Origin of the sequence: Escherichia sp. E2586, from assembly GCF_005781105.1 — a bacterium.
GTDB lineage: Bacteria > Pseudomonadota > Gammaproteobacteria > Enterobacterales > Enterobacteriaceae > Escherichia.
In genome coordinates this window covers 1-115,343 of sequence record NZ_VATN01000006.1, presented here as the reverse complement: position 1 = coordinate 115,343, position 115,343 = coordinate 1, and the positions used below count along the sequence as shown (strand labels likewise).

The following is a 115,343-nucleotide window of genomic DNA, read 5'->3' as shown; positions in this document are numbered from 1 at the left end:
CCGTTATCTGAAAGAGGGCGGCACCTTCAAACTGGCAGCCTCGGCAGAGTTTATCGAACGCGCCGATGCGTTACCCGCTTTTGAAAAAGCCTATGGCTTTAAACTCGATCAGGATCAGTTGCTGTCACTGGCCGGTGGCGACACGGCGGTGACGATCAAAGCCGCTGCCCAGCAAACCTCTGGCGTTAATGCGGCGATGGCTTACGGCACTGACGGCCCGGTCGCGGCGCTGGGGCTGCAAACCTTAAGCGATCCGCAGGGTGTTCAACCGATCTACGCGCCTGCACCAGTGGTGCGTGAGTCGGTGTTGAAAGAGTATCCGCAAATGGCACAGTGGCTACAGCCAGTCTTCGCCAGCCTCGATGAAAAAACGTTACAAAAACTGAATGCCAGCATTGCCGTTGAAGGACTGGATGCCAAAAAAGTGGCTGCCGACTATCTGAAACAAAAAGGGTGGACGAAGTAATTTCCCGTGTCTTATCTACGTATTAATCCTGTTCTGGCGCTGCTGCTGTTGCTGACGGCAATCGCAGCGGCGCTGCCGTTTATCAGCTATGCACCTAACAGGTTAGTCTCTGGTGAGGGACGTTATCTCTGGCAACTGTGGCCACAAACGATCTGGATGCTGGTGGGCGTTGGTTGCGCCTGGCTGACTGCCTGTTTTATTCCCGGTAGAAAAGGCAGCATTTTTGCACTCATTCTGGCGCAATTCGTCTTCGTATTGCTGGTGTGGGGAGCTGGAAAGGCGGCGACACAACTGGCGCAAAATGGCAGTGCGCTGGCGCGTACCAGCCTCGGCAGTGGTTTCTGGCTGGCTGCGGCGCTGGCATTGCTGGCCTGTAGCGATGCCATCCGCCGAATCTCCACGCATCCGCTGTGGCGCTGGTTGTTGCATATGCAGATTGCCATCATTCCGCTGTGGTTGCTGTACTCCGGCGCGCTTAACGATCTCTCGCTAATGAAAGAATACGCCAACCGTCAGGATGTGTTTGACGACGCGCTGACACAACATCTGATGTTGCTGTTTGGTGCGGTGCTGCCTGCGTTAGTGATTGGCGTGCCGCTGGGCGTCTGGTGCTACTTTTCCACTGCGCGGCAGGGAGCGATTTTTTCTCTGCTCAATGTCATTCAGACCGTGCCTTCGGTGGCGCTTTTTGGCCTGTTGATTGCGCCGCTTGCCGCGCTGGTTACTGCCTTTCCGTTGCTGGGTACGCTTGGTGTGGCAGGAACAGGCATGACGCCAGCACTGATAGCGCTGGTGCTCTATGCTTTGCTGCCTCTGGTGCGCGGCGTGGTAGTCGGCTTGAACCAGATCCCGCGTGATGTGCTGGAGAGCGCCACAGCGATGGGTATGAGCGGGGCGCAGCGTTTCCTGCATGTCCAGTTACCGCTGGCGCTGCCAGTATTTCTGCGCAGCCTGCGGGTGGTGATGGTGCAGACCGTCGGTATGGCGGTGATTGCGGCGTTAATTGGTGCGGGTGGCTTTGGGGCGTTGGTTTTCCAGGGGCTGCTAAGCAGTGCCATTGATTTAGTGTTGCTGGGGGTGATCCCGGTAATTGTTCTGGCGGTGCTGATCGACGCGCTGTTCGATTTGCTTATCGCACTGCTGAAGGTGAAACGTAATGATTGAATTTAGCCATGTCAGCAAACTGTTCGGCGCACAAAAAGCCGTTAACGATCTCAATCTCAATTTTCAGGAAGGGAGTTTTTCGGTGCTGATCGGTACATCTGGCTCCGGTAAATCCACCACCCTGAAAATGATTAACCGCCTGGTGGAGCATGACAGCGGAGTGATCCGCTTTGCCGGAGAAGAAATTCGCTCGCTGCCAGTGATGGAGCTGCGCCGCCGGATGGGCTATGCCATTCAATCTATTGGCCTGTTTCCCCACTGGAGCGTGGAGCAAAACATCGCCACCGTGCCGCAATTACAAAAATGGTCGCGGGCGCGGATTGACGATCGTATCGACGAACTAATGGCGTTACTGGGGCTGGAACCGAATTTGCGTGAGCGTTATCCGCACCAGCTTTCCGGCGGTCAACAGCAACGTGTGGGGGTGGCGCGCGCGTTGGCTGCCGATCCGCAAGTCTTACTGATGGATGAACCCTTTGGCGCGCTGGACCCGGTAACGCGCGGCGCGTTGCAACAAGAGATGACGCGCATTCACCGTTTGCTGGGGCGCACCATTGTGCTGGTCACTCATGATATTGATGAAGCACTACGGCTGGCAGAACATCTGGTGTTAATGGATCACGGTGAAGTGGTACAGCAGGGCAATCCGCTGGCGATGCTGACTCGTCCGGCAAACGATTTTGTCCGCCAGTTTTTTGGGCGCAGCGAACTGGGTGTGCGTCTGTTGTCATTGCGTAGCGTAGCGGATTACGTGCGCCGCGAAGAACGGGCTGAAGGTGAGGCGCTGGCAGAAGAGATGACGCTACGCGATGCGCTCTCCCTGTTTGTTGCGCGGGGATGCGAAGTGCTGCCGGTGGTCAACACGCAGGGCCAGCCTTGCGGCACGCTGCATTTTCAGGATCTGCTGGTGGAGGCGTAAGCGTATGAAGATGTTGCGCGATCCGCTGTTCTGGCTCATTGCTCTGTTTGTGGCGCTGATCTTCTGGCTGCCTTACAGCCAGCCGCTGTTTGCTGCCTTGTTCCCACAACTGCCACGACCCGTTTATCAACAAGAAAGTTTTGCAGCTCTGGCACTGGCTCATTTCTGGTTGGTGGGAATTTCGAGTTTATTTGCGGTGATCATTGGCACTGGTGCCGGAATTGCTGTCACTCGCCCGTGGGGCGCGGAATTTCGCCCGATGGTGGAAACTATTGCCGCCGTTGGGCAGACTTTTCCGCCCGTCGCGATGCTGGCGATTGCCGTTCCGGTGATTGGGTTTGGCCAGCAACCGGCGATTATCGCGCTGATCCTTTACGGCGTGCTCCCCATCTTGCAGGCGACACTTGCCGGGCTGGGAGCGATTGATGCCAGCGTGACCGAAGTTGCCAAAGGCATGGGAATGAGCCGTAGTCAGCGACTGCGCAAAGTCGAGTTACCGCTGGCAGCGCCGGTGATTCTGGCAGGCGTGCGGACTTCAGTAATTATCAACATTGGCACGGCGACCATTGCCTCAACGGTTGGGGCCAGTACGCTGGGTACGCCCATCATCATCGGGCTTAGCGGATTTAATACCGCGTATGTGATCCAAGGGGCGTTACTGGTGGCACTGGCGGCGATCATCGTAGACCGCCTGTTTGAACGGCTGGTGCAGGCGCTTAGCCAGCACGCAAAATAAAGGTATAACCTGCGAGCATTACGCCACCGATACCGCCTAACGCCATAAACAGGAACAGGGCGATAACCCCAATTTTAGCTATGCGCATAATGCACTCCTTATGTTAACGAAAGGATTGTACAGTAAAGCGCATTTGTTAACGAATCATTAAATGCCGAGTGAGAAAATATCATGCCCTTGTTCCTGCCAACTGGTGAGTTGCTGCTGTTGGGCGGAGGTTCGATTTTCGCCGCACCACACCAGCAATGTACGGCCTTCGAACAGTTCAGGGCGTAGTTGATTGAGCGAGTGGGCGAGGACATCAATGCGCCATCCTTGTTGACTGGCAATCCAGCCCTCCAGCCACAGACGAGTGGTATCCTGAATATTCCAGCCAACCACCAGCGCATCTTTGCCCTGTTTTTTACGTGCCGAAGCCAGGCAAATGGCGATGTAGTTGATCAGTACGCCGTCCAGAATCGCCAGCAGTGCCTGGAGAGTCGGTTGTTGGCACTGAAGCCGTCGGCGCAGAGGAATGAACAGATGTGTGGTGAGCGTCTGGGCGGGATAATCCTGACCACGCTCTTTGATCCACATTCGCAGACTTTGCAGGTTGCCACTTTGCAGGTAACTAAGCAGAGTTTCTTGCTGATCGCGCCAGCCGTTCTGCACATCAACATTCTCATTACTGAGTAGCATTTTAACTTTGCTGACCTGCACACCGTTGTCGATCCAGCGTTTGATCTCCCGGATCCGGTCGATATCGGCATCGTTGAACAGGCGATGACCGCCGTCTGTGCGCTGCGGTTTTAACAGCCCATAACGCCTCTGCCACGCGCGTAACGTGACAGGGTTGATATCACAAAGCAACGCCACTTCACCAATCGTGTAAAGCGCCATCGTCCCACCCTTGCTTGCGAGGTCCCAGCATAACTGTAGACGTTCTTTTATGAACCAGGTAGTTTTGGCCGTTTTTTGATCTCGATTAGGATGATTTTGTTTTTGCCAGGTTGTTTTGAGTGATCGTACTCACGATTTTTCATTTTTCTGCAACAGTTCAAAGAAAGTTGAACGCGAGCAATGTATGTTACGCGTTTTAAAGGGACGTGTGGTTTGCGGGTATGTACGATTTTAATCTGGTGTTGCTGCTGCTTCAGCAGATGTGCGTTTTTCTGGTTATTGCGTGGTTGATGAGTAAAACGCCATTATTCATACCGTTAATGCAGGTCACAGTTCGTCTGCCGCACAAATTTCTCTGCTATATCGTCTTTTCCATCTTCTGCATCATGGGCACCTGGTTCGGGTTACACATCGACGACTCGATTGCTAATACGCGAGCGATTGGCGCGGTGATGGGCGGCTTACTCGGTGGTCCGGTAGTGGGCGGACTGGTTGGTCTGACCGGCGGTCTACATCGATATTCGATGGGGGGCATGACCGCGCTGAGTTGCATGATCTCGACGATCGTCGAAGGATTGCTCGGCGGGCTGGTACATAGCATCCTGATCCGCCGCGGGCGTACCGATAAAGTCTTTAACCCCATTACCGCTGGTGCCGTCACGTTCGTCGCGGAAATGGTGCAAATGCTGATCATCCTGGCGATTGCCCGGCCTTATGAAGATGCGGTGCGTCTGGTGAGTAATATCGCTGCGCCGATGATGGTAACCAACACCGTGGGCGCGGCGCTGTTTATGCGCATTTTGCTCGATAAGCGCGCGATGTTTGAAAAATACACCTCGGCTTTTTCCGCTACCGCGCTGAAAGTTGCGGCCTCGACGGAAGGCATTTTGCGCCAGGGCTTTAACGAAGTGAACAGCATGAAGGTGGCCCAGGTGCTGTATCAGGAGCTGGATATTGGCGCGGTAGCGATTACCGATCGCGAGAAACTGTTGGCTTTTACTGGTATTGGTGACGACCATCATTTACCCGGCAAACCGATTTCTTCGGCTTATACCTTAAAAGCCATTGAAACCGGAGAAGTGGTTTACGCCGATGGCAACGAAGTGCCCTATCGTTGCTCTTTGCATCCGCAGTGCAAGTTAGGCTCAACGCTGGTGATCCCTCTGCGTGGTGAAAATCAGCGGGTGATGGGTACCATCAAATTGTATGAAGCTAAAAATCGGCTGTTCAGCTCGATCAACCGCACGCTGGGGGAGGGGATTGCACAACTGCTTTCGGCGCAGATCCTCGCCGGGCAGTATGAGCGGCAAAAAGCGATGCTCACCCAGTCAGAGATCAAACTGCTTCACGCCCAGGTCAATCCCCATTTTTTGTTTAATGCGCTTAACACCATCAAAGCCGTGATCCGCCGTGACAGCGAACAGGCCAGTCAGCTGGTGCAGTATCTTTCCACTTTTTTCCGCAAAAACTTAAAGCGGCCTTCGGAGTTTGTTACTCTCGCCGACGAAATTGAACATGTGAATGCTTATCTGCAAATTGAAAAGGCGCGTTTCCAGTCGCGGTTGCAGGTCAATATTTCTATTCCGGAGGCGTTATCTCAGCAGCAATTGCCCGCGTTTACCCTACAACCGATAGTGGAAAACGCCATCAAACATGGGACATCACAACTCCTGGATACGGGGAGAGTGGCAATTAGCGCCCGACGTGATGGGCAACATTTAATGCTGGAGATCGAAGACAATGCCGGTTTGTATCAACCGGCAACCAATGCCAGCGGGCTGGGGATGAATCTGGTGGATAAGCGTTTACGTGAACGGTTTGGCGATGACTATGGGATAAGCGTCGCCTGTGAGCCTGATAGTTACACCCGAATAACGTTACGACTGCCATGGAGGGATGAGGCATGATTAAAGTCTTAATTGTCGATGATGAACCGTTAGCACGGGAAAACCTGCGTGTGTTTCTGCAGGAGCAGAGTGATATTGAAATTGTCGGCGAATGTTCAAACGCCGTAGAAGGGATCGGCGCGGTGCATAAACTGCGCCCGGATGTGCTGTTTCTCGATATCCAGATGCCGCGTATCAGCGGTCTGGAAATGGTGGGCATGCTTGACCCAGAACATCGCCCGTATATTGTTTTTCTCACCGCGTTTGACGAATACGCTATAAAAGCCTTTGAAGAACATGCCTTTGATTATCTATTGAAGCCGATTGATGAAGCGCGGCTGGAGAAAACACTGGTGCGTTTGCGACAGGAGCGCAGCAAGCAGGATGTTTCACTGTTACCGGAAAATCAGCAGGCGCTGAAATTTATCCCTTGTACCGGTCATAGTCGTATTTATTTGCTGCAAATGAAAGACGTGGCGTTTGTTAGTAGTCGAATGAGCGGTGTTTACGTTATCAGCCAGGAAGGGAAAGAGGGCTTCACAGAATTAACTTTGCGCACGCTGGAGAGCCGCACACCGCTACTGCGCTGCCATCGACAGTATCTGGTTAACCTCGCGCATTTACAGGAGATTCGCCTGGAAGATAACGGTCAGGCTGAGTTGATTTTGCGTAATGGATTAACCGTCCCTGTCAGCCGCCGTTATCTGAAAAGTTTAAAAGAGGCGATTGGCCTGTAAAAGACTGCTAAAATGGCTTTTTGCCTCATTAACACCCGAAGGCCTCATGCTAAGTAACGATATTCTGCGCAGCGTGCGCTACATTTTGAAAGCCAACAATAATGATCTGGTGCGTATCCTGGCGCTGGCTAATGTTGAAGCCACCGCGGAACAGATCGCCGTCTGGCTACGTAAAGAAGACGAAGAGGGTTTTCAGCGTTGTCCGGACATTGTTTTGTCTTCATTCCTGAATGGTTTGATTTACGAAAAACGCGGCAAGGATGAGTCTGCTCCGGCACTGGAGCCGGAACGTCGCATTAATAACAACATCGTGCTGAAAAAATTACGCATCGCGTTTTCGCTTAAAACCGATGACATTCTGGCGATCCTGACCGAACAGCAGTTCCGCGTTTCCATGCCGGAAATTACTGCAATGATGCGTGCACCGGATCATAAAAACTTCCGCGAATGCGGCGATCAATTCTTACGTTATTTTCTGCGTGGGCTGGCAGCGCGCCAGCATGTGAAGAAAAGCTAAGACGGGCATGGCGGCCATGTGAAGAACATGGCCGCCGACAGATTATTTCACTTCTTTAAAACCAGCAGCAGCCATGACCAGTTCAATCTGCTTCATGCTGACACCTTTGCTGGTATCTTCATCACCCATCTTGATACCGGAAATGCCCTGCAGGGCTTTCAGATCAACTTTTTCCATATCGATATTTACATTTTCCTGCGCGTAAGTATCGGTATAGGTTAATTTTTCTTCAACGCCCGGAATGTTTTTGTATTTGGCGCTTAATGGCTCAAGTTTCTTAGCTGCATCTTCTTTGGTGGTTGCACCAATGGTTGCAAACTGAATTTTGGTTTCTGAAGATTGCTTAATCACTTTGTCGCCTTTGTAGACATAAGTAATGGCAATTTCAGTACCGTTCAGGTTAGCGCTAAATTTCTTAGATTCTTCTTTGTCACCGCAGCCTGCGAGAGAGAAAACCAGAACAGATGCAACAACGAGGGAAAACAGCTTGTTGAAAGCCTTCATGTAAAACTCCATTTTATCAAAATCAGGAAACTGGTGACTCTCACCAGGGCGCTATAGAATATGCTTTATACCTTGTTTTGAGCAGTCCGGAAATGGAGTAGAACTCTTAATAAAAAGCATCTTTCCCTCCTTGTTACTCAAGCATCAGTAATAACTGCTCGCAAAGTAAAACACAGTTATTCAATGCTTCTACCCTTGAATCGCATTCCGGGTTACGCAATTGTGCCAACACATGCGCCAGCCGATAAAAACCCACTGCGGTAAGTTCATTCGCCAGCAATTCGGCCTGACCAATAGCGCTTTGTTCCTGATAGTGCCAACCGTTATGTAGCAGTTGAATGAGCAATGTCTGGCAGCGCATCAGCAACTGATGCGCGGTGGATGGCGCAGGAAGAATGTTGGCAGAAGGTAGTGCTGCAACAGGCGCAGTTTCAGCGTCCAGCGCCCAGGCGCGGGTTAGCGTCATCATTACCCGCGGCTCCAGCGTTAACTGCCCGTCGACAAAACGGACAAACCCAGAAACCAGATTCACGGGATCATCCGTCTGCTGCAAAAGCGCCGCCATGCGTTCAACCGCAAAGGGGGCGCAGGCAGAGGCTGGCAGCGATAACGTCAGCACATTATTTTCACCTTCGCCGCTAATCACCTGCGCATCCAGCGTCTGGCGGCTGCTGTCCCACCCCAGCGAAATACACTCCACCACCGGCAGAATAAATAAATTATCCACCTGATTAAGCGGCCGGACGCAGACTGGCTGGCGCAAGTGTAAGTATTCCCGCAAAGCTTCAATGCCGGGCTGGCGCAACGGCGCCCCCAGCATTTGCCAGGCATCAGGCGACAGTGGGACAACACTGCTTAAGCGGTTGCGAGTAGCTAACAGCAGCTCGCCTTCGGCACTGCGACGCGCGGCTTGTGAAACAATTTGCCCACCTGCCAGTGCGCCAGCCTGAAAACTAAACAGCCGACGTGTGGCAGCCGGTGAGTTTTCCTGTTCGCTTCTCGGCCAACTGCGCGAAAGGTGCAAAATACTGCCGGTGTCGGGATCGGTGAACCAGATGCGTAAACCATACTGCTCAATATCCTGCCAGCAACGCATACCTAGCGACACCAGCCGCAGATGATCAAGCTTTGCTTCTCCGGCAATGCCTGCGCCAACCACCGTGCGCCACGGCATGGGAGGAATTTCACCAATACTGTCGCGGCGCGCCATTTCTTGTGCACTGTTCAAGCGACTGGTTAACGCCGCCAGCTGACGCAGGCATTCTCCGGCGTGGTAGTGGCTGGCGCGGGCGTGGAAGGCATCAACGCTTGCCCGTAGCTGTCGTATTGATTCACTCACCCAGCGCCAGTTGCAGGTCTCTGCCGCCTGCAATGCGCGGTTGAATGCTGCCTCGTAATGGATGAGCGGCTGGCTGATGCCGCCAAGCCATAATGCCTGGCTTAATTGCTGAACATATTGACGACACGCGTTGCCCTCGTTGCTGGCAAATGGGTCATCATTCGCGGCAACTTGCTCGCTGCGCATCTGCCAGATCAAATGGGTAAATTCTGTTTGCTGCGCTTTGGCCTGGACAAAGGCCTGTACCGCCAGCACGACATGTTCGCAAAGTGTTCCTTCAATGCAATCACAGCGCGCGAAGCGAATACTGCTGCGGGAATAAAAACGGACGTCACTCATTGGTAAGCGAGCAGAGGGAATCTCTCCTGGCGAACAGAACAACTCAATGGTGATGCCTTTAGCGACCAGCGCCTGTGCGCGTTTACGGGTGGCATCGGGTAGGGTTGCCAGCTCTCCCAGCCAGATTGCTGGATCCCACTCTTCTTCTTTTTCCGTGGGCTGGGCGGTAGCGCAAAGTCGTTGATAACTTAACACCAGCATCACGCGATGGCGGCACATGCCGCTGGCCCCGCAGCTGCACTGAGCCTCTTTCAGTGCCTGACCGTTCGTCAGCTGGGTACGGACACCGTCACTGAAGGTGGCGATTAAAGCGCCGTTCTCATGACTGATTTCTGGAACATTGCCATTTTCCAGTTCCTTAAGGCTGCGCTTAACAAAACCGGCATTGCTTAACGCCGTCAGTGCCTGTGGTGTCAGTTCTAATAATTCCGGGCGTAGTGAATTCATGATTGAAGATTCTCCGCCAGCCAGGTAGCCAGCTCGCCCGGCGTCATCGCGGCTATTTGTGCGCCGACATTAACCAGCGCCTGGGCCATATCGCGGTCATAGCAAGGTGTTGCGGTGCTATCGAGCGCTGCCAGTCCCAGCACTTTGATGCCGCTCTGGACACACTTTTTCACCTGATGCGTCAGCAATGATGATGAACCCCCTTCATAAAAATCGCTCACGAGGATAATGATGCTTTTTGCTGGTTGTTCAATAAGTTGCCGACCATACTCCACGGCACTGGCGATATTGGTCCCACCGCCTAATTGTACTTTCATTAATAACTCTACCGGATCGGCAACGTCTGCCGTGAGATCAACCACGCTGGTGTCAAAAGCGACCAGATGGGTACGAATGCCGGGTAACTGCCATAAACAGGCCGCCATCACCGCAGAGTGGATCACCGAATCGACCATCGATCCGCTTTGATCAACCAGTAAGACCAATTGCAATTGTTCACTGTGGCGCTTAATACGGCTGTTAAAGCGGGGGGATTCGATATACAACTTGCCATGTTGCGGGTGCCAGTGTTGCAGGTTGGCGCGCAGAGTACTTTTGAAATTGAAATTACGCGCCAGTGGAATAAATGAGCGACGGCGGCGATCGCGGACACCAGAAAAAGCCTGGCGAACTTCCTTTGCCAGTCGCGCCATAATTTCTTCCACTACCTGGCGCACTATCCGGCGGGCGGCAACCAGCACTTCAGGATTCATCAGATGTTTGGTGTGCAAAACGGCGCGTAGCAGGCTTTCAGAAGGCTGCATACGTTCCAGCACGTCGAGATTCGTCACCACATCTTCAATGCCGTAGCGCAGCACGGCATCGCTTTCCAGCCGCTCAATTACCTGTTGCGGAAACAGCGTGTGAATACTGTTGATCCACTCAGGCGTGGTGAGATTTGAGCCACCTAATCCGCCGGAACGTTCACCACGCTGGATCCGTTCAGGATCGCGCCCGTACAGCCACTCCAGCGCGTGGTCTATTTGTCGGGCGTTGTCATCCAGTCCACAAAGCGTCGTTTCTGCCGCTTCGCCAAGAATCAATCGCCAGCGTTGTAGCTCACGGGTGGTCAGAAGATCGTTCAGTTCAGACATGGAAAACTCCCCAGTGTTGCAGCGATGCCAGTGCCTGCTGTTCGAGTTGTTGATGATGTGCAATGGCTTGCGGTGGGCAATGCAACGGCATTTGCAGCGCCGAAACGGGAAGTTGCGTCAGTTGATAATGCTCAAGCACCTGATGCGCCAGCGTCCCGCGTTCTCGTGGCGGCAGCCAGGCCATCGCCGCGCGTAAATCGGGCAGGGCGTTGATAAAATCGGCGTCACTTAGTTGATTTAAATGACTGCTGAACCCGGCGATAAATGCAGGCTGACAGGCCAGTTGATGGCGGGCCAGCGCCAGCAAACCGTGCAGCGCCTCGCCGGATTGTGCCGGGGATAACTGCGTCAGCATCGTCAGCGCCGCTTCGGCACTGGTGTTGGGATGTTCCAGACGCATCAGTGCGCCAAGAGCCGCGCCGCGATCCAGCGCCGGGGCATGAACCGCCTGACTGCGGCGCTCCAGTAAGGTCACCGCCGCAGAAAGAGAAACGCCGGGGAGTTGCACACCGCTATGTAGATCGCGCAGGATATGACACAACGCTTGCCAGCTATGCAGGTGAGCGTGAAACTCCTTTTCATCCGGTCTTCCGTTAGATTCACACAGCCACAGCGTGCGATCGATAGCCGCGCATAACGTCGTTTGTAATATCTGCGCGCCTTGCATACCGCTAATTTCATCCAGCCGCCATAAGGCATATAGCACTTCCAGCGCCTGGCCCATTTCGGCAAATTGATTTTCCTGGGCGATTAATAATGTGAGTTGCTCCAGTAATTGTTGACTGAAGGACGCCAGACCCGCTAACGCCGCCTGGCTAAGACATGTGGTGATACTGCCGATTCCACCCGCGTCCAGCATATCGGCTTCTAATTTATTGCGTGCGGCTTCCTGGAGTGTGGCACCAAAACAGGCGGCCTCAATCAATGCCGCATGTTGGCTAAGCGGGCGGGTTAATTTCCAGTGTTCTTCACCGTTGCCTGCGAGCGTCAGCGTACTTCCGTGCTGGCGCACAATGCCGGGAATCTCGAGTATTGCCAGCCGATGTAACACCTGACTTTGTGCCAGCCCATCGGAGGTAAAGCGATTTAAGGTAAGCTCAGTCGGAAGAGTGATTCCGGTACGTTCCAGTTCGCAGGTGACATCTTTTGGCAGAGGCGGTTGTGGCGTGGAGGGGGCAAGTTTACCGAATCCGTCACCCGCTAATATGTCTATCAACGTAACCAGAATCGGATCGGTATCGGGATGAATAACTCCGCGATAGCTCCACGGCAACGGCGCGTTCAAGGCTTCTTTAATCAGCGATCCTGCTATAGCATCCAGCCAGTCAGTGCGTAACGGTAGTGTATGACCACGCAACTGTGCCAGAGCCATCGCATGCAGATGAGCGGCAGCCATATCAGCGGTTGAAGCAGGCAAGTGGTGCTGGCGCAAACGGGTAAGAACCGTTTTTAGCAGTTGTTCTCCCGCCTGCCGCAAGCCCCACTGCCAGCACCAGTTTTGCCAGACCGGAGCAGGCAAACCGGAAAGGTATCCAGCCAGCACATCAAGGCGCTTTTCACTGTATGGCGTGAGATAGCAACCTGTAACGGCATCTGCCAGCGAGGGCAATTCTGGCTTGTTAATTTCCTGCGGACATTCTCGCCACATTTTTGCCAGTGCAGGAGCGTGCCAGCCGCCGCAGACGACTAACACGTCGCCATTGTTTTGCTGCATCGCCCATCCAATCCAGCGGGCCATAAAGGCTTCGCGCTGACGATTGAGTGCATCGCCGGGGAAGTCGCCCCGCAGTTGGGCAAAATAGCGCGCCAGTGCAGAGGGTAATGCAGTTTGCTGGCTTTCATCTTCGAACAAGTGATCCCACAGGGTGTCGCTGTTATCCATGCGGGTGGCACGCAGCAGCAAGGTCTGGCTTTCCTCTTGCGTATCAGGCGAATCGTCCTCTTCTTCACCTTGCGCCCAGCAAGGCAAATCAATGAAGTAAGTTTGTGCCTGAATACGACGTGCGGCTTGTAGCGCCTGCCACTCCGGCGAAAATTCAGCAAATGGCGTCCAGGCACCACGCCCGGGGGCCGCACCGTCCTGATACTGGCAATAACTGTAAATAGCTACCGGAAGCTGGTGGGCTAAAAACAGTTCGTCTACCCGGTCATTAAAATCAGCCGGGCCTTCAATCAACACGTATCTCGGGCGCTGGCTTTCGATTAACGATTTCACCAGCCGGGCGCAGGCCGGACTATGATGCCGGATGCCGACAATTAACGGCTCGCTCATGCATCTTTCCTCACGGCAGGCGGTGGCGAGCTTGATAATAAGCCTGCCAGTGAGCTTCTTTATGTGTGGCGACACGCTGTTCGAAGTAACGGCGCAGACGAGCGCGATCTTCTTCGTTATCTTTGACTATGGTTCCGGCAATACAGTCCACCAGGTCGGCTGGCTCCCCCGCGCGATTCGCTAAAAACCAGGCGCGGACGCCCACAGCGTGGGCCACGTTCACGGCTTCAGCGGTGGACATAATCGCTGTTAGTGTATCCATTGACGTTTTCTTTTCGCCGTTGGCACGCAAGTCGCGGAAAGTGCGTACCAGTAACTCCAGTACCGCGTCAGGCACTTTATGCGGAATACCGCTATGGGCCAGCAAACGCGCCGAAGCACTGGCGACCAGCTCCAGCTCCTGGGCGAAATCCATAATCGGAAAAACCGTTTCAAAATCGAAGCGACGCTTTAGCGCGGCACTCATTTCATTGACGCCGCGATCGCGGGTATTGGCAGTGGCAATAATATTAAAGCCTTCTCGCGCATAGAGCTGACTGGCTTCACCAGTGAGTTCCGGCACCGTCATTACCCTGTCAGAAAGCATACCTAACAGACAGTCTTGTACTTCCAGCGGTGTACGCGTTATCTCTTCAAAACGGACAATTTTGCCGTCGCGCATTCCCTGGTAAAGCGGGGCAGGGACCAGCGCTTCCGTTGACGGACCATGGTTGATAAGCAGGGCGTAGTTCCAGCCGTACTTGATTTGATCTTCGGTGGTAGATGCGCCGCCCTGGATGGTTAACCCGGCATCGCCGCTAATAGCGGTTGCCAGTAATTCAGACAGGAGAGATTTTGCGGTACCCGGTTCCCCCACCAACATCAAACCGCGTCCGGTGGCAAGAGTGACTAACATACGTTCGACAGCGGAGGGACTAATCACGACTTTACGGCTAATATTTTGCGCTTCGTCGCCAAGGATAAAAGCACGGGCTGCAGGCAAACTTAACTGCCAACCGGGCGGGCAAGGTGCGTTATCATTTTGCTTTAATTTTGCCAGTTCAACGGCGTATAACACAGCAGCAGGCGGACGCTGCAGATGATTATTCTGCGGTGACATATATTCATCCCTGAAATGTATTAATAAAATAAACGATATTTTACGCGCAATAAATGTTTGGCGCATTAGTTGTTTGAGCGGAAAATATCTGGAAAGCAGATCACAGTAAATAAAAAAAACCTGCTGGTGAGGCAGGTTCTTTTATTTACTACTTTGATGTTAAGTTACTGATAGTGCAACATGGCATCTCAACGAACGAATTATAACCACCTCTGGACCGTGTTGCAATTAAGATAATGAGATTTATAATCCTGACTGTTGGGAAGTTGCGCCGGATCGAACCAATTTCAAGTCCTGGCTACCGGACGGGTGGTGCCGCAGGTGGTGCCCTGATCCGGAGTGCAACATGGCGACTCAACATACGTAAACCAGTATCGACAGGCAGTGTAAGGGTAAGGTACTGGTGTTGCGCTCCTTAATAAGGAGAGCGGATGGACACGCTGACACAAAAGTTAACCGTGCTCATTGCCGTACTGGAGTTATTAGTGGCTCTGTTACGGTTGATTGATTTGTTGAAGTAACGGGCAAATTGAAACGCATTTAAGGGGGAATACCGTTTCCCCCTTTAATAAAGCTATACTCGTCATACTTCAAGTTGCATGTGCTGCGACTGCGGGTTATTCGGCCCATCCATGGACCTCACCCCTTACGGGGCCGCTACAAGTAGCGTTCAAATCCACTCCATGCGGATTTGTCGTTCACCCCAGTCACTTACTTTAGTAAGCTCCTGGGGATTCACTCGCTTATCGCCTTCCTGCAACTCGAATTATTTAGAGTATATTATTCTATTTCTTGTTTGAATATATTCTGTAGTTCACGATTAAAAATTGCTATTACAGTTTCAGGTGATTCACCTCGTAATTTCCGCTCATCAATACACTCATCTCTTATATAAATCAACGCATCATTTATTAGCGGGTCAGCATCTTCTCGATCACGTTGATGAAATGTTGGATGTAGCCGGAATCGCTCCAGTCGATAGACGGAACCTGTAAATAATTCAGAGCATTTATGGATCTCAAGTCTGAAGGAAAACGGATCTTCAGGTACAGGGACCTCATAATCGTAAATAGCAACCAGCTCTTTTTGCACGATCATCGCTTTCCCCGCTGGTAAGTCGTGTAGATAACGGGCAGTTGCATCACTGCCCGCTGTGTTTTAATGGAAAATGACGTCAGGTGCGCTTAACGCCTCACTTAAATCAAACGTATCGAGTTCGGCAAAAGTGACGGATTTATTGTCACGGTACACCCGAAGAGAATGGAAGCTCATCAGCGCTTTGCTATCAGCACTGTAGTGGTTAAAACCGGGTGAAAACTTAAGGACCAGCCGGTACGCGCCCAGGTCATAGACAAATGCGTCCTCATAGCCTGACTCCCAGCCTTTGTATCGCATTCCCATAAGTTGCCCAACGGTAGCGGATTTACCTTCCCAGCGAGTCAGGCTGTTACTGGTTGACTCGTCAGGTGTGAGCAGTACCGTGCGCCGCGCCAACTGGCGAAAAGGCGGCATAATTTCGTAATCGGCAAAAAGCTGTGCAAATTCACTGCGCATTTCTGCTGTCATTTCTAACGGGTGGGCAATGCCAATCAGAGCATCGGCAGGCAGGTCAATTGGCTCATCTTGTGCATTGCAGAATTCCCCCTCTGCGGCCACACGAAAGGCGTTGAGTAAACGACGCGGTTCATTTGCCAGATAAACGCCCCATATCAGTCGCTGGGTAACCAGGCGAGTAAATGGATGATTAACAAAGAGAGAATGAAAATCTGTCAGCGACCAGCGTCGGGTAGTACGTAGTGCCGTTTCAAGACGTGGGAGCAGGTTTTTGCTCACCTGAGTGGCATCTTTTTTTAGTCCTTTTAGTCGGGCCAGTGCATCGGATGCTTTTAGTTGGTCGTCATCGGCGCGCAACCGGGGAACACTTTTCTGGCGAACGTTTTGTTGATCGTAGATAACTGGGTTGAGGTTTTCATCGAAGCGAACGGTAAACTGCCGTGGACCAAAATCAAAAATCAACGCCTGCGGATCATCGAGGCCCAGTGTTGGGACTAATCTGTCCGCTAACTCTTCCTGGCTTAACCCGCGATTTTCTGCGACCACCTGAAGTAACTCCGCCGCGTTATCACGTAAGGGGCGGGATTTCGCCCGTTGCGATATATGATGCAGCTGTATCAGCGCCATATCATTATTCATCAGGGTAAGTATATTCAGACCACTGACAGCACGGGCAGATTTGCCTTCTTGTGGCCAGGCGAGGAGCTGTGTCGTCAGATCACGTGCCGTGCTTTCGTCGCCAAAGAGACTTAACGCCAGAAATGCCCAGTTGTCTTTTGCGGGGGCGCCAGCTTGTTGCCACGCGGTAAAGAGATCCCAGGCAAAAGTGGCCAGCGTTTGCGGTTGGCAGAACGTTTTCAGTTGTTCCAGCCCGCTATAAAAACGTCCACCCTGGGTAAAGCGCAGCATTTCGCCGATAATTTCCAGAACGTCATCGGTAACAGGCTGATTATTCGTGATAAGTCGCGGCCTGGACCACATTGCCGGATGCCAGAAATCAGGAGCTTTTGGAATGCGTGCCGGGTAAATCTCTATTGGACTCTGTCTAAGTAATTGCTCCAGGGCAGGCCATACATCTGTACGCTGCCAGCGGTTTGCCACGGTTTGCAGCAATTCGCCATATCCTTGTTCGTAAAGTAAACGCAGGGCAAGTAATGCGGCTTCACTGTTGTCGCTGGATTTGGTGAAGACAAGAGGGATAAGTGCAGTAGCCGTATGTTCCGGCCATTGTAAAATCCACTGGCGAGCCAGATCACGCTGCGCCGCGAAACGGTGCCAGACGCGGGCAATGGGCAGGGCCAGTTCTGTTGCGCCGAAATGAATCAGCAGCGGAAATATCTCTTTTGGATGTCGGGCAAAGGCGGTGTTTAATCCAGGCAAAGCATCGGTACCCAGCACACTTAACAGATATTCCCCCCCGGTGTAATGAAAATCAGCCTCGACAATTTGTTGCCAGCACGATACCGCCATTTCGCGCGGCATCTGCGCGATAAGGTACAGATTCCAAATCCCCCAACGGTGTTCATTACCATAGTAAAATCCGCGCTGAAAAGTTCGCCACCCTCCCATCAACGCAATGCTATCTTGTGCCAGTAATGCATTGGTGGCTTCTTCCCGGTACTGTTTAGATTTGGCCTGATGCGCGTGATAAGTACGCAATAGTCCTATTGATGTGTATTCTTGCAGTTGCTGAGCATCAAAGGCATCCAACTGTCCATTAAGAAGACGCTTATTAAATTCCAGGCTATGAACGTCAAAACCTAATTCCCGCAAGAAGATATCCGCTCCTCTCTTAGCAAGATGTTCGTCAAAAGACATGGCGCTAAAATGGTCAATTGCAGCTTGCTGTTCCGGCGTCCAGTGTTTATTTAGCGACCTGTACGTTTGCGGTGCAAGCGTAAGATCAGGCAGCGAAAAGTGAGGTATGGAAGTCTTTTTCTTCCGCCCACGCCATGGTGGTGAAACGAGGATTTCAGGCATTTGGCTGTTAGGGGTGCCATCAATAACCAGTTTGGGCGGTGCCGATAAATAACTCTTCAGCTCTGCCCTGGCTTGAGTACTTAACCACGGCATCACCCTTTCTGCTAGTTGTGGCTGCGATGCCATCAGCGTTTGTAACAGCGTACGCCAGTATTCATCGCGTGCTTTTTGCTGTGCAGGCAGCTTTTTGTCTTCGATGATTGGATAACCTGGGCGGGCTGGTGGTTCTTTTAACGCCAGCAGTTCTGTCAGTGCAGCGAGTGTCGCATGGGGGAAGTTTTTACTGTATTTAGCCACACGTTGCAGGCTGGGTTTGTTTTTATCAGCAACTAACAGCAAGGTGCGGATGACTTGCGGATGGTTAATTTGTACCAGCAGACTGCCGCAATCTTCTTTATGGGCATATATCGCGAGGCGCGGAACGGCTGCCAGTCCTTGTTCGCGCAAAAGGGCAGCGCAGGCCGCGTAGCCGAAGTGGTTTTCATGCGACATGTAGCTGGCTTCGCGATCGCTAAATATATCCTGGCTCCAGTAGCGTTCGAGTTTTCTCACCGCTGTGGGGTCATTAGCAACAACTTTTAACCACTCCTTAGAATGATAATGAGTCCGCGGGCATTCAAGGTCTACCAACTCATTGGCGATTTCTGGTTTTTCCGGGAGGATCAGCGCAATAAAAGGGCGGCGAACTTTGGTTATTCCTGGCAGTGCGGCAATGAGTTTGTCGGCGCATCGCTGCCAGCAGCTTTCCTCTGCCAGAGAGAGGTGTTTACGCAGTCGGAGATCGAATTCGTTATAGGTTTCTGAGCGATAACCATAGCCATAGTCCTCGTTCTGATACTGCAATGTGACAACCAGAGGATCACTCTCATAACATCGTGCAATAAACTGGCGTGCAATCACCACCTCAGTCGCATATTCCAGCCCCTCTTGTTGGACGATTTCGTCGAGCAACTGTTGGCTGTCCTTTTGCGCGATACAGGCTAGCGCCGCCATTGTGCGGGCCGGGATCGTGGGTTTGTGTTCGCCGATCAAGTTGATGGCCTGCGTAATGGCGGACTGCCACTCCAGTGAAAAATTTTCATAACGCCAGATAATGTTTTTTTTCTTCTCAGCTTTTTGTAGCAATTCATCACCCAGTGTCTGGATGAGGCTTTCAGTGATAACAGGCACCGGTTCGCCCGGCCAATTGCGATGGCTGAGTGGTGTTTTGCCTTTTTTATATTTCAGTTCCACTTGGGCGTTATCCGCCAGCCACGGTAATTCCTTGTCCATGCTCTTTCCTTATTCAAACAGAGCTTCAATATCGTTAATCAACTCGCTGGCGGTGATGGCATCGAGTACGGAGAACTGCGCTTCCTGAGTTGAATGACTCCCCCAGCCATAGCTTTCTGCTTTGCCTTCCCATAGCCACAGCTTGCTTAAGAGTTGCTCGGCGCTAAGTTCGGCTGGCGACATACCAACTGCAAAGCCTTCATCGATTTCCATGATTAACGACCAGCGGCCCAGAGGTTTGATCATCCAGCCGATCCAGCCACCATCCTGTGGTTCACCACGCACCCAACCTTTATTCGCCAGCCCCATGACCCGACCACTCGGGCATTTTCTGCCTGCCCAGCGGGTCAGTTCGCTGGCATCGCGCTCGGCTTCTGTCAGCGCGTAACTGTTACGGTCAAGCTGGCGGAACGGCGGTAACAGTTCATAGTCGGCAAAAAGCTGCCCAAAGGCGGCGGCATCCGTCGGTGATATCTCCAGAATGTGAGGAATACCAATAGAGATATCGCCTTCCGGCAAAGTGAAAAGGTCATCGTCAGCGGTGCTGTAGCTGTTATCTTCAGCCACGCGAAAGCAAGCCAGTAGCTGGTTGTCGGCGCTATAAACGCCCCAAATCAGACGGCGGGTTAAGTGGCGTACCAGCGGATGCTCAACCAGAAAGAGCTGGAAGTTTTCCGGCGACCAGCGGCGGCGCAGGCACATGGCGGATTCCAGCCTTGCCACCTGCTGGGCAGCAACGGTACGCGCGTCTTTTTTCAGCAGTTTGTAGCGGTTAACAGCGTCGTCTGCCAGTGTTTCATCATCGCTTTTATTGGGTTTAGGTAAGTCTTTCAGGCGGCTGCCGGAAACATCACGCACAAAAGGTTTTAAGGTTTCATCAAAGCTGACGGTGAACTGGCGTGGGCCAAAATCCAGCAGTAGCGAACCGTTATCATCCAGACCGAGATCGGGCGCTAAGCGATCTTCAAGCTCCGCGACCGTGAGCTCGCGGCTCTCGGCAATATCGGCAATTTTCTCTTTTGCCCGCTCCTGTAATGCTTTGAATTTCAGTTTCTGGGCGATGCCGTTAAGCTGCATCAGGGCGATATCGCTGCCGATAGCTGCGAGAATATCCAACCCAACGGTGGCGCGTTTATGCTGGGATTCGCCAGGCCAGGCGCGGATTAATGGCGTCAGTTTGCGGGCGGTGTCATCGTTGCCGAGAACACCTAACGCACTGAACGCCCAGCTCTCTTTCGACGGAGCTCCCGCAGTCAGCCAGGCGGTAAACAGATCCCAGACAAATCCAGCCAGTGAGTCGGCGGTACAGGCGTCTTTCACCTGCAATAATCCCGGATACAGCACCTCTTCCTGAGGGAAGCGGAGCATTTCACCGAGGTGGAGGAGGGCGCTATCTGGCAGTGATTGGGCATTTGCTATTAATACCGGGCGGTTCCAGAGCGATGGCTGATAAAAGGCCGGAAGAGTGGGGATTTTTGTCGGGTGATTATCTAAGGCATCGAGCGCAAGCAGAGCGTTCACCGCGTCTGTTACTTCCGGCTGATTATAACGCCGAGCGATTTCTTGCAGTAATGGCTGATGACCGTTTTCGATAAGCATTCGCAAGGCAGCGCGGGCGTTATCCTGGGCTTCACCGGCTTTGCCGAGCGCCGCAGGCAGTAGGCCGGTAATGGCATGTTCCGGGTATTTCAGCAGCCAGCTACGGGCGTCTTGTCGTAGGGTTTTGAGTTTGTTGAAGGCACGGGCGACGGCAGGAGCCAGCTCACTCGCTGCGAAGTAATTCGTGATGGGCAAGGCTTCCTGCGGATAGCGTGTAATTGAGTTTACTAAACCAGGTAAACCTTTGAGTCCAAAATGTAACATGGCGTATTCGGTATCGGTATGTGGAGATAGAGTAAGGGCATTCCATGCTTTTACTGCTTTCTCCAGCGGCAATGTTGTCAAAATCCCCAAATGCCAATAATGCCCGGTAGGTGAATGAAACACCTTAAATTCACTTATTAAGGTTGAATAATCTTCATTTAGCCATGCCTCAACTACCGCTTCGGGAGCTTTAATATATGTACCAGCGATCCGTCGTTGAAAACCCATCCTTGCCAACAGGTTGGTAGTACTTTCTTCATGGCTAACCGTGATATGTTTTGAATACCAGATATATTTCGCCAAAAATTTATTACTGATTTCTTCTGTCAGATAACAGATTGGCTCAATGCCTAATGGCGCTAAATCCAGCACTGGAATCGGCGTTTTTTTCTTTTTCGAAAGCCAGGGCGGTGAGACTAATACGGCAGGCAGTAGATCGGCGCAGGCATGATTTGAGGGCTGTGTCAGTTGTTGCAGGCATGATTTCAGCACTGCAACTGCGGGTGTCGAAAGCCAGGGAATGACCTGTTCTGCTAGTGTCGGTTGCGAGATAAGCATCGTCATTAGCATAATGCGCCAACTATTCTCTTCTTTTTGCACTAGAAGTTCCGCCAATGCTGCCAGTGCTGCGTGTGGGAACGTAGTGCAAGCTTTCGTCATCCGATCGTGACAGCGTTTAGTTTGCCCGGCTACACGTATAAGCAGTGTTAATGCGAACGGATGATTGATATGACGCAACACATCGGCGCAGTAGTCACTTGCGGCATAGGGAGCAAATCGGGGCAGAGCTACAACGCCTTGCTCCTGTAATACGGTGGCAGAGCATATCGCACCACGATGGTAATCATCAAAAATGGCATATGGCTCGTGATATTTTTCTAATAAGGCAAGAATGTGCTCATCAGTCGCCACTATTTTTAGCCATTCAAGCGAGGGTATTTTTTTTTGCACCAGTAGACGCTGGGCAATTTCATGTGCAATTTCTGGTTTTTCGGGTAATAGCAAAGCAATTAATGGTTGCCGCCATTCTGGAATATGTGGAATTGCGGAAATAAGTTTTTGTGCACATTTTTGCCAGAGAGACTCTTCCGCCAGCGATAAATGTTTACGTAGGCGTAATTCAAAACTGGAATATTGCTGCAAGTTATCAGGTGCAATGCCAGACGTCAGAATAATAATGATATTATTCGCATAATCCCATTCAATATCAATCTGTTGAAGGTGTATTACTACATCAGTAGCATATTCCAGACCGCCTTCCTGAACGATCTGATCCATAACATCCTCACGCTCTTTATATCTTGTACATTTCATTTCAAGTGCCGTGAGTACAGCCATTACTGGTGGTGGTAACTGTGTTGTTTTCAGGCCGTCGATCTGACTGATCGCCTGGGCGACGGTGTTTTGCCATTCTAAAGAACAGGCGCTGAAGTCAAATGTGGCTGTTTTATTATCCCGTTGCGACACACTACAGGCTAAGCGACGTAATTGGGTCAATTTGTCTGCTTGCTGAACAGGAACTCCGGGAAAGCGACGATGGCTTAACGTGGTGTGTACAACTTCGGGTGGAAAAACGACAGCAATATCTTTCGCCAGCCACGGTAAAACAGCATCTGTATTTTTGTCAGCCGCACGGGTTTCTGCTACGAAAGAGGGTTGTTCCTGAATAATGGTGGATGAGTCCGCTACCTTGAGAGAGTCCGTTACCGTTTGGGAAGGTTGCAAAGAATTATCCTTCGCTTGCTCCACATACCCCTTCTTCACCTTCTCCGCAACCAGCTTCAGTTCCGCTTTTTCCGCCGCCGCAGTATCTGCAAAGCTTTTTACCTGACTTTGCCCGTTGGTGCCGACTTTGCCCCAACTGATATGCAGCTCGTTTCCCTGCTGCTCCACCGCCCAGAATTTATGTGATTTTTCGTCCTGATAAATATAGGTTTTCATTGCTAAATCCTTTTAATCAAACAGTGATTCGATGTCGTTAATCAGCTCGCTGGCGGTGATGTCGTCGAGCATGGAGAAAGTGAGTGAGGATTGTTTACCGTAGCGATCATCTGGCGAGGTGATTTTTACGCTTTCAACCGGTAGCTGGTCGCCATACCCCGTTTCACCATAAATTAATGAAAAAGGTTCCGTTTCAAGTTCGAGATCGCCATGAGGGGTTGTTTTGCGCATCGCATAAACGCTGCCGCTTTCTTCCAGACGTTGCCAGCCTCGGCGTTCCAGCCCGACAATGCGTCCGGCCTGGCAAAGCCGTCCTTGCCAGCGTGTCAGTTCGTGAGTATTACGTTCATTGTCAGCAAGGTGATAGCTACCTCGCTCGAGCTGTTGGAAAGGGGGAAGCAGTTCGTAATCAGCATAAATTTGCCTGAATGCAGCGGCGGATTCAGGGGGGATTTCCAGCACATGCGGAATACCGATGTTTCCTGCTGGCAGCGTGAATAGCTCATCCTGCGCATCGCTGTAAGTGCTGTCTTCTGCGACCCGGAAGCAGGCAATCAGCGTGTTTTCCTCAGTATATACCCCCCATAACAGCCGTCGGGTTAAGTGACGTACCAGCGGATGCTCCACCAGAAACAGGCGGAACTGCTCTGCCGTCCAGCGTCTGCGCTGGCACATAGCCTGTTCCAGACGGGTAATTTGCTGGCTGGCGATAGCACGAACATCTTTTTTCAACTGTTTGAAGAGATTAACTGCGTCAGTTGCCAGTGTTTTATCATCGCTCTGGTTTGGCTTAGGTAAATCTTTCAGGACGTTGCCGTTTGCATCGCACACTACAGGTTTTAAGGTTTCGTCAAAACCAACGGTGAATTTGCGGGGGCCGAAATCAAGTATCAGCGAGCCGTTGATATCAAGCCCTAAATCCGGTGCCAGGCGGTCTTCCAGTTCGGCCATTGTCAGTCCGCGATTTTCGGCGACCATATTGATTCTGTCGCTGGCATGTTCCTGTAATGCAAAGAATTTAATCTTTTGCGCAATGCCATTAAGCAACATTAGCGCAATGTCGCTACCGATACTGGCTAACACATCCAGCCCGTAAACCGCGCGTTTATGCTGGGATTCACCAGGCCAGGCGCGGATGAGCGGGGTTAGTTTACGCGCGGTGTCGTCATTGCCTAGAATCCCCAGCGAGGTAAATGCCCAGTTTTCTTTTGCGGGTGCGCCAGCTTCTGTCCATGCCATGTAGAGATCCCAGCCAAAGTCAGCCAGTGATTCGCGGGTGAAGGTTTCTTTGATGATCGCCAGCCCAGCGTAGGAGGTAATGTCGCGTGGAAAGCTCAACATTGTGCCGAGGTGGCGCATAGCGTCATCTGGCAGAGGCAGGTTGTTACTTTTAAGCCGAGGTCTGTGCCATAAGGTGAACTGATAAAAGCCGGGCAGTGGGGCGATTTTTGCAGGATATTCTTCCAGTGGGTCGCTATCAAATAATGTTGCCAGCGCAGCTAAAACATCAGGTTGATTATATCCTTGGGCGATTTCCTCAATCGTTTCTCGCTGGTTTAATTTCACTAGCAGGAGGAGTGCCTGGCGGGCATATTCCCGATTTTGGCACGGTTTGCCCAGCGCCAAAGGTAGTAGCCCGGCGGTGGCATGGCGCGGGTTATTTGCCAGCCAATTAACGGCATCCTTGTAAGCCATTTTTTTCTGTAACCGCTGCGCCATTGGTAAGGCTAGTTCACTGGCCCCAATAAAGAGGGTGAATATCCACAGTCGTTGATGATCTCGTTGCAAGCAGGTCATAAACGCAGGAATGGCCGTACTGCCAAAAATCCCCAGAATCTCTTTCTCACCTGAATATCGCTCCTCAATGATTATTTGGTTGAGAAATGAAATCGCCTGTTGTCCCGGTAAGTAACAAAGCGCAGATAGATTCCAGCTTTTGTTGGCATTGTTGTGATATTTCGCAAACTCAGCTTTTAGTGCTGGAAAATCAAAGCGCAACAAGGCATCAACAGCGCTTTGCGGTATATATTTTTTTTCATGTAAGTCATCTTCGCAATGCAGCCATTCATTAAAACCTAATTGCCAAAGGATTTGTTGTTCTGGAGTAAAAGGAATGAAAGATGTCTCCCAGCTTTCTTTTTCAATTAGTGGCAGGTCGGTAAATAAGGTTTGCTGTGATGCCTGATATTGCGCGATTTCATAGAATCTGGATATGTCAGTATGACTGATTAACTCTGTAATTCCTGGTGTGATATCCGTGACGGCAGGAATGGGAAGTACCGGTAAATTAAATACGGGTATGACATTTTTTTTCTTATTTATTACCCACGGTGGAGCGACAAGCAGCTCCGGCAACATATCCACAGTGGCGTATTCACATTTTTCAGCGACTGGCTGCGGACGACATTCAGATAAGATGCCTGCCGCTTTAGCATTAACCCTGGGAATGACGTCACATACCAACTCTGGCGTGGCGGTAATCAGTTTGACAAGTGCGTTGCGCCACTGTGCATCTTCATGTATAGCCAGCAAAGTTGCATAAGCGGCAATAGCCGCAGCGGGATGCTTTTGACAGGCTTTGCTTAGGTATTCCAGGTGCTTTTTCTTGCCAACTACACCGAGGATCAGAATTTGAATCGCATCCGGGTGATTCGTTTTCCATAACCATTTGACAAGATCTTCAGTCTCGCTGATGCGCTCGAAGAGATAAGTGGGATTGTCAGAATGGTCTTCTGTTAACTCAAGAAGTATCCGACTTACACCGCGCACCCCATTATTTGCCAGCAACATTGCCAGATAAGCGCGAAAATCACGATATAACGGTGGGAAATCGTATTTTTCTGCTGTAGTCAGAGCGGCGTCATCGGTTACCACCAGTCTTAACCAGGTCATCGCCGGAACGTTTTGGTCTGCATAGCGTAGAGCCATAGCATTGGCGATATCCGGGCGTTCAGGGAGCAGTAACGCCGCAAAAGGTTGCCGTGCGGGGGAGAGCGAGGGAATAGCCGCAAGTACTTTATCTACACAGCGTTGCCACTCATCTTCTGAAGCGAGTGAAAGATGATGACATAGACGTTGATGCCAGTTCGGTAGCGATTCTGCTTCGTGATCTGGAGGAATAATGGTCGTGACGACGCTTTTTACTGATTTATATTTTAGTTGAAGAGCGAGAAGGGCGATTTCAACGGCACTTTCCAGACCACAGCGAACGACTAAGTCATCGACCAGTTCATCTGCAGAGTAAGAGTTCCTGAAGTGCCAGAGTAATGCTGCGTCAGACTGCGCACTCCCTGTCTGTAGATTATCCCGGATTCGCAACTGTAATTCGGCAAACGCCTGCTTCCAGTTTTCCGGATAAGAACTGTAGTATTGTTTTAAATCATATGCATTGGTGTTATCTGCAATACGCTTCCATATCTCTCCTTTATTGCGCGGATAATTAATTTCTCTTGGCCTGCGGCGATGAGGAAAAGCAAATCGATTAATATCGTCAGTTACCGGAATGACTGCATTATCAGCCACCCATGGGCGTTTATTTTGACTCACAGGGGGAGTTTTAACTTCAGGAGTGGCTTTGGTGACTGGAGGGATATATACGTTTGCCGAATCGCCTTCCACATAGCTTTTTTTCGTTTTCTCTGCGATCAGCTTCTGTTCCGCTTTTGCCGCCGCAGCAGCATCAGCAAAACTTTTTACCTGGCTTTGCCCGTTGGTGCCGACTTTGCCCCAACTGATATGCAACTCGTTGCCTTGCTGCTCCACCGCCCAAAATTTATGTGATTTTTCGTCCTGATAGATAAAGTGTCTCATTCTGCATCCCTGTAATTTTATCCAGTTGAATGCAGATGCTACCAGTATTTATGCGGGTTAGAGAGAGACAAAATCGCAAGAAAACAACTTTAGGAATTTATAAAGAAAAGGCGCTGTCGATGCAGCGCCTTGAAGGGGGATTATTTCACCTGATGGCCTGGTTTAGCACCAGCATCCGGGCTTAACAGGAAGATATCTTTCCCGCCAGGACCAGCAGCCATTACCATGCCTTCGGAGATACCAAAGCGCATTTTACGTGGTGCCAGGTTGGCCACCATAATGGTGTGACGCCCGATCAGTGCCTGCGGATCCGGGTAAGCAGAACGAATGCCGGAGAAGACATTACGTTTTTCGCCGCCGAGATCCAGCGTCAGGCGCAGCAGTTTGTCAGAACCTTCAACAAACTCTGCGTTTTCAATCAGCGCCACGCGCAGGTCAACTTTGGCGAAGTCGTCAAAGGTGATGGTTTCCTGAATCGGATCGTCTGCCAGCGGGCCAGTAACTGGTGCAGCAGTGGCTTTTACTTCCTCTTTGGATGCTTCCACCAGTGCTTCAACCTGTTTCATGTCGATGCGGTTATACAGCGCCTTGAACGGATTCACTTTATGGCCCAGCAGCGGTTGCTGGATACCATCCCAGGTCAGTTCCGTATTCAGGAATGCTTCTGCACGCTCGGTCAGTTTCGGCAGTACCGGCTTCAGGTAAGTCATCAGCACGCGGAACAAGTTGATGCCCATTGAGCAAATCGCCTGCAGGTCAGCATCGCGACCTTCCTGTTTTGCGACTACCCACGGAGCCTGTTCATCGACATAGCGGTTAGCCAGGTCAGCCAGCGCCATGATTTCGCGCACTGCTTTACCAAATTCGCGGCTTTCCCACGCTTCGCCAATCACTTCAGCGGCATCGGTAAAGGTTTTGTACAGCTCAGGGTCAGCCAGCTCGCTTGCCAGCACACCGTCAAAACGCTTGTTGATAAAGCCCGCATTACGGGAGGCCAGGTTAACCACTTTGTTCACGATATCGGCATTCACACGCTGAACGAAATCTTCCAGGTTGAGATCGATATCATCAATGCGCGAAGAGAGTTTTGCCGTGTAGTAGTAACGCAGGCTGTCGGCGTCAAAATGATTCAGCCAGGTGCTGGCTTTAATAAAGGTGCCGCGAGACTTGGACATTTTCGCGCCGTTCACTGTCACATAGCCGTGAACAAACAGGTTGGTCGGCTTGCGGAAGTTGCTACCTTCCAGCATGGCAGGCCAGAACAGGCTGTGGAAGTAAACAATATCTTTACCGATGAAGTGGTACAGCTCGGCGGTGGAATCTTTCTTCCAGTATTCATCGAAGCTTACGCTGTCGCCGCGCTTGTCGCACAGATTCTTGAAGGAACCCATGTAGCCAATCGGCGCGTCCAGCCAGACGTAGAAGTATTTGCCCGGTGCGTTCGGAATTTCAAAACCGAAGTAAGGCGCATCGCGAGAGATATCCCATTGTTGCAGGCCGGATTCAAACCATTCCTGCATTTTGTTTGCCACCTGCTCCTGCAACGCGCCGCTGCGAGTCCACGCCTGCAACATTTCGCTGAAAGAGGGCAGATCAAAGAAGAAGTGTTCAGAATCACGCATTACCGGCGTAGCGCCAGAAACCACCGATTTCGGTTCGATCAATTCAGTCGGGCTATATGTTGCGCCGCAGACTTCGCAGTTATCGCCGTATTGATCCGGTGATTTACATTTCGGGCAGGTGCCTTTTACAAAACGGTCCGGCAGGAACATGCCTTTTTCCGGATCGTACAGTTGAGAGATGGTGCGGTTTTTAATAAAACCGTTCTCTTTCAGGCGGCTGTATATAAGCTCCGACAGCTGACGGTTCTCTTCGCTGTGCGTAGAGTGGTAATTGTCGTAGCTGATGTTAAAGCCTGCGAAATCAGTCTGATGCTCCTGACTCATTTCGCCAATCATCTGCTCCGGTGTGATACCAAGTTGCTGGGCTTTCAGCATGATTGGCGTACCGTGGGCATCGTCGGCACAGATGAAGTTGACCTCGTGGCCGCGCATTCGCTGGTAACGGACCCAGACATCAGCCTGGATGTGCTCCAGCATATGGCCGAGGTGGATTGAGCCGTTGGCGTACGGCAGTGCGCACGTTACCAGAATTTTCTTCGCGACTTGAGTCATAGTAGGCATTACTTCTTTGTAGTGAAAAGGGCTTAGATAGTACCAAATGGGGCATGGTTACGTAAGTCCTGTGCAAGCATCTTATGATGCATTATTAGGTAAGTACTTAGCTGTTAACTTCAGGTAAACTAATAGCGATAAGTTATCTTTATAAATAAGGAGTCGGGATGAACGAACAATCCCAGGCCAAATCACCAGAAGCCCTGCGCGCAATGGTCGCCGGGACACTGGCCAATTTTCAGCACCCAACCCTCAAGCATAACCTCACTACGCTAAAAGCGTTGCACCATGTTGCCTGGATGGACGACACGTTGCATGTGGAACTGGTTATGCCGTTTGTCTGGCATAGTGCGTTTGAAGAGTTAAAAGAGCAATGTAGCGCCGAATTGCTGCGTATCACTGGGGCGAAAGCTATCGACTGGAAATTGTCGCATAACATCGCCACTCTGAAACGCGTGAAGAATCAGCCGGGTATTAATGGCGTGAAGAACATTATTGCAGTCAGTTCCGGTAAGGGCGGCGTGGGTAAATCCTCCACGGCGGTAAACCTGGCGCTGGCACTGGCGGCAGAAGGGGCGAAAGTGGGTATTCTGGATGCCGATATCTACGGCCCATCAATCCCAACCATGCTGGGGGCGGAAAATCAGCGTCCAACCTCGCCGGATGGTACTCACATGGCACCGATTATGTCTCATGGCCTGGCAACCAATTCAATTGGTTATCTGGTCACTGACGATAACGCGATGGTGTGGCGCGGCCCAATGGCGAGCAAGGCGTTAATGCAAATGTTGCAGGAAACCTTGTGGCCAGACCTCGACTATCTGGTGCTCGACATGCCGCCAGGAACTGGTGACATTCAGCTGACGCTGGCGCAGAACATTCCGGTGACGGGTGCAGTAGTGGTAACAACGCCGCAGGATATCGCGTTGATTGATGCCAAAAAAGGCATCGTGATGTTTGAAAAGGTCGAAGTTCCGGTGCTCGGTATTGTCGAGAACATGAGTGTGCATATTTGCAGTAACTGTGGTCACCACGAGCCGATTTTCGGCACTGGCGGCGCAGAGAAACTGGCAGAGAAATACCACACGCAACTGCTGGGGCAGATGCCTTTACACATCTCCCTGCGTGAAGATCTCGATAAAGGCACGCCAACGGTTATCAGCCGTCCGGAGAGCGAATTTACCGCTATCTACCGCCAGCTGGCAGACCGTGTTGCAGCCCAGCTCTACTGGCAGGGCGAAGTCATCCCTGGCGAGATTGCCTTTCGCGCCGTATAACGCGTATTAACCTTTCTGGTTATTCTTCATTCACTGCATCAATGTTAAATTGATGCGGTGAATTTTTTTGCAGCCTTAATAACCCCTTTTTTAATGCTGCGAATATTCAGTGGATCTTAGTCCGAAACTGTACAAAGGCGATTGATTGTGCAAACACTGTCTCTTTATCATCCCTCGTGGCTGTGTAGCGGATGTACAGCTATAGTTTGTTATGCACTCAATCTACCCGGCATAACCTTTACTACAGGGATAACGTTCAATGAATAAGTATTGGTTGTCAGGAGTTTTTTTTCTTGCTTATGGACTAGCATCACCCGCGTTCTCTTCTGATACTGCAACATTAACCATCAATGGCAGGATTAGTTCCCCTACATGCAGTATGGATGTTGTTAATAATCATCTTCAGCAACGTTGTGGGCGGTTGGTACAACGAGTTGAAGCCAACTATCGTGCATCTTCTACTGCAAAAGGCGTTACGACAGAAGTGGTTGCTGTGGGTAATAATGACAAACGCAAAATCGTGTTAAATCGTTACGATTAATTTGGCAACACCGTTTTAAGCATATTTAGAAAGCCAAAATCATTCTCGTGAATGATTTTGGCTTTTTTATTTATTTAATAAATGTTATTTACGGTAATTTGCGGTAATTAATCAGTTTCAAAAATGTTTGTTATAGCGAATTATTTGTTGTAATTATATTGCATTAGTTAATTTGTTTTAAATCAACAAAACAATATGTTTACATTGCGGCAACCTTTTGGGTGTGAGAAATTTGTTTCCAAGAGATACAGACTCTTAACAAAACAAAATAAACCTATTAAGGAATGCATCATGAAAAATTCAATTATTGCTGCCGCTGTCTTATCTTCTGTATTTATGAGTGCTGGTATTTTCGCTGCTGAAGTAGATACCGGAACTTTAACCATTAAAGGTAATATTGCTGAATCTCCATGTACATTTGTCGCTGGTGGTGATTCAGTCAGTATTAATATGCCGACTGTACCAACCACTGTATTTGATGGTAAAGCGAAATATTCAACTTATGATAACGCGGTTGGTGTAACCAGCAGTATGCTGAAAATTTCTTGTCCGAAGACTATTGATGGCGTAAAACTTTCATTGATCACCAACGAGAAAATTCTTGGTAATGATAAGGCGATATCCAGTAGTAATGACACCGTTGGATACTATCTCTATTTGGGTGATAGTAGTGACGTACTGGATATTTCCGCACCGTTTAATATTGAAAGTTATAAAACTGCTGATGGACAATATGCCATACCGTTTAAGGCAAAATATCTGAAGTTGACTGACAGTAGTGTTGCATCTGGTACTGTTAACTCTTCATTGGTTATGCGTGTTGCCCAGGATTAAACATTTAAAATAATCATCTTATTTTTTCAGCAAATTAAAATGGCCGCCATGTTCATGGCGGTCAGAATAAATATAAGAGGCATTAAGATGAAAGGATTATTATCTTTACTCATCTCTTCTATGATATTTCCTGCGCATGCCGGAATGGTTATTTTCGGGACACGTATCATTTACCCGGCAGAGCAGAAAGAAGTCATGGTACAACTGATGAATCAGGGAAACCGCTCTTCGCTGGTGCAGACGTGGATTGATGATGGTGACACGTCTCTGCCGCCAGAAAAGATTCAGGTTCCTTTCATGTTAACGCCACCAGTAGTGAAAGTAGCGGCCAATTCTGGGCAACAAATAAAAATTAAAATCATGCCTAATAAATTACCTGTTAATAAGGAGAGTATTTTCTATCTAAACGTTCTGGATATTCCACCGAATAGCCCAGAAGATGAAGGAAAGAATGCGTTAAAATTTGCCATGCAAAACAGAATCAAGTTGTTTTACCGACCTGCAGGTGTTGCCCCAGTAAATAAAACGACCTTTAAAAAATTGCGGGTGAGTCGTAGCGGTAATAACGTAGTCATAAAAAATGACTCGCCAAATTGGGTAACGATTTCTGACGTTAAAGCTAATAATGTCAAAGTGAATTATGAAACTATCATGATTGCACCACTAGAAAGTCAGAATGTCAGTGTAAAAAATAATAATACGGATGGCTGGCAACTGACCATTATCGATGATCACGGCAACTATATTAGTGACAAAATTTAATTGCAGGAGCTTCCTATGTTGAGAATGACCCCGCTTGCATCAGCAATAGTCGCGTTATTGCTCGGCATTGAAGCACATGCAACAGAAGAAACCTTTGACACCCATTTTATGATGGGAGGAATGAAAGGTGAGCAAGTAACAAATTTGCGTCTTGATGATAATCAGCCTTTACCCGGCCAGTATGACATTGATATTTATGTCAATAAGCAATGGCGTGGAAAATATGAGATTATCGTAAAAGATAATCCAGATGAAACTTGCCTGACGCGTGAAATTGTAAAGCGGTTAGGTATAAATAGCGATAATTTCGCACGCGACAAACAATGTTTAACATTTGAGCAACTTGTACAGGGTGGAAGCTACGCCTGGGATATTGGAATTTTTCGTTTGGATCTTGCTGTCCCGCAAGCCTGGGTCGAAGAACTGGAAAATGGTTACGTTCCGCCAGAAAACTGGGAACGGGGAATTAATGCGTTTTATACGTGTTATTACGTAAGTCAGTATTACAGTGACTATAAAGCCTCGGGTAATAGTAAGAGTACCTATGTGCGTTTTAACAGTGGGCTAAATTTGCTGGGATGGCAGTTGCATTCTGATGCCAGTTTTAGCAAAACGGATAATAATCCAGGGGAGTGGAAGAGCAACACACTGTATCTGGAACGTGGATTTTCTCAAATTCTCGGTACGCTGCGTATTGGTGATATGTACACGTCAGCCGATATATTTGATTCCGTTCGCTTCAGCGGGGTTCGGTTATTTCGTGATATGCAGATGTTGCCAAACTCGAGGCAAAATTTTACCCCTCGGGTACAGGGGATTGCCCAGAGTAACGCGTTGGTAACTATTGAACAGAACGGTTTTGTCGTTTATCAGAAAGAGGTTCCACCTGGCCCGTTTTCGATTAGTGATTTGCAGTTAGCGGGCGGAGGTGCGGATCTTGATGTGAGTGTTAAGGAAGCCGATGGTTCTGTGACTACGTATCTGGTGCCTTATGCGGCAGTACCTAATATGCTGCAACCTAGCGTATCAAAATATGATTTTGCGGCGGGCCGTAGTCATATTGAAGGTGCGAGCAAGCAAAGTGATTTTGTCCAGGCAGGTTATCAGTATGGTTTTAATAATTTATTGACGCTGTATGGCGGCACGATGGTTGCTAATAATTACTATGCGTTTACCCTCGGAACAGGTTGGAACACGCGCATTGGCGCAATTTCAGTCGATGCAACTAAATCGCACAGTAAACAAGACAATGGTGATGTGTTTGACGGGCAAAGTTATCAAATTGCCTACAACAAATTTGTGAGCCAAACGTCGACGCGTTTTGGTCTGGCGGCCTGGCGTTATTCGTCGCGTGATTACCGGACGTTTAACGATTATGTGTGGGCAAATAATAAAGATAATTATCGTCGTGATAAAAACGATGTCTATGACATTGCCGATTATTACCAGAATGATTTTGGTCGCAAAAATAGTTTTTCCACCAATATGAGTCAGTCATTGCCAGAAGGCTGGGGATCTGTGTCATTAAGTACTTTATGGCGTGATTACTGGGGGCGCAGTGGCAGTAGTAAAGATTATCAACTGAGTTATTCCAATAACTGGCGGCGGATAAGCTATACCCTCGCGGCAAGCCAGGCGTATGACGAGAACCACGCCGAAGAGAAACGTTTTAATATTTTTATATCGATTCCCTTTGACTGGGGTGATGACGTTACGACGTCGCGGCGACAAATATATATGTCTAACTCAACGACCTTTGATGATCAGGGTTTTTCCTCAAATAATACCGGATTATCGGGAACCGTTGGTAATCGCGATCAGTTTAACTATGGGATCAACTTGAGCCATCAACACCAGGGAAATGAAACGACAGCTGGAGCGAATTTAACCTGGAACGCGCCGGTGGCAACAGTGAATGGCAGCTATAGTCAGTCGAGTACTTATCGACAGGCTGGAGCCAGTGTTTCAGGGGGCATTGTCGCCTGGTCGGGTGGCGTTAATCTGGCGAACCGTCTTTCCGAAACGTTTGCTGTGATGAAGGCGCCAGGAATTAAAGATGCTTATGTCAATGGGCAAAAATATCGCACAACAAACCGTAATGGAGTGGTGGTATACGACGGAATGACACCTTATCGGGAAAATCACCTGATGCTGGATGTGTCGCAAAGCGATAGCGAAGCAGAATTGCGCGGTAACCGGAAAATTGCCGCACCTTATCGCGGCGCGGTTGTATTGGTTAATTTTGATACCGATCAGCGCAAGCCCTGGTTTATAAAAGCGTCAAGAGCGGATGGGCAACCATTAACGTTTGGTTATGAAGTCAATGATATCCACGGTCACAATATTGGTGTTGTCGGCCAGGGAAGTCAGATATTTATTCGCACTAATGACGTACCGCCATCGGTTAATGTGGCAATTGATAAGCAACAAGGGCTTTCATGCACAATCACCTTCGGTAAAGAGATTGATGAAAGTAGAAATTATATCTGTCGGTGAGAGGTGGAATATGATTTTCAGAAATGGAATGTTACTGATTTTTATTTTATGGGCTAATTTTACCTGGGCTGGATGTCATACCACTGCATCATTAAATATTACTGATAGTATTAATGTGGGGGAGATTTTAGCGAATGAGGTTTCCTTTAGTAAAAGTGTCGTGTTTACTGGGATATCTTGTGATACGAGCACGGATAAAATAGTCTATAAAAATATCCAAAGTGATTGGGTTGAAGTTGGGCCTTTTGGTAATGGCGAAAAGTTAAAGGTTAAAATAGAGTCTTTAGGTAAACCCAGTGACACGATTGGGAAATCCAGCAATGCGCAGGCAGTATTACCCTATGTGGTTAAAATATCCAAAGGTACACCTGATTTTACTGGAGAAAGAAAACCTACCTGGTTTCTTTCAGATACTGTGATTGCAAATATTGGCGGTGAGTCATCTACATCCATCGACTTTTGGTTGGGAATTTGTAAGACATTGAAGATTAACTGGTGTGTAAGTTATCTCACCAGTAAACTGGCGGGGGATACATTTACGCTTGGGTTAAGTATTTCCTATTATCCTAAAAATACGACCTGTAAGCCTGAAAACACGATAATAAAAGTAGATGATATTGCCTTGTCCCAGCTCAGAAGTCAGAGAAAGATTACGGCGAACAGTAAGGAAGGAATAATTACGTTGAAATGTGATAATCTTTTCGGCGACACAAAACAAGCATCGCGGAATATGGTCGTATATCTTTCTAGCAGTGATTTGGTTACAGGAAGTAATACAATTTTGCGTGGCAACATAGATAATGGTGTAGGATTTGTGTTGGATCTAAAAGAACCACCAAAAGGGACTGAAGCAGCCATCAAAATTTCTGCTAGCGGCGATCAGGGCGCGGCGACATCATTATGGAAAACAGATAAACCCGGGGCTTCTTTAAATAGTAATATTATTAATATACCTGTCCTGGCCAGTTACTATGTATATGATGAAAATAGAGTTAAATCTGGCGCACTGCAGGCAACCGCATTAATCAACGTGAAATACGACTAATAACAAGCAAGACGAGCAAGTGGCTAATAATAAAAAATAATAAGGTGTCTGCATTTCCCCCTCTCTCCGAGGGGGCTTTTTTTAGCGATGATAAAAAATCTCACCGTCGTAGGCTTTAATGATTTTTCCGTCGGTATCATTGATCAGCACATATGCACCGCCCATATAGGTCCAGTGGGTTCCGGCGTCAGGTGCGGGCAGGTTACGCAACTGCCACTGCTTAATGTTGTACTCATCGGTACGGTACATTTCTGGTACGGTGTCACCTGGTTTGAAATGCTTGAAGTCAGCAATGAAACTGCTTAACTCATACTTCGAAATTCCCGAGGCATTGGTCGAACCCGCGGTGGCTGGCGCGGCCCATGCTGCGCTGGTTATCAGCAAAAGCGCACCCAGCAACATCTTATTTTTTATGGTCATATACTCTCCACTTTGGGGATCAGTAAAATCAGTCGCATATCTTTCCTGCCATACAATATAACCGACAAGAGATATTTTGTTAGTGATCCCATGATTTCGTAAAAAGTGTAAATGAAAGGATGCAGCAAAAGCATCCTCATTGAGCGAGAAGTGAGCGGAATAAGCTGATTTAAGAATCATCCTGGGCTAAAGGGATAACGAAGCCCAGGTGTTTGTTTTATCTCATAATACCCATAAAACCATGCACTCCCATATACAACCCGACTAAACCAATTAACAGACTGGAAAAATAGGGGGCGCGTTTAGCGAGAGTGTTAAATCCGCTCCAGCGTTTTGCAACTTGTTGAACACTGATTGCCGCCCCAACGCCTACGGTGACCAGCGTTAATGCCAGGCCGATGCTGAAACTGACGACCAGCGTTGCACCCAATGTGAGGGCTTTCAACTGAATACAAATCAACAACACTGTTATTGCCGCAGGGCAGGGGATAAGCCCGCCGGTTAAGCCAAACAGCAAAATTTGCCAGTTGGTGACCTCTCTACCATCAAAGCGTCGTTTAATGTCACTGGCATGGGCCAGCGCATGAGCATCCTGATACTCGTCACTCTGACCATGTTCGTGATGATGATGTTCGTGGTCGTGATGATGCTCATGATCATGCCCGTGCATATCCTCAAGCCAGTTGCGTTCGCCGCGCCAGGTACGCCAGAACATCCAGAAAGCGGTGCCAATAATGATCACCGCGGAAATCAACTGAAGCCACGGCTCCGCTGACTGAGCAGTAAAGCGTTTGCTGATCACCATCCCACCAAAAGCAATCAACCAGACTACTGCCGTATGCGAAATGGTTGCCGCCAGTCCAAGCATCACCGCCTGTTTAATGGTGCCTTTGATGGCGATGATAAACGCCGCCATCATCGTTTTTGAGTGTCCTGGCTCCAGACCATGAAGCGCACCAAGTAAGATGGCGCTAGGGATGAAGAACCAGGCGTTTCCTTGCTGAAGAAGAGTGGTAAATTCGGTCATGATAATAATTCTTAGTATTAATTCGGCAATCTGATTCTACTCCCCCCCAGTACCTGATACTACCCCCCAGTAGATTAATAGTGCTATGATTTTTCATGTTCTTGTTAACCAGGTGTTGCCATGTCTCATACAATCCGTGATAAACAGAAACTGAAAGCGCGTGCCAGTAAGATTCAGGGCCAGGTCGTGGCGCTCAAGAAAATGCTCGACGAACCGCATGAATGCGCTGCAGTTTTACAACAGATTGCTGCTATCCGTGGCGCGGTAAACGGTCTGATGCGGGAAGTGATTAAAGGTCATCTGACGGAACACATCGTTCACCAGGGGGATGAGCTAAAACGTGAAGAAGATCTGGATGTCGTTCTGAAGGTGCTGGATTCTTATATCAAATAATTTATTAACGCGATTGTAAAACTGCGGTTTTTCCTCGTTTACAACACGTGCGCTGGACATTACCATCCTCCTCTGCGATTTATCATCGCAACCAAACGACTCGGGGTGCCCTTCTTTGTGAAGGCTGAGAAATACCCGTATCACCTGATCTGGATAATGCCAGCGTAGGGAAGTCACAGACCATCAGGTCATTGCTTCTTCACGTTATGGCAGGAGCAAACTATGCAAGTCGACCTGCTGAGTTCCGCGCAATCTGCGCACGCGTTACACCTCTTTCACCAACACTCTCCCCTTGTGCACTGCATGACCAATGATGTGGTGCAAACCTTTACTGCTAATACCTTACTGGCGCTCGGTGCATCGCCAGCGATGGTTATTGAAGCCGAAGAGGCCAGTCAGTTTGCGGCCATCGCTAGTGCCTTGTTGATTAACGTTGGCACACTGACGCAGCCACGTGCGCAGGCGATGCGTGCCGCCGTTGGGCAGGCAACACGATCACAAACGCCCTGGACGCTTGATCCGGTTGCGGTTGGTGCGCTCGATTATCGCCGCTGTTTTTGTCATGAACTTTTATCTTTTAAACCGGCAGCGATACGCGGTAATGCTTCGGAAATCATGGCATTAGCTGGCATTGCTAATGGCGGACGGGGAGTGGATACCACTGACGCCGCAGCTAACGCGTTGCCCGCCGCACAAACTCTGGCACGGGAAACTGGCGCAGTCGTCGTGGTCACTGGCGAGGTAGATTATGTTACCGATGGTCGTCGCACTGTTGGCATTCACGGCGGCGATCCGTTAATGACCAAAGTGGTAGGAACTGGCTGTGCATTATCGGCAGTCGTCGCCGCCAGTTGTGCATTACCGGGTGATACGCTGGAAAATGTCGCATCTACCTGTCACTGGATGAAACAAGCGGGAGAACGCGCAGTCGCCAGAAGCGAGGGGCCGGGTAGTTTTGTTCCACATTTCCTTGACGCGCTCTGGCAGCTGACGCAGGAGGTGCAGGCATGAAACGAATTAACGCTCTGACGATTGCCGGTACTGATCCGAGTGGTGGTGCGGGGATTCAGGCCGATCTTAAAACCTTCTCGGCACTTGGCGCTTATGGTTGCTCAGTTATTACTGCACTGGTGGCGCAAAATACCCGTGGCGTACAGTCGGTGTATCGCATTGAGCCTGATTTTGTCGCCGCCCAGCTCGATTCGGTGTTCAGCGATGTGCGAATCGACACCACTAAAATTGGTATGTTGGCGGAAACCGATATTGTTGAAGCGGTGGCAGAACGGCTGCAACGTTATCAGATCCAAAACGTGGTACTCGACACCGTTATGCTGGCAAAAAGTGGCGATCCGCTGCTTTCACCTTCGGCGGTTGCCACGCTGCGCGGTCGATTATTGCCACTGGTTTCATTAATAACGCCAAACTTGCCCGAAGCTGCCGCCTTGCTCGATGCGCCACACGCGCGTAACGAACAGGAAATGCTGGAACAGGGACGTGAATTATTGGCGATGGGCTGCGGTGCAGTGCTGATGAAAGGCGGTCATCTGGATGACGAGCAAAGCCCGGACTGGCTGTTTACTCGTGAGGGAGAACAACGATTTACCGCACCGCGCATTATGACCAAAAACACCCACGGCACCGGTTGTACGCTCTCTGCGGCGCTGGCTGCACTAAGCCCGCGCCATACAAACTGGGCTGACACCGTACAGGAGGCAAAAAGCTGGCTTTCTGCGGCGTTAGCGCAGGCAGACTCGCTGGAAGTTGGCCACGGGACTGGTCCGGTTCACCACTTTCACGCCTGGTGGTGAGCACCGTAGTATAGCTGCTTTGGCATTTTTCAGCTTTTTCGCGCTGAAATTCAGGGATGAAACCAATGCAGCTAAGAATCGCCAGTCGAAAAAAATTCACCGCTTTGATATGCGCTCTGGGGCTAATTTCCATCGTTGCGATTCATCCCCGTCAGACGGTGAATTTTTTCTATTCGACAGCAATTCAGATTAAAGACTACATCCACTTTTATGGTTATCGCCCGGTCAAATCTTTTGCTATTCGCATTCCTGCCAATTACACCATTCATGGTATTGATGTTTCACGCTGGCAGGAGCGGATCGACTGGCAGCGTGTCGCAAAAATGCGCGACAACGGTATCCGCTTACAGTTTGCTTTTATTAAGGCTACGGAAGGCGAAAAGCTGGTTGACCCGTATTTTTCGCGCAACTGGCAAAGAAGCCGTGAAAATGGCCTGCTGCGTGGGGCGTATCACTATTTTTCTCCGTCGGTATCCGCTTCAGTTCAGGCAAGATTATTTCTGCAAACGGTGGATTTTGCCCACGGCGATTTCCCTGCCGTGCTGGACGTAGAAGAGCGAGGAAAATTATCGGCAAAAGAATTACGCAAGCGGGTAAGTCAGTGGCTAAAAATGGTCGAAAAAAGTACGGGAAAAAAGCCGATTATTTACTCAGGAGCCGTGTTTTATCACACGAACCTGGCGGGGTATTTCAATGAGTATCCGTGGTGGGTAGCGCACTACTACCAACGTCGCCCGGACAATGACGGCATGGCCTGGCGCTTCTGGCAGCATTCCGACCGTGGACAGGTAGATGGCATTAATGGTCCGGTGGATTTTAATGTGTTTAATGGCAAGGCGGAGGAGTTGCAGGCTTTCGTTGATGGCATTAAAGAAACGCCTTAAATAACCAGCAGTGATATACTCCTACCAGACTCCCCGGCAGGAAAAAGACAAATGGAACAAGCGCATACCCAGCTTATCGCTCAACTGAATGAGCGTATTTTAGCGGCGGACAACACGCCGCTTTATATTAAGTTTGCCGAAACGGTAAAAAATGCCGTGCGCAGCGGGGTGCTGGAACATGGCAATATTTTACCCGGCGAGCGTGATTTAAGTCAGTTAACCGGCGTTTCACGTATTACGGTGCGCAAGGCGATGCAGGCGCTGGAAGAAGAGGGCGTGGTGACGCGTTCGCGTGGCTACGGCACGCAGATCAACAACATCTTTGAATACTCGTTGAAAGAAGCGCGAGGTTTTTCTCAGCAGGTGGTGTTGCGCGGTAAAAAGCCCGATACGCTATGGGTTAACAAGCGAGTGGTTAAATGCCCTGAAGAGGTGGCGCAGCAACTGGCGGTCGAAGCGGGCAGTGATGTCTTTTTATTGAAGCGTATTCGTTATGTCGATGAAGAAGCGGTATCGATTGAAGAGTCGTGGGTTCCGGCGCATTTAATTCATGATGTTGATGCCATCGGGATTTCTCTTTATGACTACTTCCGCAGTCAGCATATTTTTCCACAACGTACGCGTTCCCGCGTTAGCGCCCGAATGCCGGATGCTGAGTTTCAGTCACATATTCAGTTAGATAGCAAAATACCGGTGCTGGTGATCAAGCAAGTGGCACTTGACCAACAGCAACGGCCTATTGAGTACAGCATCAGCCACTGTCGCAGCGATCTATACGTTTTTGTGTGCGGGGAGTAGTTCCTCGCGCGTTGGCGCACAATCACCGCCGCGATGCCCGACAACCCACGACGCCACTGCATTGCCCAGTAATACGGCATCCGCCAGTGGCAGACCAGAGGCCAGCCCGGCAAGTACGCCACCTGCATGGCTATCACCTGCGCCAATGGTGTCTACAACTTGCGTTGGATATGCCGGAACGCAGCCAGAAGCGTTGTTGCTGAAATACCAGGCACCTTCTTTATCGAGACGGACGATCAACGGCGCGACAAATTTCTCCTGCCATTGCTTGCCAAGCGTTGTTATCTCTGCGGATAAAGCAAAACGTTCGGCGGCAATCTCAGCCTCTTGACGATTGAGTGACACTAAAGGTCGACAGGCCATGATCCGCGCAAGTAATGCATCCGGGATATCGCCAATACGTGGGCCAAAATCGATAAACGGCGTCACGTTTTTCAGCCCTTCCAGCCATTCCACTAACAATTCGCCGCAGGGCGAGGCCAGTTGATAACCGGAAAAATAGAGCAGGCTGCCAGGCGCAACGGTTAATCGCGCCAGCCATTGGCGATTCCACTGATTTTCCACACCACTGAACGACATAAACGTGCGTTCGCCATCCGGCTCAACCAGCGCCAGACACCATCCGTTATCGCCTTCGGCGTTATCGATCAGGCTGATTAACCCCTCTTTCGCCATCCGGTTGCGAATAATCTCCGCCCACACCCCCTGACCGAGCGGCAGGGCATTACCCGCTTCGATGCCGAGGCGCTTTAACGCCACGGCAATATTCAGTGCGCAGCCGCCAACGTTAACGCTCTGCTGTTTCAGTTCGATATCGCACCCACGCCAGGGCAGGGCGTAAGCGTCGGCGATCACATCAATGACCGCCGCGCCAATCACCATAACCGGCTGACGCGTGGTTAATTCAGGCAGCAGCGTGTGTAATCGAGCGCCGCTCATACCGCCTCCCGTTGTTGACGATATTTCGCCAGCGCTGTGGCATAGCGGTTGAAATCAAGCTGATTTACCGCATCCAGTTCCGCCTTTAATGCAGGATCGATAGCGTTAACGCCATGCAACGCGCCGCAAATTGCCGTCGCCATAGCACCGATGGTGTCTGTGTCGCCGCCAAGGTTAGCGCACAGGACGGCGCAACGGTTCGGGTCGGTTTGTGCCAGTTCAACCAGCGCAATGGCGCATGGCACGGACTCAATGGTGCTGGTGCCTGCGCCAACGACCTGGTAAAGCTGTTCGCTGGCGGATTCGGTGCCGTCGGCATTGCGCACAATTTTCAGCGCAATCTCCAGACGTGCCGCCAGTGAGGCGCTGAAGGTAGTGATGCGTTTTTGTTGAGCATGTCGCGCAATCGAGGGTAGAGAATCAACAATCGCTGACCAGCTTTCGCCGTCAATGGCACGAGAAATCGCCCATGCAATAACCACCGCCCCCGCAATCGCCAGATCGGATTTATGAGTCGGGCTGGACGCCAGCGCCACATCATCAATAAAGGAATCAACATCACGCGCCGGAAGTAAACACCCCAATGGTGAGACGCGCATCGCCGCACCGTTAGTCACGCCGTTGTTTTCCAGTTCAGCAACGGGTTTACCGTCGCGAATGGCGTTAAGCGCAATCTTCGAGGTTGGGCCAAGCACGTTTTTGTTAAAGGCGTCGAAACGCAGCGCCCAGTTGAGAATATTACGCCCAATCAGATCCGGGTCGATCTCGCCTTCACGTTCCAACAGCGCATCCGCCAGACACAGCGCCATCGAGGTATCGTCGGTGAATTCGGCGCGGTTAAAATAACAGGCCGCGTTATTCTCCTTTGGTCCAGGCAGAAAACGGTCAATCCAGCCAAAGTGTGCTTTAACGCGGCTGCGTGGCCAAAGCTCGGAGGGCATCCCCATCGCATCCCCTAACGCCTGCCCATAAAGAGCACCGAGAATACGTTCTGTTTTCATTTAACTTCCCCTTGTGTCAACGCAATATCGCGATCATCGACCTTGATAGCCGTAATTTCGCTGTCGGATTCGCGGAAAAAAATCATGAACAGCACGGCGATAATGGCAATCATCACCGCGCCAAAAGTCCACATCCCGGCCCAGTTGAAGGTCAGCCCGTTTACCGGTTCCTGATAAGCAAACATCTTCTCCATCATCACGCCGCCAAGACGATAACCGAGCAAACTGCCGAAGCCCTGGCAGCAGAGCGTAATCAGCCCCTGCGCGGCGGTACGCATATGCACGGGCGCTTTTTTATCGACATAGATGTAGGCGGTAACGTAGTAAAAATCGTAGCTTACGCCGTGCAGCAAAATGCCGAGGAACAGTAACGCGTAGGTAAAATATTCATCCGCGCTGCCATAAATAAAGAAGCCATAGCGGATCGCGGCGGTGACCAGACCAAGCAATAATACCTTTTTGATACCAAAGCGTTTGGTGAAAAACGGCAATGCCAGCATAAAGAAGATTTCAGAGAACTGGCCGAGCGTCATCCAGCCAGTGGCGTTTTTCATGCCGACTTCAGTCAGATAACCGTTGGCAAAGATGTAATAGAACGCCAGTGGCATCGCAAACAGGAATGAACAGAAGAAAAAGACGAGGAAATTTTTATCGCGCAGCAGGATCAGCGCATCCAGGCCGAGCATGACTTTAATGTCCATTTTGCCGGTGCTTTTTGGCGGCGTGTCTGGCAGGAATAAGGCAAACGCACCGAGCAATGCGGAGCTTCCTGCGGTAATTAACAGCGGAATATTGGTCGGTGAGATATCGTCATATCCCAGCATCTGAGGCAAGAATCCGCAGACCAGGCCAGAGGCAATCCAGCCGATAGTCCCCAGTACGCGAATGCGCGGAAAATCACGCTCCACATCCGGCACGTTAGCAAACGCGATGCTGTTAGTCAGCGCAATGGTCGGCATATAAGTTAGCGAGTAGGCCAGCAGTAACGGGAAGAACCCGGCAAAGGTGGTCTGTTGCGCGGCGAAATACATCAGCACCGCACCGGCGAACATCAATACCGCCAGCACTTTCTGCGCCGAGAAAAAGCGGTCAGTGATGGAGCCAACCAGAATAGGCGACAGGATCGCCGCAATGGCGGTACATGCATAGGACCAGCCAATTTCTCCGGCACTGAAACCGCTTTTACTTAGCCACAGCCACAATGGCACAAACCACGCGCCCCAGATAAACCATTCAACAAACATCATGAACGACAGCTTTGCTGTTGTTTTCATCTTTTAATTCCTTCATGACAGGTAATGTAAGGTACGCGCTGACAATACCACTTAACAATACCTTTTAAATACCTTTACGGTGAAAGCTTGACCGCTGTAACACTTTTTCTGATGAATCGTGCCAACAGAAAACGCTGAAAAAACATCCAAAAGATGGCAAAACCAGCCCGTAACGACCAGGATTATGATTGCCCGCAAAAGGTGGGCCAGGACAATCCATAGCCGATATCCAATCGGAATTTACGGGAGCATAGTAATGACAGATATTGCGCAGTTGCTTGGCAAAGACGCCGACAACCTTTTACAGCACCGTTGTATGACTATTCCTTCTGACCAGCTTTATCTCCCCGGACATGATTACGTAGACCGCGTGATGATTGACAATAATCGTCCGCCAGCGGTGTTACGTAATATGCAGACGCTCTACAACACCGGGCGTCTGGCCGGCACAGGATACCTTTCTATTCTGCCGGTTGACCAGGGCGTCGAGCACTCCGCCGGAGCTTCATTCGCCGCCAATCCGCTCTACTTTGACCCGAAAAACATTGTGGAACTGGCGATCGAAGCGGGCTGCAACTGTGTGGCGTCAACTTACGGCGTGCTGGCATCGGTATCGCGGCGTTATGCGCACCGCATTCCATTCCTCGTCAAACTTAATCACAACGAGACGCTAAGTTACCCGAACACCTACGATCAAACGCTGTATGCCAGCGTGGAGCAGGCGTTCAACATGGGCGCGGTGGCGGTTGGTGCGACTATCTATTTTGGCTCGGAAGAGTCACGTCGCCAGATTGAAGAAATTTCTGCGGCCTTTGAACGTGCGCACGAGCTGGGCATGGTGACAGTGCTGTGGGCCTATTTGCGTAACTCCGCCTTTAAGAAAGATGGCGTTGATTACCATGTTTCCGCTGACCTGACCGGTCAGGCGAACCATCTGGCGGCAACCATCGGTGCAGATATCGTCAAACAAAAAATGGCGGAAAATAACGGCGGCTATAAAGCGATTAATTACGGTTATACCGACGATCGCGTGTACAGCAAGCTGACCAGTGAAAACCCGATTGATCTGGTGCGTTATCAGTTAGCTAACTGCTATATGGGGCGTGCAGGGCTGATTAACTCCGGCGGTGCTGCAGGCGGTGAAACCGACCTTAGTGATGCGGTGCGTACTGCGGTCATCAACAAACGCGCAGGCGGAATGGGGCTGATTCTTGGACGTAAAGCGTTCAAGAAATCGATGGCCGACGGCGTGAAACTGATTAACGCCGTGCAGGACGTTTATCTCGATAGCAAAATTACTATCGCCTGATGTGCTTTGTACGACCAGCACTGCCACGTATGACGGATAAGGCGTTTACGCCGCATCCGGCAACCTATGCCTGATGCGACGCTGAAGCGTCTTATCATGCCTACGCACAGCACAGCCCCGTAGGACGGATAAGGCGTTCTCGCCGCATCCGGCAACCTATGCCTGATGCGACGCTGAAGCGTCTTATCATGCCTACGCACAGCACAGCCCCATAGGCCGGATAAGGTGTTTACACCGCATCCGGCATAACTGATTTTCCCTAATTCAAGAGAGAATAATTTGATTAACGCAATAACGGACAATCCGGTGGTAATCGACAACGCAGCGCCGCCGGAAGTATTTCAATATGAAAGTTTTGTCCACTCAACGGTTCGCCATCAAGATTAAAAGTGATTTCGTGTGGTGCTTGTATATCGAACCACGCCGAAGCGCCTTCGATAATATTCGGGTTATCTTCGTCAGATTTTAATGTGGATACGAGGGCCGGAAGAATTTCATCTCCGGTGAAAATACGCAACTGCAATAAGCCATCATTAATCAGCGCATTTGGGCACAACTGCTGACCGCCACCGGCCTGACGTCCGTTGCCAATGCCAATAACCAGGGCATCTCCTTGCCAGTGAAAATTATCACCACGGATCTCACAACGGTCCGGTTGCAATGTATCCATGCGCATTAAGCCATGAATGATGTAAGAGACTCCCCCCAGCGCGGCTTTTAATTTTTCCGGTGTTTCGGTGGTGATACGCGTACCAAACCCGCCCGTTGCCATATTGATAAAACAGGTGCGCCTGTTAACCTGCGCCATATCAATCGCAATAGCGTTACCGGCAATCGCCAGTTTCAACGCCTTATCCAGCGCCTCAGGGATCCCCACGCTGGTGGCGAAATCATTCGCTGTACCTAGCGGCAAAATCCCCAAAGCAGGAATGTCATCGCCTTCACACTGAATCAACGCCGTGGAGACTTCATTAATGGTGCCATCACCACCGCCTGCTATCACTGTCGCGACGCCGAGTTGGCGCGCTTCAGTCACAAAACGCGCGGCATCACCTTTCTCCCAGGTGACCCGTACATAGATCGTTATTCCCTCCTCACGCAACAGCATAATCGCCTCGCGCAATGTTTCATTGTCAGCACTTTTGCCGTTAAGAATCAGCAAACTGGCGGGAAAATCGGCCATCGTCGTATGCCTTTATTATTGATCTTTAGAAAGTGTAGAGCAGAAAAGAGAAGGTGGAGTCAGAACAGGATGAAAGTCGTGGTGCAAAAAAATAAGCCTGCGTAAGGGAGATTACACAGGCTAAGGAGGTGGTTCCTGGTACAGCTAGCATTTTATGGGTTATGTTTTTCAGCGAAACGGATGATAACCTTAATAAATGCAGCTGTATGTGATCGGTTTCTAAGAATTTTCTATCTGGGAAAAATACTTGAAATTAATCACTTGCCGTGCGGGTTACGCGTGGTTTCCCCAGAGAAATTACGCATCAGCAGCGCGTAGTTCAGTTCGAGATCCTGCGGAACTGGGATCCACACAGTATAACCATCGCCCGGCGCAACCGGCATCGCTTCGCCTTTGGCGTTTTCCATATGCTCAAGGGTAAAGTTGATATTGCCCTGTGGAGTCATCAGCTCAAGGCTGTCGCCAACGGAGAATTTGTTTTTAACCGCTACCGCCGCGAGGTCGCCTTTACGCTCACCGGTAAACTCACCAACAAACTGCTGGCGGTCAGAAACGGAATAACCGTATTCGTAGTTCTGATAATCATCATGCGTATGGCGACGCAGGAAACCTTCGGTATAGCCGCGATGCGCCAGACCTTCCAGCGTCTCCAGCAGGCTGGTGTCGAACGGTTTGCCCGCAGCGGCATCATCGATAGCTTTACGATAAACCTGCGCGGTGCGTGCACAATAGTAGAAAGATTTGGTGCGGCCTTCGATTTTCAGCGAATGCACGCCCATTTTGGTCAGGCGTTCAACGTGTGCGATAGCGCGCAGATCTTTCGAGTTCATGATGTAAGTGCCGTGTTCGTCTTCAAACGCGGTCATATACTCGCCCGGACGCTGGGCCTCTTCGATCATAAACACTTTGTCGGTTGGCGCGCCGATACCCAGCGTCGGTTCAACGTTTTGCACCGGAATCGGCTCGTATTTGTGTACGATGTTGCCGACGTCATCTTCTTTACCTTCCTGGACGTTGTACTCCCAGCGGCAGGCGTTGGTGCAGGTGCCCTGGTTCGGGTCGCGTTTGTTGATATAGCCAGAGAGCAGGCAGCGACCGGAGTAGGCCATGCACAGTGCGCCGTGAACGAAGATTTCGAGCTCCATATCTGGCACCTGATTGCGGATCTCTTCAATCTCTTCCAGTGATAGTTCACGGGAGAGGATCACGCGGGTCAGGCCCATTTGCTGCCAGAATTTTACCGTCGCCCAGTTTACGGCGTTAGCCTGCACGGAAAGGTGGATCGGCATTTCAGGGAAGTGCTCACGCACCAGCATAATCAGCCCAGGATCGGACATAATCAGCGCATCCGGCCCCATTTCCACTACCGGTTTCAGGTCACGGATAAAGGTTTTCAGCTTAGCGTTGTGCGGCGCAATGTTGACCACGACATAAAACTTTTTCCCCAGCGCATGGGCTTCATTGATGCCGAGCTGAAGATTTTCGTGGTTGAATTCGTTGTTGCGCACACGCAGGGAGTAACGCGGCTGGCCCGCATAAACAGCATCTGCGCCATAAGCGAAAGCGTAACGCATATTTTTCAGCGTTCCCGCCGGGGAAAGGAGTTCCGGTTTAAACATAATTCTCTCGTTCTGATGACAGGTCAGATCCGCTTCACCTGATGAAGCGGTTAGGGGAGTGTCCCCACTTTAAGGGCGGGCATTGTAGCGCAATCGGTGGGGTTGGCTCCAGTGTAAATGTCTGGTCGTCTCCTGGTTTTGGTAAGGATGCGAATAACGATAATTTCTTCGGCACTTGCAGGAAATAAATAACGTGGCGTTCAAAAAGAAGAACAAAAATTCTTTCACCTAATATGAAACTTATCCTCCCATTATTTTAATGGCGAGGATTGATCCTTAGTATCAATAAGTCAGTGTTTATTAGAAATAAAGCCGGGCGCGTCATCCGCGCCCGGCACAATGATTAAGTCTTATCTTTCACCGTCTGGCTTACGCCATTGGTTTTTACAGAGGCAATTCCGACTTCGCGTGATTGAGCGGTAGCATACATCTGGCTGGAGCCAATTATCTGATGATTGGCCGCTTTCAGATTGAAATAAAACTTGCCGTTGCTCGCCGTCTTTTTCTCATAGCGTTCATCCTGCGGACTGTTGCTTTGTACCGAGGCGATGCCCTTTTCCGCAGAGGCTTTTGAGGCATACAATTCGCTTGTGAGAATGATTTCTCCGTTTCCCGCTTTTAACACAAAACGGAACTGATTATCACTGCTCTTATTAAGTTCAAACCAACCAGCCATATTGACTCCTTGCTTGAAATTGCGTATCGAAAACAGTATGTAACGATTTAAGTATGGGTGATATTCAGGTGGTTGCCAATCAGGGGAATACCCTCTACTGCATGGGGGAGATTACTGATAAATATGCTGAAATCTGAATACGAGCACGGCTTTATCCCTCTCTTTTTCAGAGAGGGTAATAATACTCAGTGGGCGACGGAACGGTCCGCGTTGTAGTTTGAGACTGCCATTAAAAGGAACAGGCTAAACAATACGGCAGGCGTCAGCTTCCCAACGGTAACCGACGCCGTAAACGGCGCGGATAAATGACTGTTCGGCGTCGAGAGATTCCAGTTTGCGGCGCAGGTTTTTAATGTGGCTGTCGATAGTTCGGTCGGTTACCACGCGGTAGTCGTCGTAAAGATGATTGAGCAATTGCTCGCGGGAGAATACTTTACCCGGTTCATGGGAGAGCGTTTTCAGCAGACGAAATTCCGCAGGCGTCAGGTCAAGCATTTTGCCACGCCATGAAGCCTGAAAACGACCTTCGTCGATAATCAACGGATTTTCGGCATCCTGTTGCTGCAACTCGCGCTGCGGTTTGCAGCGGCGCAAAATGGTTTTGACGCGCGCCACTACTTCACGCGGGCTGTACGGCTTGCAGATATAGTCATCAGCACCAATTTCCAGCCCCAGCAGGCGATCGATCTCTTCGATTTTCGCCGTCACCATCACAATTGGGACATCGGAAAAACGACGAATTTCCCGGCACAGCGTCAGACCATCGGTGCCTGGGAGCATCAGATCCAACAGGATCAGATCCGGCGGCGTCTGGCGCACGTACGGCAGTACCTGATCGCCGTGGCTGATAAGTATTGGCGCGTAGCTCGCGGCACGCAGATAATCAATGAGCAACTGCCCCAGCTTGGGTTCATCTTCCACGATCAAAATACGCGGCGTGTTTTCGTCGATAGGTAACTCGGTCATACTTCTCTCTGTAAATCCCGTTCCAGCGGTAACTCTACTGTAATGCTTACCCCGCCAAAAGGCGAATGGGCGGCAACAATGCGACCATTATGCGCTTCAACAATGTTCAGGCAAATCGCCAGCCCCAGCCCGGAACCGCCGCTGGCACGGTTGCGGGAACCTTCGGTGCGATAAAAACGCTCAAACAGTTTTTGCAGCTGATCATCACTGACGCCCGGCGCGCTGTCGGCAAAGGTCAGGCGCACCGTTTTATCGTGCTGTTCTGCGGAGATTTGCAGGCTGCCGCCGCTGTCGGTGTAGCGCAGGCTGTTTTCCAGTAAATTATTGAACAACTGCATTAAACGGTCGCGATCGCCAAATACGGTAATGCTGTCTGGCAGGGAAAATTGCAGTTTCAGGCCACGGCTGGCGAATCGTTCGCGAAATGCGCCGCCCGCCACTTCCAGCAGTGGGATCAAATCTACCGGTGCTTTTTGGTAGGCGAGAGCGCCCTCATCAGACATCGACAACTGATGGAGATCGTCAACCAGTTTGGTTAGTGTGCCGACCTCCGCCTGTAAAGACGCCACCGTCTCCGGCGTGAATTTACGCACGCCATCCTGAATGGCTTCCAGTTCACCGCGCAGCACCGCTAATGGCGTACGCAGTTCGTGAGAAATATCGGCCATAAAATCGCGGCGCATTTGCTGGTTTTTCTCCAGCGTGCTGGCGAGCTGGTTGAAGTCTTGTGCCAGTTTCCCCAGTTCATCTTCGCTGGTGGGCGTCACGCGAGTGGTGAAATCGCCCGCCGCCAGTTTGTGCGTGCCGTCAACTAACCGTTTTACCGGAGCCAGCAAACCGCGTGCCAGTGGAAATGTCGCCAGCGCCGCCAATAAAGTAGATAAAGCCACAATCAGCCAACTGGTTTGCCGCTGTTGCTTATCAAAATTGATATCGGTACTGCGCGTCAGGCGTTCAACGGGGGAAGCGATCACCGCGCCGACTTCCACACCATTGACCAGAATGGGCCGCCGTGTACCGTCCGGTGGAATGGGTGCGCGTGGGCCAACCAGCACTTTGTTATTTTGATCGACCACCCAGAACTGGGTACGCCAGCCGTGTGGTGGCATACCGGGGCCGGGCTTATCGTCGTTGCTATCGTGTTCAAGCGAACGCAGGATCTGAAATACGAAGCGATCGTTATTACGCAGAAAACGCCAGTTACCGTGCTGGGCGTATTGCTCGCCAAGCGCGTCGCCAAGCATTTGCAGCCGTTGCTCATTGCCATGCTTGATGTAATCAATAAAACCACGCTCAAAACTAATACGTACCGCCCAGTGCATCGTGATCAGCAAGACGATGCAGGTGGCGAAGATCGCCAGAAACAGTTTGCCGGTAATGCCGGGCCGCCAGAACTTCATTCAGTGCTCCTTTTGCGCCGCGAAATAGCTACATTTTGATGCGTATCGTTCGGCACTCTGGCAAAGATGAACGCCGGAAGGGCGATAAGAAACGCCATACTAAGCCAGGTGTACATAAAGACAGTTTGTGTGGTGCCGCTGTCGACGCTGACATGCTGCGAACCAAAAAGTCCCAGCAACAGCCCGGCGATGGTGACCCCGATACTCATCGACAATTGCATAATCATCGACAGCAGGCTGTTGCCACTGCTCGCCAGATTGTCCGGCAGATCTTTCAGCGTCAGGGTGTTCATGGAGGAGAAACGCGTCGAGTTGACCATTCCTTGTAAAAACAGGACGAACGGCAAAACGTAGTACCAGCCTAGCAGCGCGGTGGTCATAAACAACAGGGTGACCAGCGACAGACCCAGCGTGGTCGCCACCAGTACCCGACGATAACCAAAGCGATTCACCACCTGCACCACAATTCGCTTCATCCCCATGCTGCCGAGTACCATCGGGATCATCATCAATCCGGCATGAAACGGTGAGAAACCAAGGCCAATTTGCAGGAAAACCGGCGTCATAAAGGGCAACATGCCGCTACCGATGCGTCCGGCAAAGCTCCCCGCCAGGCCCAGCGAAAAGGTACGAGTGCGGAACAGTTTCAGACTGAAAAGAGCGCGGTGGTTATTTCTGGCGTGTAGTAGATAAAGCACCAGTGCCACCACGCCAACCGCTACCAGCACGGCGATGGTTAGCGGCGACAGTCCTGTACCTTTACTGCCGTCCAGCGCCAGCGTTAATACCGCCATGCCAACCGCCAGCAATAAAAAGCCGGAGAGATCGAAGCGCCGCGTCTGCATGGTGTAGTTCGGCATTAACATCAATGTGGCGATCGCACCGATAATTCCCACTGGAATGTTGATCAAAAAGATCCAGTGCCACGATGCGTATTCCACCAGCAAACCGCCGAGCGCCGGGCCAAGCAGTGGGCCGACTTGCCCGGGCAGCGTAACAAAGGTCATCGCCGCCATATATTGCTCGCGCGGTACGATTTTCATCACCGTCAACCTGCCGACCGGCACCATCATCGCACCGCCAACGCCCTGTAACGCGCGTGCCAGCAACAGTTCGTTCAGCGTGCCGGAAAGCGCGCAAAACAGTGAACCGAGGGTAAACAACACGATGGCGGTAAAGAAAATATTGCGCACGCCGATTTTATCCGCCAGCCAGCCGCTGGCGGGTAGCATCACCGCCACGGTCAGCACATAAGAGACAATGACCATGTGCATATGCAGCGGGCTTTCCCCGAGGCTTTGCGCCATTGAGGGAAGGGCGGTGTTAACGATGGTGGTGTCCAGCGACTGCATAAAGAAGCCGAAAGCCACAATCCACAATTGCCAGCGGGTGCTGTCGGGAAGATCTGTCATTTACTCGGTTACCGTTTGTTTAGGTTTACGCGAAAAACGCAGCCGCAGACGGTCGAAAAAGAGATATACCACCGGCGTGGTATACAGCGTCAGGAGCTGACTCATTACCAGACCGCCGACAATGGTGATCCCCAGGGGTTGCCGCAGCTCCGAGCCGTCACCGCCCGACAATACCAGCGGCAGCGCGCCAAACAGTGCTGCCAGGGTGGTCATCATAATCGGGCGAAAACGCAGCAGACAGGCCTGGAAAATAGCTTCCTGCGGCGTCAGGTTACCGTGGCGTTGGGCTTCAAGCGCAAAATCGACCATCATAATGGCGTTTTTCTTCACGATGCCGATTAATAGCATGATCCCTATCAGGGCGATTAGGCTGAACGGGGCATTGAACAGCTCCAGCGCCAGCAGCGCCCCGACGCCCGCCGAAGGCAATGTGGAGAGAATCGTCAGCGGATGTACGTAACTCTCATACAGCATCCCCAGTACGATATACACCGTGGCGATCGCTGCGATAATCAGGATCACTTGCGAGTTCATCGTCTCCTGGAACACCTGCGCTGTTCCGGCAAAACTGCCGCGCACCGTCGAAGGCACACCAAGCTGGGTCATTGCGCGGTCGATTGCCGCACTGGCGTCCGAGAGCGATTTCCCGGTCGGCAGGTTGAATGAGATGGTCGAGGCTGCCGATAATCCCTGATGATTCACCGACAATGGCGCGTTCGCGGGCTGCCATTTGGCGAAATACGACAGCGGGATCGCTTTGCCTTCGTTATTAATGACGAACATTTTTTCCAGCGCACTGATGTCCTGGGTATAGCGCGGATCCACTTCCATAACCACTTTGTATTGGTTCATCGGCTGGTAAATGGTCGAGATTTGTCGCTGACCGAAGGCGTTATTCAGCAGGCTGTTGGCAGCCTGCACGTCGATTCCCAGCCGCGCCATGGTGTCGCGGTCGTAAACCAGATTCATCTCCGCGCCGTTGTCCTGCTGGTCGGAGTTCACGTCCGCCAGTTCCGGCAACGTTGCCAGTTTTTTGCGAATTTTCGGCTCCCATTCGCGCAGTGCCGCCAGGTCGTCGGACAGCAACGTGTACTGGTAACTGGCGTTCGACTGACGTCCGCCAACGCGAATATCCTGTACCGCCATTAGGAACAGATTCGCTCCTGGCTCTTTTGCGAGCTTCACGCGCAGACGGTCGATAATTTGCTGCGCCGTTTCGCTGCGTTCGTCGCGTGGCTTGAGAGTGATAAACATCATCCCGCTGTTCACTCGCGAACCGCCGGTAAAGCCAGTGACATTATCCACTGCCGGATCGTCACGAATAATTTTCATGAAGTCCTGCAATTTGCCGCGCATCGCCTGAAACGAAATACTCTGATCCGCCTGAATCCCGCCCATCAGTACGCCGGTGTCCTGCTCAGGGAAGAAGGTTTTCGGAATCGAGATATATAGCCAGATATTCAGCGCGATGGTGCCAAGCAGCACCACGCCCACCAGACGGGTATGATTGAGCACCCATTTCAGCGACTTGCCGTAGCCTTGTTGCAGGGCTACCAACATGCGACCAAAACCACGTAGTCGCTTTTGCTCACGCGGCTTGCTCGCTTTCAGCATCCAGCCGCACATCATCGGCGTTAGCGTCAGGGAAACCAGCAACGAAATACCAATGGCGACAGAAAGCGTCACGGCAAACTCGCGTAACAGGCGACCCGGCAATCCGCCCATCAACAGCAGCGGCAGGAACACCGCCACCAGTGACAGACTCATCGACAGCACCGTAAAACCGACTTCGCGAGTACCTTGTAGCGCGGCCTGTAGCGGTTTCATCCCCGCTTCCAGATGACGGGCAATGTTTTCCAGCACCACGATGGCGTCATCCACCACGAAACCAGTAGCAATGGTGAGCGCCATTAACGAAAGGTTATTGAGACTGAATCCGCACAGGTACATCGCCGCAAACGTACCAATCAGCGAAACCGGCACCGCAACGGCGGGAATAATAGTGGCGCGACCCGAGCGCAGGAATAAAAACACCACCAGAATCACCAGCGCCACCGAGATAATTAGCGTTTGCTCTACTTCTTCCAGCGAGGCGCGAATGGTGGGGGAGCGATCCTGGGCAATTTGCAGATCAATTGCCGCCGGAATGGTTTCCTGCAACTCCGGTAATTTCGCCCGGATGCTGTCTACCGTCTGGATAATATTGGCTTCTGGCAGTTTGCGGATCATCAGCAAAATAGCCGGTTTGGCGTTGGTCATCCCGGCGTTGCGCACATCCTGCACTGAGTCGGTCACCGTCGCCACATCGCCCAGACGAACCGCGCCGCCGTTGTTGTAATGAATAATCAGCGGCTGATATTCAGCGGCGGTTTTCAGTTCATCGTTAGTCTGGATCTGCCAGCGATGGGTATCATCTTCCAGCGCCCCCTGCGGTTTACGCACGTTGGCATTGCTGATGGCGGAGCGTACATCGTCCAGCGAGACGCCCTGATTAAACAGCGCCTGCGGATTCAGCCCGACGCGCACGGCGGGCAGCGAGCTGCCACCGACATCGACATCACCGACACCGTCGATTTGCGCAATCGTCGGGGCAAGCTGTGTTGAGGCGAAATCGTACAGTTCACCTTGCGAATAAGTATCGGAGGTTAGCGTCAGGATCATAATTGGCGCATCCGACGGGTTCGCTTTGCGATAGGTCGGACGGCTTGGCATCCCGCTGGGCAGCAAACTTTGCGCGGCGTTGATCGCCGCCTGCACATCGCGCGCTGCGCCGTTGATATCCCGGTCAAAATCAAACTGCAAAATAATGCGCGTGCTGCCGAGCGAACTGCTGGAGGTCATTTCACTGACTCCGGCAATGCGCCCAAGCGAACGTTCCAGCGGCGTGGCAACGGAAGACGCCATTGTCTCTGGCGATGCACCGGGCAGCGAGGCGCTGACCATAATCACCGGAAAATCAACCTGCGGCAGCGGGGCGACCGGCAGCATACGGAAGCCCAGAATGCCGCACAGGGTAATGGCAACCGACAGTAAAATCGTCGCCACCGGGCGGTAAATGAAGAGGGCAAAAAACTTCACTTACGCCTCCTCTTCATGGCGGGCAAAACGGCTTTTGGTCCACAATGCCAGGCGGTCGAACAGCAGATAAATCACTGGCGTGGTGAACAGCGTCAGTACCTGGCTGACAACCAGACCGCCGACCATGCCGATGCCTAACGGACGACGCAGTTCCGCGCCGACCCCGGTACTCAACATCAGCGGCAACGCGCCAAGCAGTGCCGCCAGGGTGGTCATCAGGATCGGACGAAAACGCAACAGACAAGCCTGGTAAATAGCATCGCGCGGCGACATGCCTTGCTCGCGCTCGGCAGCCAGCGCGAAGTCGATCATCATGATGGCGTTCTTCTTCACGATACCGATCAGCAAAATAATGCCGATGATCGCAATCACATCCAGTTCGCTACCGGCAATCATTAACGCCAGCAGTGCGCCGACCCCTGCGGTGGGTAGCGTCGAGAGAATAGTGATGGGGTGAATAAAGCTCTCGTACAGAATGCCGAGCACGATATACATCGCCACCATCGCTGCGACAATCAGCCAGACAGTGCTGCCCAGCGCCGACTGGAAGGCGAGGGTGCTGCCCTGGAACTGCGTGGTGATATCCACTGGCAGATTCAGCGTCTTTTCGGTGTCCATAATCGCCTGCACCGCATCGCCCAACGAATAGTTATCCGGCACGTTAAAGGAGATGGTCGTTACCGGGAACTGATCCAGATGGTTGATGGAGAGCGGGGCAAAACGCTGCTCAATTTTGGCAATTGAGCTTAGCGGCACTACGCCACCGTCGCTGCTAGTCAGGCGAATAGTATCCAGCGCCGCAAGCCCAGGAGTATTTTCGGTGTTGTGCTCCAGCACCACGCGATACTGGTTAGCCTGAGTATAAATAGTGGAAATCAGTCGCTGACCAAACGCGTTATACAAGGCGTTATCGACGTCCGCCATGCTGATCCCCAGACGGCTGGCGCTGTCGCGATCAACATTGACATACGCCACCAGCCCTTTGTCCTGCCAGTCGCTGGAGACATCAGAAAGCTGTGGTAGTTGCTGGAGTTTTTCCATCAACTGTGGCACCCAGGTACTGAGCGCATCCAGTGACGTGGCCTGCAAGGTAAACTGGTACTGGGTGCGGCTGACCTGTGTATCGATGGTCAGGTCCTGCGTTGGTTGCAGGAAGAGATCGACGCCCGGCACTTTATCTACCGCCGTTTGCAGACGGGCGATGACTTTTTGCACCCGATCATCACGTTCATCCAGCGGTTTGAGGTTGATCTGTAAACGCGCACTGTTCAGCGACGGGTTAGTGCCATCAACGCCAACAAATGAGGTCAAACTTTGCACTGCCGGATCCTGCAAAATCACATCCGCGACCTGGCGTTGCCGCTGGGCCATATTGGCAAAGGAGCTGGATTGCGGCGCCTGCAGGGTGCCCTGAATAATGCCGTTGTCCTGCACCGGGAAGAAGCCTTTCGGAATGAACACCCACAATAGAACGCTAAGCAGCAGCGTGCTGAGCGCCACGCTTAAGGTCAGCCACGGATGATTCAGCACTTTCGCCAGTCCACGTCCATAGGCGGCGATTATCCTGTCGAACATTTTTTCCGAGGCACGGGAGAAGCGGTTCTGTTTACGCAGCGACTCCTGGCTGAGCATCCGCGCGCACATCATCGGTGTCAGGGTCAGCGACACCACGGCTGAGATCAAAATCGCGACTGCCAGAGTAATGGCAAATTCGCGGAACAGTCGCCCGACGATATCGCCCATAAACAGCAGTGGGATCAACACCGCAATCAGTGAGAAGGTCAGCGAGATAATGGTAAAGCCGATTTCACCCGCGCCCTTGAGCGCCGCCGCCAACGGTTTTTCACCTTTTTCGATATAGCGGGAAATGTTTTCGATCACCACGATGGCGTCATCGACAACGAATCCGGTGGCGATAGTTAACGCCATCAACGTCAGGTTATTGATTGAAAAATCGAGAAACACCATGACCGCGAAGGTGCCGATTAACGACAGCGGCACTGCGACGCCTGGAATGATGGTCGCCGGAATATTGCGCAAAAACAGGTAGATAATCATTACTACCAGCGCGATAGCCATCATCAGCTCAAACTGGGTATCGTCGACCGATGCGCGGATATTGGTGGTACGGTCAGAAAGTACCGTCACCTTCACCGATTTCGGCAAACTCTCGGTGAGCTGTGGCAGCATCTGCCGGATGCTGTCGGCGGTGGAGATAATGTTAGCACCGGGCTGGCGCTGAACATTCATCACGATGGCCTGTTCTTTGTTCGCCCACGCGCCGAGCCAGCTGTTTTCTGCACCTTGCTCTACAGTTGCGACATCGCCCAGACGAATCGGCGCGCCGTTCTGGTAGGCGATGATTAGCTGGCGATACTCTTCGGCGGATTGCATCTGGTCGTTCGCTGACAGCGTGACCGCACGGGAAGGGCCATCAAGGCTACCTTTAGCTGAGTTAACGTTAGCGCCGGTAATGGCGGTGCGCACGGTTTCGCTGGTCAGACCGAGTGCGGCAATCGCCTGGGCGTTAAGTTTGACGCGAACGGCCGGACGCTGACCGCCGGAAAGCGTCACCAGTCCGACGCCGGAAATCTGTGAGATTTTCTGCGCGACGCGGGTTTCCACCATATCTTCTACCTGCGTCATCGGCATGGCGGTTGAGGTGACGGCAAGCGTCATGATCGGCGGATCTGCCGGATTCACTTTGCTGTAAACCGGCGGGTTAGGCAGATCGCTCGGCAACAGGTTGGTCGCAGCGTTAATCGCGGCCTGCACTTCCTGCTCGGCGACATCCAGCGGTAATGTTAGCTGGAACTGCAAAGTGATAACTGACGCACCGCCGGAACTTTGCGACGACATCTGTTTCAGGCCGGACATCTGCCCAAACTGGCGTTCGAGCGGCGCGGTAACGGCGGAGGTCATGACATCCGGGCTGGCGCCAGGGTAGAGGGTGACCACCTGAATAGTCGGATAATCCACTTCCGGCAGTGCCGAAACGGGCAGGGCGCGATAACCGATAATCCCGGCGAGTAAGATCGCCACCATCAGCAGCGTGGTGGCGACAGGACGCATAATAAACAGGCGCGACGGGCCGCCTGTGCTGCTCGGGGGTAACACCTGCATCAGGAGCGCGCTCCTTTTTTCGCGTATACGCGGCTGGTGGCTTTCTCTTCCGGTGCGGTGGCGCTCTGGGCTTCCACCACTTCCACTTTCGCTCCTTCGGTCAGGCGATCAATACCGTCCGTCACTACGCGATCGCCTGCAGAAATACCTGCGCGGATCACCACTTTCTGACTGTCCTGAATGCCCGGTGTCACCAGATGTTTGCTGACTTTATTTTCGCTATTCAGTACCCAGACAAAATGGCCTTCGTTGCCCATTTGCAGGGCGGCGGTGGGGATCACCACGGCGTTTTGTTCGGTGTCGACTAACATGCGCGCGTTAACAAACTGATTGGGAAACAGCGCATCATCCTGATTATTAAAGCGTGCTTTCACTTTAATCGTGCCGGTAGTGGCATCGATTTGGTTATCGAGACTTAACAGCGTGCCTTCACTTAATTTCTTCGAGTTAGTGCGATCCCAGGCTTCAACCACCAGTGGTTTTCCGGCTTTTTGTGCCTGCACAACGGTAGCGATATCGCTTTCCGGCAGGGTAAAGACTAAATCGATAGGATGCGTCTGGGTGATCACCACAATCCCGGTGGTGTCGCCACTGGAGATTTGGTTACCAACATCAACCTGCTTCAGGCCAACGCGACCATCGACTGGCGCGGTGATGCGGCTCCAGTCGAGTTGTAGTTGTGCGCTGGCGACGCTCGCTTCATCAGCCTTAATGGTGCCTTCGGTTTCACTGACCAGCGCCTGTTGAGCATCCAGCTCCTGGCGGGAGACGAGATTAGTTTTTGCCAGTTGTTGATAACGCGCCAGGTCACGGCGGGCGTTGGCAAGCGTGGCTTTATCTTTTGCCAGTTGGCCCTGGGCTTGTGCTAATGCAACTTTGAACTGGCTGGGGTCAATTTCTGCCAGCAAATCGCCTGCTTTGACCTGCTGGCCTTCCTGGAAATGTAACGCCATCAGTTGACCATCTACGCGACTGCGCACCGTAACGGTGTTAGCAGCGGTAATAGTGCCAAGCCCGGTAAGGTAACGCGGAACTGCCTGTTCTACGGCGGTCGCCGCCTGAACCGGGGCTAATGGGCCGGAACGCATACCACGGCGACCACTCGCAGGTGGATGTTGCGCTTGTTTCGTCGCACCTGGTGCTGCGCTCTGGGATTCATTGCGGCCTTGCCAGAACCAGAATGCGGCGATGGCGGCGATAACCACCACGATTACGATTACCCAACGGGATTTATAACTGCCTTTCATCGTTAAGAGTTTCTCTTCCTGAAACGTTTCGCGGAATGATACTAGTGTAGCCAGCCAATAAGGGCGAAAAATGGAGGAATTATGAAACAGTTTCGGGAATCGTCTGAATGACGGTGCGCTTTGCGAGCATGCATCCAGTAATGACACAGGAAACTATTTTATTCGCAGGTTAGCGATAGACTGCGTACATGGCAATAAGGAGGTAACCCGAAGATTTCAGCGGGATGCTGAAACGGGAAAGCCCCTCCCGAGGAAGGGGCCTTAAATAAGGAAAGGGTCATGATGAAGATACTCATCATCGTGGTGCTCTTAGTGATTAGCTACCCAGCATACTAAGACTACCAGGGCGGGGGAAACCCCGCTCTACCCTCACTCCTGAAAGTATGCCTTCACGATAAGATTGTCAATCTGCAGGCTTTGCAGTCTGCGATCCTGCCAGCAAATATTCTTTGCGAGACGTTACGCAATAATCACGGGTGAAACTATTTTGTTCACGCGTTAGCGATAGACTACGTGCATGGCGAAAGGATGTAAGCCGACGATTTCAGCGGGACGCTGAAACGGGAAAGCCCCTCCCGAGGAAGGGGCCTTAAATAAGGAAAGGGTCATGATGAAGCTACTCATCATCGTGGTGCTCTTAGTCATAAGCTTCCCCGCTTACTAAGACTACCAGGGCGGGGGAAACCCCGCTCTACCCTCACTCCTGAAAGTATGCCTTCACGATAAGATTGTCAATCCGCAGGCTTTGTAGTCTGCGATCCTGCCAGCAAATATTCTTTGCGAGTCGTTACGCAATAATCACAGAGGAAACTATTTTATCCGCAAGTTAGCGATAGACTGCATACAGGGCGAAAGGAGGTAAGCCGACGATTTCAGCGGGACGCTGAAACGGGATACCCTCTCCCGGAGAAGAGGGGTTAAAAAAGGAAGGGGTTATGATGAAGCACGTCATCATACTGGTGATACTCTTAGTGATTAGCTTCCAGGCTTACTAAGAACACCAGGGGGAGGGGGAAACCTCTCCCTAACCCTCACTCCTGAAATTATGTCACTCCGCCCTTAGTGTCAATCGACGGCGCTCCGTTCTTGCGAGGCGAATAGCAAAATTATCTACGCCGCCGGGCCTAATTCTGAAAATGTCTTCGTTTGCTCTTATTTCATTATTGCAGTCGGTATGATACCGGACCTCAATAACTCTCTAAGAAAGGACCTCTTATGAGCGAACAAATCACGTTTGCTACCAGCGATTTTGCCAGTAACCCGGAACCACGTTGCCCCTGCATTTTGCTGCTGGATGTTTCTGGCTCGATGAGCGGCAGACCCATTAATGAACTTAACGCCGGATTGGTTACCTTTCGTGATGAACTGCTTGCTGATCCGCTGGCTTTAAAAAGAGTGGAACTCGGCATTGTGACGTTTGGCCCGGTGCATGTGGAACAACCCTTTACCAGCGCCGCTAATTTTTTCCCGCCCATCCTGTTTGCTCAGGGCGATACGCCAATGGGCGCTGCCATTACCAAAGCCCTGGATATGGTTGAAGAGCGGAAACGTGAGTACCGCGCCAATGGCATTTCGTATTATCGTCCGTGGATTTTCCTGATCACCGATGGCGCACCAACCGATGAGTGGCAGGCTGCCGCCAACAAAGTGTTTCAGGGGGAAGAAGATAAAAAGTTTGCCTTCTTTACCATCGGTGTTCAGGGGGCGGATATGAAGACCCTGGCACAAATCAGCGTCCGTCAGCCTTTGCCATTGCAGGGATTACAATTCCGTGAACTGTTTAGCTGGTTATCCAGTTCGTTACGTTCGGTTTCCCGCTCCACGCCGGGAACGGAAGTTGTACTGGAAGCACCAAAAGGCTGGACGTCAGTGTGAGTTGGCGTCTGGTTTATGAATCAGCCGTCGGAACGTCGCACATCAGCGCTGATTTGCCTTGTCAGGATGCCTGCCAGATGCAGGCTGCCTGGTTAAACGACCAGCAACCATTACTGGTGATGTTTCTTGCTGATGGTGCAGGCAGCGTCTCGCAGGGGGGCGAAGGCGCGATGCTCGCCGTCAATGAAGCGATGGCTTATATGTCGCAAAAAGTGCAGGGCGGGGAATTGGGGCTCAATGATGTCCTCGCAACGGATATTGTGCTGACCATTCGTCAGCGACTTTTTGCCGAGGCGGAAGCCAAAGAATTAGCGGTTCGCGATTTTGCTTGCACGTTTATGGGATTGATTTCATCGGCTAATGGCACCTTGATTATGCAGATTGGCGATGGCGGCGTGGTGGTGGATTTTGGTCACGGTCTGCAATTGCCGCTTACGCCGATGGTGGGTGAATATGCCAATATGACGCACTTCATTACCGATGAAGATGCCGTTTCCAGACTGGAAACTTTCACCAGCACTGAGCGTGTGCATAAAGTTGCAGCATTTACGGATGGTATCCAGCGACTGGCGTTAAATATGTTGGATAATTCTCCGCATGTGCCTTTCTTTACCCCGTTTTTCAATGGGCTGGCGTCAGCAACGCAGGAACAACTCGATTTATTACCTGAATTGTTAAAGCAGTTTTTGTCCAGCCCGGCGGTAAACGAGCGTACGGATGATGATAAAACGTTGGCACTGGCGCTGTGGGCAGAGTGAGTTTCTCATGGCGGTTGAAGACAACAATTCAACCGCCAGTTTAAGCAATCAATATAACGGCTGATTAGCGAACTAATTTTGCTCTTAGCTCGTCGGCTTCTTCTTTTGGATAAGTGACCAATAAAGGATCAATGGTATAACCGCCGTAAATTTTATCCCCGCGGGTATACATCCAGTCTGAAATATCTTCTTTCTTGATTTTCCACTCCTGGCCATATTCTACGTTTGTAACAATACCAGGATCATTGCTGATTACGCCAATAAACATGCCGTTAGAATAAGTGACATCCGTAAGCCAGAAATGCTCGGTTCTTCCGTGATCGGTTATCGGGGCTTTGACTGCGAAAGTATCGGCATCTTTTTTATTCATAACCTCGATGAATTTATCGGTTTCTTTCCGCGCATGTTTAATCGCGTCAGACATCGCTTGTTTATCATAACCTCCCGTCACTAACGTATCCGAAACTTCACAATAGCCTGCGGTAGTAAAAAATAGCAGGCTCAACATAAGTAATATCTTTTTCATTTTTTTCTCCAGAATCTCTGTGTAGTAAAAGTTAGCAAAAACCTATGGGACTTAATCATTATCAGGTTGGAATTGAATTGTATCCTGATAAAAGTGCATTATCCTTTTTATTCTTGAACCGAACTCACTTACATATAAATATCTTTAATGGTTAGTTATCGTTAATCATTAAAATATAATATAGCTACCTGCGAAATATTATGAAGACAAATATAAAAGTATTTACATCGACAGGTGAATTGACCACTCTTGGCCGTGAACTGGGCAAAGGTGGTGAAGGCGCGGTTTATGATATCGAGGAGTTTGTCGATAGCGTCGCCAAGATTTATCACACACCGCCACCCGCCTTAAAACAGGACAAACTTGCCTTTATGGCTGCGACAGCTGACGCGCAGTTGCTGAATTATGTCGCCTGGCCGCAGGCAACGCTTCACGGTGGACGAGGCGGGAAGGTTATCGGTTTTATGATGCCGAAGGTTTCTGGTAAAGAACCGATTCATATGATCTATAGCCCGGCACATCGTCGCCAGAGTTACCCTCATTGTGCGTGGGATTTTCTACTCTATGTTGCCCGCAATATTGCTTCATCTTTTGCTACGATTCACGAGCACGGGCACGTAGTGGGTGACGTAAACCAGAACAGCTTTATGGTAGGTCGCGACAGCAAAGTGGTGTTGATCGATAGTGATTCCTTTCAGATTAACGCCAATGGCACACTGCATTTATGCGAAGTCGGCGTGTCGCATTTTACGCCGCCAGAGCTACAAACCTTGCCATCATTTGTCGGCTTTGAACGTACTGCGAATCACGATAATTTTGGCCTTGCCTTGCTGATTTTTCACGTCTTGTTTGGTGGTCGGCATCCTTATTCTGGTGTACCGCTTATCTCTGAAGCGGGTAATGTGCTGGAGACGGATATTGCCCATTTCCGTTATGCCTACGCGTCAGATAATCAGCGACGTGGTTTAAAACCGCCGCCACGATCTATTCCGCTATCGATGTTACCGGGTGATGTTGAAGCCATGTTTCAGCAGGCATTCACGGAAAGTGGCGTAGCAACCGGGCGTCCGACGGCTAAAGCGTGGGTAGCGGCACTTGATTCCCTACGCCAACAGTTAAAGAAATGTCCCGTTTCGGCAATGCATGTTTACCCCGCTCATTTGACCGACTGCCCGTGGTGTACGCTGGATAATCAAGGCGTTATCTATTTTATTGATCTCGGCGAAGAGGTCATTACCACCGGCGGTGATTTTGTGCTGGCGAAAGTCTGGGCGATGGTAACGTCGTCAGTAGCACCGCCACCGCTAAAGTTACCATTACCCACTCATTTCCAACCTGCGGGCAGGCCGTTTCCTGTAGGGGTATTGCGGCGTGAATACATCATTCTGATTGAGATCGCACTGTCAGCGTTATCTCTACTGCTTTGCGGCCTTCAGGCAGAACCGCGTTATATTATTTTGGTTCCGGTGCTGGCGGCTATCTGGATTATTGGCAGTCTGACAAGCAAAGCGTACAAAGCAGAAATCCAGCAACGCCGTGAGGCTTTTAATCGTGCGAAAATGGATTATGACCATTTAGTCAGCCAGATCCAACAGTTGGGCGGACTGGAAGGTTTTATCGCCAAACGGACGATGCTCGAAAAAATGAAGGACGAAATTCTGGGGTTACCGGAAGAAGAAAAGCGCGATCTGGCAGCACTTCAGGACACCGCAAGGGAACGGCAGAAGCAGAAGTTTCTGGAGGGATTTTTTATTGATGTTGCCTCTATTCCCGGCGTTGGCCCTGCGCGTAAAGCGGCGTTACGGTCCTTTGGTATTGAAACAGCGGCAGATGTTACCCGTCGTGGCGTTAAGCAAGTGAAAGGGTTTGGTGATCATCTGACCCAGGCGGTTATCGACTGGAAAGCGAGTTGCGAACGCCGTTTTGTGTTCAGGCCGAATGAAGCGGTAACGCCAGCAGATAGACAAGCGGTAATGGCGAAAATGGCCGCCAAACGACATCGGCTGGAAGCCGCATTGACAGAGGGCGCGGTAGAGTTGCAGCGATTCCATCTCCATGCCTCTGCACGGACCATGCCGTTGATGGAACCGTTACGTCAGGCGGCAGAAAAACTGGCTCAGGCGCAGGCTGATTTAAGCCGTTGCTGAGCCATTTTTCAATTAACGAAATACCACTTCAGCCCAACGCGCCAGCCCGGCGGTGACGGAGCCAAAGTCATCGCCGCCGGCAATCGGAATGCCCGGCAACTGTTCTGCCAGCGCTTTTTTAATCAGCGGGGAACGGGCGCTACCGCCGGTCAGATAGATGACATCCGGTTTTTCCTGGGCGTTATCCAGCGCCAGTTGCACCTGTTCCAGAATCCGCGCCAGTGGTTGGCTGAGGGCGCTTTCCAGACCCTGCTGGCTAATCAGCGTAGCCAGTTCGTCGCTGATAAACGGCAGCGATGCGAGGGTTTCCGCTGCGCTGGAAAGCGCAATTTTGCTCTCTTCCGCGCTGCGCACCAGTCGATAGCTTAAACGCTGACGCCAGACTTTCTGTAACAGGGCCACTTTTTCCGGTTCGCGGGCATCGCGTACCAGATCGTTAAGCAGGCGACCGTTGGCACTACTGTAGAAATCACTTTGCGCAGGTACGTCGTTGATGGCAACCGCATTCCACCACGGCAGAATCGGCAGGGCGATGCCTTTTTCGGTTTCGCCACCCATGCCCAGTAACGGCATCAGGTTTTTAAACGCCAGTGCGATATCCAGATCGTTACCGCCAATACGACAACCACTGTGACCCAGCAGGCTGGCTTCACGATCGAGACGTGAACGCCACTGCGGCCCCATCAGCAGCAATGAACAGTCAGTCGTACCACCGCCGATATCCACCACCAGCACCCGTTTTTCTTCCTGTAAGGTGGCTTCGTAATCCAGCCCAGCCGCGACCGGCTCGTACTGGAATACCACATCCTTAAACCCGGCACGCTTCGCTGCGCGTTCCAGAATCCCTTGCGCCTGGGTGTTTGCTTCATCGCCGCCCAGACCCTGGAAGTTGATCGGGCGACCAATCACCGCCTGAGTAATCGCTTCTGGCAGCTGCGCCTGCGCCTGCTGGCGAATGTGCAACATCATTGCGCAGACCAGATCCTCAAACAGCGCTACCTGCTGCGGTTTTAAGCCGCTGGCACCGAGGAACGATTTTGGTGATTTTACAAACCACACTTCTTCCGGATCATCAATGTACTGTGCCAGAGAGGAAAGACCGAACTGCACGCTTTTCGCCGTAACATCGATATCTTCTTCGCGGTTATAACGAATCGCCCGACGTAACAGCGCCTGCGTTTCATCGTCGTCTGCCGGAACATCATGATGGCGGTACAGCCATTCGCTAACCGCCTCACGCGTTGGCGCGCAAAGCATTGAAGGCAGCAACGTGCTGTCGTTTTCCATTTTCAGTAATTGCGGTTTACCGTCGCGCATGACCGCCACTGAACAGTTTGCTGTACCGTAATCAAAACCAATAAACACGAAATAATCCCCATGCCGGTGAAGAAGGGGCGTGACTTTAGCGAAATGTTGCCGTCGCGACAACCGGAATATGAAAGCAAAGCACAGCGTCTGAATAACGTTTATGCTGAAAGCGGATGAATAAGGAGATGCGATGTATACCCTGAACTGGCAGCCGCCATATGACTGGTCGTGGATGTTGGGATTTCTCGCCGCCCGTGCGGTGAGCGGTGTGGAAACGATCGCTGACGATTATTATGCCCGTAGTCTGGCGGTGGGCGAATATCGCGGCGTGGTGACTGCTATTCCGGATATAGCCCGCCATACTCTGCACATAAATTTAAGTGCAGGTTTAGAATCCGTTGCCGCTGAGTGCCTGGCGAAAATGAGCCGCTTATTTGATCTGCAATGTAACCCGCAGATTGTGAACGAGGCGTTGGGCGAGTTAGGCGCGGCCCGGCCCGGATTGCGTTTACCCGGCTGTGTTGATGCTTTTGAGCAGGGCGTGCGCGCTATATTAGGCCAACTGGTGAGCGTGGCGATGGCGGCAAAATTGACCGCCAAAGTGGCACAGCTTTATGGCGAACGGCTGGATGATTTTCCGGATTATGTCTGCTTCCCCACGCCTCAGCGGCTGGCAGCCGCCGACCCGCAGGCATTAAAAGCGTTGGGTATGCCGTTGAAACGGGCAGAGGCACTGATTCATTTAGCCAATGCAGCACTGGATGGCACCTTACCGATGACAATTCCGGACGACGTAGAACAAGCGATGAAAACGCTGCAAACATATCCTGGCGTTGGGCGATGGACGGCGAATTATTTCGCATTGCGTGGCTGGCAAGCGAAAGATGTTTTTCTGCCGGATGATTATTTGATTAAACAGCGATTTCCAGGAATGACACCGGCACAAATCCGCCGTTATGCCGAACGCTGGAAGCCCTGGCGTTCTTATGCGCTGTTGCATATCTGGTATACGGAAGGCTGGCAACCAGAAGAAGTATGACGCTGGTCGCCGGATGCGGCGCGGCCTACGGAACGGACGAATTGTAGGCCTGATAAAACGCGTTAGCGTTTTATCAGGCGATGGGGAAACGCTCCCTCAATTAATCGCGAAATAACTGCTATTAACCAGCAAATCCAGAGGCTGGCTCTCGGCAATGACATCGCCATAAATCAGATCAACACCAATGTCAGAAAGCGTATCCAATACCAATGGCAACGCTACTGGCCCAGCGATGGTTTTCACACCCAACCGCTGGGCATGCCCCTGAATAATCGAAATCAGCATCTCATCCATTAAATTGCCCTGTACGCTGGCGCATAACTCGGCGTCAAGCAGTAGATAATCCGTCATATTTGCTTTGAGCATATTGAATATTTGTAGGTCGCGCCCTACCTGGCTGAGTACGATCCGGCAGCCGGCCAGCCGCAGTTTTTGCACAGCCAGCCCGTGGTCGAAAATCGCTTCTGCCGGAATTACCAAATGGAACAACCGTGGTGGTAATGAACTTTGTTCCAGTTGCTCAAGCAATTCGTCTACCAGAGTGACGCTGCCTAGCCCCGCAACGGAAAGGGGGAGGGCGATGCTTAAACCTTTATTGGCAACCGCTTTTGCTGTTTGTTGGAAAAATTCACGTAATACCCGGCGGTCAAGCGCGTGGCTGAGTGCCGGATCGCTGAAGCTACGGCGGAATGCCTGTTCATCAATCAACTCGCCTTTGCTGCTCCAGAGCTTAAGCGAAATCAACCACAAATTCCGCGTTTCCGTGATTCGTGGCGAAGCGATGCCGTGGGCAATCATCATAAGCGGATTCTCTTTAGTCATCCGCCACTGTTCATCGAGCGACATCACTGTCTGTTCATTATGTGCAGTTGCCTGCTGTGGTTCATAAACTGTGACCTGACCACGACCACCATTTTTCGAAGCATAACAGGCGATATCGGCCTGGGACATAACTTCTGCTGCCTGGTGATTACTGTCGTTTATTAACGTCATCCCGGCGCTTGCTCCTACCCGATGTAACCGACCTTCCCACATAAAGTGATAATCATTAATCGCATTGATAATGCGCGTCGCGATAAAACGGGCACTTTCGACATTACAGTCTGGCAGTAACAGACCAAATTCATCACCACCAAGTCGTGCCAGTAGATCGCTGGAGCGCAGCATACTCAGCATCAACGAAGACAGTTCGCGCAGCAAAGCATCGCCGGCCGCATGCCCGGCGCTGTCATTTACTGCTTTAAAGCGATCAAGATCGATAAATACCAGTGCATGTTGCTGATGCGTACTGTGAACGGTTTGCAGCAGTATTCGCAGTTGTTTCTCAAAACTTGCACGGTTCGCCAGATGCGTCAGGGCATCGTGAGAGGCGCTATAGCTAAGCTGACGTAGCATTTTGCGTGCTTCGGTGACGTCCTGAATCACCAGCACCGAACCAATGCTACTACCATCCAGGGTGCTTAACGGCGTAATACTGTAATGAACGTCATAGCTGCCACCGCTACGGCAGTGGAGAACCACGTCCTGTTCAATAGCAGAACGTGAGGTGTCGGCACTGTAAATGTTCTCAATTAACGGCCCGGTGTCACCAGTTGTAAGATGCAATACCGTCAGCAGCGGAACGCCCAACGCCTCTTCTTGCTTCCAGCCGCTCATTTTCTCCGCGACTGGATTCATAAAGGTGATTTTCATCGCCATATCAATACAGACCACAGCTTCACCGATAGAGTCCAGGGTGATATGCAGACGTTCTTTTTCCTGGAACAGCGCCTCGTTGAGTTGTTTTACTTCAGTCATATCCATATTGATGCCAAGCAGGCGTTCGACTTCACCTTCCTTATTCAGAACCCGATTGGCGAGTGCGCGGATATGACGAATACCGTCTTTTACCGTAATGCGAAATTCCAGTTTAAAAGGCAAACGAGCCTGCAGCGAATCGCGGATGACTTTCTCGGTGTGTTCTCGATCTTCCGGCAGCACGCAGTCATACCAAACCTGCCAGTTTGGTTTGATATGCGGGGAAATTTCGTAAAGTTCAAACATCCGCTTATCCCAACTGAAAATATCCGGCTTCAACTCCCATTCCCAGATACCAATCCCGCCCGCTTCGTTAGCCAGCGTGATGCGTTCCATCAGTTGCTTATTCACCTGCTCGGTGCGTTTTAGCTCGTTAATGTCTTCTATCTGCGCAATGAAGTAGAGTGGCGTGCCATCGGTGTGGCGCACCAGTGAGACGGCAAGCAGCGCCCAAACTACGTCGCCGTGGCGGTTGTAGTAGCGTTTCTCCATTGAGTAGGTATTGATTTCACCGCTAATCAACTTCTCAATGTGTTGCAGATCTTTATTGAGGTCTTCCGGCCAGGTCAGCTGTTGAAAGGTGAGAGCACGCAGTTCTTCCTGGCTGTAGCCGAGAAACTGGCACAGGGCTTTGTTGCTTTGCAGCCATTGCCCCTCAGTACCCACTAACGCCATGCCGATAGCAGAATATTCCATGGCGTTCCGAAAGCGTGTTTCGCTTTCGGAAATATGCTTACGTTCCGCGCGGAAGGCGTACATCACCATTGTCATGATGTTGGCGGGCAGCAGGATCAGCAAAAATGGCAGCCATGGCATATGGCTCATCAGGTACGCTCGCGGCGTGGCAAGCAGAGTGGGGTCGGCAGCCATCATTAACGAAACCATCATCACTGTCGTGAGGAAGATCAAAAAGGCTTCCATTCGTGGCAGGCGCACGGCGCTCCACATCAGCAGCACAATAATGAAAGTAAAAGGCCACGGCAGGTACAGCATCGAAAGCCAGCTTAACGTCAATGTGATCGCTAACGTCAGCAGCGTTTCAAACAACAGTCGTGGGTTACGATGGCGTAATAGATAATGCGGTTTAAACAACAGGCCCAGCGGTACCAGCGCCAGGGCGCCGATGGATTCTGAAAGTACCCATATCAAAAATGCCCTGAGAGGATCGTCTCCGGGTGTCAGCAGGACAACCAGAACGCCCCCCAACAGAGGTGGAACGATGGCGCTGCCAAATGCAAGACGAAGCCAGTCAGCCAGATTTTGTAGCGGGTTATACCACGGTAATAATTTTCGCAGCATCATTGCGCCCACGACGGCTTCAATAATGTTGATAGCCGTCCAGGTCATATTGAGCGAACTGGTGGAAAAGAGCAGCACGGATGCGGCTATGTTTCCCAGTGAGCAGGCTAACGCGATACCAGGCCACATGCGTCCGGCATGGCGGTAAAACGCCACCATCATAATGGAAGTGGGGAACCATAGCGGCGCAAGCTGAGTGCCAAATTGCGAAAGCTCAAGCGAGAAAAGGGTAAAGATAAACGAGACTAAACCTAAACTGACGAGGTGAAGCAGAGGATGAGGCAAGGTAATTAAAACACGCTGTGATGGTTTACTCATTACCGCTCTATCCGCATGGCCAGGCCGTCAGTATTAGTATCTGTGTTTATGCTAGTACAAAAGTTTTACATTTTATATGCAAATTGCTCATAAAGTGACGTAATGGCGGATAATTTGCGCAACTATGCATAACATTTTTCACTTTGCGTCATAACTGAGCAATTAAATTTGCATCAGGGAATTGATCGTCAACAATTAACTCTGAGAGCAAGGCAACGCTATTCGACTGGTATCACGCGGATGAAATCCCTATAATTGCCGCGTTTGGCGCTTCGGCGCCCCCTTCCTAACATCCAGGTTATTCAGGTCGCTAAATTTATGACTGATCAGTCTCATCAGTGCGTCATTATCGGTATTGCAGGCGCATCGGCTTCCGGCAAGAGTCTCATTGCCAGTACCCTTTATCGTGAATTACGTGAACAAGTCGGTGATGAACACATCGGCGTTATTCCGGAAGACTGTTACTACAAAGATCAAAGCCATCTGTCGATGGAAGAACGGGTTAAAACTAATTATGACCATCCCAGCGCGATGGATCACAGCCTGCTGCTGCAACATTTGCAGGCGCTGAAACGTGGCTCGGCTATCGACCTGCCGGTTTACAGCTACGTTGAACATACGCGTATGAAAGAAACGGTGAAGGTTGAACCGAAGAAAGTCATTATTCTCGAAGGCATTTTGCTGCTGACGGATGCGCGTCTGCGCGACGAGCTGAACTTCTCGATTTTTGTGGATACCCCACTGGATATCTGCCTGATGCGTCGCATTAAGCGCGATGTTAATGAGCGTGGTCGTTCGATGGATTCTGTAATGGCGCAATATCAAAAAACCGTGCGCCCGATGTTCCTGCAATTCATTGAACCGTCTAAACAGTATGCAGATATCATTGTGCCGCGCGGCGGTAAAAACCGCATCGCGATCGATATATTGAAAGCGAAAATAAGTCAGTTCTTTGAATAAGCTTGGTAAATTGTGTACCGTTCAGTGATAACCTGGTATGCCCTTGACGTAACTGGCGTTAAGGGAGTGATGCGCGAAAGGAGAAAATGCCATGCGTCTGTGTGACCGAGATATTGAAGCCTGGCTTGATGAAGGCCGTTTGTCGATCAACCCACGTCCACCCGTGGAGCGTATTAATGGCGCGACGGTGGATGTACGCCTGGGCAATAAATTTCGTACCTTCCGTGGCCACACGGCAGCGTTTATCGACTTGAGCGGTCCCAAAGACGAAGTGAGTGCCGCGCTTGACCGTGTGATGAGCGATGAAATTGTGCTTGATGAAAGCGAAGCTTTCTATCTTCATCCGGGGGAGTTGGCACTGGCGGTAACGCTGGAGTCAGTGACGCTGCCTGCCGATCTGGTGGGCTGGCTGGACGGGCGTTCCTCACTGGCGCGTCTGGGACTTATGGTGCATGTCACTGCACATCGTATCGATCCGGGCTGGTCTGGCTGTATTGTGCTGGAGTTCTACAACTCCGGTAAGCTGCCGCTGGCCCTGCGTCCGGGTATGCTGATTGGCGCGCTGAGCTTTGAGCCGCTTTCAGGTCCGGCAGCGCGTCCGTATAACCGCCGTGAAGATGCGAAATATCGCAACCAGCAGGGCGCAGTCGCTAGCCGTATCGATAAAGACTAATTCAGGCCCATTGAGGATACCATGAGACGATTTCTGACGACGCTGATGATACTCCTGGTCGTGCTGGTGGCTGGGTTATCTGCGTTAGTGTTGCTGGTGAATCCGAATGATTTCCGTGACTATATGGTCAAGCAGGTTGCTGCACGTAGCGGTTATCAATTGCAGCTTGACGGGCCACTGCGTTGGCACGTCTGGCCGCAGCTTAGTATCCTCTCTGGTCGCATGATATTAACGGCCAACGGGGCCAGCCAACCGCTGGTACGTGCCGATAATATGCGCCTTGATGTGGCCTTGTGGCCTTTATTGAGTCATCAACTCAGCGTTAAGCAAGTCATGCTCAAAGGGGCAGTCATTCAACTGACGCCGGAAACAGAAGCAGTGCGCAGTGAAGACGCCCCAATAGCCCCGAAAGACAATACATTACCTGATGATGCGGAAGATCGTGGCTGGTCGTTCGATATCGCCAGTCTGCGAGTCAGTGACAGCGTGTTGGTGTTCCAGCATGAAAATGACGAACAGGTTACGGTACGTGATATCCGCCTGCAAATGGAGCAGGACCCACAACATCGCGGTTCGTTTGAATTCTCTGGTCGGGTAAATCGCGACCAACGCGATCTCACTTTAGCGCTCAAGGGGACTGTTGATGCTTCTGATTACCCGCATGATTTAACGGCAGATATTCAACAGATTGACTGGCAACTGCAGGGCGCTGATCTCCCGAAGCAGGGGATTCAGGGCCATGGTCAGTTCAGGACTCAGTGGCAGGAAGCGCAAAAACGTCTCTCCTTTGAACAAATCAATTTAACCGCTAACGACAGTAATCTGACCGGTCAGGCGCAGGTAGCGCTGCTTGAGAAGCCAGAATGGCTGCTCAGACTGCAATTTGCCCAGTTAAATCTGGATAATTTGCTGCCGATGAATGAGGTGATGACTAAGCAAAATGGCGTTGCTCAGCAGGGGCAAAGCCAACCGACGCTGCCACGTCCGGTCATTTCCTCACGCATTGATGAACCTGCGTATCAGGGGCTGAAAGGCTTTGCGGCAGATATTTTGTTGCAGGCCAATAACGTGCGTTGGCGTGGAATGGATTTTGCCGATGTTACTGCGCAAATGACCAACAAGGCGGGGCTGCTGGAGATTATCCAGTTGCAGGGCAAACTTAACGACGGTGTCGTGTCGTTACCGGGTACGCTGGATGCCACAGCCTCACATCCGCGTATAGTTTTCCATCCCCGGCTGGAAAATGTCGAGATTGGCACCATCCTGAATGCCTTCAACTACCCCATATCACTAACGGGGAAAATGTCGCTGGCGGGGGATTTCTCTGGTGCTGACATTGATGCCAACGCATTCCGCCACACCTGGCAGGGGACGGCGCATGTCGAAATGGCCGATACGCGCATGGAAGGCATGAACTTCCAGCAGATGATCCAACAAGCGGTAGAACGTAATGGCGGTGATGTGAAGGCCGCTGAAAACTTCGATAACGTGACGCGGCTTGATAGCTTTACCACCGATCTGACGTTGAAGGATGGTGTCGTGACGTTAAACGACATGCAAGGTCAATCGCCAGTGCTGGCGCTTTCAGGGGCTGGTACGTTGAATCTGGCGGAGCAAACCTGCGACACCCAGTTTGACATTCGTGTGATAGGCGGTTGGAACGGGGAAAGCAAACTGATTGATTTCCTCAAAGAAACGCCGGTTCCTCTGCGGGTTTATGGCAACTGGCAGCAACTCAATTACAACCTACAAGTGGATCAGTTACTGCGTAAACACTTACAGGACGAAGCCAAACGCCGTCTTAACGACTGGGCCGAGCGGAATAAAGATTCTCGCAATGGCAAAGATGTGAAGAAGTTGCTGGAGAAGATGTAAGACAAGTTATGCAGATGGCGGCGTTAAGTTGTCGCCATCTGTATTTATAGCACTAAGCAGCATGTGGATATTGAACTTCAATACGTTGAATATGCAATCCTGCATGAGCCATCATGGTGATCAATTTATCGATACTAAAGATCTGGATTTTACCTCTGGTAAGTTCAGATATGCGAGGTTGAGTGACCCCTAAAGCAGACGCTGCCTGAGCCTGGCTAAACCCTTGTTGTTCAATCCAGTTATTAATGATCGTTACAAGCTCGGCACGGATCCGCATATTTTCCGCTTGTTCAGGGGTGTCACTCACCGCATCCCACACACTATCAAAGGTTTCAATTTTCATTTTTGCGCTCCTGAGCAAGTTCTTTATAGCGTCGTTTGGCTAAATCAATATCCGATTGACTGGTAGTCTGTGTTTTCTTTTGAAAACAATGCAATACGTAAACCGCTTCTTCAAATTTTGCGACATACATGACGCGATAGATCCCATCAGCATCGCGAGTACGAATCTCTCGCACACCAGGGCCGATAGTTGAAAAAGGTTTCCAGTCGTATGGGTTTAACCCTTGTTGGATCCTGTCGAGTTGATAGCCAATTTCCTGTCGAGACGATTCTGGAAATGCGCGTAAATCGTCAAGACTGGTATCAAGAAAAGCCAGCTTTTTTCTCATTACTCCATCCTTAGATTATACTAAATTTTGTATAAATCAAATGCGCAGTTTGAACCTGCGCATTTGATGTTTTATCACACCTCATACTCCATCTCGCCATCCTTATGCAGCGGAATAATCTGCACCTTCTGCACGCGATGGCTTTCCACCTGCAACGTTTTAAGCAAATAATCCCCTACCTGAACTTCTTCACCTGGTTTTGGAATGCGCTGTAAATATTCCATCAGCAGCCCGGCGATAGTGTGATATTCACGTTTTTCATCCAGCGGCAGCGGCACATATTGCACCAGATCTTCCAGCGGCATATGACCATTCGCCGTCCAGGAACCGTCGGCGTTTTTCTGAATATCATGGCGGGCGTCAATCTCTTCCACTTCGTTCGGTAAGTTACCGGCAATGGTTTCAGTGACGTCACTTAATGTCACAATCCCTTCCACTGAACCAAACTCATCCACCACAAAAGCAAAGTGCGTGCGGGCATTACGGAACTGCTCCAGAGCCGGTAACAACGGTAAGGTTTCCGGGAACACCAGCGGCTGGCGAACCAGTACCCGTAGGTTGAGCGGTTCGCAGCGCAGTGACTGTTGTAGCAGGTCGATAACGTGAACGACACCGAGCAAATCTTCCGCATCGTCACCGTCGGTGACCACAAGGCGTGTGTGCTGATTTCGCTCCAGCAACTGGCGGATTTCCTCCTCTGGTGCGTTGAGATCGATATGCTCAATGTCGTGGCGTGACGTCATAATACTGCTGACAGTACGCTGGTTAAGATTAAGTACCCGCTCAATCATCCGCCGTTCCTGCGGATTAAAGATTTGCTGGTCGCCATGATCCACCAGCATTGATGCAGTTTCGGCATCCAGTTCCGCATCTTCTTTTTGCCCGCTAAGCAGACGCATTACCGCTTCGGTAGTCCGCTGGCGCAGCGTCTGGTTAGCGGAGAGAAAACGTCGCCGGTTAAAGATAGCCAACTGATTGAGTGCCTCGATCATCACCGAGAAACCAATGGCAGCGTACAGATAGCCCTTCGGAATGGCGAATCCGAAACCTTCCGCCACCAGGCTAAAGCCAATCATCAACAGGAAACTTAAACAGAGTATGACGATGGTCGGATGGCTATTAACGAACTGGGTTAACGGTTTGCTGGCCATCAACATCAGGCTGATAGCGATAACGACGGCGGCCATCATGACCAGTAAATGATCAACCATCCCGACGGCGGTAATCACCGAGTCGAGTGAGAAGATGGCGTCCAGCACCACAATTTGCGTCACCACGCCCCAGAACTTCGCGCCTTTGCGTTGTGTGGGGTTATTGCTGTCTTTCCCTTCCAGCCGTTCGTTCAGCTCCATCGTGGCTTTGAACAACAGGAAGAAACCACCAAACAGCATGATTAAGTCGCGGGCGCTAAAGGTAAACGAGCGGAAGCTGAACAGTGGTTGAGTCAGGGTGACCAGCCAGGAGATTGACGCCAGCAGTAACAGGCGCATTAACATCGCCAGCAGCAGCCCGGTAACCCGTGCGCGGTCACGCTGCTTCGGCGGTAGTTTTTCGGCGAGGATGGCAATAAAGACCAGGTTATCAATGCCGAGGACCAGTTCGATCACAATCAGCGTGATTAACCCGGCCCAGATAGACGGATCGGCAATCCATTCCATAGTAAGTACAAAACCTATTCGTTGTATGACAAATGTCACAATTCGATCATGGATAAATCAGGGCAAAAATGCAATGTTGCGGCACTATTTATCTCACATTATTTGAGGGCTATAACATCGCATTATCCCTGAATTAAAAGTGGTAATAATAAAATATTATTTAAGAAATATCGCATGTGAAGACGCTATATTAATTATTGTCAACCTAAAGAAACTCCTAAAAACCATATTGAATGACACTTAATATAATTCTTAAAAATAGCCAATTGCCGAATTGTTACCTTGCCTGCTATTCCGTTAGCTGTAACACTTCCTCCTGCATTATTGGAACGCCAATATTCAAATACCATAATGCCGCCTTATATCTGGAAAATTAATTCACGCAATAACGCTTTTTCATAAACGGCTGCATGATGAAAGAGTTAGAAAATCTAAACTAAATCAGTGTATTGGTAGCTAAAAAGCCAGGGGCGGTAGCGTGTCTGGATGCCTGAAAGACCAGTCTGAATTATTCTGTCAATAGCCTGCGGATGAAATCAATTTTTTTAGGACTGATGCCAGTTAAATTTTTATTCAATTAACTGCAAGGTAAATGTGCATGGCGACATTGCTATTAATAGTGCACAGGATAATTACTCTGCCAAAGTGATAAATAAACAATGATGAAATCCAAAATGAAATTGATGCCATTATTGGTGTCAGTAACCTTGATAAGCGGTTGCACAGTACTTCCGGGCAGCAATATGTCGACGATGGGGAAAGACGTCATCAAACAGCAGGACGCTGATTTCGATCTCGACAAAATGGTGAATGTTTATCCGTTGACCCCGCGCCTGATTGATCAATTACGCCCACGCCCGAATGTAGCGCGCCCCAATATGACGCTGGAAAGTGAGATCGCGAATTACCAGTATCGCGTCGGGCCGGGCGATGTTCTTAATGTCACCGTCTGGGATCACCCGGAACTCACCACGCCAGCCGGTCAGTATCGTAGCTCCAGCGACACCGGCAACTGGGTACAGCCTGACGGAACCATGTTCTACCCGTATATCGGCAAGGTTCACGTCGTGGGGAAAACGCTCGCTGAAATCCGCAGTGATATTACCGGGCGCTTAGCGACGTACATCGCTGACCCGCAGGTGGACGTTAATATCGCCGCCTTCCGCTCGCAAAAAGCGTATATCTCCGGTCAGGTGAATAAATCCGGTCAACAGGCGATCACCAACGTACCACTGACCATTCTCGATGCCATCAACGCCGCAGGTGGCCTGACCGACACCGCTGACTGGCGCAACGTGGTGCTAACACACAATGGTCGTGAAGAACGCATTTCTTTGCAGGCGCTGATGCAAAACGGCGACCTCAATCAGAACCGATTGCTTTACCCCGGCGATATTCTCTACGTGCCGCGTAATGATGATCTGAAAGTATTTGTGATGGGTGAAGTGAAGAAACAGAGCACCCTGAAAATGGACTTTAGCGGCATGACCCTGACTGAAGCCCTGGGCAATGCTGAAGGCATCGACATGACCACCTCCAACGCCAGCGGCATCTTTGTCATTCGTCCGCTGAAAGGCGAGGGGGGGCGTAACGGCAAGATTGCCAATATCTACCAGCTGGATATGTCCGATGCCACGTCGCTGGTGATGGCGACAGAATTCCGCCTGCAACCTTATGACGTGGTGTATGTCACCACTGCTCCGGTTTCCCGCTGGAACCGTCTGATCAATCAGTTGCTGCCAACTATTAGCGGTGTCCGTTACATGACGGATACAGCCAGCGACATTCATAACTGGTAATCGTCATGTTTAACAACATATTAGTTGTCTGTGTCGGCAATATTTGCCGTTCCCCGACGGCGGAACGCTTACTGCAACGTTATCATCCGGAGCTGAAAGTGGAGTCCGCTGGACTCGGCGCGCTGGTCGGTAAGGGCGCTGATCCTATCGCTATCAGCGTTGCCGCAGAACATCAACTGTCTCTGGAAGGCCACTGTGCACGACAAATCAGCCGCCGCCTGTGTCGCAACTATGACCTGATTTTGACCATGGAAAAGCGCCATATCGAACGCTTATGTGACATGGCACCTGAGATGCGCGGCAAAGTGATGCTGTTTGGTCACTGGGATAACGAATGTGAAATTCCCGATCCGTATCGCAAAAGTCGGGAAACGTTTGCAGCGGTGTACACATTACTTGAACGGTCTGCCCGCCAGTGGGCGCAGGCATTGAACGCAGAGCAGGTATAAGAATGACAGAAAAAGTAAAACAACATGCCGCTCCGGTAACGGGCAGTGATGAAATCGATATCGGTCGCCTGGTCGGCACCGTCATTGAAGCGCGCTGGTGGGTGATTGGCATCACCGCCGTATTCGCCCTCTGTGCTGTGGTTTACACCTTCTTCGCTACGCCGATTTATAGCGCCGACGCACTGGTACAAATCGAGCAAAGCGGTGGCAATTCGCTGGTGCAGGATATCGGATCGGCATTAGCCAACAAACCGCCAGCATCGGACGCTGAGATCCAGTTGATTCGTTCGCGTCTGGTGCTTGGTAAAACGGTGGACGATCTCGACCTCGATATTGCGGTGAGCAAAAACACGTTCCCGATTTTCGGTGCGGGCTGGGATCGCCTGATGGGTCGTCAGAACGAGACGGTGAAAGTCACCACCTTTAACCGCCCGAAAGAGATGGCGGATCAGGTGTTTTCGCTTAATGTGCTGGACAACAAAAACTACACCTTGAGCAGCGACGGCGGCTTTAGCGCCCGTGGGCAAGCGGGCCAGATGCTGAAAAAAGAAGGCGTCACGCTGATGGTTGAAGCTATTCACGCCAGCCCGGGCAGTGAGTTTACCGTCACCAAATACTCCACGCTGGGGATGATCAACCAACTGCAAAACAGCCTGACGGTAACGGAGAACGGCAAAGACGCAGGCGTTTTGAGCCTGACTTATACCGGTGAAGATCGCGAACAGATCCGCGACATTCTTAACAGCATCGCCCGTAATTATCAGGAACAAAATATTGAGCGCAAATCGGCGGAAGCGTCGAAAAGTCTCGCCTTCCTCGCGCAACAATTGCCGGAAGTACGTAGCCGTCTCGATGTCGCCGAAAACAAACTGAATGCCTTCCGTCAGGATAAAGATTCTGTTGATCTGTCGCTGGAAGCAAAAGCGGTGCTCGATTCGATGGTGAACATCGATGCGCAGCTGAACGAACTGACCTTTAAAGAGGCGGAAATTTCTAAGCTGTTCACCAAAGTTCACCCGGCGTATCGTACGCTGCTGGAGAAACGTCAGGCGCTGGAAGATGAAAAGGCCAAACTTAACGGTCGCGTAACGGCGATGCCGAAAACCCAGCAGGAAATTGTCCGTCTGACCCGCGATGTCGAGTCTGGTCAGCAGGTCTATATGCAACTGCTGAATAAAGAGCAGGAGCTGAAAATCACCGAAGCCAGCACCGTCGGCGATGTGCGCATTGTTGACCCGGCAATCACCCAGCCTGGCGTGCTGAAACCGAAGAAAGGGCTGATTATCCTCGGCGCGATTATCCTTGGCCTGATGCTCTCTATCGTGGGTGTACTGCTGCGCTCGTTGTTTAATCGCGGTATCGAAAGCCCGCAGGTGCTGGAAGAGCACGGTATCAGCGTCTATGCCAGCATCCCGCTGTCGGAATGGCAAAAAGCGCGCGATAGCGTCAAAACCATCAAAGGGATTAAACGCTATAAACAGAGCCAGCTACTGGCGGTGGGGAATCCAACCGATCTGGCGATTGAAGCCATCCGCAGTCTGCGTACCAGTTTGCACTTCGCGATGATGCAGGCGCAGAACAATGTGTTGATGATGACCGGGGTTAGCCCGTCAATCGGTAAAACCTTTGTCTGCGCCAATCTGGCGGCGGTGATCAGCCAGACCAATAAACGGGTGTTGTTGATCGACTGCGATATGCGCAAAGGCTACACCCACGAGCTGTTGGGCACTAATAACGTCAATGGCCTGTCGGAAATTCTGATTGGTCAGGGCGATATTTCCGCCAGCGCCAAACCCACTTCGATTGCCAAATTTGACCTGATCCCGCGCGGTCAGGTGCCGCCAAATCCTTCTGAACTGTTGATGAGCGAACGCTTTGCCGAACTGGTGAACTGGGCGAGTAAAAACTACGACCTGGTGTTGATTGATACGCCGCCGATTCTGGCAGTGACCGATGCGGCAATTGTCGGGCGTCATGTCGGAACCACGTTGATGGTGGCGCGTTATGCGGTCAACACCTTGAAAGAAGTGGAAACCAGTCTGAGCCGCTTTGAGCAAAACGGTATTCCGGTGAAAGGGGTGATTCTGAACTCCATCTTCCGCCGCGCCAGCGCGTATCAGGATTATGGCTATTACGAATACGAATATAAGTCGGACGCGAAATAACGACACCTGCATTCGCACCGCCCCGTAGGCCGGATAAGGCGTTCACGCCGCATCCGGCAAGCAAACCAGCTCATAAGCCGGGAGAACAAACTATGAAAGACAATCCGCTGATCTCAATCTATATGCCGACCTGGAACCGCCAACAACTGGCGATTCGGGCGATAAAATCGGTCCTGCGCCAGGACTACAACAACTGGGAGATGATCATCGTGGATGATTGCTCCACCTCCTGGGAACAGCTGCAACAGTACGTCACTGCCCTCAACGATCCGCGTATCACTTACATCCACAACGACATTAACAGCGGGGCGTGCGCGGTACGTAACCAGGCGATTATGCTGGCGCAAGGGGAATACATCACCGGGATCGATGATGATGATGAATGGACACCCAACCGCCTGAGCGTCTTCCTCGCCCATAAACAGCAACTGGTCACTCACGCCTTTTTGTACGCTAACGACTACGTTTGCCAGGGCGAAGTCTATTCCCAACCGGCAAGCTTACCGCTGTATCCCAAATCGCCGTATTCACGCCGCCTGTTTTACAAACGCAATATCATTGGCAATCAGGTTTTTACTTGGGCATGGCGTTTCAAAGAGTGTTTGTTCGATACCGAACTGAAAGCGGCACAGGATTACGACATCTTCCTGCGGATGGTGGTGGAGTACGGCGAACCGTGGAAAGTGGAAGAGGCGACGCAGATCCTGCATATCAATCACGGCGAAATGCAGATCACCTCGTCACCGAAAAAATTCTCCGGATACTTCCACTTTTACCGCAAGCACAAAGACAAATTTGACCGTGCCAGCAAAAAATATCAGCTGTTTACCCTCTACCAGATCCGCAATAAACGCATGACCTGGCGCACTTTGCTGACGCTGCTGTCGGTGCGGAACGGCAAACGTCTGGCTGATGGTATTCGGGGGCGTTAAGGATGCTGGAAGATCTGCGCGCCAACAGCTGGAGTTTACGCCCGTGCTGCATGGTTCTTGCCTATCGCGTCGCTCATTTTTGTTCGGTGTGGCGCAAAAAGAACGTCCTCAACAATCTGTGGGCGGTCCCGTTGCTGGTGCTGTATCGCATTATCACCGAATGCTTTTTCGGTTATGAAATCCAGGCTGCCGCAACCATTGGCCGCCGTTTCACTATCCATCACGGTTACGCCGTAGTGATCAATAAAAACGTGGTAGCGGGGGATGATTTCACCATTCGCCACGGTGTCACTATCGGCAATCGGGGTGCCGATAACATGGCATGTCCCCACATTGGCAACGGCGTCGAACTCGGTGCCAACGTCATTATTCTTGGTGATATCACGATTGGTAACAACGTCACCGTGGGCGCGGGCAGCGTGGTGCTCGACTCTGTCCCGGACAACGCGCTGGTGGTGGGAGAAAAAGCGCAAGTGAAGGTAATTAAATGAATATTCTGCAATTTAATGTGCGACTGGCGGAAGGCGGGGCGGCAGGTGTGGCGTTAGATCTCCACCAGCGTGCGCTGCAACAGGGGCTGGCATCACATTTTGTCTACGGCTACGGCAAAGGCGGCAAAGAGAGCGTCAGTCATCAAAACTATCCGCAGGTAATCAAACATACGCCGCGGATGACCGCGATGGCGAACATTGCCCTGTTTCGTCTGTTTAATCGCGATCTGTTTGGCAATTTCAAGGAGTTATATCGCACCATTACTCGCACCCCGGGACCGGTGGTCCTGCATTTCCATGTGCTGCATAGCTACTGGTTGAATCTTAACAGCGTGGTGCGCTTTTGCGAAAAGGTGAAAAACCATAAACCGGATGTCACTCTGGTCTGGACGCTGCACGACCACTGGAGTGTTACCGGGCGCTGCGCCTTTACTGATGGTTGTGAAGGCTGGAAAACGGGCTGCCAGAAATGCCCGACCTTAAATAATTATCCGCCGGTGAAGATTGATCGCGCTCACCAGCTGGTGGCGGGCAAACGCCAGTTATTCCGTGAGATGCTGGCACTGGGCTGTCAGTTTATTTCCCCCAGCCAGCATGTGGCTGATGCTTTCAATAGCCTGTACGGTCCAGGGCGTTGCCGGATTATCAATAATGGCATTGATATGGCAACCGAGGCGATTCTGGCGGACTTGCCTCCGGTGCGCGAAACTCAGGGCAAGCCGAAAATCGCGGTGGTGGCGCATGACCTGCGTTACGACGGCAAAACTAACCAGCGACTGGTGCGCGAGATGATGGCGCTGGGCAACAAAATCGAACTGCATACCTTCGGTAAGTTCTCGCCGTTCACCGCTGGTAACGTGGTTAATCACGGCTTTGAAACTGACAAGCGCAAGTTAATGAGCGCGCTCAATCAGATAGATGCGCTGGTGTTCAGTTCTCGCGTCGATAACTACCCGCTGATTTTGTGTGAGGCGCTTTCGATTGGTGTGCCTGTAATCGCTACCCATAGCGACGCGGCGCGGGAAGTGCTGCAAAAATCCGGCGGTAAAACCGTTAGCGAAGAAGACGTGCTGCAACTGGTGCAGTTAAGCAAACCGGAAATCGCGCAGGCGATATTTTGTACCACGCTGGCCGGGTTCAGCCAACGCAGCCGCGCTGCCTACAGTGGACAACAGATGCTGGAGGAGTATGTCAACGTCTATCAGAATCTGTAGCTACCTGCTGCTGCCGCTGATTTACCTGCTGGTTAACGTCAAAATCGCCCAGCTTGGCGAAAGTTTCCCCATCACCATCGTCACTTTTTTACCTGTCTTGTTACTGCTGTTTTTAGAGCGCATCAGCGTTAAAAAATTGATGATGGCCTTGGGGATTGGTGCGGGACTCACGGCGTTTAACTACCTGTTTGGTCAGTCGTTGGATGCCAGTAAATACGTCACTTCAACCATGCTGTTTGTCTATATTGTGATCATTATTGGCATGGTGTGGAGTATTCGTTTTAAAACAATTTCACCACACAACCATCGCAAGATATTACGCTTTTTTTATCTGGTGGTCGGGCTGGTGGTGGCGCTGGCGGCGGTGGAGATGGCGCAAATTATCCTCACCGGCGGCAGCAGTATTATGGAGTCGATTTCTAAATATCTGATTTACAGCAACAGCTATGTACTGAATTTCATTAAATTCGGCGGCAAGCGCACGACAGCACTTTATTTCGAACCGGCATTTTTCGCTCTGGCATTAATCTCAATTTGGCTCAGTATCAAACAGTTTGGTATCAAAACGCCTAAAACAGATGCTATGATTCTCGCAGGAATAATATTATCTGGATCGTTTTCAGGGGTTATGACCTTTATCCTGTTTTATTTGCTGGAGTGGGCATTTCAATATCTGAATAAAGAGGCGATTAAGAAAAAGTTACCGTTAGCATTGATTTCTCTGGCTGTATTCCTGGTTGGTGTGGTAATCGCGTTTCCTTATATTTCCACCCGTCTGGGAGATTTGGGCACAGAAGGATCGTCATCATATTATCGTATTGTCGGTCCGCTGGTGATGGTCGGTTATTCTTTGACCCATATTGACGGTGTAGTCAGATTTGGCTCACTTTATGAATATGTCGCATCATTCGGAATATTTAACGGTGCGGATGTTGGAAAAACCATAGACAATGGTTTGTATCTGCTGATTATTTATTTTTCCTGGTTCGCAGTGTTTTTATCGCTGTGGTACATGGGGAAAGTAATAAAAATGATGATCAACGCTTTTGGTGATAATCGCAATTTTCGTGTGCAGCTCTATCTTTTTACTCCGGTATCGCTGTTTTTTACCGGATCGATATTTAGCCCGGAATATGCATTTTTAATCGTCTGTCCGTTTATTTTGCGAAAAGCGTTAAATATACACCCTAAATAATTCGAGTTGCAGGAAGTTGGTGACACAGCGAATCCCCAGGAGCGTACACGAGTACGTGACAGGGGTGAGCGAGGAAAACCAACGCACATGCAGCTTGAAGTATGACGGGGATAACGAGGTAAAACATGTTGCTTAGCATAATCACTGTCGCGTTTCGTAACCTCGAAGGGATAGTCAAAACACATGCCTCGCTGGCGCATCTGGCGCAGGCGGACGATATCAGCTTCGAATGGATTGTTGTCGATGGCGGTTCCAACGACGGTACCCGTGAGTATCTGCAAAATCTCAATGGTATCTATAACCTACGCTTTGTCAGCGAGTCAGATAACGGTATCTATGACGCTATGAACAAAGGTATAGAAATGGCGCAAGGCAAGTTCGCGTTGTTTCTCAACTCGGGCGATATTTTCCATCAGGATGCCGCACATTTTGTCCGTAAGTTAAAAATGCAAAAAGATAACGTGATGATCACCGGCGATGCGCTGCTGGATTTTGGCGACGGGCATAAAATTAAACGTAGCGCCAAACCGGGTTGGTATATTTATCACAGCCTGCCCGCCAGCCATCAGGCGATATTTTTCCCGGTATCCGGCTTGAAAAAATGGCGTTATGACCTGGAATATAAAGTTTCTTCCGATTACGCGCTGGCGGCCAAAATGTATAAAGCTGGTTATGCATTTAAAAAACTCAATGGCCTGGTGTCTGAATTTTCCATGGGTGGGGTATCTACCACCAATAATATGGAATTGTGTGCCGATGCAAAAAAAGTCCAACGACAAATATTACATGTGCCTGGCTTCTGGGCAGAATTATCCTGGCATTTACGCCAGCGCACTACCTCAAAGACGAAAGCCTTATATAACAAAAGCTGAATATAAGGGAAAACAATGCAAGATTTAAGCGGTTTCTCGATGCCGAAAGGGTTCCGGGGCGGCAACGCTATTAAAGTGCAATTGTGGTGGGCAGTACAGGCAACAATATTTGCCTGGTCGCCACAAGTATTGTATCGCTGGCGGGCATTTTTATTACGTTTATTCGGCGCAAAAATAGGAAAAAACGTAGTTATTCGTCCGTCAGTAAAAATTACCTATCCGTGGAAATTAACCTTAGGTGATTACGCGTGGGTCGGCGATGACGTCAATTTATATACCCTCGGTGAAATAACCATTGGCGCACATTCGGTGATATCGCAAAAAAGTTATTTGTGCACCGGGAGCCACGACCATGCAAGTCAACATTTCACCATTAACGCCACGCCTATTGTGATTGGCGAGAAATGCTGGCTGGCGACAGATGTTTTTGTTGCCCCTGGCGTCACGATTGGCGACGGCACCGTCGTGGGTGCGCGAAGCAGTGTTTTTAAATCGCTTCCGGCAAATGTGGTTTGCCGGGGGAATCCCGCAGTGGTGATACGCGAACGCGTTGAAACTGAATAAATTCAAAAAATACAGAGGAATAAGACATGTCAAAAGTCGCTCTCATCACCGGTGTAACCGGACAAGACGGTTCTTACCTGGCAGAGCTTCTGCTGGAAAAAGGTTACGAGGTGCATGGTATTAAGCGTCGTGCATCGTCATTCAACACCGAGCGCGTGGATCACATTTATCAGGATCCGCACACCTGCAACCCGAAATTCCATCTGCATTATGGCGACCTGAGTGATACCTCCAACCTGACGCGCATTTTGCGTGAAGTGCAGCCGGATGAAGTGTACAACCTGGGCGCAATGAGCCACGTTGCGGTTTCTTTTGAGTCACCGGAATATACCGCAGACGTTGATGCGATGGGTACGCTGCGCCTGCTGGAGGCGATCCGCTTCCTCGGTCTGGAAAAGAAAACCCGTTTTTATCAGGCTTCCACCTCTGAACTGTACGGTCTGGTGCAGGAAATTCCGCAGAAAGAAACCACGCCGTTCTACCCGCGATCTCCGTATGCGGTCGCCAAACTGTATGCCTACTGGATCACCGTTAACTACCGCGAATCCTACGGTATGTACGCCTGCAACGGTATTCTCTTCAACCATGAATCCCCGCGCCGCGGCGAAACCTTCGTTACCCGCAAAATCACCCGCGCAATCGCCAACATCGCCCAGGGGCTGGAGTCGTGCCTGTACCTCGGCAATATGGATTCCCTGCGTGACTGGGGCCATGCTAAAGACTACGTAAAAATGCAGTGGATGATGCTGCAACAGGAACAACCGGAAGATTTCGTTATTGCTACCGGCGTTCAGTACTCCGTGCGTCAGTTCGTAGAAATGGCGGCAGCACAGCTGGGCATCAAACTGCGCTTTGAAGGCACGGGCGTTGAAGAAAAGGGCATTGTGGTTTCCGTCACCGGGCATGACGCGCCGGGCGTTAAACCGGGTGATGTAATTATCGCCGTTGACCCGCGCTACTTCCGTCCGGCTGAAGTTGAAACGCTGCTCGGCGACCCGACCAAAGCGCACGAAAAACTGGGCTGGAAACCTGAAATCACCCTCAGAGAGATGGTGTCTGAAATGGTGGCTAATGACCTCGAAGCGGCGAAAAAACACTCTCTGCTGAAATCTCACGGCTACGACGTGGCGATCGCGCTGGAGTCATAAGCATGAGTAAACAACGTATTTTTATCGCTGGTCATCGCGGGATGGTCGGTTCCGCCATCAAGCGTCAGCTCGAACAGCGCGGTGATGTGGAGCTGGTATTACGCACCCGCGACGAGCTGAACCTGCTGGACAGCCGCATGGTGCATGATTTCTTTGCCAGCGAACGCATTGACCAGGTTTATCTGGCGGCGGCGAAAGTGGGCGGCATTGTTGCCAACAACACGTATCCGGCGGATTTCATCTACCAGAACATGATGATTGAGAGCAACATCATTCACGCCGCGCATCAGAACGACGTGAACAAACTGCTGTTTCTCGGATCGTCCTGTATCTACCCGAAACTGGCAAAACAGCCGATGGCAGAAAGCGAGTTATTGCAGGGTTCGCTGGAGCCGACCAACGAGCCTTATGCCATTGCCAAAATCGCTGGGATCAAACTGTGCGAATCTTACAACCGCCAGTATAGGCGCGATTACCGCTCGGTCATGCCGACCAACCTGTATGGCCCGCACGACAACTTCCATCTAAGTAATTCGCACGTGATCCCTGCATTGCTGCGTCGCTTCCACGAGGCGACGGCACAGAATGCACCGGACGTGGTGGTGTGGGGCAGCGGTACGCCGATGCGCGAATTTCTGCACGTCGATGATATGGCAGCGGCAAGCATTCATGTGATGGACCTGGCGCACGAAGTCTGGCTGGAAAACACCCAGCCGATGCTGTCACACATTAACGTCGGTACGGGCGTTGACTGCACCATCCGCGAGCTGGCGCAAACCATCGCCAAAGTGGTGGGTTACAAAGGTCGGGTGGTTTTTGATGCCAGTAAACCGGATGGTACGCCGCGCAAACTGCTGGATGTGACGCGCCTGCATCAGCTTGGCTGGTATCACGAAATCTCACTGGAAGCGGGGCTTGCCAGCACTTACCAGTGGTTCCTTGAGAATCAAGACCGCTTTCGGGGGTAATGATGTTTTTACGTCAGGAGGACTTTGCCACGGTAGTGCGCTCCACACCGCTTGTCTCTCTCGACTTTATTGTCGAGAACAGTCGCGGCGAGTTTCTGCTTGGCAAAAGAACCAACCGCCCGGCGCAGGGTTACTGGTTTGTGCCGGGAGGGCGCGTGCAGAAAGACGAAACGCTGGAAGCCGCATTTGAGCGGCTGACGATGGCGGAACTGGGGCTGCGTCTGCCGATAACAGCAGGCCAGTTTTACGGTGTCTGGCAGCACTTTTATGACGATAACTTCTCCGGCACGGATTTTACCACTCACTATGTGGTGCTCGGTTTTCGCATCAGAGTCGCGGAAGAAGAGCTGTTACTGCCGGATGAGCAGCATGACGATTACCGCTGGCTGACGCCGGACGCGCTGCTCGCCAGTGACGAAGTTCACGCTAACAGCCGCGCCTATTTTCTCGCTGAGAAGCGTGCCGGAGTATCCGGCTTATGAAAATACTGGTCTACGGCATTAACTACTCGCCGGAGTTAACCGGTATCGGCAAATACACCGGCGAGATGGTGGAATGGCTGACAGCACAAGGTCATGAGGTGCGGGTTATTACCGCACCGCCTTACTACCCGCAGTGGCAGGTGGGCGAGAACTATTCCGCCTGGTGGTACAAACGAGAAGAGGGGGCCGCCACGGTGTGGCGCTGCCCGCTGTACGTGCCAAAACAGCCGAGCACCCTGAAACGCCTGTTGCATCTCGGCAGTTTTGCCGTCAGCAGTTTCTTTCCGCTGATGGCGCAACGTCGCTGGAAGCCGGATCGCATTATTGGCGTGGTGCCAACGCTGTTTTGCACGCCGGGAATGCGCCTGCTGGCGAAACTCTCTGGTGCGCGTACCGTGCTGCATATTCAGGATTACGAAGTGGACGCCATGCTGGGGCTGGGCCTTGCCGGAAAAGGCAAAGGCGGCAAAGTGGCACAGCTGGCAACAGCGTTTGAGCGTAGCGGACTGCATAACGTCGATAACGTTTCCACGATTTCGCGCTCGATGATGAATAAAGCCATCGAAAAAGGCGTGGCGGCGGAAAACGTCATCTTCTTCCCCAACTGGTCGGAAATCGCCCGTTTTCAGCATGTCGCAGAGGCCGATGTTGATGCCCTTCGTAACCAGCTTGGCCTGCCGGATAACAAAAAAATCATTCTTTACTCCGGCAATATTGGTGAAAAGCAGGGGCTGGAAAACGTTATTGAAGCTGCCGAACGCCTGCGTGATGAACCGCTGATTTTTGCCATTGTCGGGCAGGGCGGCGGCAAAGCGCGGCTGGAAAAAATGGCGCAGCAGCGTGGACTGCACAACATGCAATTCTTCCCGCTGCAATCGTATGACGCTTTACCCGCACTGCTGAAGATGGGCGATTGCCATCTGGTGGTGCAAAAACGCGGCGCGGCAGATGCCGTATTGCCGTCGAAACTGACCAATATTCTGGCGGTAGGCGGTAACGCGGTGATTACCGCAGAAGCCCACACAGAACTGGGGCAGCTTTGCGAAACCTTTCCGGGGATCGCGGTTTGCGTAGAACCGGAATCGGTCGAGGCGCTGGTGGAGGGGATTCGTCAGGCGCTCCTGCTGCCCAAACACAACACGGTGGCACGTGAATATGCCGAACGCACGCTCGATAAAGAGAACGTGTTACGTCAATTTATAAATGATATTCGGGGATAATTATGGCGCAGTCGAAACTCTATCCAGTTGTGATGGCAGGTGGCTCCGGTAGCCGCTTATGGCCGCTTTCCCGCGTACTTTACCCCAAGCAGTTTTTATGCCTGAAAGGCGATCTCACCATGCTGCAAACCACTATCTGCCGCCTGAACGGCGTGGAGTGCGAAAGCCCGGTGGTGATTTGCAATGAGCAGCACCGCTTTATTGTCGCGGAACAGCTACGTCAACTGAACAAACTCACCGAGAACATTATTCTCGAACCGGCAGGGCGAAACACTGCACCAGCCATTGCGCTGGCGGCGCTGGCGGCAAAACGTCATAGCCCGGAGAGCGACCCATTAATGCTGGTGCTGGCGGCGGATCATGTGATTGCCGATGAAGATGCTTTTCGCGCCGCCGTGCGTAACGCCATGCCGTATGCCGAAGCGGGCAAACTGGTGACTTTCGGCATTGTGCCGGATCTACCAGAAACCGGATATGGCTATATTCGTCGCGGTGAAGTGTCGGCGGGTGAGCAGGATACGGTGGCCTTTGCAGTGGCGCAGTTTGTCGAAAAACCGAATCTGGAAACCGCTCAGGCCTATGTGGCAAGCGGCGAATATTACTGGAACAGCGGTATGTTCCTGTTCCGCGCCGGACGCTATCTCGAAGAACTGAAAAAATATCGCCCGGATATTCTCGATGCCTGTGAAAAAGCGATGAGCGCCGTCGATCCGGATCTCGATTTTATTCGCGTGGATGAAGAAGCGTTTCTCGCCTGCCCGGAAGAGTCGGTGGATTACGCGGTCATGGAACGTACGGCAGACGCCGTTGTGGTGCCGATGGATGCGGGCTGGAGCGATGTCGGTTCCTGGTCCTCTTTATGGGAGATCAGCGCTCACACTGCGGAAGGCAATGTTTGCCACGGCGATGTGATTAATCACAAAACTGAAAACAGCTATGTGTATGCCGAATCTGGCCTGGTCACTACCGTCGGGGTGAAAGATTTGGTGGTAGTACAGACCAAAGATGCAGTGCTGATTGCCGACCGTAATGCGGTGCAGGATGTGAAAAAAGTGGTCGAGCAGATCAAAGCCGATGGTCGCCATGAGCATCGGGTGCATCGCGAAGTGTATCGCCCGTGGGGTAAATATGACTCTATCGACGCGGGCGATCGCTACCAGGTGAAACGCATCACCGTGAAACCGGGTGAGGGCTTGTCGGTACAAATGCACCATCACCGCGCGGAACACTGGGTAGTGGTCGCGGGAACGGCAAAAGTCACCATCAACGGTGATATCAAACTGCTTGGTGAAAACGAGTCCATTTATATTCCGCTGGGGGCGACGCACTGCCTGGAAAACCCGGGGAAAATTCCGCTCGATTTAATTGAAGTGCGCTCCGGCTCTTATCTCGAAGAGGATGATGTGGTGCGCTTCGCGGATCGCTACGGACGGGTGTAAACGTCGCATCAGGCGCAGTTTGTCGGATGTGGCGTAAGCGCCTTATCCGACCTACGGCTCGGATTTGTAGGCCTGATAAGACGCGGCAGCGTCGCATCAGGCAATGAATGCGAAACCACGATGTAAATAACGACAAAAACAAAATTGACCGCTTCGGTCAGGGCTAACTATTGCCTGAAAAAGGGTAACGACATGAAAAAATTAACCTGCTTTAAAGCCTATGATATTCGCGGAAAATTAGGCGAAGAACTGAATGAAGATATTGCCTGGCGCATTGGTCGCGCCTATGGCGAATTTCTCAAACCGAAAACCATTGTGTTAGGCGGTGATGTCCGCCTCACCAGCGAAACCTTAAAACTGGCGCTGGCGAAAGGTTTACAGGATGCGGGCGTCGACGTGCTGGATATTGGCATGTCCGGCACCGAAGAGATCTATTTCGCCACATTCCATCTCGGTGTGGATGGCGGCATCGAAGTTACTGCCAGCCATAATCCGATGGATTATAACGGCATGAAGTTGGTGCGCGAGGGGGCTCGCCCGATCAGCGGTGATACCGGACTGCGCGACGTCCAGCGCCTGGCAGAAGCCAACGCCTTTCCTCCCGTCGATGAAACCAAACGTGGTCGCTATCAGCAAATCAATCTGCGTGACGCTTACGTTGATCACCTGTTCGGTTATATCAACGTCAAAAACCTCATGCCGCTCAAGCTGGTGATTAACTCCGGGAATGGCGCAGCGGGTCCGGTGGTGGACGCCATTGAAGCCCGCTTTAAAGCCCTCGGCGCGCCTGTGGAATTAATCAAAGTGCACAACACGCCGGACGGCAATTTCCCCAACGGTATTCCTAACCCGCTGCTGCCGGAATGCCGCGACGACACTCGCAATGCAGTCATTAAACACGGCGCAGATATGGGCATTGCTTTTGATGGCGATTTTGACCGCTGTTTCCTGTTTGACGAAAAAGGGCAGTTTATCGAGGGCTACTACATTGTCGGCCTGCTGGCAGAAGCGTTCCTCGAAAAAAATCCCGGCGCGAAGATCATCCACGATCCCCGTCTTTCCTGGAACACCGTTGATGTGGTGACTGCCGCAGGCGGCACGCCGGTGATGTCGAAAACCGGACACGCCTTTATTAAAGAACGTATGCGCAAGGAAGACGCCATCTACGGTGGCGAAATGAGCGCCCACCACTACTTCCGTGATTTTGCTTACTGCGACAGCGGCATGATCCCGTGGCTGCTGGTCGCCGAACTGGTGTGCCTGAAAGAGAAAACGCTGGGCGAACTGGTGCGCGACCGGATGGCTGCGTTTCCGGCAAGCGGTGAGATCAACAGCAAACTGGCGCAACCCGTTGAGGCGATTAACCGCGTCGAACAGCACTTTAGCCGTGAGGCGCTGGCAGTGGATCGTACCGATGGCATCAGCATGATCTTTGCCGACTGGCGCTTTAACCTGCGCTCTTCCAACACCGAACCGGTGGTGCGCCTGAATGTGGAATCGCGCGGTGATGTGCCGCTGATGGAAGCGCGAACGCGAACTCTGCTGACGTTGCTGAACGAGTAATGTCGGATCTTCCCTTACCCCATTGCGGGTAAGGGGCTAATAACAGGAACAACGATGACAAATCTAAAAAAGCGCGAGCGAGCGAAAACCAATGCATCGTTAATCTCTATGGTGCAACGCTTTTCAGATATCACCATCATGTTTGCCGGACTATGGCTGGTTTGCGAAGTCAGCGGACTGTCATTCCTCTACATGCACCTGTTGGTGGCGCTGATTACGCTGGTGGTGTTCCAGATGCTGGGCGGCATCACCGATTTTTATCGCTCATGGCGCGGTGTTCGGGCAGCGACAGAATTTGCCCTGTTGCTACAAAACTGGACCTTAAGCGTGATTTTCAGCGCCGGACTGGTGGCGTTCAATAATGATTTCGACACGCAACTGAAAATCTGGCTGGCGTGGTATGCGCTGACAAGTATCGGACTGGTGGTTTGCCGTTCGTGTATTCGCATTGGGGCGGGCTGGCTGCGTAACCATGGCTATAACAAGCGCATGGTCGCGGTGGCGGGGGATTTAGCCGCCGGACAAATGCTGATGGAGAGCTTCCGTAATCAGCCGTGGTTAGGGTTTGAAGTGGTGGGCGTATACCACGACCCGAAACCAGGCGGCGTTTCTAACGACTGGGCGGGCAATCTGCAACAGCTGGTCGAGGATGCGAAAGCGGGCAAGATTCATAACGTCTATATTGCGATGCAAATGTGCGACGGCGCGCGCGTGAAAAAACTGGTCCATCAACTGGCGGATACCACCTGTTCGGTGCTGCTCATCCCCGATGTTTTTACCTTCAATATTCTTCATTCCCGTATCGAAGAGATGAACGGCGTTCCGGTGGTGCCGCTATACGACACGCCGCTTTCCGGGGTTAACCGTCTGCTCAAACGTGCGGAAGATATTGTGTTGGCGACGCTGATCTTGCTGCTGATCTCCCCGGTGCTGTGCTGTATTGCGCTAGCGGTAAAACTCAGTTCACCAGGACCGGTTATTTTCCGCCAGACTCGCTACGGCATGGATGGCAAGCCGATCAAAGTGTGGAAGTTCCGTTCCATGAAAGTGATGGAGAACGACAAAGTGGTGACCCAGGCGACGCAGAACGATCCGCGCGTCACCAAAGTGGGGAACTTTCTGCGTCGCACCTCGCTGGACGAATTGCCGCAGTTTATCAATGTGCTGACCGGGGGGATGTCGATTGTGGGTCCACGTCCGCACGCGGTGGCGCATAACGAACAATATCGCCAGCTCATTGAAGGCTACATGCTGCGCCATAAGGTGAAACCGGGCATTACTGGCTGGGCGCAGATTAATGGCTGGCGCGGCGAAACCGACACGCTGGAGAAAATGGAAAAACGCGTCGAGTTCGACCTTGAGTACATCCGCGAATGGAGCGTCTGGTTCGATATCAAAATCGTTTTCCTGACGGTATTCAAAGGCTTCGTTAACAAAGCGGCATATTGATATGAGCTTACGTGAAAAAACCATCAGCGGCGCAAAGTGGTCGGCGATTGCCACGGTGATCATTATCGGCCTCGGGCTGGTGCAGATGACCGTGCTGGCGCGGATTATCGACAACCACCAGTTCGGTTTGCTTACTGTGTCGCTGGTGATCATCGCGCTGGCAGATACGCTTTCTGACTTCGGTATCGCTAACTCGATTATTCAGCGAAAAGAAATCAGCCACCTGGAACTCACCACGCTGTACTGGCTGAACGTCGGGCTGGGGATCGTGGTGTGCGTGGCGGTGTTTTTGTTGAGTGATGCCATTGGTGACGTGCTGAATAACCCGGACCTGGCACCGTTGATTAAAACATTGTCGCTGGCGTTTGTGGTGATCCCCCACGGGCAGCAGTTCCGCGCGTTGATGCAGAAGGAGCTGGAGTTCAACAAAATCGGCATGATCGAAACCAGCGCGGTGCTGGCGGGCTTCACTTTTACGGTGGTTAGCGCCCATTTCTGGCCGCTGGCGATGACCGCGATCCTCGGTTATCTGGTCAATAGTGCGGTAAGAACGCTGCTGTTTGGCTACTTTGGTCGCAAAATTTATCGCCCCGGTCTGCATTTCTCGCTGGCGTCGGTGGCACCGAACTTACGCTTTGGTGCCTGGCTGACGGCGGACAGCATCATCAACTATCTCAACACCAACCTTTCGACGCTGGTGCTGGCGCGTATTCTTGGCGCGGGCGTGGCAGGGGGATACAACCTGGCGTACAACGTGGCCGTTGTGCCGCCGATGAAGCTGAACCCAATCATTACCCGCGTGTTGTTTCCGGCATTTGCCAAAATTCAGGACGACACCGAAAAGCTGCGCATTAACTTCTACAAGCTGCTGTCGGTGGTGGGGATTATCAACTTTCCGGCGCTGCTCGGGCTGATGGTGGTGTCGAATAACTTTGTACCGCTGGTCTTTGGTGAAAAGTGGAACAGCATTATTCCGGTACTGCAATTGCTGTGTATTGTGGGGCTTCTGCGCTCCGTGGGTAACCCGATTGGTTCGCTGCTGATGGCGAAAGCGCGGGTCGATATCAGCTTTAAATTCAACGTATTCAAAACCTTTCTGTTTATTCCGTCGATTGTTATTGGTGGGCAGATGGCGGGCGCGATCGGCGTCACGCTCGGTTTCCTGCTGGTGCAGATTATCAACACCATTCTGAGTTACTTCGTGATGATTAAACCGGTTCTTGGTTCCAGTTATCGCCAGTACATCCTGAGTTTGTGGCTGCCGTTTTATCTCTCGCTGCCGACGCTGGTGGTCAGTTATGCGCTGGGCGTATTGCTGAAAGCACAACTGGCGCTGGGGATGCTGCTGGCGGTGCAAATAGCCGCGGGCGTGCTGGCGTTTGTGGTGATGTTTGTGCTGTCGCGCCATCCGCTGGTGGTGGAAGTGAAGCGTCAGTTTTGTCGCAGCGAAAAAATGAAAATGCTTTTACGGGCGGGGTGAGTTGTTGTTTTCGGTTCCGATAACGGTTGCCGGATGCGGCGTAAACGCCTTATCCGGCCTACGGTTCTGTGCTCGGGACCTGTAGGCCTGATAAGACGCACCAGCGTCGCATCAGGTAAAAAGCGGCAACGAACACAACAAGCACAGCCTCACCTGGCGTCTAATTTATGAGGAAAAAATGAAATTACTTATTCTGGGCAACCACACTTGCGGCAATCGCGGTGACAGCGCCATCCTGCGCGGCTTACTTGATGCCATCAACATCCTAAATCCACACGCCGAAGTGGACGTGATGAGCCGCTATCCGGTCAGTTCTTCCTGGCTGCTCAATCGCCCGGTAATGGGCGATCCGCTGTTCCTGCAAATGAAACAACACAACAGCGCGGCGGGCGTTGTCGGGCGCGTTAAAAAAGTCCTCCGTCGCCGCTACCAGCATCAGGTATTGCTTTCCCGTGTGACCGACACTGGCAAGCTGCGTAATATCGCTATCGCGCAGGGATTCACCGACTTCGTGCGCCTGCTGTCAGGTTACGACGCCATTATCCAGGTCGGCGGATCGTTTTTTGTCGATCTCTACGGCGTGCCGCAGTTTGAACACGCACTTTGCACGTTTATGGCAAAAAAGCCGCTGTTTATGATTGGTCATAGCGTCGGTCCATTCCAGGATGAGCAATTTAACCAACTGGCGAACTACGTCTTTGGTCACTGCGACGCGCTGATCCTGCGCGAATCGGTCAGTCTTGAACTGATGAAACGCAGCAATATCACTACCGCAAAAGTTGAACATGGCGTCGATACCGCGTGGCTGGTCGATCACCACACAGAAGACTTCACTGCCAGCTATGCTGTTCAACACTGGCTGGACGTTGCCGCACAACAGAAAACGGTGGCAATTACCCTGCGCGAACTGTCACCGTTCGACAAACGTCTCGGCACCACTCAGCAAGCGTATGAAAAAGCTTTTGCCGGAGTGGTTAATCGCATTCTCGACGAAGGCTATCAGGTCATTGCTCTCTCCACCTGTACGGGCATCGACAGCTATAACAAAGACGACCGCATGGTGGCGCTCAATCTGCGCCAGCACATCAGCGATCCTGCCCGTTACCACGTGGTGATGGATGAACTCAACGATCTGGAACTGGGCAAAATTCTTGGTGCCTGTGAACTCACCGTCGGTACGCGCCTGCACTCCGCCATTATCTCAATGAACTTTGCCACTCCGGCGATTGCCATCAACTACGAACATAAATCCGCCGGGATTATGCAGCAGCTGGGACTGCCAGAGATGGCAATTGATATCCGTCATTTATTAGACGACAGCCTGCAAGCGATGGTTGCGGATACCTTAGGCCAGCTTCCGGCGCTGAACGCGCGACTTAACGAAGCCGTCAGTCGCGAACGTCAGACGGGAATGCAGATGGTGCAATCTGTGCTTGAGCGCATCGGGGAGGCGAAATGAAGGTCGGCTTCTTTTTACTGAAATTTCCGCTGTCGTCGGAAACCTTCGTTCTCAACCAAATCACTGCATTTATTGATATGGGATTTGAGGTGGAGATTGTCGCGCTGCAAAAAGGCGACACCCAGAACACCCACTCGGCATGGACGAAATATAACCTTGCCGCCAGAACCCGCTGGTTACAGGACGAACCTACGGGCAAAGTGGCGAAGCTGCGTCATCGCGCCAGCCAGACCTTACGCGGCATTTATCGTAAAAATACCTGGCAGGCGCTTAACCTCAAACGCTATGGCGCAGAGTCGCGGAACCTGATTTTGTCTGCCATTTGCGGCCAGGTCGCAACACCGTTTCATGCCGATGTCTTTATCGCTCATTTTGGCCCAGCGGGGGTAACCGCAGCAAAACTACGCGAACTGGGTGTCATTCGCGGCAAAATTGCGACTATCTTCCATGGCATTGATATCTCCAGTCGGGAAGTGCTCAACCACTACACTCCCGAATATCAACAATTGTTCCGCCGTGGCGACCTGATGCTACCGATCAGCGATCTGTGGGCCGGAAGGCTGCAAAAAATGGGCTGCCCGAGGGAAAAAATCGCCGTATCGCGCATGGGCGTGGATATGACGCGCTTTAGCCCGCGTCCGGTAAAAGCCCCCGCAACACCGCTGGAAATCATTTCCGTCGCACGCTTAACCGAGAAAAAAGGCCTGCACGTGGCGATTGAAGCCTGCCGTCAGTTGAAAGAGCAGGGCGTGGCATTTCGCTATCGCATTCTCGGCATTGGCCCGTGGGAACGACGGCTGCGTACCCTCATCGAACAATATCAACTGGAAGATGTGGTGGAGATGCCGGGCTTTAAACCGAGCCACGAAGTGAAGGCGATGCTCGACGACGCGGATGTTTTCCTGCTGCCATCGGTAACGGGTACGGATGGCGATATGGAAGGCATTCCGGTGGCGCTGATGGAAGCGATGGCGGTCGGCATTCCGGTTGTTTCTACTCTGCATAGCGGAATACCGGAACTGGTGGAGGCCGATAAATCCGGCTGGTTGGTGCCTGAGAACGATGCTCGCGCACTGGCGCAACGACTGGCGGCGTTTAGCCAACTGGACACCGACGAACTGGCTCCGGTCGTCAAACGCGCGCGCGAAAAAGTCGAACACGATTTTAACCAGCAGGTGATTAACCGAGAACTCGCCAGCTTGTTGCAAGCTTTATAGAGGAGAACGCATGCCATTTAAAAAACTCTCCCGACGCACCTTCCTGACGGCAAGCTCGGCGCTTGCCTTCCTCCATACCCCTTTCGCCCGTGCACTTCCTGCCCGACAAAGCGTTAATATCAACGACTACAATCCACACGACTGGATCGCCTCATTTAAACAGGCTTTCAGCGAAGGGCAAACGGTCGTCGTGCCTGCCGGATTGGTTTGTGACAATATCAACACCGGCATCTTCATTCCTCGTGGCAAAACGTTACACATCCTTGGAAGCCTGCGCGGCAACGGCAGAGGGCGATTTGTCTTACAGGACGGCAGCCAGGTGACAGGGGAGGAGGGCGGCCGTATGCATAACATCACCCTTGATGTGCGCGGTTCTGACTGCACCATTAAAGGGTTGGCGATGAGCGGCTTTGGCCCGGTAACGCAGATTTATATCGGCGGCAAAAATAAACGTGTCATGCGCAACCTGACTATCGATAACCTGACTGTTAGCCACGCTAATTACGCCATTTTACGCCAGGGATTTCATAACCAGATTATCGGTGCCAACATCACCAATTGTAAGTTCAGCGATTTACAGGGCGACGCTATTGAATGGAATGTAGCAATCAATGATCGCGACATTTTGATATCTGACCATGTCATCGAGCGCATCAACTGTACTAACGGCAAAATTAACTGGGGTATTGGCATAGGACTGGCAGGAAGTACTTACAATAATAACTACCCGGAAGACCAGTCGGTTAAAAACTTTGTCGTGGCGAATATTACGGGATCGGATTGTCGGCAACTGATTCATGTTGAGAACGGCAAACACTTCATCATTTGTAATATCAAGGCTCATAATATTACGCCAGCTTTCAGCAAGAAAGCGGGTATTGATAACGCCACGGTAGCGATATATGGATGTGATAACTTTGTTATTGACAATATAGAAATGACCAATAGTGCCGGAATGTTAATCGGTTACGGAGTCATTAAAGGTAAGTATCTCTCAATACCACAAAACTTCAGATTGAGTAATATTCATCTTGATAACACTAACATTGCCTGGAAATTGCGCGGAATCCAAATTTCCGCAGGGAATGCCGTCTCATTCGTGGCGTTGACCAACATTGAAATAAAGCGTTCTTCGCTGGAGCTTCACAACAAGCCGCAACACATTTTTATGCGTAATATCAACGTAATGCAAGAATCCACTGCGGGGCCGGCATTGACCATGAATTTCGACCTGCGAAAGGACGTTCGTGGTGTCTTTATGGCAAAGAACGAGACGCTACTGTCGCTGGTAAATGTTCATGCGGTGAATGAAAAAGGACAAAGTTCAGTCGATATCGACAGGATTAATCACCATGTCGTTAATGTGGAAAATATTAACTTTAAGCTGCCGGAACGGGGCAGGTAGATTTGCGACCATTCCTGGAAAAATAGAGCCATACTTAGGAATAACGCTACTGCAATCTTGAGCGAAGCGGCGTAACATCGGAAGTAAATCAGTAATCAATTCAGGGGAATTGATGCTGGCGAAAAAAATCGAACAAGCTATAATTCAGCAACCATTTTACAGGTGGATGAAATAATGACGAATTTAAAAGCAGTTATTCCTGTAGCGGGTCTTGGGATGCATATGTTGCCTGCAACTAAGGCGATTCCTAAAGAGATGCTACCGATCGTCGACAAGCCAATGATTCAGTACATTGTTGACGAGATTGTGGCTGCAGGGATCAAAGAAATCCTCCTGGTAACTCATGCGTCCAAGAACGCAGTCGAAAATCACTTCGATACCTCTTATGAATTAGAATCTCTCCTTGAACTGCGCGTGAAGCGCCAGCTGCTGGCGGAAGTACAATCTATCTGCCCGCCAGGTGTGACCATTATGAACGTGCGTCAGGGGGAACCTTTAGGTCTGGGCCACTCTATTTTGTGTGCCAGACCAGCCATTGGCGATAACCCGTTTGTCGTGGTGCTGCCGGATGTTGTTATCGACGACGCCAGTGCCGATCCGCTGCGTTACAACCTGGCAGCAATGATTGCGCGCTTTAACGAAACTGGCCGCAGCCAGGTTCTGGCAAAACGCATGCCGGGCGATCTCTCTGAATACTCCGTCATCCAGACCAAAGATCCGCTTGATCGCGAAGGCAAAGTCAGCCGCATTGTTGAATTTATCGAAAAACCGGATCAGCCGCAGACCCTGGACTCAGACATCATGGCTGTAGGGCGTTATGTGCTTTCTGCCGATATTTGGCCTGAACTGGAGCGTACTCAACCTGGAGCATGGGGACGTATTCAGTTGACTGATGCCATTGCTGAGTTGGCAAAAAAACAAGCAGTTGACGCAATGCTGATGACTGGGGACAGTTACGACTGTGGTAAGAAAATGGGTTATATGCAAGCGTTTGTGAAGTATGGACTGCGTAACCTGAAGGAAGGCGCTAAGTTCCGCAAAGGCATTGAGAAGTTGTTAAGCGAGTAACAAATTCCTGACTGGAAGTGTCGGTCAGTAAGTAATTAAAAACGGCAGTGAAGATTCGTAGCATAAGTTTTGCTCATTGAATCTCACTGCCGTTGTTGTTTTTATAAATATAATAAAAACAGTATGTTAGCTTGCAATCATAGTTCAAATTTTTCCAGGATTTTCCTTGTTTCTACAGCTGTTTGGTAAGACAATTAGCGTTTGAATTTTTCGGATTTGGCACGAGTGGGTTACGCTCGTCACATCGTGGAAATGTACGCAGTGCTCTGGTAGCTGTTAAGCCAGGGGCGGTAGCGTGCATTAATGCATCTATTAATCAAATCTGGAGCAGTCTATTTCACAGCATGCTCTCTGGCTATATGGAATAAAAAAGTGAAGATACTTGTTACTGGTGGCGCAGGATTTATTGGTTCTGCTGTTGTTCGTCACATAATAAATAATACGCAAGATAGTGTTGTTAATGTCGATAAATTAACCTACGCCGGAAATCTGGAATCGCTCGCTGAAATTTCTGATTCTGAACGTTATTCATTTGAGCATGCAGATATCTGCGATGCCGCAGCGATGGCTCGTATTTTTTCACAACACCAGCCAGATGCGGTGATGCACCTGGCGGCTGAGAGCCACGTTGACCGCTCAATAACTGGCCCGGCGGCATTCATTGAAACTAATATTGTAGGAACTTACGTACTTTTAGAAGCAGCGCGCAATTATTGGTCTGGTCTGGATGATGAAAAGAAAAAAAACTTCCGCTTTCATCATATTTCTACTGATGAAGTGTATGGTGACTTACCCCATCCGGATGAAGTAAATAGCAATGAAACGTTGCCGTTATTTACGGAAACGACAGCATACGCGCCAAGTAGTCCGTATTCTGCTTCTAAAGCGTCAAGCGATCATTTGGTTCGCGCATGGAAACGTACTTATGGTTTACCGACAATTGTGACTAATTGCTCGAACAACTATGGTCCTTATCATTTCCCGGAAAAGCTTATTCCACTGGTTATTCTTAATGCACTGGAAGGTAAGGCATTACCTATTTATGGCAAAGGAGATCAGATCCGCGACTGGTTGTATGTAGAGGATCATGCTCGAGCGTTGTATACCGTAGTTACTGAAGGTAAAGCGGGGGAAACCTATAACATTGGCGGACACAACGAAAAGAAAAACATCGATGTTGTGCTGACTATTTGTGATTTGTTGGATGAGATAGTACCGAAAGAGAAATCTTATCGTGAGCAAATTACTTATGTTGCTGATCGCCCAGGGCATGATCGCCGTTATGCAATCGATGCCGATAAAATTAGCCGTGAATTGGGCTGGGAACCGCAAGAAACGTTTGAGAGCGGGATTCGAAAGACAGTGGAATGGTACCTGTCCAATACAAAATGGGTTGATAATGTGAAAAGTGGCGCCTATCAATCGTGGATTGAACAGAACTATGAGGGCCGCCAGTAATGAATATCCTCCTATTCGGCAAAACAGGGCAGGTCGGTTGGGAATTGCAACGTGCTCTGGCACCGCTGGGTAATCTGATTGCTCTTGATGTTCACTCCACTGATTATTGTGGTGATTTTAGTAATCCCGAAGGTGTAGCTGAAACCGTAAGAAGCATTCGGCCTGATGTTATAGTCAACGCAGCCGCTCACACCGCAGTAGACAAAGCAGAATCAGAACCGGAATTTGCACAATTACTTAACGCGACAAGTGTCGAAGCGATTGCAAAAGCAGCTAATGAAGTCGGCGCTTGGGTTATTCACTACTCTACTGACTACGTATTTCCGGGGACAGGTGAAATACCGTGGCAGGAGACGGATGCAACAGCACCTTTGAATGTTTATGGTGAAACTAAACTAGCCGGAGAAAAAGCGTTACAAGAACATTGCGCGAAGTATCTTATTTTCCGTACCAGCTGGGTATATGCAGGTAAAGGAAATAACTTTGCCAAAACAATGTTGCGTTTGGCAAAAGAGCGCGAAGAACTGGCTGTGATAAACGATCAGTTTGGCGCACCAACAGGTGCCGAATTGCTGGCTGATTGCACCGCTCATGCCATTCGCGTAGCAGTAGACAAACCAGAAGTTGCTGGGTTGTACCATCTGGTTGCTGGCGGTACAACAACCTGGCACGATTATGCCGCTCTGGTATTTGAAGAAGCACGCAAAGCAGGGATCAACCTTACTCTTAACAAACTTAACGCCGTGCCAACAACGGCCTATCCCACACCAGCCCGTCGACCACATAACTCTCGCCTCAATACAGAAAAGTTTCAGCAGAACTTTGCGCTTGTCTTGCCTGACTGGCAGGTGGGCGTGAAACGTATGCTCAACGAATTATTTACGACTACGGCAATTTAACAAATTTTTGCATCTCGCTTATGATGCCAGAGCGGGATGAATTAAAAGGAATGGTGAAATGAAAACACGTAAAGGTATTATTCTGGCTGGTGGTTCCGGCACTCGTCTTTATCCTGTGACTATGGCCGTGAGTAAACAACTCCTGCCTATTTATGACAAGCCTATGATCTATTACCCGCTCTCAACACTGATGCTGGCGGGTATTCGCGATATTTTGATTATTAGTACGCCACAGGATACACCGCGTTTCCAACAATTGTTGGGGGACGGGAGCCAGTGGGGGCTTAATCTACAGTATAAAGTACAACCGAGTCCGGATGGCCTGGCGCAAGCGTTTATCATTGGTAAAGACTTTATTGGTGGTGATGATTGTGCACTCGTGCTTGGCGATAATATCTTCTATGGACACGACTTGCCGAAATTAATGGACGCTGCGGTTAACAAAGAAAGCGGTGCAACGGTATTTGCTTATCACGTTAATGATCCTGAACGCTATGGTGTGGTGGAGTTTGATAATAACGGTACGGCAATTAGCCTGGAAGAAAAACCGCTGGAACCAAAAAGTAACTATGCGGTTACTGGGCTTTATTTCTATGACAATGACGTTGTGGAAATGGCGAAAAACCTTAAGCCTTCTGCCCGTGGCGAACTGGAAATTACCGATATTAACCGTATTTATATGGAACAGGGACGTTTGTCTGTCGCTATGATGGGGCGTGGCTATGCATGGCTGGATACAGGGACGCATCAAAGCCTTATTGAAGCAAGTAACTTCATTGCAACAATTGAAGAGCGTCAGGGATTAAAAGTATCCTGCCCGGAAGAAATTGCTTATCGTAAAGGGTTTATTGATGCTGAGCAGGTGAAAGTATTAGCCGAACCGTTGAAGAAAAATGCTTATGGTCAGTATCTGCTCAAAATGATTAAAGGTTATTAATAAAATGAATGTAATTAAAACTGAAATTCCTGATGTGCTGATTTTTGAACCAAAAGTCTTTGGGGATGAACGTGGCTTCTTTATGGAAAGCTTTAATCAGAAAGTATTCGAAGAGGCAGTGGGGCGTAAGGTCGAATTTGTTCAGGATAACCATTCGAAATCAGTTAAAGGTGTTTTAAGAGGATTGCATTTTCAAATTAAACCTTATTCTCAGGCAAAATTAGTTCGCTGTGTTAAAGGTGAAGTTTATGATGTCGCTGTTGATATACGTCCTGACTCAAGTACATTCCGTAAATGGGTTGGTGTATTCCTTTCAGCGCGAAATAAAAAACAATTATGGATACCCGAAGGCTTTGCTCATGGTTTTGTAGTAATTAGTGAAGAGGCCGAATTTCTATATAAAACGACCAATTATTACATGCCAAGTGCCGAAGGTTGTATCAGATGGAATGATCCTATATTGAATATTGACTGGCCAATAAAAAGTAATGAACTTATCCTATCGGATAAAGATAAAAATGCTGATTTTTTTTTGGAGAATAAGGAATGCAGATGATACCTTTTAATAAACCGTATCTTCATGGAAATGAGTTGAAATATATTTCAGAAGCTGTGTCGAATGGTAAGATCTCAGGTGATGGAATTTTTACAAAAAAATGTCATGATTTTTTTCAGGAAAAATACGGATTTCAGAAAGCGCTTTTGACTACTTCCTGCACAGACGCGCTGGAAATGGCAGCAATTCTGTTAGATATCAAGCCTGGCGATGAAGTTATAGCACCTGCTTATACCTTTGTTTCAACTGTAAATGCTTTTGCTCTCAGAGGTGCAAAAATAATTTTTGCTGATAGTTATGATGATAATCCAAATATGGACCCAGAATCTGCGAGTAAACTTATCACAAATAGAACAAAAGCAATAATCGTTGTGCACTATGCAGGTGTAGCATGCGATATGGATAGATTTTTAGAGATTGCTAAAGAATACGGGATTCATATTGTTGAGGATGCTGCCCAGGCAATTGATTCATATTATAAAGATAGACCGCTAGGCAGTATTGGTACATTTGGGACATTTTCATTTCATGAGACCAAAAATATAATATCAGGAGAAGGAGGATTAATTGTTTTAAATGATGGTGAATATTCTCATCGAGCAGAAATTATCAGAGAGAAAGGAACTAATCGCGCCTCTTTCTTCAGGGGGGAAGTCAATAAATATGGATGGGTTGATATAGGTTCTTCTTTTCTTCCATCGGATATAATAGCCGCTTATCTTTATGCACAATTGGAGAATATTGAAACCATTCAAAATAAACGAAAGGAATTGTGGAATGAATACTATAGTAACCTAAATGATTTGGCTAGTTCTGGATATATTCAACTTCCTAAAATACCGGAATACGCAACCAATAATGCACATATGTTTTATATACTGTGCCATGATCTTAAAAAACGCTCTGAACTTATCTCTTACCTTAAAGAAAATAAAATACATTCTGTTTTTCATTACCTATCATTAAATAAAAGTGAATACTATATTAAACAAAATGAAAAGGTTAATTTGAAAAATAGTGACAAATTTTCAGATTGTTTGCTCAGACTACCAATGTATTATGAGTTGGAGAGTAAGCAGGTTAACTATATTTCGGAAAAGATAACTGAATTCTTTAAAAAAAATGCTTGAAATAAAGTGGTGGTATTATAACCACCACTTTATGCTCTGGAGGAAGTCATATATTATGAAGTATGGTTTATGAATAAACAAGTTAAGATTTTAACCTACATATATAGCGTAAGGATATATTCCGCATTAATTACAATTATTCTTATTCCAATACTGATAGATATAGTTGGATTAGAGACATATGGTCTAATTGGATTTTTTACAGTTCTTCAGGCTTGCCTTAGTATCTTGGATGCTGGCTTGGGAAGCGTAATAACTAGAGAAGCAATTATTTCTAGGAAAAATCAAGAAACATATAAAAAATTTAACATACTATATAAAAAAATAGTTATGTTTTTTTTAGTTGTGTCATTTTTATTAGCTATCATTGGTTGGTGGATAAGTGAGCAGTATAGTGCTTCATGGCTAAATACACAACTGGATAGAGGGGTGGTTGTTTTTTGTACAACATTGATGTTTTGGATATTTGCATTACGTTATATGCAAGGGCCATCTCGTAGCATACTACTTTCTAACGAATCACAAGTTACATTGACAACTATTAATTTATTCAGCATTACACTATCTCAACCATTAACGATATTTTTAATGAAATACTTTAATGAAGGGATTGAGTTTTATTTTTCGATGCAATTGATTTCATCGGCTATTAGTTGTGCTTTAATGGTGTTGTGTAGTGAGAAAATAAGAAAAACAGGATTATTATTATGTCCACCAAAAGAAAATAATATCGAACTTAGTGATACATCAGTTAAGAAAATAATAGGATTCGCGTTACAGTTGTCAACTTTATCAATTTTATGGGTTTTGGTTAATCAATCAGATAAATTAGCACTAACCAAATACAGTACATTGACCGAATATGGCATTTACAGTGTGGCGGTATCAATAATAAGTGTATTAGCTATATTGAGTGACCCACTAAATCAATATTTACAACCCAAGCTAACAAGATATTATCATCAAAAAAACTTAAAAGCATATTCTGAATTGTTTAGCAATTCATTGATATTTATATTTATCGTTACAATACCGCTAAGTGCATTTTTGGTTTTTTATAGTAAGGATATTATATTTATATGGAGCGGTAATGAAACATTATCAGTAAAAGCTGCCAACTATTTACCATGGTTATTTATAGGTGGAGTATTTTCAATATATTCCAATTTTGTGTTTTTACTGTTATATAGCTTTGGTGAACTAAAGAAACATACTATTGTCTATGCACTATTTAGTATTATCGTAATCCCGGTAAATATCTTTGTTGCAAAAAAATATTTTGGAGAGGGAACATCTATTTTCTTTGGTGTAAGTTCTGCTTTTTTATTTTTATTATGGGGCGGGTATAATTTTGCCAAGTTCTTTATCAAAGGATTACGGATTATATATTTATATATCATCCCTTTATTTTTGATAGAGTTGATATATTTTAAGTTTTCTACGAAATTTCAATATGAGCATGGTGTTAAATGGATTTTATTTGTACAACTATTTTTAGTGGGCTTTGCAGGGCTTGTGTTTGCTATTGTTCACTGTATGTTGATAGCGAAAAGAGTTTCACAAATTTCATTAAAGATTACTGATAAATGAATATATATATATATACAAACTCATATGATGAAAATAGCGGCGGTTCTGTGGTTTTGCATCGGTTATGTCATATAATTAACAAATACAGTACTCATAATGCATATTTAGTTAAATTAGACCCATTTTATTATGGAAGCAGAACAATTAGGAAGTTTCTATCAAAATTAAAATGGGAGCTTTATGGTAAATTTAAGTTTAAAACTAATAATGAGTGGGATACTCCTGTTTGGCTAAAACTAAATAATTTTCCGTCAGATTCTGTGGTGATCTATCCTGAAATAATTAATGGTAATCCTTTAAAAATAAAAAATGTTGTAAGGTGGCTGTTACATCAGCCAGGATATCATACTAATATTGTGGACTATGGAAAAAATGAACTCTATTTTAAATTTAACTCAGCGATTAATGACTTTTATAATGAGGGATCTTGCTTAGCATCAAATGAGCTAAAGGTAATTTACTACCCGATTCAGATATACAACAATAAAGTAAGTCAAGAAAGGGATATAGAATGTTGTTATCTTATTCGGAAAGGTTCTGACAAAAAAATAGTTCATCCCCCAAATTCAATAAAAATTGATGGTTTAACACATCAACAAATAGCGAATATATTTAAACGAGCACAAAAATTTATTTCTTATGATGATTATACTGCATATTCTATATTTTCTGTTCTATGTGGTTGCCCATCATATGTTGTACCAACAGAAGAGCAAAGTGTGAACGACTGGTACCCTAATGAAAGCGACCGTTATGGGATAGCTTATGGTTTTACTGAAGAACAAATTAATTGGGCAGAAAGGACCAAAGATAGAGTCTATAGTCATATAGTAGCTGAACATAATAAATCAATAGATAGAGTTATTAATTGCTTGCAAGAAATTGAATTTTTTTTTGGTAATAGCAAATTGTAAACTAGTTACATATAACATAATCTATGTTGGTTTGGTTAAGTTTTACTAATGGATTGACCGTTGTATGATTTAATACATTGCATCTAACTAGTGATAGGAAAAACATGATAGAACAAGGTAAGTATATTATTGCGATTGTGATTCTTTTCAGGCCGGAAACTAATCGGGTACATGAATTATTAAGAACAACAATTGTACAAGTTGACAAAATTGTACTTGTAGATAACACGGATGATCCGAGTTTTATTATACCTGATGCAGAGTTTGAATCATACGAAGATAAAATTGAGCTCTATCGTTTAAACAACAATTTGGGTATTGCAAAAGCTCAGAATATTGGAATTCAATATGCCAAGCAATCGAAGGCATCACATATTTTATTTTTGGATCAAGACAGTATCCTTCCAGAAGATATGGTTAATACGTTGCTGTTGAGTGAACGTTCTCTTATAAATGACGGAAAACAAGTAGCTGTACTTGGTCCAGCATTTAAGGATGAGAAAACTGGAAAGATAACAGGAGCAATCCATATAAAACCTTTTCAGAAAACAACATTGCTCCAAGGCGTACACCCGATAGAGACTGATTTTCTAATTTCCTCAGGGAGTTTGATTAGAATGGAAGTCCTGGAAAAAATAGGTGTTATGGATGAGTCTTTGTTTATAGATTTTGTCGATATTGAATGGTGCGAACGTGCGAAGAAAATGGGGTTAATATCTTATGTAGTGCCAAACATTGTCATGATGCACAATATTGGAAATGAAGCGAAACGTGTATTTGGGAAAAATGTGATAATGCATAGTGATTTTAGACATTATTTCATAGTGAGAAATTCAATATATCTAGTTCGTAAAAATAAAATATCATTCAATCATCGTGTATATTTGTTTTTTAAGTTACCATTATTTATAATTGTACATACACTTAGTGCATCTTCAAAATTAAAGAAAATCAAGTTGTTAGCGATTGCAATAAGAGATGGTGTAACAGGTAAAATGGGGAAAGGTTACTTCTCTAATTCTTGATAATATATTGGCAATTAAAAACTAATGTTAAGCTATATTAACCATTTTATCGTGAAATGAGATTGTAATGTTTTTATACCTATCAATATTTATAAGCATCGCTGCACTATCATTTCTTCCTGCGCAGAAACTCTTGCTAAAAGCAATAATGATATTCTTGTTTTTAATGTGTGCATTTCGCGGCGAGTCTGTCGATAGGGATTATGCAAACTATATCATGTTGATTTTTCATTCGGCAAATAACTTATTATTTCCAATAGAGCCATCATTTAAATTGATGAGTTTTATTGCAATCAATGCATTTAATGCCTATTTAATTGTTTTTGTCGTTTTTGCGCTGATATCAATTTCATTAAAATATAATGTAATTAAAAAATGTTCACCTTTTTTATTGCTATCAGTGCTCGTGTATTACTCTAATACTTTTTTATTGCAAGATATGACTCAGATAAGGGCTGGGGTTGCAGGTGCTATAGTCTTATATTCGGTATTGCAGTATGCTAAAAAGACAAAAGCCATAGAATTTGTCATATTGATCTCTCTTGCAGCAACATTCCATATAACTGCATTATTATTTCTTGTTGTTTTATTGTTTGATCCATATGCTGTTAGCCGAAAATACATCATTATTTATTTTTTAATGCTATTTGGTGCGTATTTGTCTTATTATTTGGGGGTGAACTTTTTAACTGTAATAAATTTTATCCCTATTTCTTATGTACAATATAAGTTCAGTGATTATATTAACCAAAGTCAAGGTGCTGATTTTGTCCCTGTTAATATTTTTTCTGTAATGCAAATATTACATCTGCTTATAGTTACACTTTCTTTTGTTATTGCTCGGGAAAAATTATTGATAGGTAAGGGGGTGCTTTTTTTAAAAATCTATTCTTTATCCCCGCTTGCTTTCATTGTTTTATCTTCACTGCCAGTTTTTTCATTACGTGTTAGTGAACTTTTTTCTATCAGTGAGATAATATTACTTCCATCCTTAGTCCTCCTTTTCAAGCAAAAAAATTTTGCAAAACTAGTCGTCGTTGGCATATGCTTTATCATGTTTTATATAAATATTTATCATCTTGAGATTTTAAAAGAATACTCGGTTCTGTAGATTTGGATAATATCAGATATAAGTAAAACCTGAGTTTTATTCAGTATGTGAAATACAATTAATGCTGATGATATAGGAAAAAAATGAAATTAAAAAAAATGGCTATTTTATTATCGAGTTATAATGGTGAAAAATATATTAGAGAACAACTGGAGTCGATAATAAAGTGCTATAGAGATTTCGATTTGCATATTCATATACGAGATGATGGTTCTGTTGATTCAACATGTGAAATTATTAAAAACTATATGTCGCAAAATCACTCCATATTTTTGTATGAAGGTGAAAATGTTGGGGTTATAGCTAGTTTTTTGTGGTTGGTTAAGAAAGTTGAGGATTATGATTACTACGCCTTTTGTGATCAGGATGATGTATGGGATCCCCTTAAATTGATTGCTGCAACAACTAAGATTGCACAATATGAGCAAAATACAGCAATAGGCTATTGCTCTTCGTATAATTATGTTGATGATAAATTGAATTATATAGGTTGTTATGATTCTCATAGTGATTTTTCGCTGAATAATATATTGATTGAAAATTGTGCGCCTGGTTGTACTTTTGTTTTCAACCAATATTTACGTAAATTATATTTAGATTTAGATTTAGAAGAGGAAAATATTGCCAATCGGATTGTTATGCATGATTGGTTTTTTTTAATACTGGCAAAAATATCCGGCATATTAATATATGACCACAACAGTTATCTCAGTTATAGACAGCATGATAATAATGTTGTAGGCATAAAATCAGGATTTAAAAATATTTTTCATAATAGAATAAGGCAATTTAAAAAAAATAAAAAAAATGGAAGCCATCTTTTATTGTTTCAGATGGAGTTGATTTCTTTATACTGTTTAAGACATAACAAAAAAGAAGCGTATGCAATGAGTAGAGATTTTGTTGAATGCCAAGATAGTTTAGTAGGTAGATTGAAGTATGTTCTTGCGAGGCGTGTAAAGAGAGTAAAATTTATGGATGATGTAATTTTTAAAATTTTATTTGTTACTGGATGGTTTAAGTAAATAAGGATTAAATATGTCTCGTAAAAATGGTAAACATATATTGCTTGTGGCAAATACACTTTGGTCAGTCTATAATTTTCGGAAAGGATTGATAAAAAGTTTAATTGCAAAAGGATATGAAGTTACTGTCGTTGCTCCAGCAGACGATTATATAGAAAAAATCAAGAGTTTAGGGTGCCATTTTGAATCAATTTCTGTTTCATCTCAAGGAAGAAATCCATTTAAAGATTTAATGCTGTTGTTGAAGTTGATAAAAATATATAGGAAAATAAAGCCTGACTTTATTTTTCATTATACCATCAAACTAAATATTTATGGCTCGATAGCGGCTGGTATTACTAATTGCAAATCTATAGCGATAACTACAGGACTTGGTTTTGTATTTAACAAAGAAACACTTCTAACTAAGTTCATTACTCATCTATATGCGTTTTCATTTCGTTTTGCAAAAGAGGTATGGTTTTTGAATGAGGATGATAGGGATGTCTTTTTAAGAAAAAGAATAATAAATAATAATAAATCATTCATTTTGGCAAGTGAAGGTGTTGATACTGATTATTTTAGCCCCAAACAAGTTTTGGAACAGATAAATTCTGATGATAATATTATATTTCTTCTTGTAGCCCGAATGCTCTGGGAAAAAGGTGTTGGTGTATATGTTGATGCTGCCGAGCTTTTAAAAGCTGAGTGTCCCAATGTTAGATTTCAATTGTTAGGCGCTTGTGATAGTCATAACCCTGGTGCCATTACAAGACAAGAAATTGAAAATTGGCAACTTAAAGGCATAGTTGAGTATTTAGGTGTAGAAAATGATATTAGACCACATCTAATGAGCGCTGATTGTATAGTTTTACCTTCATTCTATAGAGAAGGAGTACCTCGAGCATTAATGGAAGCATCATCAATGCGCAAGCCAATAATCACCACTAACAACGTAGGCTGCAAGGATGTTGTAGTCGATGGTGAAACGGGATTTATTTGCAATGTACGTGATCACATTGGCTTAGCGAATGCAATGCGTAAATTTATTGCGCTTACGTCACAAGAAAGAATAAATATGGGCTACGCAGGGAGAGAGTATATTATTAGAAAATTTGACGAAAATAAAATAATTAAAATGTACCATAACACATTAGAAAAATATTTATCTTAAAGTATTTGGAGGTTAATTCCGTTGCTTGGTTGGTTATTGATAACTTGTTTGTCAAATATGCATTAAAATTTATGTTGTGAAATTGTTTTGGTTATGATTATATGTTGAATGCAATTTCGTGATGTTTTATTTGTGGTTAATGACTATTGTATTTTTAGATGCGTTTTTGGTTCAATATTCTATTGACATTACTAATTTTTCTTTATATATATTGAAGATCGTTATGCGCACGCTACATTTTATTCGTAATAAATCATTTGCTTTTCATATGATACTTCAGTGATATAATTTTATTGTAACTTAGATTTCTATGATTTCATACATTTTTAATCTAGTAGTTGTTTTTTTGAGTCTACTATTAGGATTTAATGCTTGAATTATTATTCAAAAGCATTAATTATATTTTTAATATATTGGGGTGAACTATGTCATTTTTGTCTGATTTAGAACTTAAAGAATTAGGTTTCAAAAAAATTGGTAAAAATGTAAAGATTAGCAGCAAGGCTTCAATTTACAATTCTGAAAATATTGAAATTGGGGATAACTCAAGAATTGATGATTTTTGTCTATTATCCGGAAAAGTTACGGTAGGAAAGAATGTACATATTGCGGCATTTTGCAATATTGCTGGAGGTATAGAAGGTGTAACACTTGGTGATTTCTCTGGACTAGCATATGGTTGCCACGTCTTTTCTCAATCAGATGATTATACTGGGCGTACTATGACTAACCCTACGATACCCAAAAAATTTAAAAAGGAAATAATTAAGCAAGTTGTAATTGGTAAGCATGTCATAATTGGTACAAATTCATTAGTATTTCCTGGTGTAACAATTGAAGAAGGATGTTCAGTCGGAGCTATGACGATGGTGACAAAATCTACCAAACCTTGGGGCTGTTACTTCGGTATTCCTGCAAAAAGGATTAAAGAAAGAAAAAAAGATTTACTGGAGCTTGAACTGCTTTTTAATAAAGAATCAAATAATTTTAAACAAAGTCAGTAAAATAATTTAATATTTGAATTCTGCTGAATGGTTATTATTGAGACGGTAGTCAGGTAAAGGCATTTTGTATGTAGTACAACCTCAAGGAGAGAACATAAGTAGCATACTTTTTATACTAAATAATTCGTATTTTATGTTCAAGAATTGAGTGATACTTCATTGCTTAAAATTGTTTTTCACAGCTTATATGTGATCAAATACTCTTTATATAAATAAGGAGAATAAAATGGAACTTGAATAGTTGATGGAACATATTTCTATTATCCCTGATTACAGACAAGCCTGGAAAGTGGAACATAAAATGTTGGATATTCTACTGTTGACTATTTGTGCCGTTATTTCTGGTGCAGAAGGTTAGGAATTGGGGAAACACATCTCGGTTTTTTGAAGCAATATGGTGATTTTGAAAATGGTATTCCTGTTCACGATACTATTGCCAGAGTTGTATCCTGATCTGTCCTGCAAAATTTCACGAGTGCTTTATTAACTGGATACGTGACTGCCATTCCTCAAAT

General features: G+C 49.3%; 94 protein-coding genes, 2 pseudogenes and 1 riboswitch (1 of these 97 running past the window's edge). Of the genes and pseudogenes, 63 read left to right on the top strand and 33 right to left on the bottom strand.

What is annotated here, in order from left to right; all coding sequences use genetic code 11:
* The 4 genes in view from osmF to yehW are tightly spaced (at most 6 nt apart) and all read left to right on the top strand, a layout consistent with a single transcriptional unit that may run on beyond the window.
* A protein-coding gene (gene osmF, locus FEK50_RS05715) for a glycine betaine ABC transporter substrate-binding protein OsmF (RefSeq protein WP_130207036.1) crosses the window boundary here: on the top strand, positions 1-466 show its 3' portion. The gene continues 452 nt to the left of window position 1, outside the view; the window shows 466 of its 918 coding nt (coding positions 453-918); its start codon lies off the left edge, out of view; it ends in the stop codon at positions 464-466.
* Between the two features lie 6 nt (positions 467-472).
* Positions 473-1,630: a glycine betaine ABC transporter permease YehY gene (yehY, locus tag FEK50_RS05710; protein ID WP_131161444.1), complete on the top strand. Its 1,158-nt coding sequence runs from the start codon at positions 473-475 to the stop codon at positions 1,628-1,630.
* A complete protein-coding gene (gene yehX / locus FEK50_RS05705; protein WP_131161443.1) occupies positions 1,623-2,549 on the top strand; it encodes a glycine betaine ABC transporter ATP binding protein YehX in 927 nt (308 codons plus the stop codon). The genes yehY and yehX overlap by 8 nt, the downstream gene beginning before the upstream one ends.
* A 4-nt stretch (positions 2,550-2,553) precedes the next feature.
* Positions 2,554-3,285 carry a glycine betaine ABC transporter permease YehW gene (yehW, locus tag FEK50_RS05700; protein WP_131161442.1) on the top strand — a complete coding sequence of 244 codons (732 nt, stop codon included), beginning with the start codon at positions 2,554-2,556 and terminating at the stop codon, positions 3,283-3,285.
* Here yehW and FEK50_RS05695 read toward each other — a convergent pair.
* Together FEK50_RS05695 and mlrA are read right to left on the bottom strand one after the other, a co-directional pair.
* Positions 3,266-3,373: a protein YohO gene (locus tag FEK50_RS05695; protein ID WP_001216963.1), complete on the bottom strand. Its 108-nt coding sequence runs from the start codon at positions 3,371-3,373 to the stop codon at positions 3,266-3,268. The two genes, yehW and FEK50_RS05695, sit on opposite strands and share 20 nt — an antisense overlap.
* Before the next feature lie 59 nt (positions 3,374-3,432).
* Positions 3,433-4,164, bottom strand: coding sequence for an HTH-type transcriptional regulator MlrA (mlrA, locus tag FEK50_RS05690; RefSeq protein ID WP_130207028.1), 732 nt, complete (start codon positions 4,162-4,164; stop codon positions 3,433-3,435).
* Positions 4,165-4,385: 221 nt separating this feature from the next.
* Between mlrA and btsS the strand changes: the two genes are divergently transcribed.
* Genes btsS through FEK50_RS05675 form a run of 3 tightly spaced genes read left to right on the top strand, consistent with a single transcriptional unit; the run spans position 4,386 to position 7,304 of the window.
* On the top strand, positions 4,386-6,071 hold the full coding sequence (gene btsS / locus FEK50_RS05685) for a two-component regulatory system sensor histidine kinase BtsS (RefSeq protein ID WP_130261142.1): 1,686 nt from the start codon (positions 4,386-4,388) through the stop codon (positions 6,069-6,071).
* Positions 6,068-6,787, top strand: coding sequence for a two-component system response regulator BtsR (gene btsR, locus FEK50_RS05680; RefSeq protein ID WP_130207024.1), 720 nt, complete (start codon positions 6,068-6,070; stop codon positions 6,785-6,787). The genes btsS and btsR overlap by 4 nt, the downstream gene beginning before the upstream one ends.
* A 46-nt stretch (positions 6,788-6,833) precedes the next feature.
* Positions 6,834-7,304: a DUF1456 family protein gene (locus tag FEK50_RS05675; RefSeq protein WP_130257535.1), complete on the top strand. Its 471-nt coding sequence runs from the start codon at positions 6,834-6,836 to the stop codon at positions 7,302-7,304.
* A 42-nt stretch (positions 7,305-7,346) separates the two neighbouring features.
* Here FEK50_RS05675 and FEK50_RS05670 read toward each other — a convergent pair whose 3' ends face one another.
* The 11 genes and pseudogenes from FEK50_RS05670 to metG all read right to left on the bottom strand — a co-directional run bounded on the left by FEK50_RS05670 (position 7,347) and on the right by metG (position 29,031).
* Positions 7,347-7,808: a YehR family lipoprotein gene (locus FEK50_RS05670; protein WP_130207020.1), complete on the bottom strand. Its 462-nt coding sequence runs from the start codon at positions 7,806-7,808 to the stop codon at positions 7,347-7,349.
* A gap of 133 nt (positions 7,809-7,941) precedes the next feature.
* Positions 7,942-9,933 carry an SWIM zinc finger family protein gene (locus FEK50_RS05665; RefSeq protein ID WP_131161441.1) on the bottom strand — a complete coding sequence of 664 codons (1,992 nt, stop codon included), beginning with the start codon at positions 9,931-9,933 and terminating at the stop codon, positions 7,942-7,944.
* On the bottom strand, positions 9,930-11,066 hold the full coding sequence (locus tag FEK50_RS05660) for a VWA domain-containing protein (protein WP_131161440.1): 1,137 nt from the start codon (positions 11,064-11,066) through the stop codon (positions 9,930-9,932). Before FEK50_RS05660 ends, FEK50_RS05665 begins: the two co-directional genes overlap by 4 nt.
* Positions 11,059-13,338: a DUF5682 family protein gene (locus FEK50_RS05655; protein WP_131161439.1), complete on the bottom strand. Its 2,280-nt coding sequence runs from the start codon at positions 13,336-13,338 to the stop codon at positions 11,059-11,061. Before FEK50_RS05655 ends, FEK50_RS05660 begins: the two co-directional genes overlap by 8 nt.
* Before the next feature lie 10 nt (positions 13,339-13,348).
* Positions 13,349-14,437 (bottom strand): MoxR family ATPase, encoded by a 1,089-nt coding sequence (locus FEK50_RS05650; protein ID WP_001313986.1) that lies wholly within the window; start codon positions 14,435-14,437, stop codon positions 13,349-13,351.
* Between the two features lie 540 nt (positions 14,438-14,977).
* A pseudogene (locus FEK50_RS24445) lies at positions 14,978-15,049 on the bottom strand (hypothetical protein); the annotation flags it as partial.
* A 168-nt stretch (positions 15,050-15,217) separates the two neighbouring features.
* Complete coding sequence (gene yehK, locus FEK50_RS05645; protein WP_131161438.1) at positions 15,218-15,535, bottom strand: protein YehK; 318 nt, start codon at positions 15,533-15,535, stop codon at positions 15,218-15,220.
* Positions 15,536-15,595: 60 nt separating this feature from the next.
* Complete coding sequence (locus FEK50_RS05640) at positions 15,596-19,243, bottom strand: DUF4132 domain-containing protein (protein WP_131161437.1); 3,648 nt, start codon at positions 19,241-19,243, stop codon at positions 15,596-15,598.
* Between the two features lie 9 nt (positions 19,244-19,252).
* Positions 19,253-23,047, bottom strand: a complete 3,795-nt coding sequence (locus FEK50_RS05635; RefSeq protein WP_131161436.1) for a WGR and DUF4132 domain-containing protein — start codon at positions 23,045-23,047, stop codon at positions 19,253-19,255.
* Between the two features lie 12 nt (positions 23,048-23,059).
* On the bottom strand, positions 23,060-26,857 hold the full coding sequence (locus tag FEK50_RS05630; protein WP_131161435.1) for a WGR and DUF4132 domain-containing protein: 3,798 nt from the start codon (positions 26,855-26,857) through the stop codon (positions 23,060-23,062).
* A gap of 140 nt (positions 26,858-26,997) precedes the next feature.
* Positions 26,998-29,031 (bottom strand): methionine--tRNA ligase, encoded by a 2,034-nt coding sequence (metG, locus tag FEK50_RS05625; protein ID WP_004999891.1) that lies wholly within the window; start codon positions 29,029-29,031, stop codon positions 26,998-27,000.
* Between the two features lie 167 nt (positions 29,032-29,198).
* Between metG and apbC the strand changes: the two genes are divergently transcribed.
* The 6 genes from apbC (at position 29,199) to FEK50_RS05595 (ending at position 35,986) form a co-directional block, all read left to right on the top strand.
* Positions 29,199-30,308, top strand: coding sequence for an iron-sulfur cluster carrier protein ApbC (apbC, locus tag FEK50_RS05620; RefSeq protein ID WP_130207002.1), 1,110 nt, complete (start codon positions 29,199-29,201; stop codon positions 30,306-30,308).
* A gap of 259 nt (positions 30,309-30,567) precedes the next feature.
* Positions 30,568-30,849, top strand: coding sequence for a DUF2574 family protein (locus FEK50_RS05615; protein WP_131161434.1), 282 nt, complete (start codon positions 30,568-30,570; stop codon positions 30,847-30,849).
* Positions 30,850-31,140: 291 nt separating this feature from the next.
* On the top strand, positions 31,141-31,683 hold the full coding sequence (locus FEK50_RS05610; protein ID WP_130206998.1) for a fimbrial protein: 543 nt from the start codon (positions 31,141-31,143) through the stop codon (positions 31,681-31,683).
* Positions 31,684-31,770: 87 nt separating this feature from the next.
* Positions 31,771-32,445 carry a fimbria/pilus periplasmic chaperone gene (locus FEK50_RS05605; RefSeq protein WP_130260038.1) on the top strand — a complete coding sequence of 225 codons (675 nt, stop codon included), beginning with the start codon at positions 31,771-31,773 and terminating at the stop codon, positions 32,443-32,445.
* 15 nt (positions 32,446-32,460) lie between these two features.
* Positions 32,461-34,941 (top strand): fimbrial biogenesis outer membrane usher protein, encoded by a 2,481-nt coding sequence (locus tag FEK50_RS05600; RefSeq protein ID WP_131161433.1) that lies wholly within the window; start codon positions 32,461-32,463, stop codon positions 34,939-34,941.
* Between the two features lie 10 nt (positions 34,942-34,951).
* Positions 34,952-35,986 (top strand): fimbrial protein, encoded by a 1,035-nt coding sequence (locus FEK50_RS05595; protein ID WP_131161447.1) that lies wholly within the window; start codon positions 34,952-34,954, stop codon positions 35,984-35,986.
* Between the two features lie 81 nt (positions 35,987-36,067).
* Here the strand turns inward: FEK50_RS05595 and rcnB are convergent, their stop codons facing one another.
* Together rcnB and rcnA are read right to left on the bottom strand one after the other, a co-directional pair.
* A complete protein-coding gene (gene rcnB, locus FEK50_RS05590; RefSeq protein ID WP_131161432.1) occupies positions 36,068-36,406 on the bottom strand; it encodes a Ni(II)/Co(II) efflux transporter accessory subunit RcnB in 339 nt (112 codons plus the stop codon).
* 217 nt (positions 36,407-36,623) lie between these two features.
* A complete protein-coding gene (gene rcnA, locus FEK50_RS05585; RefSeq protein ID WP_130260035.1) occupies positions 36,624-37,433 on the bottom strand; it encodes a nickel/cobalt efflux protein RcnA in 810 nt (269 codons plus the stop codon).
* Positions 37,434-37,553: 120 nt separating this feature from the next.
* Between rcnA and rcnR the strand changes: the two genes are divergently transcribed.
* The 5 genes from rcnR to FEK50_RS05560 all read left to right on the top strand — a co-directional run bounded on the left by rcnR (position 37,554) and on the right by FEK50_RS05560 (position 41,316).
* The gene (rcnR, locus tag FEK50_RS05580; RefSeq protein ID WP_000019944.1) at positions 37,554-37,826 is read left to right on the top strand and encodes a Ni(II)/Co(II)-binding transcriptional repressor RcnR; all 273 of its coding nucleotides are present in this window, start codon (positions 37,554-37,556) and stop codon (positions 37,824-37,826) included.
* A gap of 91 nt (positions 37,827-37,917) precedes the next feature.
* A riboswitch (TPP riboswitch) is annotated at positions 37,918-38,014 on the top strand.
* Positions 38,015-38,048: 34 nt separating this feature from the next.
* Positions 38,049-38,837: a hydroxyethylthiazole kinase gene (gene thiM / locus FEK50_RS05575; protein ID WP_131161431.1), complete on the top strand. Its 789-nt coding sequence runs from the start codon at positions 38,049-38,051 to the stop codon at positions 38,835-38,837.
* Positions 38,834-39,634 carry a bifunctional hydroxymethylpyrimidine kinase/phosphomethylpyrimidine kinase gene (thiD, locus tag FEK50_RS05570; RefSeq protein WP_131161430.1) on the top strand — a complete coding sequence of 267 codons (801 nt, stop codon included), beginning with the start codon at positions 38,834-38,836 and terminating at the stop codon, positions 39,632-39,634. The genes thiM and thiD overlap by 4 nt, the downstream gene beginning before the upstream one ends.
* 65 nt (positions 39,635-39,699) lie before the next feature.
* Complete coding sequence (locus FEK50_RS05565) at positions 39,700-40,518, top strand: glycoside hydrolase family 25 protein (protein ID WP_130206982.1); 819 nt, start codon at positions 39,700-39,702, stop codon at positions 40,516-40,518.
* A gap of 51 nt (positions 40,519-40,569) precedes the next feature.
* The gene (locus FEK50_RS05560) at positions 40,570-41,316 is read left to right on the top strand and encodes a GntR family transcriptional regulator (protein WP_131161429.1); all 747 of its coding nucleotides are present in this window, start codon (positions 40,570-40,572) and stop codon (positions 41,314-41,316) included.
* On the opposite strand, the gene FEK50_RS05555 is transcribed toward FEK50_RS05560, so the two are convergent.
* From FEK50_RS05555 to FEK50_RS05545, 3 genes are read right to left on the bottom strand one after another with little or no spacing between them, the layout of a single operon-like run.
* Positions 41,290-42,255: a carbohydrate kinase family protein gene (locus tag FEK50_RS05555; protein WP_131161428.1), complete on the bottom strand. Its 966-nt coding sequence runs from the start codon at positions 42,253-42,255 to the stop codon at positions 41,290-41,292. The genes FEK50_RS05560 and FEK50_RS05555 overlap by 27 nt on opposite strands.
* A complete protein-coding gene (locus FEK50_RS05550; RefSeq protein WP_131161427.1) occupies positions 42,252-43,256 on the bottom strand; it encodes an ADP-ribosylglycohydrolase family protein in 1,005 nt (334 codons plus the stop codon). The genes FEK50_RS05555 and FEK50_RS05550 overlap by 4 nt, the downstream gene beginning before the upstream one ends.
* A complete protein-coding gene (locus FEK50_RS05545; protein WP_130206976.1) occupies positions 43,253-44,530 on the bottom strand; it encodes a nucleoside permease in 1,278 nt (425 codons plus the stop codon). Before FEK50_RS05545 ends, FEK50_RS05550 begins: the two co-directional genes overlap by 4 nt.
* 256 nt (positions 44,531-44,786) lie before the next feature.
* Between FEK50_RS05545 and fbaB the strand changes: the two genes are divergently transcribed.
* Positions 44,787-45,839 (top strand): class I fructose-bisphosphate aldolase, encoded by a 1,053-nt coding sequence (gene fbaB, locus FEK50_RS05540; protein WP_000129551.1) that lies wholly within the window; start codon positions 44,787-44,789, stop codon positions 45,837-45,839.
* 283 nt (positions 45,840-46,122) lie between these two features.
* Here fbaB and yegS read toward each other — a convergent pair whose 3' ends face one another.
* From yegS to mdtA, 9 genes are all read right to left on the bottom strand, one after another.
* Positions 46,123-47,022 (bottom strand): lipid kinase YegS, encoded by a 900-nt coding sequence (gene yegS / locus FEK50_RS05535; protein ID WP_131161426.1) that lies wholly within the window; start codon positions 47,020-47,022, stop codon positions 46,123-46,125.
* Between the two features lie 257 nt (positions 47,023-47,279).
* Positions 47,280-48,641 carry a tRNA 5-hydroxyuridine modification protein YegQ gene (gene yegQ, locus FEK50_RS05530; RefSeq protein WP_000476028.1) on the bottom strand — a complete coding sequence of 454 codons (1,362 nt, stop codon included), beginning with the start codon at positions 48,639-48,641 and terminating at the stop codon, positions 47,280-47,282.
* A 343-nt stretch (positions 48,642-48,984) separates the two neighbouring features.
* Positions 48,985-49,317, bottom strand: coding sequence for a YegP family protein (locus FEK50_RS05525; protein WP_130206970.1), 333 nt, complete (start codon positions 49,315-49,317; stop codon positions 48,985-48,987).
* A 243-nt stretch (positions 49,318-49,560) separates the two neighbouring features.
* Positions 49,561-50,283 carry a two-component system response regulator BaeR gene (baeR, locus tag FEK50_RS05520; protein WP_130206968.1) on the bottom strand — a complete coding sequence of 241 codons (723 nt, stop codon included), beginning with the start codon at positions 50,281-50,283 and terminating at the stop codon, positions 49,561-49,563.
* Complete coding sequence (gene baeS / locus FEK50_RS05515; protein ID WP_131161425.1) at positions 50,280-51,683, bottom strand: two-component system sensor histidine kinase BaeS; 1,404 nt, start codon at positions 51,681-51,683, stop codon at positions 50,280-50,282. The genes baeR and baeS overlap by 4 nt, the downstream gene beginning before the upstream one ends.
* Entirely contained in the window at positions 51,680-53,095 is a 1,416-nt protein-coding gene (locus FEK50_RS05510) for an MFS transporter (protein ID WP_131161424.1), read from the bottom strand. The genes baeS and FEK50_RS05510 overlap by 4 nt, the downstream gene beginning before the upstream one ends.
* On the bottom strand, positions 53,096-56,173 hold the full coding sequence (gene mdtC / locus FEK50_RS05505; protein WP_131161423.1) for a multidrug efflux RND transporter permease subunit MdtC: 3,078 nt from the start codon (positions 56,171-56,173) through the stop codon (positions 53,096-53,098). It lies immediately after the preceding gene.
* Entirely contained in the window at positions 56,174-59,296 is a 3,123-nt protein-coding gene (gene mdtB / locus FEK50_RS05500) for a multidrug efflux RND transporter permease subunit MdtB (RefSeq protein WP_131161422.1), read from the bottom strand.
* Positions 59,296-60,543: a multidrug efflux RND transporter subunit MdtA gene (mdtA, locus tag FEK50_RS05495; RefSeq protein WP_131161421.1), complete on the bottom strand. Its 1,248-nt coding sequence runs from the start codon at positions 60,541-60,543 to the stop codon at positions 59,296-59,298. The genes mdtB and mdtA overlap by 1 nt, the downstream gene beginning before the upstream one ends.
* 279 nt (positions 60,544-60,822) lie before the next feature.
* Here mdtA and FEK50_RS05490 point away from each other — a divergent pair, with 279 nt between their 5' ends.
* The 5 genes from FEK50_RS05490 to FEK50_RS05470 all read left to right on the top strand — a co-directional run bounded on the left by FEK50_RS05490 (position 60,823) and on the right by FEK50_RS05470 (position 63,176).
* Positions 60,823-60,879, top strand: coding sequence for a type I toxin-antitoxin system Ibs family toxin (locus FEK50_RS05490; RefSeq protein WP_012767742.1), 57 nt, complete (start codon positions 60,823-60,825; stop codon positions 60,877-60,879).
* Positions 60,880-61,150: 271 nt separating this feature from the next.
* Complete coding sequence (locus FEK50_RS05485) at positions 61,151-61,207, top strand: type I toxin-antitoxin system Ibs family toxin (protein ID WP_001386899.1); 57 nt, start codon at positions 61,151-61,153, stop codon at positions 61,205-61,207.
* A gap of 271 nt (positions 61,208-61,478) precedes the next feature.
* Positions 61,479-61,538: a type I toxin-antitoxin system toxin IbsA gene (gene ibsA / locus FEK50_RS05480; RefSeq protein ID WP_010723109.1), complete on the top strand. Its 60-nt coding sequence runs from the start codon at positions 61,479-61,481 to the stop codon at positions 61,536-61,538.
* 220 nt (positions 61,539-61,758) lie between these two features.
* Positions 61,759-62,418 carry a VWA domain-containing protein gene (locus FEK50_RS05475; RefSeq protein ID WP_000003177.1) on the top strand — a complete coding sequence of 220 codons (660 nt, stop codon included), beginning with the start codon at positions 61,759-61,761 and terminating at the stop codon, positions 62,416-62,418.
* Positions 62,415-63,176 carry a PP2C family serine/threonine-protein phosphatase gene (locus tag FEK50_RS05470; protein WP_131161420.1) on the top strand — a complete coding sequence of 254 codons (762 nt, stop codon included), beginning with the start codon at positions 62,415-62,417 and terminating at the stop codon, positions 63,174-63,176. Before FEK50_RS05475 ends, FEK50_RS05470 begins: the two co-directional genes overlap by 4 nt.
* A gap of 64 nt (positions 63,177-63,240) precedes the next feature.
* On the opposite strand, the gene FEK50_RS05465 is transcribed toward FEK50_RS05470, so the two are convergent.
* Positions 63,241-63,702, bottom strand: a complete 462-nt coding sequence (locus FEK50_RS05465) for a DUF2314 domain-containing protein (RefSeq protein ID WP_096093424.1) — start codon at positions 63,700-63,702, stop codon at positions 63,241-63,243.
* A gap of 200 nt (positions 63,703-63,902) precedes the next feature.
* Here FEK50_RS05465 and yegI point away from each other — a divergent pair, with 200 nt between their 5' ends.
* Positions 63,903-65,849, top strand: coding sequence for a protein kinase YegI (gene yegI, locus FEK50_RS05460; RefSeq protein ID WP_131161419.1), 1,947 nt, complete (start codon positions 63,903-63,905; stop codon positions 65,847-65,849).
* Positions 65,850-65,861: 12 nt separating this feature from the next.
* Here the strand turns inward: yegI and yegD are convergent, their stop codons facing one another.
* Positions 65,862-67,214, bottom strand: a complete 1,353-nt coding sequence (gene yegD, locus FEK50_RS05455; protein ID WP_130221833.1) for a molecular chaperone — start codon at positions 67,212-67,214, stop codon at positions 65,862-65,864.
* A gap of 133 nt (positions 67,215-67,347) precedes the next feature.
* Here yegD and alkA point away from each other — a divergent pair, with 133 nt between their 5' ends.
* Positions 67,348-68,196, top strand: coding sequence for a DNA-3-methyladenine glycosylase 2 (gene alkA, locus FEK50_RS05450; RefSeq protein WP_130260017.1), 849 nt, complete (start codon positions 67,348-67,350; stop codon positions 68,194-68,196).
* A gap of 96 nt (positions 68,197-68,292) precedes the next feature.
* Here alkA and FEK50_RS05445 read toward each other — a convergent pair whose 3' ends face one another.
* Positions 68,293-71,610, bottom strand: a complete 3,318-nt coding sequence (locus tag FEK50_RS05445; RefSeq protein WP_131161418.1) for a diguanylate cyclase — start codon at positions 71,608-71,610, stop codon at positions 68,293-68,295.
* A gap of 318 nt (positions 71,611-71,928) precedes the next feature.
* Here FEK50_RS05445 and udk point away from each other — a divergent pair, with 318 nt between their 5' ends.
* The 3 genes from udk to asmA all read left to right on the top strand — a co-directional run bounded on the left by udk (position 71,929) and on the right by asmA (position 75,118).
* Positions 71,929-72,570 (top strand): uridine kinase, encoded by a 642-nt coding sequence (gene udk / locus FEK50_RS05440; RefSeq protein ID WP_064529458.1) that lies wholly within the window; start codon positions 71,929-71,931, stop codon positions 72,568-72,570.
* A gap of 91 nt (positions 72,571-72,661) precedes the next feature.
* Positions 72,662-73,243 (top strand): dCTP deaminase, encoded by a 582-nt coding sequence (dcd, locus tag FEK50_RS05435; protein WP_001234777.1) that lies wholly within the window; start codon positions 72,662-72,664, stop codon positions 73,241-73,243.
* A gap of 21 nt (positions 73,244-73,264) precedes the next feature.
* Positions 73,265-75,118, top strand: coding sequence for an outer membrane assembly protein AsmA (gene asmA / locus FEK50_RS05430; protein WP_131161417.1), 1,854 nt, complete (start codon positions 73,265-73,267; stop codon positions 75,116-75,118).
* Between the two features lie 52 nt (positions 75,119-75,170).
* Here the strand turns inward: asmA and FEK50_RS05425 are convergent, their stop codons facing one another.
* The 3 genes from FEK50_RS05425 to FEK50_RS05415 all read right to left on the bottom strand — a co-directional run bounded on the left by FEK50_RS05425 (position 75,171) and on the right by FEK50_RS05415 (position 77,447).
* Entirely contained in the window at positions 75,171-75,461 is a 291-nt protein-coding gene (locus FEK50_RS05425; RefSeq protein ID WP_131161416.1) for a helix-turn-helix domain-containing protein, read from the bottom strand.
* Positions 75,451-75,789 (bottom strand): type II toxin-antitoxin system RelE/ParE family toxin, encoded by a 339-nt coding sequence (locus FEK50_RS05420; RefSeq protein WP_131161415.1) that lies wholly within the window; start codon positions 75,787-75,789, stop codon positions 75,451-75,453. The genes FEK50_RS05425 and FEK50_RS05420 overlap by 11 nt, the downstream gene beginning before the upstream one ends.
* A 74-nt stretch (positions 75,790-75,863) precedes the next feature.
* Positions 75,864-77,447: a TerC family protein gene (locus tag FEK50_RS05415; protein ID WP_131161446.1), complete on the bottom strand. Its 1,584-nt coding sequence runs from the start codon at positions 77,445-77,447 to the stop codon at positions 75,864-75,866.
* A gap of 659 nt (positions 77,448-78,106) precedes the next feature.
* Here FEK50_RS05415 and wza point away from each other — a divergent pair.
* The 34 genes and pseudogenes from wza to FEK50_RS05245 all read left to right on the top strand — a co-directional run.
* Positions 78,107-79,246 (top strand): polysaccharide export protein Wza, encoded by a 1,140-nt coding sequence (gene wza, locus FEK50_RS05410; protein WP_000978094.1) that lies wholly within the window; start codon positions 78,107-78,109, stop codon positions 79,244-79,246.
* 5 nt (positions 79,247-79,251) lie between these two features.
* Positions 79,252-79,695 (top strand): low molecular weight protein-tyrosine-phosphatase Wzb, encoded by a 444-nt coding sequence (gene wzb, locus FEK50_RS05405; protein ID WP_131161414.1) that lies wholly within the window; start codon positions 79,252-79,254, stop codon positions 79,693-79,695.
* A gap of 2 nt (positions 79,696-79,697) precedes the next feature.
* The gene (wzc, locus tag FEK50_RS05400) at positions 79,698-81,860 is read left to right on the top strand and encodes a tyrosine-protein kinase Wzc (RefSeq protein ID WP_131161413.1); all 2,163 of its coding nucleotides are present in this window, start codon (positions 79,698-79,700) and stop codon (positions 81,858-81,860) included.
* 92 nt (positions 81,861-81,952) lie between these two features.
* The gene (wcaA, locus tag FEK50_RS05395; protein ID WP_000654487.1) at positions 81,953-82,792 is read left to right on the top strand and encodes a colanic acid biosynthesis glycosyltransferase WcaA; all 840 of its coding nucleotides are present in this window, start codon (positions 81,953-81,955) and stop codon (positions 82,790-82,792) included.
* 2 nt (positions 82,793-82,794) lie between these two features.
* Positions 82,795-83,283, top strand: a complete 489-nt coding sequence (wcaB, locus tag FEK50_RS05390) for a colanic acid biosynthesis acetyltransferase WcaB (RefSeq protein ID WP_131161412.1) — start codon at positions 82,795-82,797, stop codon at positions 83,281-83,283.
* Positions 83,280-84,497, top strand: a complete 1,218-nt coding sequence (gene wcaC, locus FEK50_RS05385) for a colanic acid biosynthesis glycosyltransferase WcaC (RefSeq protein WP_131161411.1) — start codon at positions 83,280-83,282, stop codon at positions 84,495-84,497. Before wcaB ends, wcaC begins: the two co-directional genes overlap by 4 nt.
* Positions 84,472-85,692 carry a colanic acid polymerase WcaD gene (gene wcaD / locus FEK50_RS05380; protein WP_131161410.1) on the top strand — a complete coding sequence of 407 codons (1,221 nt, stop codon included), beginning with the start codon at positions 84,472-84,474 and terminating at the stop codon, positions 85,690-85,692. The genes wcaC and wcaD overlap by 26 nt, the downstream gene beginning before the upstream one ends.
* Positions 85,693-85,817: 125 nt before the next feature.
* Entirely contained in the window at positions 85,818-86,564 is a 747-nt protein-coding gene (gene wcaE, locus FEK50_RS05375; protein ID WP_130260007.1) for a colanic acid biosynthesis glycosyltransferase WcaE, read from the top strand.
* Between the two features lie 15 nt (positions 86,565-86,579).
* Positions 86,580-87,128: a colanic acid biosynthesis acetyltransferase WcaF gene (gene wcaF / locus FEK50_RS05370; protein ID WP_131161409.1), complete on the top strand. Its 549-nt coding sequence runs from the start codon at positions 86,580-86,582 to the stop codon at positions 87,126-87,128.
* 26 nt (positions 87,129-87,154) lie between these two features.
* Positions 87,155-88,276, top strand: coding sequence for a GDP-mannose 4,6-dehydratase (gene gmd / locus FEK50_RS05365; RefSeq protein ID WP_000048207.1), 1,122 nt, complete (start codon positions 87,155-87,157; stop codon positions 88,274-88,276).
* A 2-nt stretch (positions 88,277-88,278) separates the two neighbouring features.
* Complete coding sequence (gene fcl / locus FEK50_RS05360; protein WP_131161408.1) at positions 88,279-89,244, top strand: GDP-L-fucose synthase; 966 nt, start codon at positions 88,279-88,281, stop codon at positions 89,242-89,244.
* A 2-nt stretch (positions 89,245-89,246) separates the two neighbouring features.
* Positions 89,247-89,726, top strand: coding sequence for a GDP-mannose mannosyl hydrolase (gmm, locus tag FEK50_RS05355; protein ID WP_131161445.1), 480 nt, complete (start codon positions 89,247-89,249; stop codon positions 89,724-89,726).
* Positions 89,723-90,946 carry a colanic acid biosynthesis fucosyltransferase WcaI gene (gene wcaI / locus FEK50_RS05350; protein ID WP_131161407.1) on the top strand — a complete coding sequence of 408 codons (1,224 nt, stop codon included), beginning with the start codon at positions 89,723-89,725 and terminating at the stop codon, positions 90,944-90,946. The genes gmm and wcaI overlap by 4 nt, the downstream gene beginning before the upstream one ends.
* A 2-nt stretch (positions 90,947-90,948) precedes the next feature.
* Positions 90,949-92,385 carry a mannose-1-phosphate guanyltransferase gene (gene cpsB / locus FEK50_RS05345; protein ID WP_130260003.1) on the top strand — a complete coding sequence of 479 codons (1,437 nt, stop codon included), beginning with the start codon at positions 90,949-90,951 and terminating at the stop codon, positions 92,383-92,385.
* A 192-nt stretch (positions 92,386-92,577) separates the two neighbouring features.
* Positions 92,578-93,948, top strand: a complete 1,371-nt coding sequence (gene cpsG / locus FEK50_RS05340; RefSeq protein WP_131161406.1) for a colanic acid biosynthesis phosphomannomutase CpsG — start codon at positions 92,578-92,580, stop codon at positions 93,946-93,948.
* A 54-nt stretch (positions 93,949-94,002) separates the two neighbouring features.
* Positions 94,003-95,397: an undecaprenyl-phosphate glucose phosphotransferase gene (gene wcaJ / locus FEK50_RS05335; RefSeq protein WP_025670468.1), complete on the top strand. Its 1,395-nt coding sequence runs from the start codon at positions 94,003-94,005 to the stop codon at positions 95,395-95,397.
* A gap of 1 nt (position 95,398) precedes the next feature.
* Complete coding sequence (gene wzxC, locus FEK50_RS05330; protein WP_131161405.1) at positions 95,399-96,877, top strand: colanic acid undecaprenyl disphosphate flippase WzxC; 1,479 nt, start codon at positions 95,399-95,401, stop codon at positions 96,875-96,877.
* Between the two features lie 178 nt (positions 96,878-97,055).
* Positions 97,056-98,336, top strand: a complete 1,281-nt coding sequence (gene wcaK / locus FEK50_RS05325; protein ID WP_131161404.1) for a colanic acid biosynthesis pyruvyl transferase WcaK — start codon at positions 97,056-97,058, stop codon at positions 98,334-98,336.
* Positions 98,333-99,553 carry a colanic acid biosynthesis glycosyltransferase WcaL gene (gene wcaL / locus FEK50_RS05320; RefSeq protein WP_131161403.1) on the top strand — a complete coding sequence of 407 codons (1,221 nt, stop codon included), beginning with the start codon at positions 98,333-98,335 and terminating at the stop codon, positions 99,551-99,553. The genes wcaK and wcaL overlap by 4 nt, the downstream gene beginning before the upstream one ends.
* Before the next feature lie 10 nt (positions 99,554-99,563).
* On the top strand, positions 99,564-100,958 hold the full coding sequence (gene wcaM / locus FEK50_RS05315) for a colanic acid biosynthesis protein WcaM (protein ID WP_131161402.1): 1,395 nt from the start codon (positions 99,564-99,566) through the stop codon (positions 100,956-100,958).
* Between the two features lie 174 nt (positions 100,959-101,132).
* Positions 101,133-102,026 (top strand): UTP--glucose-1-phosphate uridylyltransferase GalF, encoded by an 894-nt coding sequence (galF, locus tag FEK50_RS05310; RefSeq protein WP_000183029.1) that lies wholly within the window; start codon positions 101,133-101,135, stop codon positions 102,024-102,026.
* A 372-nt stretch (positions 102,027-102,398) separates the two neighbouring features.
* A complete protein-coding gene (gene rfbB, locus FEK50_RS05305; protein ID WP_131161401.1) occupies positions 102,399-103,484 on the top strand; it encodes a dTDP-glucose 4,6-dehydratase in 1,086 nt (361 codons plus the stop codon).
* Positions 103,484-104,383: a dTDP-4-dehydrorhamnose reductase gene (gene rfbD, locus FEK50_RS05300; protein WP_131161400.1), complete on the top strand. Its 900-nt coding sequence runs from the start codon at positions 103,484-103,486 to the stop codon at positions 104,381-104,383. The genes rfbB and rfbD overlap by 1 nt, the downstream gene beginning before the upstream one ends.
* 58 nt (positions 104,384-104,441) lie before the next feature.
* A complete protein-coding gene (rfbA, locus tag FEK50_RS05295) occupies positions 104,442-105,320 on the top strand; it encodes a glucose-1-phosphate thymidylyltransferase RfbA (RefSeq protein WP_131161399.1) in 879 nt (292 codons plus the stop codon).
* Between the two features lie 4 nt (positions 105,321-105,324).
* Positions 105,325-105,876 carry a dTDP-4-dehydrorhamnose 3,5-epimerase gene (gene rfbC / locus FEK50_RS05290; protein ID WP_131161398.1) on the top strand — a complete coding sequence of 184 codons (552 nt, stop codon included), beginning with the start codon at positions 105,325-105,327 and terminating at the stop codon, positions 105,874-105,876.
* Positions 105,873-107,006, top strand: coding sequence for a dTDP-4-amino-4,6-dideoxygalactose transaminase (gene rffA / locus FEK50_RS05285; protein ID WP_130206905.1), 1,134 nt, complete (start codon positions 105,873-105,875; stop codon positions 107,004-107,006). Before rfbC ends, rffA begins: the two co-directional genes overlap by 4 nt.
* 69 nt (positions 107,007-107,075) lie before the next feature.
* Positions 107,076-108,596, top strand: coding sequence for an oligosaccharide flippase family protein (locus FEK50_RS05280; RefSeq protein WP_131161397.1), 1,521 nt, complete (start codon positions 107,076-107,078; stop codon positions 108,594-108,596).
* Positions 108,593-109,510, top strand: coding sequence for a WavQ (locus tag FEK50_RS05275; protein WP_130206901.1), 918 nt, complete (start codon positions 108,593-108,595; stop codon positions 109,508-109,510). Before FEK50_RS05280 ends, FEK50_RS05275 begins: the two co-directional genes overlap by 4 nt.
* Before the next feature lie 104 nt (positions 109,511-109,614).
* Positions 109,615-110,535 carry a glycosyltransferase family 2 protein gene (locus FEK50_RS05270; protein ID WP_130206899.1) on the top strand — a complete coding sequence of 307 codons (921 nt, stop codon included), beginning with the start codon at positions 109,615-109,617 and terminating at the stop codon, positions 110,533-110,535.
* Between the two features lie 67 nt (positions 110,536-110,602).
* Positions 110,603-111,646, top strand: coding sequence for an EpsG family protein (locus FEK50_RS05265; RefSeq protein WP_131161396.1), 1,044 nt, complete (start codon positions 110,603-110,605; stop codon positions 111,644-111,646).
* Between the two features lie 83 nt (positions 111,647-111,729).
* Positions 111,730-112,671, top strand: a complete 942-nt coding sequence (locus FEK50_RS05260) for a glycosyltransferase (protein WP_131161395.1) — start codon at positions 111,730-111,732, stop codon at positions 112,669-112,671.
* A 13-nt stretch (positions 112,672-112,684) separates the two neighbouring features.
* A complete protein-coding gene (locus tag FEK50_RS05255; RefSeq protein WP_130206893.1) occupies positions 112,685-113,824 on the top strand; it encodes a glycosyltransferase family 4 protein in 1,140 nt (379 codons plus the stop codon).
* A gap of 425 nt (positions 113,825-114,249) precedes the next feature.
* The gene (locus FEK50_RS05250; RefSeq protein ID WP_131161394.1) at positions 114,250-114,828 is read left to right on the top strand and encodes an acyltransferase; all 579 of its coding nucleotides are present in this window, start codon (positions 114,250-114,252) and stop codon (positions 114,826-114,828) included.
* A gap of 244 nt (positions 114,829-115,072) precedes the next feature.
* Positions 115,073-115,343 (top strand): annotated as a pseudogene (locus FEK50_RS05245) (transposase family protein); the annotation flags it as partial.

Bases quoted from the DNA above. Each gene is read 5' to 3' on its own strand.
- yehX (WP_131161443.1), top strand. From the start codon at position 1,623: ATGATTGAATTTAGCCATGTCAGCAAACTGTTCGGCGCACAAAAAGCC.
- yehW (WP_131161442.1), top strand. From the start codon at position 2,554: ATGAAGATGTTGCGCGATCCGCTGTTCTGGCTCATTGCTCTGTTTGTG.
- FEK50_RS05695 (WP_001216963.1), bottom strand. From the start codon at position 3,373: ATGCGCATAGCTAAAATTGGGGTTATCGCCCTGTTCCTGTTTATGGCG.
- mlrA (WP_130207028.1), bottom strand. From the start codon at position 4,164: ATGGCGCTTTACACGATTGGTGAAGTGGCGTTGCTTTGTGATATCAAC.
- btsS (WP_130261142.1), top strand. From the start codon at position 4,386: ATGTACGATTTTAATCTGGTGTTGCTGCTGCTTCAGCAGATGTGCGTT.
- btsR (WP_130207024.1), top strand. From the start codon at position 6,068: ATGATTAAAGTCTTAATTGTCGATGATGAACCGTTAGCACGGGAAAAC.
- FEK50_RS05675 (WP_130257535.1), top strand. From the start codon at position 6,834: ATGCTAAGTAACGATATTCTGCGCAGCGTGCGCTACATTTTGAAAGCC.
- FEK50_RS05670 (WP_130207020.1), bottom strand. From the start codon at position 7,808: ATGAAGGCTTTCAACAAGCTGTTTTCCCTCGTTGTTGCATCTGTTCTG.
- FEK50_RS05665 (WP_131161441.1), bottom strand. From the start codon at position 9,933: ATGAATTCACTACGCCCGGAATTATTAGAACTGACACCACAGGCACTG.
- FEK50_RS05660 (WP_131161440.1), bottom strand. From the start codon at position 11,066: ATGTCTGAACTGAACGATCTTCTGACCACCCGTGAGCTACAACGCTGG.
- FEK50_RS05655 (WP_131161439.1), bottom strand. From the start codon at position 13,338: ATGAGCGAGCCGTTAATTGTCGGCATCCGGCATCATAGTCCGGCCTGC.
- FEK50_RS05650 (WP_001313986.1), bottom strand. From the start codon at position 14,437: ATGTCACCGCAGAATAATCATCTGCAGCGTCCGCCTGCTGCTGTGTTA.
- yehK (WP_131161438.1), bottom strand. From the start codon at position 15,535: ATGATCGTGCAAAAAGAGCTGGTTGCTATTTACGATTATGAGGTCCCT.
- FEK50_RS05640 (WP_131161437.1), bottom strand. From the start codon at position 19,243: ATGGACAAGGAATTACCGTGGCTGGCGGATAACGCCCAAGTGGAACTG.
- FEK50_RS05635 (WP_131161436.1), bottom strand. From the start codon at position 23,047: ATGAAAACCTATATTTATCAGGACGAAAAATCACATAAATTCTGGGCG.
- FEK50_RS05630 (WP_131161435.1), bottom strand. From the start codon at position 26,857: ATGAGACACTTTATCTATCAGGACGAAAAATCACATAAATTTTGGGCG.
- metG (WP_004999891.1), bottom strand. From the start codon at position 29,031: ATGACTCAAGTCGCGAAGAAAATTCTGGTAACGTGCGCACTGCCGTAC.
- apbC (WP_130207002.1), top strand. From the start codon at position 29,199: ATGAACGAACAATCCCAGGCCAAATCACCAGAAGCCCTGCGCGCAATG.
- FEK50_RS05615 (WP_131161434.1), top strand. From the start codon at position 30,568: ATGAATAAGTATTGGTTGTCAGGAGTTTTTTTTCTTGCTTATGGACTA.
- FEK50_RS05610 (WP_130206998.1), top strand. From the start codon at position 31,141: ATGAAAAATTCAATTATTGCTGCCGCTGTCTTATCTTCTGTATTTATG.
- FEK50_RS05605 (WP_130260038.1), top strand. From the start codon at position 31,771: ATGAAAGGATTATTATCTTTACTCATCTCTTCTATGATATTTCCTGCG.
- FEK50_RS05600 (WP_131161433.1), top strand. From the start codon at position 32,461: ATGTTGAGAATGACCCCGCTTGCATCAGCAATAGTCGCGTTATTGCTC.
- FEK50_RS05595 (WP_131161447.1), top strand. From the start codon at position 34,952: ATGATTTTCAGAAATGGAATGTTACTGATTTTTATTTTATGGGCTAAT.
- rcnB (WP_131161432.1), bottom strand. From the start codon at position 36,406: ATGACCATAAAAAATAAGATGTTGCTGGGTGCGCTTTTGCTGATAACC.
- rcnA (WP_130260035.1), bottom strand. From the start codon at position 37,433: ATGACCGAATTTACCACTCTTCTTCAGCAAGGAAACGCCTGGTTCTTC.
- rcnR (WP_000019944.1), top strand. From the start codon at position 37,554: ATGTCTCATACAATCCGTGATAAACAGAAACTGAAAGCGCGTGCCAGT.
- thiM (WP_131161431.1), top strand. From the start codon at position 38,049: ATGCAAGTCGACCTGCTGAGTTCCGCGCAATCTGCGCACGCGTTACAC.
- thiD (WP_131161430.1), top strand. From the start codon at position 38,834: ATGAAACGAATTAACGCTCTGACGATTGCCGGTACTGATCCGAGTGGT.
- FEK50_RS05565 (WP_130206982.1), top strand. From the start codon at position 39,700: ATGCAGCTAAGAATCGCCAGTCGAAAAAAATTCACCGCTTTGATATGC.
- FEK50_RS05560 (WP_131161429.1), top strand. From the start codon at position 40,570: ATGGAACAAGCGCATACCCAGCTTATCGCTCAACTGAATGAGCGTATT.
- FEK50_RS05555 (WP_131161428.1), bottom strand. From the start codon at position 42,255: ATGAGCGGCGCTCGATTACACACGCTGCTGCCTGAATTAACCACGCGT.
- FEK50_RS05550 (WP_131161427.1), bottom strand. From the start codon at position 43,256: ATGAAAACAGAACGTATTCTCGGTGCTCTTTATGGGCAGGCGTTAGGG.
- FEK50_RS05545 (WP_130206976.1), bottom strand. From the start codon at position 44,530: ATGAAAACAACAGCAAAGCTGTCGTTCATGATGTTTGTTGAATGGTTT.
- fbaB (WP_000129551.1), top strand. From the start codon at position 44,787: ATGACAGATATTGCGCAGTTGCTTGGCAAAGACGCCGACAACCTTTTA.
- yegS (WP_131161426.1), bottom strand. From the start codon at position 47,022: ATGGCCGATTTTCCCGCCAGTTTGCTGATTCTTAACGGCAAAAGTGCT.
- yegQ (WP_000476028.1), bottom strand. From the start codon at position 48,641: ATGTTTAAACCGGAACTCCTTTCCCCGGCGGGAACGCTGAAAAATATG.
- FEK50_RS05525 (WP_130206970.1), bottom strand. From the start codon at position 49,317: ATGGCTGGTTGGTTTGAACTTAATAAGAGCAGTGATAATCAGTTCCGT.
- baeR (WP_130206968.1), bottom strand. From the start codon at position 50,283: ATGACCGAGTTACCTATCGACGAAAACACGCCGCGTATTTTGATCGTG.
- baeS (WP_131161425.1), bottom strand. From the start codon at position 51,683: ATGAAGTTCTGGCGGCCCGGCATTACCGGCAAACTGTTTCTGGCGATC.
- FEK50_RS05510 (WP_131161424.1), bottom strand. From the start codon at position 53,095: ATGACAGATCTTCCCGACAGCACCCGCTGGCAATTGTGGATTGTGGCT.
- mdtB (WP_131161422.1), bottom strand. From the start codon at position 59,296: ATGCAGGTGTTACCCCCGAGCAGCACAGGCGGCCCGTCGCGCCTGTTT.
- mdtA (WP_131161421.1), bottom strand. From the start codon at position 60,543: ATGAAAGGCAGTTATAAATCCCGTTGGGTAATCGTAATCGTGGTGGTT.
- FEK50_RS05475 (WP_000003177.1), top strand. From the start codon at position 61,759: ATGAGCGAACAAATCACGTTTGCTACCAGCGATTTTGCCAGTAACCCG.
- FEK50_RS05465 (WP_096093424.1), bottom strand. From the start codon at position 63,702: ATGAAAAAGATATTACTTATGTTGAGCCTGCTATTTTTTACTACCGCA.
- yegI (WP_131161419.1), top strand. From the start codon at position 63,903: ATGAAGACAAATATAAAAGTATTTACATCGACAGGTGAATTGACCACT.
- alkA (WP_130260017.1), top strand. From the start codon at position 67,348: ATGTATACCCTGAACTGGCAGCCGCCATATGACTGGTCGTGGATGTTG.
- FEK50_RS05445 (WP_131161418.1), bottom strand. From the start codon at position 71,610: ATGAGTAAACCATCACAGCGTGTTTTAATTACCTTGCCTCATCCTCTG.
- udk (WP_064529458.1), top strand. From the start codon at position 71,929: ATGACTGATCAGTCTCATCAGTGCGTCATTATCGGTATTGCAGGCGCA.
- dcd (WP_001234777.1), top strand. From the start codon at position 72,662: ATGCGTCTGTGTGACCGAGATATTGAAGCCTGGCTTGATGAAGGCCGT.
- asmA (WP_131161417.1), top strand. From the start codon at position 73,265: ATGAGACGATTTCTGACGACGCTGATGATACTCCTGGTCGTGCTGGTG.
- FEK50_RS05425 (WP_131161416.1), bottom strand. From the start codon at position 75,461: ATGAAAATTGAAACCTTTGATAGTGTGTGGGATGCGGTGAGTGACACC.
- FEK50_RS05420 (WP_131161415.1), bottom strand. From the start codon at position 75,789: ATGAGAAAAAAGCTGGCTTTTCTTGATACCAGTCTTGACGATTTACGC.
- FEK50_RS05415 (WP_131161446.1), bottom strand. From the start codon at position 77,447: ATGGAATGGATTGCCGATCCGTCTATCTGGGCCGGGTTAATCACGCTG.
- wza (WP_000978094.1), top strand. From the start codon at position 78,107: ATGATGAAATCCAAAATGAAATTGATGCCATTATTGGTGTCAGTAACC.
- wzb (WP_131161414.1), top strand. From the start codon at position 79,252: ATGTTTAACAACATATTAGTTGTCTGTGTCGGCAATATTTGCCGTTCC.
- wzc (WP_131161413.1), top strand. From the start codon at position 79,698: ATGACAGAAAAAGTAAAACAACATGCCGCTCCGGTAACGGGCAGTGAT.
- wcaA (WP_000654487.1), top strand. From the start codon at position 81,953: ATGAAAGACAATCCGCTGATCTCAATCTATATGCCGACCTGGAACCGC.
- wcaB (WP_131161412.1), top strand. From the start codon at position 82,795: ATGCTGGAAGATCTGCGCGCCAACAGCTGGAGTTTACGCCCGTGCTGC.
- wcaC (WP_131161411.1), top strand. From the start codon at position 83,280: ATGAATATTCTGCAATTTAATGTGCGACTGGCGGAAGGCGGGGCGGCA.
- wcaD (WP_131161410.1), top strand. From the start codon at position 84,472: ATGTCAACGTCTATCAGAATCTGTAGCTACCTGCTGCTGCCGCTGATT.
- wcaE (WP_130260007.1), top strand. From the start codon at position 85,818: ATGTTGCTTAGCATAATCACTGTCGCGTTTCGTAACCTCGAAGGGATA.
- wcaF (WP_131161409.1), top strand. From the start codon at position 86,580: ATGCAAGATTTAAGCGGTTTCTCGATGCCGAAAGGGTTCCGGGGCGGC.
- gmd (WP_000048207.1), top strand. From the start codon at position 87,155: ATGTCAAAAGTCGCTCTCATCACCGGTGTAACCGGACAAGACGGTTCT.
- fcl (WP_131161408.1), top strand. From the start codon at position 88,279: ATGAGTAAACAACGTATTTTTATCGCTGGTCATCGCGGGATGGTCGGT.
- gmm (WP_131161445.1), top strand. From the start codon at position 89,247: ATGTTTTTACGTCAGGAGGACTTTGCCACGGTAGTGCGCTCCACACCG.
- wcaI (WP_131161407.1), top strand. From the start codon at position 89,723: ATGAAAATACTGGTCTACGGCATTAACTACTCGCCGGAGTTAACCGGT.
- cpsB (WP_130260003.1), top strand. From the start codon at position 90,949: ATGGCGCAGTCGAAACTCTATCCAGTTGTGATGGCAGGTGGCTCCGGT.
- cpsG (WP_131161406.1), top strand. From the start codon at position 92,578: ATGAAAAAATTAACCTGCTTTAAAGCCTATGATATTCGCGGAAAATTA.
- wcaJ (WP_025670468.1), top strand. From the start codon at position 94,003: ATGACAAATCTAAAAAAGCGCGAGCGAGCGAAAACCAATGCATCGTTA.
- wzxC (WP_131161405.1), top strand. From the start codon at position 95,399: ATGAGCTTACGTGAAAAAACCATCAGCGGCGCAAAGTGGTCGGCGATT.
- wcaK (WP_131161404.1), top strand. From the start codon at position 97,056: ATGAAATTACTTATTCTGGGCAACCACACTTGCGGCAATCGCGGTGAC.
- wcaL (WP_131161403.1), top strand. From the start codon at position 98,333: ATGAAGGTCGGCTTCTTTTTACTGAAATTTCCGCTGTCGTCGGAAACC.
- wcaM (WP_131161402.1), top strand. From the start codon at position 99,564: ATGCCATTTAAAAAACTCTCCCGACGCACCTTCCTGACGGCAAGCTCG.
- galF (WP_000183029.1), top strand. From the start codon at position 101,133: ATGACGAATTTAAAAGCAGTTATTCCTGTAGCGGGTCTTGGGATGCAT.
- rfbD (WP_131161400.1), top strand. From the start codon at position 103,484: ATGAATATCCTCCTATTCGGCAAAACAGGGCAGGTCGGTTGGGAATTG.
- rfbA (WP_131161399.1), top strand. From the start codon at position 104,442: ATGAAAACACGTAAAGGTATTATTCTGGCTGGTGGTTCCGGCACTCGT.
- rfbC (WP_131161398.1), top strand. From the start codon at position 105,325: ATGAATGTAATTAAAACTGAAATTCCTGATGTGCTGATTTTTGAACCA.
- rffA (WP_130206905.1), top strand. From the start codon at position 105,873: ATGATACCTTTTAATAAACCGTATCTTCATGGAAATGAGTTGAAATAT.
- FEK50_RS05280 (WP_131161397.1), top strand. From the start codon at position 107,076: ATGAATAAACAAGTTAAGATTTTAACCTACATATATAGCGTAAGGATA.
- FEK50_RS05275 (WP_130206901.1), top strand. From the start codon at position 108,593: ATGAATATATATATATATACAAACTCATATGATGAAAATAGCGGCGGT.
- FEK50_RS05270 (WP_130206899.1), top strand. From the start codon at position 109,615: ATGATAGAACAAGGTAAGTATATTATTGCGATTGTGATTCTTTTCAGG.
- FEK50_RS05265 (WP_131161396.1), top strand. From the start codon at position 110,603: ATGTTTTTATACCTATCAATATTTATAAGCATCGCTGCACTATCATTT.
- FEK50_RS05260 (WP_131161395.1), top strand. From the start codon at position 111,730: ATGAAATTAAAAAAAATGGCTATTTTATTATCGAGTTATAATGGTGAA.
- FEK50_RS05255 (WP_130206893.1), top strand. From the start codon at position 112,685: ATGTCTCGTAAAAATGGTAAACATATATTGCTTGTGGCAAATACACTT.
- FEK50_RS05250 (WP_131161394.1), top strand. From the start codon at position 114,250: ATGTCATTTTTGTCTGATTTAGAACTTAAAGAATTAGGTTTCAAAAAA.